The sequence below is a fragment of the Glaciimonas sp. GNP009 genome (assembly GCF_054343755.1).
The window spans coordinates 57,672-173,014 of sequence record NZ_JBTGUV010000004.1 but is presented as its reverse complement, the minus strand read 5'-3'; the positions used below and the strand labels follow the sequence as shown (position 1 = coordinate 173,014).

Here is a 115,343-nt window from a genome sequence, read left to right as displayed (position 1 = left end):
TCGCTCTCCCCAAAAGGTGCGCCGGGCTTCATCGACCCGTTACACACGGTATGGCGGCGTTATATTCGTTTAGTGCCGCCTTTTATGGTCGCGACAGGATTGGCAGTCGGCGCGTCGATTTTGGCTGGTGTGTGGATGACGCATTCCTCTATCTCTGCAATGCCCACGTTCGCGCAAATGGCTGCGCACGTTCTGTTACTCCATACCGTATTAGGGTATGAGTCGATATCGGCCGGTGCCTGGTATGTTGCGATTGACTTTCAGTTGTATGCTTTGTTAACGCTGATGCTGTGGTCGGCGGGCAAGCTGGCTGCGCGGCGCAGCGTGCCATGGCTTGTGCCCGCGATGATCATCGGCGGCGTTTGTTTATCACTTCTATACTTTAATCGGGATGCGCGATGGGATTCCTGGGCAGTATATTTTTTTGGAAGCTACGGTTTAGGCGTCATTGCCTGGTGGGCACGCGATCCGGCGCGTCGGCCACTGTCGGTTGCGCTTCTGCTTACGGCGATATTGTTGCCAGCAACCGGCGCGCTACTCATCGATTTTCGTAGCCGCATTGCGGTTGCTTTGGTCATTGCGTGTGCTTTAATTTGGATTAGTCGGCTTAGCAGTCAGTCCAATATTATTGTCGGAAAACAATGGTGGTCGCGTTTTCGCGGGTGTGGGAATATTTCCTATGGTATATTTTTGGTGCATTTTCCGGTTTGTTTGGTTGTGAACGCGATTTTTACCCGCTTTGTTGCGACAAGGCCGCTATTGCAAGCGATCGGTATGCTGGTGGCGTGGATGGCAAGTATTTTGGCTGGTGCTGCGTTTTATCGTTGGGTGCAGTGTCCGCTTGGCCGCCTTTCATGGGGCACACTGCGACGTCCGCTGGTTGATAGTAATGCACCGCAATTTTTGCAACCGACGCTTTCAACGTTAAAATAGGTTCATGGCGATTCCAAACACTGCATCTGAATATAAGCAATCTGTTAAAAACATCAAGACGCGCTTTGTCGCGATCTCGTGGCGCGATCTTGCGATCAGTTTCGGTCCGATTGTTTTGCTTGGGATCATCGGGATCTGGCTGGCGATCTGGTTGATCGATCCGGCACCGCCCAAAACACTCACTATTTCGACCGGACCGGAGCATAGTAATTTCTGGAACGATGCGGAAAAATATCGCAAGATATTAGCCCGAAACGGCGTCAAGCTCATCATCGTCACGTCTGAAGGATCACTGGATAATCTCCGAAAACTGAACGATCCAACCACTGGCGTCGACATCGGACTTGTGCAAGGCGGCGTGGCGGCAGATATGTCGACAGATCGTTTGATGTCGCTGGGAAGTATTGCGTACGTTCCGGTGTCGGTATTTTATCGAGGCAAAAAATCCATTGATCGGCTATCCGAATTAAAAGGCAAGCGCGTGGCAATCGGTCTGCAAGGAAGTGGATCGCGAGTGCTCGCTCTCACTCTTTTGAAGGCAAATGGTATTGTCCTGGGCGGCAACACTGCACTGTTGGATATGGGCGGGGATGAAGCGGCCAAGGCACTGACGGATGATACGATTGATGCAGCATTCTTGATGGGTGACTCCGCTGCGCCGCCAACTATGGGTAGGTTACTGCGAGCGCCCGGTATTCGCCTGCTGGATTTTGCCCAGGCGAGTGCTTATGCGCGGCGCTTTGCTTATCTGAATGAGTTGAAAATTCCTAAGGGGGTATTCGATTTTGGAAAAAATATTCCTAACCGCGATATTCAACTCATAGCACCGACTGCTGAGTTGATTGCACGGGATGATTTGCATCCGGCCTTATCTGACTTGCTCATTGACGCCCTCAAGGAAGTGCATAGCGGTGCTAACATATTGCAACGCGCTAATGAGTTTCCCGCTCCGCTGGCGCACGAATTTCGGATCAGCGACGATGCAACGCGGTATTACAAGTCAGGTAAAGGATTTTTTTATCGTACATTGCCATACTGGCTGGCTAGCCTTGTTGATCGCACTGTGGTGATATTGCTGCCGTTGATATTGCTTCTGATCCCCGCATTTCGTCTGGTTCCTTTGCTCTATGGCTGGCGCATAAAATCACGGATTTATCGCTGGTACGGTTCGTTGATAGCGCTCGAGCGTGGGGCAACCGCGCAGACTCCGGAAGAGCGTGCCGATATGCTGCAACGGCTCGATCATATTGAAGAATCTGTTAATCGGATGAAAATGCCACTAGCTTTTGCCGATCAATTTTATGTGCTCCGGGAACATATAGGCTTCGTCCGGTCCAGACTGGCCAATAATCATTAAAGTCCAACTGCGCCTTTCCAATCATCCCTGACGCGGCAATAAAATGTCATCAATATGATTCGCCGGTTCATGAATGGCTTGGTCAATAATCCGGTTATGCGCGGATTTCATCACTGACTAGATTGATCTGAACTTCATCCATGCTAGCGAGTTGAGCGAGTTGAGCAAGTTGAGCAAGTTGAGCAAGCGAGGATATTGCCGATTTGCTGTGCAAAGTGGTGAATTTCCGATCTTGATAAAGGATCACTTTTGCGTCAGAGTTATGTCAGCGAGACGTTTTTAATAAATCTTTTTATTTGAAATTGAAGGGTGTTTAACCTATGCGTGGAAGTGCAATAAGCAGGATAAAAATTTTATATTTTCTATCATTTTTTTTGGCAAACAGCAGTTTTGCTGCAGGTAATGCCGAACAAGCCACCATAAAAGATGTCGTGGACAATGCTGTCGCGCCGCTCATCCAAAAATATAGTATCCCGGGCATGGCGATTGCCGTCACGATTAATGGAGAGAGTTATTTCTATAACTATGGCGTGGCTTCAAAGGAGACGCAGCAACGCATTACCAACAAAACTCTTTTTGAAATCGGGTCGCTTAGCAAAACCTTTACGGCAACACTGGCTTCTTATGCGCAAATTAATGGCAGTCTTTTGCTAACGGATAGTGCAAGCAAGTATTTGCCTTCATTGCGAGGCAGCAGTTTCGATAACGTCAGTCTTCTTAATCTCGGCACACATACTGGCGGTGGCCTTCCGCTGCAAGTGCCGGACAGTATTAATAATACCGACCAGTTGATGGATTATTTGAAGTTCTGGAAGCCGACGCACGCCGCGGGCACTTACAGAAAATACTCGAATGTCAGTATTGGCATGCTCGGCGTAATTGCCGCCAAGAGTATGAACGTGTCTTTTGAAGATGCGCTTGAAAAGAATTTATTTCCTGCGTTGGGGATGACGCACAGTTATATCAATGTGCCAGCAGATCAGCAAAAGGATTATGCGCAAGGCTACACAACAAAGGATGTGCCGGTCAGAGTGAATCCCGGCGTTCTGGCGTCAGAAGCTTATGGAGTGAAAACTGATTCTGCCGACTTGATTCGATTTATTGAAGCCAATATGGCGGTGATCCACCTTGATGCCACATTGCAGCGAGCAGTGACCGCTACGCATACAGGATATTTCACGACGGGCGAGTTTACGCAGGATTTGATCTGGGAACAGTATGCTTATCCGGTGGAACTGAAAAAATTACTAGCTGGAAACGCCGCGTCCTTCGTCTATGATGGATCTATAGCAACGGCCTTGCATCCGCCGTTGCAGCCAAAAAAAGATGTGCTGATTAACAAAACGGGTTCTACTAATGGTTTTTCATCTTATGCTGCTTTTATTCCGACAAAGAAAATAGGGATTGTGATCCTGGCAAACAAGTCCTATCCGGTGGATCAAAGAGTGACCGCTGCTTATCAAATATTAGATCAATTGAATCGTCAGAGCGGATCAAAAAAATAGTCGCTAATCCCTCTCTAGTACCGGCTAAGTTAGCGAAACATCACGTCTCCACTGAAAAGCACGCAAGGCATTGCTGACGTTCCATTGCGTGTTTTTTTAGTAATAAGTTTTTTTGCAAGGTCAGGCTAAAACAATCTCATTAAAGACTTTTGCACCGGCTGGGATTACCCGCTGCCAATGTGCCCACGTCTACCGCGATAGCCTCCACGGTTTCCGCTATCGCACGCTGGACACCCGCAACCAACCCGTCGATTCCGCCATTCACTGGTTCCGCAACCGCTAACTGACACGAAGTGCTGCGGCCATCGTCAGAGCGTGTGATGGTCCAACCGAATAACGCGTGAACCTTATCCCCCGGTGCTGCATCGAATTCACGCAAGTCAATCGCAATCCGATAGCCAGGTGCGCCAGATGGACGACCGCCACGGGTGACGTCGACCGCACTCAGTCGGTCTGCCAGTCCGCTTGCCAGCGCATCCCTGAGTTCGTAATTGAATGGCGATGACCAGCGATCCTGCTCCAGAATATCGACCCGGGTATTTTGCGCACGCACCACGAGTTGCGGTCGCGCCAGACGTTCTGGCACGCCAACCGCAGGCACTTCAATGTAGATGCTTTGTTGTGCCACAACGGGCTTGGATGCACGAACCGCGGATGGCGTTGCGAGCGTGTAGAACCGTGTTGGCGTCACCGAGCATCCGGCTAATATCGTGACTGCGGCGATGGCAGCGAGGCCATAAAACGCAGATTTATGGGCGTGCTTAAGACCAAGGCGATGGGCGGGTTGATACGCACGAAATAGGGGGAATGTCATTTTTTGTCCTCTTGCTTGCCGCGGATCAAAGATTCGGGATGGCGTTCCAGATAGTCGGTTAACACCCGCAATGAAGCCGCCGAGCGCGATAGTTCTTGCAAGGTTTGACGAATATCTTGCTGTAGAGGTGCGTCCGACGATAACGTTTGCTGTGCAGCGGACAAAGTTTTGCGCAGATCTTTCATTGCTGCGGAAACGTCTGGTGCAATATCGGTGTTCAATGTGTTGGTTAATTTCTCCGTATTGGTCAGAGTGCGATTGAGTGTTCCCAACGTTTTCTGGAGATCGGTGCCAATTTGGTCGAATGGTACTTTGCTCAATTTGCGCGCGATATCAGCGATTTGAGATTGGATTTCGTCCAGGCTGTTTGGAATGGTTGGCAATTCTAATGGTGCTTTTGTGACATCAAATTTTACCGCCGGTGCTTTGGGGAAAAAGTCGAGTGCGACGTAAATCTGACCGGTAAGCAAATTGCCAGTCCGCAGTTGCGCCCGCAGTCCGCGACTGATCATATATTGCAACCGTTGCTGCTGGGTATAAGGGGATTCCCGTTCGTCTTCTATCATCCGGCGTCCTAATCGTTCAGGATAGATCTGGATGAGTACCGGCATCAGAAACTCACGTTTTTTGGTGTCATATTCGACTCCGATCGATTTGACTTCACCTAGTTCGACGCCTCGGAAGTCAACCGTGGCACCTGGCGATAGTCCTCGTAGCGACTGGTTAAAGTAAAGTAAGACTGTCTGAGGCGGGCCGTCGGCTGGTTTCATTGCGGCGCTTTGATCTTCTGCCAATCCAAATGCGGTATTTTCTTTCGCCAGCGTTCCAATATTATCGTCGGGCGATTGCATGGCGATCCCGCCCAAAACAACCGTTGCCAACGATTCGGTGCGAAGTTTAAACCCACTGGAACTAATTTGCATATCGAATCCGCTGGCATGCCAAAACCGCGTATTTGCGCCAACAAACTTCTGGTAAGGAGCGTTGATGAAAATACGTAAAGTGACACCTTTGCCATCGTTGTCCAGATCGTAAGCGGCGACCTGGCCGACTTTAATGCGGCGATAATAAATTGGCGAGCCAATATCCAGCGATCCAATATCGCTGGCATGTAACAGATAGCGTAAGCCGGTAGAGTCACGGGTAACGATGGGTTGGACTTCAAGTCCGGTAAATTCGTCTTTGGTCTCTGTGGAGTTACCCGCATCGGCACCGATATAGGCACCAGAGAGTAGGGTGCCAAGGCCGGATATGCCGGATGCGGCAACGCGCGGGCGTACCACCCAAAAGCGGGCATCCATCGCAGTAAAGCTTTTGGCCTCTTTAAGTAATTGTATTGTCGCGATAATATGAGAGTGGTCTTTACTAAGCGTAATTTTTTCAACCGTCCCAATATCCACATCTTTGTATTTCACTTTGGTTTTACCCGCCTCCAGACCTTCTGCGGTAATAAACGTGACGGTAATAACCGGACCTCGTTCGACGATTATTTTTGCCACCAGCGTCAGACCGACTAAGGCGGCAACAATCGGAATCAACCATACAAGAGACGGCAACCAGTTACGCTGGCGTTTCATCCGCGGCGTCGGCAGGTCGGGTAGCGAAGGATTTTCTTTTTCTTCAGTCATTGCGTTCTTTCCGTTTATTCTCTTGTCTGTCTGTGGCGTCTGCCATGTCAGTGACTTCCGAAGCTTGGTCTTGCGTCCGATCCTGATGCGGTTCTTCGGGATTTTGGTCCCCCTGGTCCCCTTGGTCCCATATAAGTCGTGGGTCAAAGGTCAGTGAGGCGAGCATGGTCAAGATCACTACCGAGCCAAATGCCGCTACGCCAACGCCGGCGGTAATTCTGGCGAAGCCACTAATCTGCACCAGTCCCGCGAGTAGCGATACGACAAAAACGTCCAGCATTGACCAGCGCCCAATCAGTTCCACAATACGATATAGCTTTGCGCGCTGGAAACGACGCCATCTGCTTTGTCGTTGCGCCGTGATGGTCAGCAATATCATGGCACTTAGTTTAAATAACGGCACTAAAAAACTAGCGATAAAAATAATGCCGGCAAGTTCCCAATCTCCTGATATCCAAAAATAAATGACACCGCTCAAGATCGTGTCATGCTGAACGCTGAGAAGCGTTCGGGTGATCATGACCGGCATCAGATTGGCTGGAATATACATGATGCAAGCGGCGATAAGCAGCGCCCAGGTGCGGTTGATGCTATCTGACTTACGCGTATGCAGCGTGGCTTTACAGCGGCCACAGCGTTCGTGTTCTTTTACTTCTTTCGAAACTGTGCCGCAATGATGGCAGGAAATCAAACCAAGGCTGACCGCAGTTGGAAGTGCGATTTTGCTAACTTCTTCCTCATCCTGGAAGTCTATAACGCCGCCATTAATCTCGGCTCTGGCATCAGACGCAGCTGGGTATGACATTGGCGTACTCACGGCGTTTCTCCGTCTTCATATTGCGACGTTGTTTGCCATAGGTAGCGCGGATCAAATGAAATAATTGCTGCCAGTAATATTGTCAATACGGCGAAAGCCCATAACGCGATGCCCGGTAGGACGGTGGCCATATTTGACAGCTTAACAATAGCTACCAGCACGCCAAGTAAAAATACTTCGATCATGCCCCAAGGGCGCAGCGTTTGCATCGTGTGCAGCAACCAGCGAAATACGGGAGGTTGTAGCGCCTCTGAACGTGGAACTAGCAAATAGATGAGTATGACCAACTGTAGAAGAGGCGAGAGGATAGTGGTTGCCAATACTAAAAAAGCGACCAGCGACATGCCTTCCGCGCTTAAGGCCAGCACGGCACCAAACAATGTCGTTTGATTGGTCAGTCCCTGTAGCTCAATTTCAACAATCGGAAAGGCATTTGCAATGATGAACACGATCAGGCCAGCGACAGCCAGCGGCAATATACGTGCTCGCGTGTGCGATGAATCGCGCGCCAGTTCTGTACCACAGCGCAAGCAAACCGCGATCTCACGGTTGTGCAGAGTCCGCTTATGATAAACAGCATCACATCCTTCGCAAGCGATCAGGTCTGGGAGTTCGCGCATGTTGGGTCTGACATATTGATCGATAAAAACAGGGTGGAAAAATATTGCTCGATTGTTAAACTCTTGGGTAAAGGCGCGAATGTTTGCGCCGGGCGGAATAAATTAATGGGGATTCATGGTGAAGGAGACATATGGGTTCTTTATATGGCTCGCGTTTTGACTCTCATCATAGTTTCCATTATTTCTCTCGCGGCAATGTGCCCCTAAGAAATAACTGTACCGCGCTTTTAATATGTTGGTCTAGTTCAGTTTGGCCTATTCGTTGCGTTAAACCAAATAACGCAATTTGAAGCGGGGCTGCGGTGACCATGCCGATGAATAATCTGGCCGCTTTCACTGGGTCATCTATTTCCAACGTTCCGCGGCAGACTTGTGCCTTAAGGTAACCAGCAACCAGTGATTCAGTATGCATCGGCCCAGCCTGATAAACAGTTTCTGCCAGATCTGGATTTCGTGCAACTTCCGCCAAACCCAGGCGGTACAGCCTAATGGCATCCGGAGAAGTGACCCGCGTCAGAATGACGGTACCGAGTCTGGTGAGCGCCGCGTCTGGTGTGCAGGTCTCGAGTACGCCGTCTTCAATGACTTTGGTCAGCTCATTGACGACTAATCGTTTAACCGTTGCGATCAGAAGTGCAGACTTATTGGAAAAATTCTCGTAAATGGTACGCGTGGACACACCGGCAGCGCGAGCAATCTGGGCAATGCTTGCTAGCCCGTAGCCCTCTTCCAAAAAGACCGTCGTCGCGGCATCGAGCAGAAGATCGAGGCGTTCTGCCTCCGTGCCTAAACGTGGTCGGCCAACACGGTTTTTTTTGATAATAGTAGCTGGAGCAGTAAGGGCCAGGTCCTGGACCGATTCCTGCGCCACTTTTTGTCTGTCTTTTGGAGCTGTTATTTTCATGGGTAAATAAAACGTTTGGTTTTTTTAATTCATGCTACATTAACATACTTCGTTTTTAGTATCTTGCTCAGGTCGTCAGTGAGATCAACCTTTAACCAATTTTCCCCAAGGTTAAAGAAACAACAAACGTAGTTAAAAGCCTCACAATATTACCAGTGCTTAACTTGTTTTAACAGCGAGCACAGGCCAGAGAAGCGGTTATTCTCTGTCAGAAAAGATTAGAAAAATTAGGTAAAATCTGCGATAAGTTGCTGTTATTTGAATTAACTCTTTCAAGCTATGGTGTCGGTATATCACACAGTCGGATAAGAACCATGATCCCTACAAATCGACCACGTAATAAGCTAAGAAACCGAGCGCATAAGGCTGGATTGCAGGCCATGCGCCAGCACATAAGCGGAGGTTCTTATCTGACTGCGCGTGCACGGTTGAGTGTGGCTATGTTGCTGCTGCTCGCCGGATGTGCCGTGGGTCCTGATTTCAAGGCCCCCGATGTACCTGACGTTGGTGATCATTACACCCCGACGTCGCTTCCGCAACAAACTGACGCTGCGCCCGGTCCTGCAGGGATTGCACAGAGTTTTTCCATTGGGCAAGATATTCCGGCACAATGGTGGTCACTCTTTCAATCTGCTGCGCTTGATCAAATGATTCGTGACGCGCTTAAACGTAGTCCAAGCATGGCTTCTGCCCAAGCTTCGTTGCGTGAAGCACAGGAAAATTTGCGCGCCCAAACTGGCAGTCTGCTTTTTCCTAGTGTCTCCGGCCAACTTGGCGCTACGCGTGAGAAGGCTAGTCCACTAAACAGCCAAGGTTCAGGAATTTTTAATTTGTATAACGCTTCAGTCAACGTGTCATACACGTTGGATGTATTCGGCGCTAACCGTCGTCAGCTGGAAGGGCTGCAGGCTAGTCTTGACTATCAACAGTTTCAGGTGGAAGCGACCTACTTGACCCTGACATCAAATTTGGTGACAACCGCGATTCAGGAGTCCTCATTGCGGGCTCAACTTCAGGCTACGCGCGAGATACTCAAGGCACAAGAGCAGCAGTTAGACGTGATTGAGAAACAGTTCAGCCTTGGTGCTATCGCGCGTTCGACCATTCTGCTTCAGCGCAATACGGTCGCGCAGACGCGCGCGACGATACCGCCGCTTGAAAAAAAATTAGCTTTAACGCGTAACCAATTATCCGTCTACGCGGGCAAGCTTCCAAGCGAAGCGGGTTTGCCTGAATTCGATCTGGGATCGTTGCAACTGCCACAAGAAATGCCGGTATCGTTACCATCGGCGCTGGTTCGACAAAGACCGGATATTCGCGCCAGCGAAGCCTTGCTGCACCAGGCCAGTGCGCAAATTGGTGTCGCCACCGCCAATCTCTATCCACAAATCAATTTGACCGGAAGTTATGGTCCGGTTGCCACTGAGTTTCCTAAGCTATTTACTGGCGGTGCGGCGATTTGGAGTTTGGCCGCAGGACTGACTCAACCGATTTTTAATGGTGGCGCACTGACCGCCAAACGGCGCGCGGCGATTGCTGCGTACGATGTGGCTGCGGCGAATTATCGCGGAACCGTGCTGACTGCATTTCAAAATGTGGCGGATTCACTGCGAGCGTTAGATTTAGACGCATCGACGCTGAAGCAACAGGCCGAAGTCGAATCCCTGTCGCGGGAATCTTTGAACCTGAGCACGCAACAATTTAAGCTTGGTGCAATTAGTTATCTCACGCTACTCGACGCACAGCGCACTTATCAACAGGCGAGAGTCGGGTTGGTTCAGGCGCAAGCGGCACGTTATGCCGACAGCGCCGCGTTGTTTCAGGCGCTTGGCGGCGGCTGGTGGAATCGCGCCACGTTGGCAGCGGCGTCCACAGGGGTGACCTTGCCTGTTCCTATTAAAGAAGATTGATCGATCTGCACGTTGGACAATGTGGCTGTGACAGCTACTTTAGTGGTGACCCTAGTACTCAGTACTTAGTACCCGGAGCCGAAAGCGGCAATAATGTAGACGTTATGCCTGTTTTACCCTGCACGCAATAGACCTAACAAAAATCAACAAATAACATCTGAATTCAGAATGCTAAAGGGAAGTATCCATGACTAAACGCATGCTCATTATGCTTGGAGCGGTGATCTTTTTGATTGCTTTATTGGCTCTTGGATTTTTTCTTCATATCAGAAAATTAATCGCTAGTGCGCCCAAACAAGGCGCTCAAACGATTTCGGCTACGACGATTAAAAACGTTGAATGGCAGCCGCATTTATCGTCGGTCGGCACGATGGTGGCGGTGCGAGGCGTTGATGTGACGAGCGAAATTGCCGGGTTGGTACGCACAGTCAATTTCAAGTCAGGTGAGGATGTTAAAGCCGGACAGTTGCTGGTTCAACTGAACGCTGATTCCGACATCGCCCAATTGCACTCTCTACAAGCCAATGCTGAACTTGCGGCCTCGGTATTAGCGCGTGACAAACAACAGCTTGCAGTGCAGGCGATTAGTCAGGCCCAGATCGATAGCGATATGGCCGATTTAAAGAGCAAGCGCGCATTAGCCGACCAACAATCTGCCACGGTTGATAAGAAGACCATTCGCGCTCCATTTGCGGGTAAGTTAGGAATAACGACAGTTAATCCGGGGCAATATCTCAATCCTGGCGATAAGATTGTGACGCTGCAAACGATTGATCCAATCTATGTTGACTTTTATATCCCGCAAAAACAACTCGGTGGGTTATTGGTTGGACAGGTATTAAATCTGACGAACGACGCTTACGCCAATACCGCCTTCAGTGGCAAGGTCACCGCCATCAGTTCCAAGGTGGATCCGGCTACGCGAAATGTGCAGGTTGAGGCTACGGTGTCTAACGCCAAGCGCCAGCTATTGCCAGGTATGTTTGCAAATGTGAACGTTGAAATAGGTGGCAAGAAGATGTATTTGACGCTGCCGCAAACCGCGATTACATACAACCCGTACGGGTCCACTGTGTTCGTTATCGCGCCGGCCGAGAAGAAACCGCCACAAAAAGATGGCTCTAAAGATGCACCTAGGGATGCACCTAAAGATGCGGCCAACGCGCCTAAAGAAGGCGATCTTATAGTCCAGCAGGTTTTTGTGACAACCGGCGAAACGCGAGGTGATCAGGTCGCGATATTGACCGGTCTGAAGGAAGGCCAACGTGTGGTTACCAGTGGACAATTGAAGTTGAAAAACGGTACTGCTGTAGTCATTAACAATACGGTCGAGCCACTCGATAATCCAAACCCGACTCCGCAGGAACACTGAGGCCACCAAGGCGATCCTTTATGAATTTCACCGATATTTTTATCCGCCGACCTGTTTTGGCCATGGTGGTGAGCTTGCTCCTGGTGGTGCTGGGATTGCGCTCACTGTTTAGCTTGCCGATCAATCAGTATCCAAAAACGCAGAACGCCGTTGTTACCGTGTCGACTACCTATTACGGCGCTGATGCGCAGACGATAGCGGGTTTTATTACGCAACCGCTCGAGTCGGCGATTGCGCAGGCGCAGGGGATCGATTATTTGTCGTCCTCCAGCAGTAGTGGCGTCTCAACCATCACGGCAACTTTGCGGCTGAACTACGATGCCAATCGGGCTTTGACCGAAATTAATACCCAAGTCAGCTCAGTTAAAAATCAGTTACCAGCGCAGGCGCAGCAACCAGTACTGACCGTTCAGACAGGTCAGACCACGGATGCCATGTATCTGGGTTTTTACAGCAACACGTTGCCGACCAATAACGTGACCGATTTTCTAAGCAGGGTGGTCAAGCCTAAGCTGGATTCGGTAAATGGCGTGCAGACAGCCGAGTTGCTGGGTGCGCGTTTGTTTGCGCTGCGAGCGTGGCTTGACGCTACAAAAATGGCTGCTTATGGCGTGACAGCCGCAGATGTCAGTCAGGCCCTGGCGAATAATAATTATTTGGCGGCGCTGGGATCAACCAAAGGTCAAATGGTCACGATACCGTTGACCGCTGGTACCGATCTCCATTCGGTAGATGAGTTTAAGAAACTGGTCATCAAGAACAGTGGTGATTCCGTGGTTCGACTGGAGGATCTGGCGACAGTCTCGCTTGGATCTGAAAACTATGATTTCAACGTAGCCTTTAGCGGCGTACGTTCAGTGTTCATTGGTATCAAAGTTGCGCCAGATGCCAATATTCTGGACGTTGCCAAACGTGTTCGCGCCGTTTTTCCGAGTATTCAGTCACAGTTGCCAGCGGGCTTGACGGGCGAAATTGTGTACGACTCAACTGCGTTCATCAATACCTCGATTAAAGAGGTTATTAAAACCTTGGTTGAGGCGCTGTTGATTGTAACGATTGTGATCTTCCTTTTCCTCGGCAGTGTCCGCGCTGTGTTGGTGCCGGTGATTGCGATGCCGTTGTCGTTGATCGGTACCTTCTTTGTGATGTTGGCATTGGGTTACTCCATCAATTTGCTGACCCTGCTGGCCATCGTCCTAGCGATCGGTCTGGTCGTGGATGATGCGATTATCGTGGTGGAAAACGTTGACAGGCATATGAAGGAAGGCAAGTCGCCGATGGATGCCGCGTTGCTGGGCGCGCGTGAACTTGGTAGTCCGATTCTGGCCATGACCGTGGTGCTGATTGCGGTGTACGTACCGATTGGTTTTCAGGGTGGTCTGACCGGTGCGTTATTCACGGAGTTTGCGTTCACGCTGGCGGGTGCGGTGGCTGTATCGGGCGTGGTCGCCTTGACCTTGTCACCAATGATGTGTTCGCGCTTCTTCCGTCCGGAGCAGGACACGGGGCGCTTTGTACAAAAAATCGATCGGGTATTTGAAAAGGTCCATCACACTTATCAGCGCACCTTGCATTCATTGTTGAATACCTGGCCGGTGTTAATTGTGATGGCGGTGATATTGATGGTGGTGCTTGGCCTGATGTTCAAGATGTCGCAATCGGAACTTGCGCCGGAAGAAGATCAGGGCATCGTCTTGTCTCAGGTCGTCGGTGCACCAACGGCTACCTCGGATCAAATGCAAAGGTATGCGGACCAGGTTTTCAAGGTCGGCAAGGGCATGTCTGAGTATAGCCAAATGTTCCAGATAACCGGTGTGCCTACCGTGAATGCCGGTATTGGCGGCATGCTATTGAAATCGTGGGAAGATCGAACCCGCAGCGCCAAGGAAATTCAACAAGATTTGCAGGCGCAGTGGAATAAGATTGCCGGTGCAAAAATTGCAGCGTTTCAGTTTCCCGCTTTGCCGGGCTCGTCTGGATTGCCGGTGCAGTTTGTTATCACCACTACCGAGCCTTTCGAAAATCTCAATACCATCGCACAACTCGTATTGGACAAGGCGCGGACTTCCGGCAAATTTTACTTTATCGATACTGACCTGAAGATCGATAAACCGCAGGCGACAGTGGTGGTGGATCGGGATAAGATTGCCGCGCTTGGTATGACGCAGCAAGATGTGGGCGCTGCGTTAGGTGCTGCGCTGGGCGGTGGTTACGTCAATTATTTTTCGATCGCGGGGCGCTCGTATAAGGTGATTCCACAGGTCTTGCAAGTCAACCGTTTAAATCCGTCCGAGGTGTTGAATTTTTACATCAAGACGCCAACCGGTACGATGATTCCAGCGAGCACTGTTGCCCATATTAAATACGACGTAGTGCCGGAAGCGATCAGTCGTTTTCAGCAGCTCAATTCGGTCACGCTTTCAGGCGTTTCTGGTTCCTCACAAGGGGATGTGTTGGCTTTCATGCGCAGCGCAGTCGCCGAGGTCGCGCCGAGCGGTTATACGGTTGATTATTCGGGACAGTCGCGGCAGTTCATGCAGGAGTCGGGCGGGTTCCTCGTGACTATGCTATTTGCGGTGATTATTGTGTTTCTGGCGTTGGCTGCATTGTTTGAAAGTTTCCGCGATCCAATTGTGATTCTGGTGTCCGTGCCGCTGGCATTGTTCGGGGCCACGATGTTTATCTTTTTGGGGTTTGCTTCGATCAATATTTATACCGAAGTCGGTTTGGTGACCCTGATGGGGCTTATCAGCAAACACGGTATTTTGATTGTTGAGGTGGCGAATCAACTACAAAAAACCGGCGTAGGTAAACGGCAGGCGATTGAAGAGGCTGCCGCTGTGCGGTTGCGGCCTATTTTGATGACGACTGCGGCCATGGTCTTTGGTGTATTACCGCTGGTGATCGCATCTGGCGCGGGCGCGGCGGGGCGGCATGCGATGGGGCTGGTGATTTTTACCGGCCTGTCAATCGGCACATTATTCACGCTGTTTGTTGTTCCTGCCATGTATTTGTTCCTGGCTGAAGATCATCAGGCGGTTGCTGCAAAAAAAGCCGCTCCGGGAAAATTATTGCAGGCAGATTAAGAATCGATTGAACATCACAGAAATTTAATGGTCACAAGGCTAAGCTCAGCTTCAATGGGCTTCAATCATCGGGAGCGGTGGTTGAAGTTTGGTTTGGTGGGATGCAATAGTACGTTTCCCACCAATACGAGGTATATGTCACACAAACGTTTTAGTGCTCCTCTGTTTCTGGCTTTAATTGGTTTGAGACAATTTATTACATCTTAAGAAGTCCAACACTGGCATCATCGATATTCGCAACATAATTCGTCTTCAGCGGCCAGATATCTATTGGCCGCTATTAAAAGGAGGTTTTTATGCTTTCCCCTCGATACCTGATCCAGACATCAAATACATCATCACAAAGCAAGTTCAAACATTTTCGTGCCTCATTTTTGGCCCTTGCTGCATTACTGGCGATGCTTTTTGGTACTTCCGTACAAGCCGCAGATAGCAATCAATCGAATGCGAATGCCGCTTATCAAAGGCAACGCACCGCCTGTATGAACGGTACATCCAATGAAGACCGGCCTACTTGCCTGCGTGAAGCTGGCGCGGCACTTCAGGCAGCAAAAAAAGGTCAGTTGACCGATCCGCAAGCGCAACTCGAGAAAAATAGATTGAGCCGTTGCGATGCATTGCCTGAAAAAGATCGTTCGGATTGTGTTCAGCGTATGCAGCCGGGTGGCGTTGTCGGAGGAAGTTCTCAGTCTGGTGGGATTTTAAGAGAGAGTGTGACGACCGAGGTAGGCCCCCCTGTGATAATCATTCCACCCTCTGGTGCGATGCCGAGCGGCAGTCAGTAATGATCTTGCATGATGGAGTTGATAGTTATCTGAGTTGACTTGAGGAGATGGGCGGTTTAAAAGGCTGCCGTCAAGCGCACCAGCATTGCTGAGCGTGCGCTTGGTTCTTCTCGAATTAAAACTGCTCTCGTCACTAAAGGCTAGCCGAGATGTGGTCGCAGAAACACCGAGACGCCATAAATACGAGATGAATACCAGACAAATACGAACAACGCGCTAGTTTTTTAGTGCGTACTCGCGTTTGCGTTTTATCGGCCTATGTAGCCTTCTTTTCAGCTTCGGCTTCCCCTTCTACATAAGCCTCAACGTCTATAGCTTGTCCGTAAACATCAAATTTCATCGCAATCGACAACGATCTGACGCCGATTGTCGTCAGTGCATCGTAGGTATCTTCGATTTCAATATCTAGTTCACGGGTAACCGCGGAAGGTTTTTCTGACGATGCGATCAACGCCCCATCGGATTCGTTATATAAATTCACGCGCAAAACCACGTCGCCGCGAACTTCCGCCGGTCCGATAATGGCGGTAGTATTTTCTGCACTGACACCTTGCTGTTCCAGACCGTGATTTAATTCCGACATCATTTGCAGCATAAAGTATTCGGCGATACCGCGTTCTTTGCCGCCATGAAATAGATCCTGATAGAGAAAATTAACATCGACTTCGCGGTCATCGGTGATAAGGCATTGCTTGACGAGCGGTGCGGCTTGCTCTGTCCAACTTTGGAAACGCTTCTCACGCGCTTCAAAATAAGCGTCAACGGCAGCGTCCTCATCCGGGACGTGATAAAACGCGTCATCAGCAGTCTTTAACGTAAAGCCAAGCAAAAAGCGCAGTTCGACCGCGATATCATCCGGCCCGAAATCGCTGTCAGGCCAACCGCCAAAGCTACTCTCAATAGCGGGTGTCGCAGCCGCTTTTTTGTCGGTCATCGATGCCAGCGCTTCGCGCACCATGGCGTTGATGTGGCTAAAAGTGATGCTGTCGATTTCATCCAAATGATAGGCGTAGCTAACCAGAACGACCGTGGCGTCCTGACTTTCCAATTGCGCCTTTTGCAAACTTTTGGTCAGCAAATCGAAGGCATCCTGATTTTGAAATGACTGCGCGCACTCTAGGCCACCGATCGTGCGTACGAACATCGGGATTAAAAATGCATTGATTTCAACTGTAATACCTTCATCACGGCGCGTTAAGACTACTTCTGCAGCCTCTTCAATGCGCTCTTTTAGCAATTGGTAGACGGCCGTGTCTGCGTGTTTTAAGCGGTCTAGCGATTCGTATAAGACGTCGTCTTTCTTTTGATGCAGACTTTTTTTAATGATCTTGTATACTTCGCGCTCTTGTTCTTTTAAGGTATCGTTTGATGGTCCATTTGAACCATCCGATTCGTTATTTTCGTTGCTTGCGCCGATTTCCTGCTCGGCCAGACCGATAGACAGATCGCACAGTTGCTGAACTAAAGCATCCTGAATTTCTTCGTCGGAAGGGGCGGATTTTCGGGGTATTGGGCGCTTGTTTTTTGGCATGATTGTTTGATTAAGTGAATACAAGAATCTGTTGGCGTAACAATAAAGAGGTCGTTGCGCATGCAGGAATGTAGACGTAATTATCCCCTAACACGGCAATTTCAGGAGAGGAACAGGCGTTGAGGGTGTGCATTTATGTTAAATAGGGTGTATTTTCATCTATTTTGCCCTGATAACCGACGTTTCATTTTCTTTTAGGCAATGCAGTGCTAGAATTTTCTTTCTATCAACCTATAGAGTGAGTCACCAAATGAATAAAAATGAATTGATTGAAGGTATTGCTGCAGATTGTGAACTATCAAAAGCAGCCGCTAAACGTGCTGTCGATTCTTTGATTGCTAACGTCATTAAAGCGGTAAAAAAGGGCGACTCCGTACAATTAATTGGATTCGGTACATTCGGCAGTGGTAAGCGTGCTGCTCGCACCGGACGCAATCCACGTACAGGCGAAGCGATCAAAATTAAAGCAGCAACGACGGTCAAATTCACCGCAGGTAAAGCATTTAAAGACGCTGTTAACGGTGCAAAAAAGAAAAAATAAATTTTTCTGTTGGGCTGATTTAAAAAAATGGCGAACCAACGTTCGCCATTTTTTTTCTTCTGAGCTTGTTAACGTTCCATGTTGCATCGATCAGTTGGGCTACGATCAAGACTGTTTACTCTTTGGTTCGAATAGCTGGTCGACTGGTGAGTTAACGGCAAATCAAGGATACTATCTTCCCTATTTCTTAAATGCATCAAAGTGATCTAAGCGGATGCCGGTTATTATTTACTTGGTATTTACTGGTTATGTGCTGGTTATTTCTTTTGTAGTGACTCAAAAAAGACTATTCATGCAGCATTCTTCTGAAGCACCCGTAGTCCAGTCGGTGGCGAAGGGCCAAGGCAAAGCGCTTTCGATAGTCTGCTTGCTAGTCGCGATGTCATCGCTGCAAGGCGGCGCTGCGCTGGCTAAAAGCTTATTCGCTGGTATTGGGGCCGAAGGTGTGACGGCTTTACGCATCGGATTCTCAGCCATTTTTTTATGTGCCATTTTTCGCCCTTGGCGAACCCCGTTAACGCAGATCGCCTGGCGTCCTATCATTATGTATGGCACCGCGTTAGGTTGTATGAATCTCGCGTTTTACATGGCGTTGAAAACAATACCGTTGGGGCCAGCAGTCGCCATCGAATTCACTGGGCCTTTAGCCGTTGCCATATTTTATTCGCGCCGTCCTGCTGATCTGATCTGGCTAGGATTGGCCGTCTTTGGGTTGTATCTGTTATTGCCGATCGGACAATTGTCAGGGGCGCTAGACACGACGGGCATCTTATTTGCGTTGTTTGCTGGCGCCTGCTGGGCTGTTTATATCATCGCGGGTAAAAAGGCGGGTGATGCGAATGGCCGCATGAGTGTCCCATTAGGTGCGTTGGTGGCGACCATTTTTATATTTCCTATTGGCTTTTATCATGCGGGAACTGACTTGTTCTCATTATCGATCTTGCCGACTGCGTTGCTGGTAGCGTTGTTTTCGTCGACTCTGCCTTACAGCCTTGAGATGATCGCGCTAACAAGATTGCCGTCCAAAACTTTTAGTATGCTAATGAGCCTTGAACCTGCCTTGGGCGCGATTTCCGGCTATCTGTTTTTAAAAGAAGGATTGACGTCATCGCAGGGAATTGCGGTGTTGTGCATTATTGTGAGCTCAATGGGCATTACGGGCGCGATAGGCAGAACGCGAAAGTGAAATCTGAGTAATGTATAACCTACAACATTCGTCGGATCGTCTAATGCAAGTCTCGGTTTAGCATTATAGAAGTAACGCCCAAGGCGATACGAAGCGATCTGTCAGTCGGCAAATCCACGTGCTCCCTGTAGTCCTCCTGTATGCACAGCGACAATGCGTTCGTCATCTCTAAATGCATTAGCGTGGACCATATTTCGCAAAGCAAAAAAAAGCTTTCCAGTGTAGACCGGCTCTATAGGAATACCAGTTTCCTGCGAAAAATCGCGACAAAATTGTCGTAATTCTGGCGGTGCTTTTCCATAGCCGCCATGATGCGCATCGGTGATAAGCTCATAATTTGTGTAGGATGGATAACCAGCTTGTTGCAGTAATAATGCAATTTCTTTATGGAGATAGCCTGCATTTTTGAGTACGGCAATGCCGATTACACGTCCTCTGCCCTGCATGCCTGCTAATAATCCTGCCATCGTAGCACCAGTGCCGCAAGCCACCATCATGACTTCTGGAATAAAGGGAAGTTCGTTGACTAGTTCCGCTACGCCCTTTAGTGCGGCGGCCGAGCTACCGCCTTCTGGAAACCAGACGTCATCGTTTGTTTCGGATAGGTAGCGTCGCCATTCATCCGTTATATCACGCAGCGCGCGATAGTCTTCGCGTGTCACAAATTGAATTTCCATCCCGAGTTGTCGACAGTCATCTAACGTTGCTGTATTCATTGCTTCGGTTCCACGTACCAATCCGCGCGTTGGCCATCCAAACAAAGCGCCCGCATGAGCAAGTGCATGCAGATGATTCGACCAAGGCCCACCCATCGTGGTCAGTGTAACTTTGCGGCCTTTAAGCGCGATGAGTGGATATTTAAGCTTGCGAAATTTATTTCCGGAGACTGTTGGATGGTATAAGTCATCACGTTTAATCCATACCGCCCGCCCAATCAACGATGGTAATGCGATGGCGTGAAGCGGTGACGGCGGGGCAAAAAAAGGCATGAGGGCAGAGCATTCATAATAAAGAAGGGTGAAGAGTTTATAGATGTTTTTTAGGGAAATGGCAATCCCGACTAATCTTGTCAAATGCGTTTGTGTGGCTTTAAAGTGTCTACGATCAGATTATGTTTTTTCAACCTTTCAGCTAATTTTGACAAGCAAGCATAGAAAGATTTCTGTAATATTAGGTTTTAATTAATAGATAACTAATTTCATGTTTCTGAATCCCCGTAGTTGGTTATTAACACGATTACTAATAAGCGCTAAAAGGTTTGGCCATGCCTGCTGATACAACGGCTATTAATAAATTGATGGATCGTTTTAATGCACATTCCAGTGTTTGGTTATTCGGCTATGGATCGTTGATATTCAAAGTTGATTTTCCGTTTGTCGAACGACGGCCTGCATATATTAAACATTGGAGCCGACGCTTCTGGCAAGGCTCATACGATCATCGCGGGACGCTTGATGCGCCCGGCAGAGTGGTGACGCTGATACCGCAAACTGACGCAGTTTGCGAAGGAATGGCCTATCTTATTACGCCAGATATTTTAGAGCAGCTTGATTTTCGCGAAAAGAACGGTTACCTGCGTCTCTACACAGAGATGGTATTTGAAGATGGCACAAGCGCTCAGGGATTGGTTTATATCGCGACAGAAGAAAATTCGGCCTTCCTCGGACCGGCGACCGAGCTGGAGATTGCACGACAAATCGCCGCATCCGCTGGTCCCAGCGGCGACAATAAAGACTATCTCGTTGGTCTGGCAGAAGCACTCAGAGCGCTCGGTAAAGAAGATGTGCATGTGTTTGAAATTGAGCGCCATTTGATCGCATTGTGACATCAGGCAGACCTGATAACTCAGGTCTGCCACGAAGTAAGATGTGACAAAGTCCGTCACCTTTGCGGATTGCTTACGCACATCTGAAAGTCTATGACGCAGAGCGGGCAAGGGAAGCTGCCGCAGCGGGATCTGTATAGCGTTTAGCTACCTTCTAAAGTACTTGCAGCGCAATCAGCGCCATGATGACGGCAGTGATTCTGGTATCAATGAGCACAGTGTCGGTGTGTTGATGTCAAAACCGGTATCAACCAAAGCAAAGTTATCATTGGATGTATTTTCTTGAAGCCCTTATAGTGAACAGAGTGACGTATTGCAGAGTGTCATTCAATGTCGGCAATTCAGTCTCGGCAACGGTCGACAACTAATGAGTAGTCAACATCAAGGTGGAACAATCAATGGAATATCGTGTACTTGGCCGGACTGGCTGGAAAGTCTCAACGGTTAGTTTTGGTAGCTGGGCAATTGGTGGAACGTGGGGCACTGTGAGCGATGAAGAGTCGCGTCTGGCGTTACACAAGGCATTAGATGAAGGCGTGAATTTTTTCGATACTGCAGATGTGTATGGTGACGGCCGCAGTGAACGGTTATTGGCGCAATTGCGCAAAGAACGTAGCGAAAAATTTCATATTGCGACGAAGGCCGGACGTCGGTTAGATCCGCATGTTGCTGGCGGTTATAACCGCGAAAATTTAACTGCCTTTGTTGAACGCAGTTTGCGAAATCTGGACACTGATGCACTAGATCTGCTGCAATTGCATTGCCCGCCGACCGATGTTTATTACATGCCGGAAGTGTTTGGTGTATTGGATGACTTGGTCAAAGCCGGTAAGGTGCAGCATTACGGTGTTAGCGTTGAAAGGGTGGAAGAAGCATTAAAGGCCATTGAATATCAGGATGTGCAGAGCGTTCAGATCATTTACAATATTTTCCGTCAACGTCCGCAAGAGCTCTTTTTTGCAGAAGCCACGCGTCGTCAAGTAGGTGTGCTAGCCAGATTGCCGTTATCTTCCGGTATGTTGTCGGGTAAGTTCAATGCGAGCAGTACGTTCGCAGCAGATGATCATCGTCAATTTAATCGACAAGGCGCTGCTTTTGATCGTGGCGAGACGTTCTCAGGGCTGGATTATGCCACCGGTTTGGAAGCAGTTGAAGCGTTGCGCGCTTTGGTACCGACTGGTATGTCGATGGCGCAACTGGCGCTGCGCTGGATATTGATGTCACCGGCGGTCACCTGCGTATTAGCGGGCGCCAAGCGCGCGGATCAGGTTGCAGAAAATATGATCGCCGCCGATTTGCCGCCGCTACCAGATAGCTTGCTGCAAGCAATAGATGTTCTTTATCGTGAGCGAGTTCGACCACACGTTCAACATTACTGGTGATTTTTGCTGGCGATATGATGCGTAACTAATGTAATGATATCGCCAGTTTGTTTGTCACAAATCCACGGGTTGGCCGACCAATTAAAAAGAAAACACACCGTCTATCCCGTTCCGTCCACGCCTTTGCAAATCCACTTACAGACCACTCAGCTAAAGGCGGTTCAATATACATTCGACAATTATTCAGCTTGCTGGATGCACAACTTCGAACTTATTTGTCGCATCATTTATTGGGACTAAGCATAGCCTGACCAGGTATCGGTGCCATTTTTCCGTACATTGAAGGGTTTGCATGCGATTTCTTGTTTATCATTTTGACGCGTGTCAACCTCGATGAATGATGTTCTATTGTCATTCAATTGAGGCTATTAAAGAACGCGCCGGTAGTGCGTTTGCACTGGTCGGTGAGTGCACTCGGCTGGCATTGTGTTTCCTTGCGTATGCAATAACATGATTAATAGGGTTATTAGCGGTCTTCAAAGAGTTTTCTATGTAATAAGCTTGTTTTACAACTCAACTGTTTAATTGCGCTGCGTTAAAATGATGCAGGTTTTCAGCAAGCGGAAAATAACAGAAGAATATTTAACAGGAATAGTAATGAGTAACAATAATAGTAACGGTCCAACAAGTTTAACAAAAGATGAATACGACGCCTTGGCACAGATCGCGCGGACACGGAACCGTGGGCCAGAGACGGCTTGCGTAGCGCGTAATGCTAAGCGCCTATCGGGTTTGAAATATATTGCCTATGGGAAGAATGGGCAACTGGCCCTAACAGAAAAGGGCGAGCAAACGCTATTCGTTAAAAGTTGCATTGAAGGACTTCGGGCTATTTCGACCGACCCGCTCGCGCCGCTTGAAGCTGACGTAGAAGTTTTTCTCGGTAGAAAAGGGCATATCGTCGCTAACGAATCCGGCGATGGCTTTGAGATAACATTACGTGGGCGTGAAAGCCTGGCTGACATCGACTCCAACGCTGGCTAGACGAATGAAGCGTGGTGATATTTTTTTGGAGTTGTCCGAATAAAAGGAGTCAGTATGTCGTGTGAAGCATGCAATGCAATAGAGTTGAGAAAACGTAAAGGCGTGGGCCATCCCAAGTTGACGCAAATTGGTGAACCGGTGAAAGTGCGCAATATGGGGCAGCCCGCAGTCATCATGACCCATTACGTCTGCGAGGAATGCGGTGTAAAGTGGCAGTACGAAGACGATAGGCGTGATGTCTATGCCGGATGGTCGATTGAGCCTTAAGTCTGGAATACGGAGTCTACAATAGGACTTGGGCGCGATTAAATTCTTAGACAGTTGGGAGCAGAAATGGATACCAGCAAAGAGAAATTTAAGCAGGAAGATAAAAAATTCTTAGCTCAGAAAGTACCGACCCAGACTTCTAGTTCTGGATCAACCTCTCACGTAGAAAAGGATCAGTCTTCACCTTCCGCCACGGAAGATAGGCTGAATTCGCAGCATATTTTGCATGAAGTCGCGGTGCAGGCGGATGGAACCGAAGATCCGGGTGCCGGCATTGAGCAAATGGTGGAATCCAAAGTAGAAAGTGGTAGCAGTTTACAACCGTCTTCAACACCGGCCATTGATCCGGCGGCATTATCGCCTAAACGCAATCCCGGCCCTGATTGAGTGCAATGCAGTAGTCATGGTTTGATCTGACAGGAAGTGTCAGCTCAGAAATGGCGCAGATTTCACTGTTATCGCCCCTGGCAATATTGCCCTTAATGCCCGCGCTATCGACCAATAAGAGTCGTACAGATTTTTCATTGCAATGACAGCTATGCAGCGTTAGCAGTCATTGCTAGGGTGAAGTATTGAGAAGTGCTGAAAATTACATTCAATGCCTTACACTCATTTCACGACTAATTTTGGGTTTGTCGATGGGCGTGCACCTCCTGTAGTCTTCTTCGCTATTGGCTTACGATCGACATTTTTCTTAGGTGCCGGTTTTACTAGCCGTGCCTTTTTTGCGGCGGGCTGGCTTAGCGCAGATTGGTTTGCTAAATGCATCGACAACGCATCTGTAAAATTCGTGCGGGACAATCTCTTCACAGATTTTTCCGATACTTTCGGACTGGAAGCTGAGGCTCGGACAGTAACTTTACCGGCGGTTGTACGCGCTGCTGGTTTCGCAGCGACAACGCGTTGATTTAGGGCAGATTGCCTTGATAGAGGCGTCTTCAGTGCGCCCGTTGAATTCGTGCGGGACGATTGCTTCAACGATTTTTCCGATACTTTCGGACTGGAAGCTGAGGCTCGAACAGTAACTTTACCGGCGGTCGTACGCAGCGCCGGTTTCGCCGGGACGCCAGATGTTTTCTTTTTTGCTACCACCCTGATCGTCTTGCCAACAAATGGTTTCTCAATGACTCTCCCTAGCGCTGACCTTACAACCACTTCATTTGCGACGGATTTAAATTGATTTTTTGTATGAGTGCTACCGGCTGGGGTCTTTGAACCCACATTAGCTAATTTTGCTTGATCTTTTACGATGTCTGCAATTGCCAATCCAACGGTAGAAGTGACAATAATTTTCGTAAGCACCGACGTCAAGGATTCAGCGTCCGTACAAACATATTCATCCATCCCAACAGTAATTTTGCATGGGTAACCTAAAGAGTCCTGTCTCCACCGCGCAATCTCTATAATCTTGGATGGTGAGTGTTTCAGTCCCTTTAATACAATAGCTGAATACTTTTCCTTTGCGAAGAAAAATGCAAAAGTCTGCAATAACTCATTATCCGAATTCAGTGCTCTTTTGATAATTTTGATCGTGACAGTGCCGGACGTAGCAGATTCGAGGGACTCCTCCAGCCGTCGTAAAACACCCTTAATTTCAGCGTGCTCTTGTTGAGCAACTTGTGCCGCATCCATGCCAGTTCGAATTGCAACTAAAAATTCGTTCATAACGCTTTCCATTCAATTGTGATCGCAACCGGAAAGTGGTCAAATTTTGTCTTCTTATCCATCACTTGCTCAGTATACGAAGGCAGATTTATCACTTCGACTGCACTTTCGTCTAGGTGCCATTGCGATTGGCCGAGCAATCCTGAAGAAACAATGATTTGATCAAAGGTTCGCCATCTATCGAGCTTGTCCTTGGCGTAGAAATAGGTGCCACAAAATCCGACATTATCGGAGCCTCGAGAATAGTCGCGATCGCTCCCGATACGATTCCAAAACGGGTTATATAAACTACCTGGCTTAGCGGAAGCCAAATGCCTATCTCTAGTTGCCTTTAGGTTAAAGGCTAGTGGAGTATCAAACGGCTCATCGTTATAATCGCCCATCAGTATGATTTTTGCTAAAGGGTCTACTTCCCAAACTTCATCCACAGCACTCTTTAAATGGTCGCCATATCTATTTCTCTCTACATTAGATTTGTTCATCCTCATTACGCTGGGCCAATGAGAAACAAACACATTTAGAAGTGTTTGGTCCTTTAGAATTGTGAACTCCACACGCTGCGCTATTTTTTGTGTGCTTTGCCCACTCATGGCATGTATATTCTTGTTTGCTCGATACTGAAGGGTTTTGGAGTCGTATATTAAACACGTGTCATACGTTACACGATTCAATTTTTCTACTCCACTTACCACCTCAAATCCGAGTCTAGAACAATGGTCTTTCAACCAGTCGATTTCTGCTTCAGACAATTCACACAATCCCAATATGTGAAATCCTCTAGTAACTAGTAATTCGCTGATGACTTGTAATGCGATACGTTTGGACTCGTCTGTTGCTCTGTCGCTCGCCTTTGTTGGGGCGAGGCTTGTATTCCACCAAGCACATGAAATTTTCATTATTGTTTAGTTTGAGGGGGAACAAATATCCTTGAAACACATGGAAGATTGTACACTCTAGCTAGCTTCCTCCATATAGCGTCCGCTATCAGTCTGAAGGGGCCGTTCAGCTGGCGCTGTGTAAATGACCGCAATTGGCGGCAGATTCAAGCAAGTGATTTAGCGAAACCACGAAAAAAATTTGTTTTGGTTAATCTTATAGTTGATAATTGAATCTATGAACGATACCCAAAACCGCCCCCCACTTCCTGATCGGCTCTCAGTCGATCCTCGTAGCCCTTTCCATAATGCGGCCATATTTGAACATGATGTTGGTATTAAACTTAACGATAAAGAACGCTTCGATGTTGAGGAATATTGTATCAGCGAGGGATGGATTAAAGTCCCGGCCGGAAAGGCGCTAGATCGGAAGGGCAACCCCTTAATGACTAAAGTGAAAGGCACGGTCGAATCTTTCTATCGGTAGGTGCTGTTCTTTGATTCGCATTTCTTTACTTCTTTGATAGCCTGCAAGGGCGTGTGCGCTCACTTTTTTTTCGATAGCGATTACACGTCCGCTTTTGGCCGAGGCTGTGTGAAAACGCAGAAAAATTCGGTGCACATAACAATCGGCACCATAAAACGGTCGCTACGTGATCGTCACGATATCGGCAATGATCACTCTACCCACGAAAATTTCCTGCTTTTGCGTTTTCATACAATCTCGGTCGAAGTCAGAAGTTCGAGAAGTGTTAAGGCGCGATAAAATCGTACACTGATTGGCGGGGTCGATTTGCTCTGCTACAAGTAAATAATCTTGCGGTAAATGCGTTTAACAAAAATCTCGGCTGCTAGTCTGTAATTGCCCAAGTAATGCAGATAAATCCACCAGTCGTTTAGCGACCAGATGTCTGACGTTGTCCTTGGATTGCCAAATGCCATAGACGCCGAGAAGGGTGGCGCTGAGCAATTCTTTGCGCTGTTTGTCGACTAATCCAGGCCAGACAATGACATTGATTGAACCGGTCTCGTCTTCGATGGTGACAAACATGGTGCCTTTTGCTGTGCCGGGACGTTGCCGAACAGTGACGATGCCGCAGCCACGGGCCAGTTGATCATTGGCAAAGGTGTTGAGTACATCGGCTGGAACGAACCGTTTTGCGCTTAATTGTTTGCGCAAAAATGCGAGAGGATGGCGACCAAGTGTCAGTCCTAGCGTGCGGTAATCGTTGACCAGACTTTCTGCTTCACTGGGTGCGTTTAGCAATAGCGACGGCTCTTCTACTTTAGCGATTTTTAACAAGTCTTTATCGGGTGCGCTGATTAATGCTTGCCACAACGCCTGTCGACGGTTGCCAGATAGGGCGATCAGTGCGTTGGCTGCCGCCAATGCTTGTAACTGATCGCGCTTTAAATGCGCGCGTAAGGCCATGTCATGAATGTCGCTAAAGGCTCTGATTGCACGGGCCGCTTCGATCGCCATCACGCTATCGGCGCTTAAGCCGCGCACCATATTTAGTCCTAATCTTACTGCTTGTCTTGCCCTTGGCTGCGCTGTATTTAATTGAGTTGCTTTTGATTGAGAACAGGTTTCCAGAGTTGCCTCCCAATTGCTGATGGTGACATCAACCGGCAACACTTCAACGCCATGGCGGCGGGCATCCTGCGTTAGTTGCGATGGCGAATAAAATCCCATTGGCTGACTATTCAATAGCGCGCACAGAAAAGCCTCCGGTTCATGACATTTCAACCATGCGCTGGCATAGGCCAGCAAAGCAAAACTGGCCGCATGACTTTCTGGAAAGCCATATTCGCCAAATCCTTGAATCTGGCTGTAGATTGCTTCGGCATATGATCTCTCATACTTATTATTTGCCGTCATACCGGCAATCAATTTTTCACGGTATTTATCTAGTCCGCCTTTCCGTTTCCACGCTGCCATCGCGCGGCGCAGGCCATCTGCTTCACCGGGCGTAAATCCTGCGGCGATGATAGCGATTTGCATGACCTGTTCCTGAAAAATAGGTATGCCTAACGTGCGGCCTAATGCCGCTTTTAATTCGTCATTAGGAAGGGTATCTTTTTCTAGTCCTTGTTTTCGTCGAAGATAAGGATGGACCATGCCGCCCTGAATCGGTCCGGGTCTTACGATTGCCACCTCGATGACCAGATCGTAAAATTTTCTTGGTCGCAAACGCGGCAGCATGCTCATCTGAGCACGACTTTCAATTTGGAACACACCAACTGTATCGGCGTTGCAAATCATGTCGTAGGTTGCTGTATCTTCGGCAGGAATATTGCGCAGTTCAAATGCTTCACCGCGTTGTTGCGCCACCATCGCCAAGGCACGCCGTAGCATCGTCAGCATGCCTAGCGCCAGTATGTCAACTTTCAGTATTCCCAAGGCATCCAGATCGTCTTTATCCCATTGGACAACACTACGATCTTTCATCGTTGCGTTTTCGATCGGCACCAAACGTGATAACTTGCCGCGTGAAATCACAAAGCCACCGGGATGCTGAGACAGATGGCGGGGAAATCCCAATAACGTATGGGATATCGTTGACCACTGCTGGGCCAGCGCTGATTGGGGATCGACCCCGCACTCCAGAAAACGCTGATCCAGATTGTGCTTGTCATCCCACCACCGATGCGATTTGGCAACCTGATCGACTACGCCGAGATCAACACCAAGCGCTTTGCCGACATCGCGCAATACACTGCGCGGACGATAGCTGATCACTACTGCCGTCAATGCAGCACGCAGCCGTCCGTATTTATTATAGATATATTGGATAACTTCTTCGCGCCGCTGATGCTCAAAATCGACGTCGATATCCGGTGGTTCGTTGCGTTCCTTGCTAATAAAGCGTTCAAATAAAAGCGTACTGCGCGCTGGGTCCACTGCGGTAATGCCGAGGCAATAACATACTGCAGAATTCGCAGCCGAACCGCGTCCCTGACATAGTATGTCCTGACTGCGCGCAAAGCGAACGATGTCATAGACGGTTAAAAAGTACGACGCATAACCGAGGTCATTGATCAGGTCGAGTTCTTGCTCAACTTGTTTTTGGACCTTAAGGGGAATACCTTCCGGAAACAATTGGTGCGCGCCGATATAGGTTTCCTGTCGCAGATAAGTGGTGGGCGTCTGACCCGCAGGTACTAACTCATCCGGATATTCGTAACGTAGTTCATCGAGTGAAAAATGACACAAATCGGCGATGTTGATGGTTTCTGCTAATGCCGCAGGTGAGTAGAGGTTAGTCAGACGCAATCGCGTCCGCAGATGCTGTTCGGCATTTGGTGCCAGATCATATCCGCACGCTGCAATCGGCTTACCCAAACGGATAGCGGTCAGCGTATCCTGCAACGGCTTGCGCGAGCGCACATGCATGCAGACATCGCCGGTCGCAACTATTGGAATAGACATCTTGCTTGCCACCATTTCGACGATGCCACGATGTTGATCGTCATCGGCACGATGGAGCAACGTTAAACCGATCCAGGCCCGCTGTGAAAAGTTTTTTTTCAGCCACTTTGCCTGTTTGGCGAGGGCGGCAGCACTCATGCCATGACTAGCCAACAGTATGATCAGGCAATCAGGCAGAGTGCGCAGATGTGCGTACGGATTCTCGCATTCATCTGAGTGGGGAGCGACATCAAGTTCAGTCAGATCATCGGCGCTCAGGCGGTATGATCCTTTGGTAGCCCGCGTACGTGCTAATGTTATGAGCTCTGATAAATTACCGTAGCCTTCGCGATTTTGGGCTAATACGATGATTGAGAAAGTCGGATTGTCATCTTGGTCGACTAACTGAAATCGGCTGCCGATAATCAGATGCAGCTTATGGATTTTGGCTTCGGTATGTGCGCGGACAACGCCAGCTACAGAGCATTCATCGGTAATGGCGAGTGCGCGGTAGCCTAACTGTGCAGCGCGGGTAGCCAATTCTTCCGGATGCGACGCACCACGCAGGAAGCTAAAGTTGGTGGCGCAGTGCAGTTCAGCATAGTCCGGAAGTGTTGATTTTAGGGGCAGAGTATTCATTTTAAAAAAACGATAAAAAAACGATAAAACGCGGCTTTACGGGAAGTCTTTACATTTAATTAGTAAAAAATAAGTCAAAATTTAACGCGTATTTTTGATATTTTTGAAGGTGATTCTTGGTTTGTATGCAGTACGCCAATACTCTTATTTAAGTGGGATTATCATTTATTGACGATTTTCATTACTGAATTAAAGACGAGAGGATTCAGGCAAACAGTCCGTGTAAATACCAATTGATATCTTCTCCATCACGTTCGCGATAGACCCAATAACGCGCCGCTTCACTGCCTTCTGCGATGAAGTAATCGCGTACAGCAAGTCCTTCGTCCCACCATCCGGCTTCAATTCTTTCCGGCCCCGACAGCAACCTTAACGGTGATCCATAAAATGGTCGATGGTCGCGCACCAACAGGGCGAGTGGTTGTTGTAAAAGCCAAAATGGTCGTTGGCTTGCAATGATCGTATTGGTCGTCTGCAAAAGGGTATTGCTGGCAGCTTGCCAGGCATTCGCCACTTCTGGCCGATGATCTGCCAATGCAGCTGGCGCGAGGACATTTTCTGCGCCGAGTCGTGCTGTTAAGAGTTCTAACAAACGATGATAGTCAGCTGAGGTGCCGCCGGGCTCAGGAAAGAGTGATGCGGTAGGTGGCAACATTGGGGTTACCTGGGTTGCACTCAGTCGCACGGCAATAATCGGACCACTTAGCTGATAACGGCTAAGACGCTCTTTTAGCAAGCGCAACAAATGCGCTTCATGCCATGCCGGTTCTGCGAGTGTTATTTCCAAAGTGCTTGGTGCAATTGCCTGACGCCCGCGTTCATGTTCCATTGAAAGAACAAAACCAGAGATCGCCAACTGTTGTGCCGCCAGCCAGCCGATCATTTGCTGGATTAAGTGACGTGCGCCGAACAAGACCGATTCGGCATGTTCTATCCGATCTGGCAATTCCAGATAGGCTGAGAATTCTTTCGGGGCTTGCACCCATTCAAACATTTCCGGTGCGACGCCATACGCACAATCGAGCGTTTCCAGTATCCGTTTGTCGCTACGTCGCAGCAATCCCGCGCGCGGTAATCTGCGAAGATCAGCAATGGTGCGACAGCCGATTCCTTCCAGCCACTCTTGATAAGGATGTGTTGCCGGCAATACAGAAAATGGTAATGCCTGGATGTAGCGCAGTGCGGTATCCATTCGGACGCTGCGACGTTGTTTGGGTAGACCGGAACGCGGTACATAACGCGCTAAACACCACGCTCCTTGTGCGGTTGGCGCCATGCTGATTTGTGCGGTAAAGCCGAGCGCATCAATGCTTGCACGCACACGACGACAGAGTACTAAGCGACCGCCGAAAGCGCTCAGGCTGGCGCTGATGTTAAGCAGTAAGCTGGCTTCTTCGGCATGTGTGACTTCCGGTGTGTATTGCAACAATGTCAGCGCTATCGCATCCATTGCACTTTGCTCCTTGACTAAATCCCGTTCATAAAGGGTAGTTTGGGGAGCGATTGCCAGCACGCCGCCGCGCCGCATTCCGCTGCGCACACCGCTGGCGGCAGCATCGGTTGTCATCGTCAATACCTGATCGTGATCCATTACCGCCATCATGCCTGGTGCAGACCAGCGCGGGCGGCAGGTTTCAAGCGGTAATAAAGGAAGATGTACACCAATCCACAAAGGCATCATTATTGGCCTCCTAAAAAGTGGCTGTACGCGTCAGTTCGAGTCAATTCGCGTCAATATTGGTTATGCGGTGCTGGCAATTCCACAGACTGGATTTGTGTTTCTAGTGCGAGTTCCTGGTTATGCCCTTGGTTCTTCTTCATGGACTGAGTTGTCTTAATGTTGATTCTTGAGAGTATTTTTGTGTCCGTAATATTTGTGCTGACTGAATGTATTAATGGATTTGATGTTTCTTCCACTGCATCCGATGCTTCGCTATTGGCCCAAGTCAGGTAAAGCGGTTCAATATGTTGCGGTCCGCGACGCTTGAGTAGTTGTACTTCGATACCGTTATGTGCAGGGCGGAGCAACAGTCTTAACGGCGCAGGTGACGACTCATGGGCCGCGCTCAAAGGTCGGACCATCCACAACATGGTGTTGCTGGCTTGTGCTGCAAGGTGCAAGCGTCGTAGCGCATCGGTACGGATATGAGATTGCCAGAACACCAGAGCACCACAACTACCATTGCGTAAAATCTGCTCAGCTGACCAAAGTGCATCGGCACTTCCGGCGGTCTTTATCCATAGCAATCGATGCGCGGGCAGACCCCAGCCGCTCCACGCTGCTATTTGGGGTAAATGGGGAGGTTGCAAAAGGACGATCCTTCGATTCTCCTGCGTGAGCATGGTTAAGGCAGGTTGCAATAAATGCATTTCACCACTTCCAGCTTGCTGCAACAAAAGCTCTATTAATGCCGAATGGGGCCATCCGCGATTGGGGAGCTCTTGATCCAGAGCGTCATGACCAGATGTCATGACGGCGCCGCGATAAGATGACATTTGATTGCCGCGCCACAACGCATGCGGGAGCGATTCAACTAGCGACTGTGCAGCAACGGATATGCTGCTGGAGCGAGCGGCAGGAGGCGCAATAATATGTGGAGTGGCGGACATAATTTAGCTCAATTGTTTAGTCGGATAGCATTTTTGCTAACTGACTTAATTAACAGATTATTTAAATAGACGAGAAAAAGATAATTTCTATTGTACTGTATAAATATACAGTACTTTTTCAATGGCTCTTCAATAATTCATTAGCTAATTTTGTTATGAGCCCACTTTGAATGCTGAATTTTGCTAAATATTGGCTTTATTTTGTCTGTAGATCGATAGCGTTAGCGGGGTGATTCTTTCCGCATATTGCGGAACCTAGGTGAGTTGGCTTTGCGACAAGTTCGCTTCGATTCATTTCTGGCATTGTTTTCGGTACTTTGGTTGACGAATATCAACTCACCTCGATGTGCTTTTGATACCGCATACCTTCCTTACATCATGCACATGAGGCAGAAATACCATGAAATCTATACCAATTTTACTTTTTATGACTGCTCGCCTCAAACAATTCACGTGCCAGAAATTTTTGGACCTGGACATTCATATTGTTAGGTGAAGCATCGCGCGTATGTCTCAATTTTGTATTTTCAGCACCTACTTTAGGTAATACTATTGACATATGTTGAAGCCATGCGATAAATAGATCAGGCATCATAAATGCCGCAATTTTTTCATCGGGTGGTCCTTCGAAGACTTTTTTGACAAACTCCTGAAAACGTTTATCAGTGAGATCGTTCTTAATACCTTCGGGCAAATAATTCTTGAGGGTAGCGGGCAATACCGTTTTGAAATGCGCTAAAAAAATCTGCTTTGTTTGTGGTTGAGTTCCCGCATATCCCAGAAATGCCGCCTGTGAACTGAGTATGGCGTCGGCGTTCCGACGCAGACCGTTTTCTGAGTAGTGCCCATATTTTGATCTGTCTGCTGTAAGATAAAATTCCTGGTGACCGTCCGGTATTGCCAAATGTGACAACTCATGTTGTAAGGTGTCCTGCAACGAACTGGGGTTGTTGATTGGTGATAAAAATGTTGTGGTTGTCAGATAAAGCTCGCCACGCTCAGGGCCGCCTTCATAAGTGTAGGCTGAAATCGTGTTGGCAAAGAGCGACGCCTCCTGAGGTGCGCTTTCTATATGTTTTTCCAGGTTATATCGGTAATGTATTCCTTGCGGGCTGATTGACGGCGAGATAATGCGTAGCTTATTGATGTTGTAGGGAGCGGCGCAACTGCCAAATTTTGATATTGTTCGTACCAAATTATCTTTGTAGGCCATTGTCAAACTTTCTTCAGCAACGTGAAAAAAAGCAGAAGCATGCTGCCAGAATGGTTGTGGGTCGTTCTTCGCCCAGTCTGTCAACTGACCGGCAAGTGAGTAGCTATTGGCGTATGCAGCACTAATATCGTGGGCAAATTTCGCTCCATAAATAGCACTTATTTCAGATAAGCCTTTGGCACGCACCGCAAATGTCCAGCCTCCAGCCTCTGTCAGTACTGAGGCTGGAGGGGGACCAAATACCGTTTTCCAGAGCCGCGATGTCATTTTTTGTTGCGGCATGATGAAGTTGGTTTCGTAATCATCATTTAAGTGGTTCAGCTCTTTTACCTGATCAACGTAAAGGTCTGCTAATTCGCCATAAGACTGTTGTGTCTGGCAGAGTTGCAGGCCTAGTTTGCACACATCTTTCAGTGCAGTGGCCGCCCCTCCCAAATGATCAGAGGATTCATGCTCTAGCTGTAAGTGTACTTCTTGCCAAAACTGCGTCAAATCCCGCAGCCTATTTGCTGGCACAGTGCCGCGTCCCCATGTTAACGTGCGTAGCTCCTTGCTGGCGGCAGACACGGTCAATTTCGGCTTGCTAACCATGCGAGCGGTTAAAGCGAGAAAATCTTGTGCGAGTTGGGGAATTTTTTGGAACGCATTTTCAATTTTTTCAGCATCGCGTAGCATTTCAAGTCGAAGCAGCGAGCGCTCATAAAAAGGAAGGTTTTTCATATCCAGCGTAACAAGATGATTGATTGCCTTAGTCCGTGCCGACTCTCGTGGTAAGGGCGTGATGTTAAAGCCCATCATGCTACAACTTGCTTGCAAAGTACCAGGTGGCGCTCGCCTCACTCTGCATCGCTTTTCTTCAAACGCCTCAGCAGAAAGTTCTTCGAATGCATTTTTTTGGTTCGGGCCATGGCGATATATGATGTTGCCGCTCTCATCTTGAAAGCTGAAAATAAATTGATCGGCATTAAAATTATCAACGTACATCGTCGATGCTGACCAACCTTCTGGTAAGTTAAACCCCTGTTTTATTGCGTCATCAAAAGAGGTAATAGTCTTAGGAAGCTCAGAGACTGGTGTAATCAAATGATTATTTGTTACGTGCCAGTTTTCGCCGTCATATTTCATATCAAGGCGTAAGTCGTTTGGAATACCTTCTCCCATAACGCGACGTTCCGTGCCCGGTCCAGATTTCTCTTCCAGTAAATAGAATTCGTCTTCAAGCTTGACATATTCACGGCCTCCTAAGCTATAGACGCCGCTTTCTGGCCGTTCCGGCGCTTGGTCAAAGAAACTCTGGTACTCAAGCTTGCGCACCGCGTTGAGAATTTTGTTGTTGTACAACATATCCGCTACGTCCGATGACGATGAGAGTTGTGGAAAGTTTTTCATGAACCTGGAAAAAACTTGCGGATCTTCATCGACCAGATGTCCATATCCTTTAAACCATTGCTCAGTCTGCAATTCCAATTTTTCTTCCGATTCATTCCAGAGGTAACCCACTTTTTTTTCTGAACCATCTAAGGCCATGACCAGATATATCGGTCCACCAGCCATCTTTTGTATGAGTCCTTTGGGGGACAGGTTATGCGGGATATTGAGCGTGTTTCCCTTAACTGAAATCGTGTTCGGAAGCGCGCTGACGGTTGCTGGTGCGGTATCGACAAATTCGGAAATGCCAGTTCTGAAGTGCAAATCTTCTGGTTTGGTAGCGAGATGTGTACTTATTTCAAGTTTCGTGTGTTCTATCGGTAAGCCGGCTTTTGGGCTTATTTCGGGAGGTTGTTTTGAAAGATGCTCTGTAGCCTTAGATGCAGCAAATTCGTTCGGTGACCTGTAGTTAAAAGGAGTACGAACAGAGGGTATTAGATAACGCGCCTGATCAGCTTTAACCAGTCCGGTAAAGCAAAATAGCGCATCCATCTCTACCGCTAATCCTTGCTCGGCTTTACCATCCTCGGTTTTTGCCGGCAGTGCGATCATTTCTGCAGTATCCATGATGGCGATCACGCAATTACCTCCCGGAATCATCCCAATAATAAATTTTCCAAGTGCATAAATTTCGGAGTGAAAGATTTCTTCAGTTAACGTTGGAGACAGTGGTTGCGAAGGGGAGGCATCAGTAAACCTTTCATGTATTGTCGGCGAAAAGCTCTGTAAGCCACTCACGACTCTGGCAATTTTGTCAAAATTCTCTGCATGGATAAAGGTAGATGTAGCCTCGAAGGTGGTGTGATTGGATGGATGTAACCGAACCCCGCTGGTAAAGCTGGCATGATTTTCGTTCACATACTTATTGACACTACCGGCTTGATGTATTTGTTCCGTAATTTTTGAAACGACGGGCGATCCCCAGGAGCGCTCTTCGGAAAATAAATAATAGTCAGAAGGCGCATCGTTGTTTATTGAACCGGTTCGTATAATGAGGCCTGATGTTGCATTAAACACGGCTTTATAAGAGACATCAGCATGTTTGGCTTCATACAAAATTACTTTCGGCACAAACACTTCTAATTGCGCAGCTTTACCTGATGCGATTAAGTTCTCTCGATCCCATAAAGGTAAATGCTCTAGGCCGTAATTGTATAAATTATATTTGCTGAGTTTAAGTTTATTTAACGCATTCTTGGATTGCAGTTTGTGGAGCGCATCTCCATTAAACCGATCATTCACACTTAATAAGAATTCCTCCTCATTAATTTCGACTTCCTGCATGAGTCGGATCTTTGGTATGTCAGGTGCAATTAAGGTCGCAAGTGCGAACTTTATCCGTTCAGATGGCGTTCCCAAACGCTCACCCGACATATTTTTTGTCTGCCAATTGTAGGAGCGCATCAGCGCTTGTCCAGTGGCAGATGGCCATGCCGAAGGAGACATATCAATCACACTATGCAGTCCCGCCTCACGTAAAACTGCGGGCGTAAGGACCTGGCTAGTTTTAGCTGGAAATTGATTAATAAATCCCGCCCCGATGCTCATTAATGTGCTGTCATGGCTGTGGTACGGCGTATGGCGAAAATCAGCATGCTCAATGTTAAGTCGTGTGCTGAACAAAGGATCAATATCAATTAATACCGCCTCGGCAAACCACCTTGTGAGTGTATTGAACCGGTTACGATCGGCTCCACTCAGCGAGAGCGCTGGCAATGCTAGCCGCTGAAGAACCGTCGCTTTGGTACGAACTGCAAATTTGGACAATTTATCCAGTGTAGGATTAGTGTCTAGTTCCGCGCTTACATGGTCGTGTACAAAATCCTCTAAGCTTTGCGCGCTAGATGATCCATTTATTTGTACTAAAGCACTGAAAAATAACTTCGCGACGTCGTTTTGCAGTTCTGCCTGCTGTTTGGCTGGCTGCGGTTCTGCAGGGTCAATCCGAGCGCCTCCGCCATCAGCAGAAAAACGATGGGATTGCATCGCATATTTCAACATCGCGTACTCATACTGATCCACCGATACCTTGTTTCCCCATGTACGTGGCATTAACGGCGCGAACGCGTCCAGAAGCTGATAAACATTTGAGATATGATCATTATGTCGCTGGAATGCGATACCCTTTAATCGCTCGTCTTGCGGGACGTTCGTAGGCCAGTGTTGGTAAGCGTTTATGCCGCTCAACATCGCTGCTTTGTCTATCGAAGCATAAGCCTGATTTGTAGGAGATGAGAATTTTGCGATGCTGGTAGTAACAGGAGTGGAACCCGGAGCTGCAGTTACCGTCGGTGCCGGGGGAGAGGAGCTTCTGATCAAAGAAGCAGATGTCTCTTGTTTAGCTTCATCATCTGGCGGCCGATATGGACTCTTCAAAAAGACAGGCGCATCCTTGGCTACCTGCAATAACCTCCGCGAACCCGGTAACTTTTGTAGGTGGTCGTCTATATGCTTGTCAGATTCTGAAAGGCTGTTTCCGATGTCTTTCAAGGTCGGTAAGTGCGACGGTTCGACCTTCGCAGTACTAGTGTTTTCGCGTTCGATAGGTCCCACCAGATACGTCCGTCCAGTTGTATTCGCCAACACAGGAAAGTGCATGCCAGGATGATCACGGTAAGCCGACCAAATTGGCATGGGATTAATTCCAGTGACTAGCCCTAAAACTGCATGGGCCAATTCTGTTTTACCGATTAGTGGGCGGATTGAGTCCTGCAATATAGGCGTGTTCATCTCTCGAATTGCCGCCGTTCTTTGTTGTTCCTGTTGTTGGGCTATCTTTTCAGCTTTATTTCTCACCCCAATGCGTTCTTTGCGCTTTAGTCTAGGTGCTTTTGAATGCGGTGAATTCACGCGATGCAGGGACGTTTCAGAACCGTTACAGCTTTTGAATCGCGTACTGAATTGGGATGGAGTGCCTGGGCTAGTACCCTGTCGTCGAGCTGCGGAGCTCTTAAAAGAGGTTGGGGTTGAGGGAGTGGAGATGACGAGACCCATGAGCATCCTTTGATGATGTTAATAACCGGTAACTATGAACAACTTAGAGGTTGTAAAGCAATGACTTTTCTGCGCATGTTCACGGATATTTAATTGCGCTTTCAGTGAGGTCATGCCATTTAAAACTGCTCGGTGATAGCTGAGTGAAGATGGTAAAAATCAAAATGAGGTAGGCTGTTCGTCTCTTCTCATACCAACTAAAAAAGAATTTCATGTCCTTCTGAACGCAAAAGAAAGTGGTTCAAAAAAGTACGAGGCGACATTGTTTAATTGCGGTGGTTTATCTAAATTATCATTGCCATTTTCATCTGTCGTTAGGACGAGAACGAAAGTCTAATTTGTTATGCTCAAGAGAGAGCTGATATGCAACAAGCGACAGAAAACTGGAACGAACAAAGAGAATACTGCCAGTAGTACCGAAACCGTAATGTAGTGGAGCGATTCTGCGAATGTCACAAACCATGTAGGCTTGTACTGAATCAATATAAGTTACAACAAACGGGCTCAACGCATAGGTATATTCGCAACACTAGCAATAGCGATTTCGGTTTTTTAGTTAAAATAAAGTCGATAGGCCTTCATGAATTTTTGATATTGCATAACGACCTGACAGCTAACACACATCAAATCCATGGGTGCGACATCAGGTGTTTTTTTTGCGTCGGCTTGCGTCAAACAATTCACGTACCAGAAGTTTTTGGATTTGAGCATCTAAAGGGTTAGGTGAGGACTCGCGTTTATGTCTAAAATTTGATGGTTGAGCGTCTCCAGTGGGCAGTGTTTTCAACATGTGTTGAAGCCATGATACAAATATGTCGGGCATCATAAACGCCTTAATTTTTTCATCAGGTGGCCCTTCGAACAATTTTGTTACAAAACCATCAAAGCGTTCCTGATTGATAGCTCCTTTGATGCCCTGGGGAAAATGCTCTTTGAAACGAGAGGGCAATACCGTCCTGAAATGCGTTAGAAAACCTAGTTTCATATCCGGTGGATTTTTTATATAACTCAGAAATGCCGCCGGTGAGCCGAGTATCGCGTCCGCGTGCCGACGCATCCCGTCTTCTGAGCAATGGCCGAATTTTGATTGGTCTGCAGAGAGATAAATTTCCTGCTGACCCTCTGGAATTGCCAGGTGTGCCAACTCGTGTCCCAGAACTTCCTCCAGCGTCATGGGGCTATTAATGGGTGATAAAAATGCTGAGGTCGTTAGAAATACCTCGCCCCGCTGCCCACCCTCCCAATTCTCTTCAAACGTATAGGCTGTAATCTCGTTGCCAAAGAGCGAAGACTCCTGAGGAGCGCCTTTTACGTGGTTCTGCAGGTTATATCGATACTGAACTCCTTCTGGGCTGATTGCCGGTGAGACGATGCGTAAATTGTCGGCACTGGCCGGAGCAGCGTGATTCCGAAAATTCGACAGTACTCCAATCATTTCCTTTTTGTAAGCTAGCGTTATATCTTCAGGGATAACGTGAAAAAACGCAGAAGCGTCCTTCCAGAATGATTCAGGGGCGTCTTTCGACCAGTCGACCAAATTTTCCGCATGTTCATGGTTGGTGGCGTAAGCAGATAGGACATTATCAGCAAAGTTTTGTCCATAAGCCTTTCTTATTTCCGATATACCTCTCGCATGTATCTCGAATGTCCAGTCTTCAGCCTTAGTAAACTTTGTGGTTAAAACGGGACCTATAACCACTTTCCATAAGCGGGTTGTGGCTTTTTGTTGTGGTATGAGGAAGTCAGTTTTGTATTCATTACTTAACCGATTCAACGTAACTACTTTTTTAAGATAAACCTCTTTCAGTTCAATATAGGATCGCTGGCTCTCGCAGAGTTTCAGGTTCGTCTCGCAGATATCGTTTAACGCCGATTCCTGACCTCCAAAATCTTCAAACGATGCACGTTTTAAATGGTCCTGCACGCCTTTCCAAAAATTTGACAGGCGCAATAAACTTTTTGCCGGTACGGTATCAGTTCCCCATTGCAACGTCTTCATTTGGCTCATTATGCGCAGCCATGTTGATCTTTCTCTACGGATAAGGAGGGCTATGGTGGAAAAGTGTAGTTCCAGTTCAGGATTAGTGTGGAACACATTTTGAATTTTTTCAGCATCGCGAAGTATTTCAAGTCGCAGCAGTGGGCGTTCATAAAACGGACGCGTTTCAATGTCTAATGCAACCAGCTCATTGATCGCTTGTCTACGCATGGATTCGGATGGCAGAGGAGAAATATACGCGGCCGGCGAACTACAGCTTGCTTGCAAACTGACGGGTGGCGCTCGTTTCACTCGGCATTGCTTTTCATCGAATTTTTCAGTGGTAAGTTCTTCGAGTGCATCATTTCGGTCCGGGCCAGAGCGATACTGGATTCTGCCTTCCTTATCATGAAAGCTGAAAATAAATTGATCGCGGTTAAAATGATCAACGTACATCGTGGATGTCGACCAACCTTCTGGTAGGTTAAACCCCTGTTCTATTGCCGCGTTAAAAGAAGTAATAGTCTTGGGAAGTTCGCTCATGGGTGTAATCAAATGATTGTTCGTTACGTACCAATTAGCGCCGTCATATTTCATATCAAGACGTAAGTCTTCCGGTATGCCCTTTCCCAAAATACCCTCTCCCTTAATACGACGTTCTCCACTGGGCTCGGATTGTTCTTCGAGTAAATAGAATCCGCCCTCAAGTTTGATATATTCACGGTCTCCTACGCTGTAGATACCATGCTTTGCCTGCACAGGCGGATGATCAAAGAAACTCTGGTATTTGATCTGGCGCACGCTGTTGAGACGTTTGTTGTTGTATAACATGCCGGCTACATCTGCTGAGGATGAGGGTTGGGGAAATTTACGCATAAATGTGGATAAAACTTGCGGATCTTGATCGAGCAGATGTTCATATGACTTCAACCATTGATCGGTTTGCAATTCCAATATTTGTTTTGGCTCATTCCAGAGGTAACTCACTTTTTTTTCTGAATTAGCTAACCCCATGACGATATATATTGGCCCACCCTCAGACTTTTGTATAAGGCCTTTCGGGGCCAAGTTGCGCGGCACCCTGAGGGTGTTTCCCCGAACTGAAATCTTGTTAGGGAGCGTTACGATTTTAGCTGGTGTAGTGTCAATAAATTCGGAAATCCCAGTTCTAAACTGTAAGTCCTTTGGTTTCATCGCCATATGAGTACTTGCCGCAAGCTTTCTTCTCTCCTGCTTCAGATCCACTTTTGAGCCGGTTTCGGGCGCTTGTTTTGCCAGATGCGTTGTAATCTTGGATTCCGCAAATTCGTCTGAAGTTCTGAAGTTAAAAGGAGGGCGAACAGAGGGAATCAGATAACTTGCCTGCTCTGCTCTGACCATCCCGGTGAAACAAAATAAGGCATCCGTCCCTATTGCCATTCCTTGCTCCGCGAGACCCTCGTCGGTATTTGCGGGCAGTGCGATCATTTCAGCTGTGTCAAGGACGGCAATTACGCAACTTCCCTCTGGAATCATTCCAATAAGGAATTTTCCGAATGCATAAATTGTAGAATGGAGGTTTCCGGTTACGGTTGTCGATGGTGGTTTCTCCGCTGACGCATCGATAAATCTTTTATGTATCGATGGTGGGAAGTTGTACAACCCACTCAAGGCGATGGCGATTTCATCTGGATTTGTTCCAAATGTAAAGATAGATGAAGTCTCAAAGCTAATCTGGCTGGACGGCTGGAACCGGACGCCGCTGGTAAAGGTGGCATGATGGTCATTCACGTACCTTGTTACATCGCCCGCTATTTGTTTCGTAATTCTGGAAACAACCGGGGAGCTCCAGGAGCGCTCCTCTGAAAATAAATAATATTCGGAAGACCCCGTGCTGTGTGTGGATCCGGTTCCGACAATAAATCCAGATGTTGCAGTAAGTGTGGCTTTATAAGAGGCGTTATCGTCTTCGGCTTTATATAAAATCACTTCGGGTACAAATACTTCTAGTCGACCCTCACTACTTGAGCGGATAAGATTTTCTTGATCGGTTTGTGGCAAATGCTCAATGCCGAATTTGTATAAATGAAATTTACTTAACTCAAGTTCATTTAGCGCACTCCTGGACTGCTGTTCGTGAAATGTATCGTTATTGAACCGTTCGGCTGCACATAATAAGAACGCATTCTCTTTAATTTTGACTTCCTGCAAGAGCCGAATTTTGGTTAGTACAGGCGCCATCAGAGAAGATAGTCCGGCTTTCATACGTTCAGCGGGACTCTTTAAGAGCTCACCGGGCGTATTTGCCGGAAGCGAATTGTAAAAGCGTATCAGGGCAGCGCCGGTAGTCGATGGCCATGCTTGAGGAGAAAGATTAATCAAGCTATGCAGGCCCACCTCACGCAGAACGGCGGGCGTGAGGGGGTGGCTGGTTTTTGCTGGAAATTGATGAATGAATCCGGCCCCAATGCTCATTAATGTGCCGTCACGACTATGATAGGAAGTCTGGCCAAAGTCAGGATGCTGAATGTTAAGTTCCGCGCTAAGCAACGGATCCATATCCACCAATGTCGCCTCGGTAAACCAATTTACCAGCGTATCCAATCGGTGACGCTCCGTCGCAGTCAGTGAAAGCCCGGGAAGCGCCAGCCTCCTGAGCACTAACCCTCTTATTTGAGTAGCCAATTTAGGCAATTTATCCAAGGTGGGATTAGCGTGTAGATCCCAGTCTACAATGCTGTGTATGAAATCTCTTAAGGTTCGAGCGCCCAATGTTTCATTTATTTCTGCTAAAGCATTAAAGAATAGCTTCGTGGCTGCTTCTTTTAATTCTGTCTGCGGCCTAACCGTTTGCGGTTGCACAATGTCACTCAACCAGACCCTGCTGCCATCGGGAGCGCGCTGGAGCTGCGTCGCATACTTCAATATCGCGTACTCATATTGATCAACCGTTACCTCCTTCCCCCACTCGCGCGGCATTAAAGGTGCGAACGCGACCAGAAGCTGCTTAACATCGACTATATTATTACGGGTGTACTCGAGTGCTAGACCCTTTAATCGTTCGTCTTGCGGAACATTCGGTAGCCAGTGGTGATAAGCGTTGATACCGCTAAATATTGCTGCTGAGGTATTTAAAGAAGTTGTCTCAGCATCGGCGGTAAGGGCGGCCCAGAAAGTTTTAGGAGTAGGCTTAGGTTCTTGATCAGCTACGTGCCAATATCTTTCCCGGTTATGTTCAGGAACACTTGCGCCGACGCCCTGTATACCTCCCTTGGGCAGCGCTGGCAGGCTGTCATATACATATTTTCCACACTCTAAAAGGCCGTTCCCGATGTCTGCTAACGTGGGTATATTTGACGGTGTGACTGCAGCCGTATCATTGTTCCGGCTTTTGATGGGCGCCGTTAGCTTCAGGTCTTCAGTGGTCGTCGGTAAGATAGGAAAACGCGTTCCCGTCTGTTTACAATAAGCTGAAAATAATAGCGATGGTTTACATGCATTTGCTATCAGTACAATGGCTAGCGCCAATCCTGTTTTATTGATAGGTCCTTCCGCAGCGCATGAGCCAAGGCAAGAAACGTCGCCAGGATTCCCGTAAAATTGCGCGTAACCATCTCGCAGTGCGGCCATTTCCACTTGTTCATTTTCTTCATTTATTTTTTCATTTTTAATTTCCGTATTAATGCGTTGTCTGCGGGTTTCCCTGGGCGCTTTTGCATGATGCGACAATTTCACTTTGTGTTGTGAGGCATCAACACCATTGCAGTTTGTGACCCGAGTGCTAAATGTCGAACGGGCGCCGGCAGTTAAAGCCGGCGCGTGAGCTGCGGAATTCGCGGGGGGCGGTGACGTTGTGAGACGGGAGGTGATAGGGCCCATGGGCATCCTTTGATGATGTTATTGACAGGTAACGACGAGCGACCAAGATGCTGCGAAACACCGACTTAGCTGGGGATGTTTCCGGTTATAGTTTTTGGTTATCAATCGTGCATTTATTGATGCGAAGCCGTCTAACATGGCTGGGTGACAGTTAAGAAAAGATATAAATTGAAACTAAGGATATAAATTGAAGGTAAGACAAGTTAGTTGTTGCCTTGTACGCGCTAAAGCTTTCAAATTCTCGCCCTGTGGACGCTACCAATAGCAACTAAATAAGTACGGTATCGTATTTATTTAATTGCGTTGGTTTCTCTAAATTATCACTAAGCTTTTCTTCTGTCGCTAGGACTAGAACGAAAGTTTAGTTCTCATATGTGGGGTATTAGGTGGTGGCGTGGTCGCGTTATATTAGGACGCTCAGCCGTACTAAACGCTGTTATTCTTGATGGGTACTGCGTGTGCGCTCAGCTATCCAATTCAGGGTAGCGGCGAAAAATCCCTTGCTGGTTAAACGCCAGCCGTCTTGATGAGGCCAGGTATCGTGCTATCCGCGGCTGTGAAGCGACTAATTTGTACAATGCTATCAAACAGGGATAATCGGGTTCAAGTCTTTTCATGGTTTTTGGAAATGCATATCGCAATCCTGCGACTATCTGAAACATTGACAGGTCCACATAAGATAACGCGTCGCCGATTAAGTATTTGTCACTTTTTGGGTTGCTGACGATAATCGACTCAAAGTAATCCAAAAATTTCGGTAGCCTTGCACCAGTGAAGTCAGTTGCGCGCAGTAATGCTTCAGGCTTTTGATCTTTGTAATAAAGGCCACTGGCGACAGGGTGATGGGTATCGTGCACTTCGGTGACCAGATCGGCGATGGTGAGTTGTAGCTGATGGGCCCAGAGGCGCATTGCTTCATCTTCAGGAACTAAATGTAGACGTGGGCCCAAAAACAAAAGGATGTTTGCAGTTTGCCCAATGAATATATCGCCAGATTGTAAGAACGGCGGGGCGAACGAGGGTAACGGATTGACGCCATTTTCCATCAAACGCAGCATCGCCGCCACGCCCATCCCGCTTCGCTCCGATCGACGTGCTACGTCTGTATAGGTCGCCCCGGATTGCTCTAACGCGAGTCGAATAAATTCTCCGCGCCCTTGAATCGTCGGCCAGTAATATAGTTTATAACGCATGCCTTAACTATAGCCGGAAGATATTGGACAAGGCAAGGTCAAACAATCGTAGGTTATTAGAACCTACTGTTGAGTGACAGTATTTCAGCAGATAAATTCTGCACGCAGTAAGATATAAGAAGGATGAATACTTTAGTTAAAAAATATTCAACAAGGCGGATGTTGCGCTGTTTAGCTATCTGCATGCTATTAATTGGTGCGGGATCCGCTGTTGCCGCAGGAATAGTCAAGCCAGAAGTAGTGGAATCGCTTTCACCCGTAACCCTACGCGCCAGATATGCCGATTTGCGCGGACAACTTAGTCATAACCAGTTTAATAGGCCGTTATATCTCGACTCTACCGAGTCTTCCAGTCATTTGACGGGTGATATTTACGTATTAGTGGATTACCCATTTTCTACCGTCAATATAGCGCTCAATGATCCGTCGCATTGGTGTGACGTGTTAACGCTGCATCTTAATATCAAATATTGTCATGCTTCTGCAGATAAAAGTGGCGACGCGCTGCTGGTTAGCGTTGGGACAAAATACGATAAGCCACTTTCTCAAGCTTTTGATGTCACATTTTCGTACAGCGTAGCTGCGAAGACACCAGATTATTTTGCTGTGCGTCTTCATGCAAAAAACGGTCCCCTTAGTACGAGTGACTACCATATACAACTTGACGCAGCATCGCTTCAGGAAGGTAAAACTTTTCTGCATCTGACGTATTCATACGCTTACAGCTTCGCAGGGCGTTTAGCTATGCAAAGTTATCTCGCAACAATCGGTCGAGATAAAGTCGGGTTCACCATCCAAAATGGTACGAGTAAGCAATTGCATGCAAGCCCGGATTATATCGGCGGCGTGCGTGGCCTGGTGGAGCGTAATACGATGCGCTATTACCTCGCCATTGATTCCTACCTCTCCGCATTTTCTGCGCCACCCGCCGCGCAGCGTGAAATGCGGCTGCAAAGTTGGTTTACTTCTACCGAACAATATGCGAAACAGTTACATGAAATGGATCGTGCTACCTATCTTGAGATCAAGCATAGTGAGTATCAGCGTCAGCAGAAGCCATCGTCATAAAAGATCAATTGCGTTTTCGATGTGGATTAATGTATTCCCTGAATCATGCGATTGATTAGGCGCGGCATTACATCTGGTTGCTGCATGCGTTCTACCCACCACGCCAGCGCAGCACCATTCTCACCGGTTCGCCAAGCCAGATAAAACTGTTCATCCTGTCTCGGTTCTTCCACTTCTTTGGCGATTAACTGACCCGAAGCAAGCGCTGCACGCGCGCACGGTTCTGGCAAAAAACCAAAGCCGATCCCGGCAACTTGTAATGCGAACTTACTCTGCATATCGGGTACTGTTAAGGTATTTTGTCCCAGCAAAAGTCCGACAGTGCGCGCCGCCATTTTTCTGGCAGAATCGGCCACCGTAATGGCGCGATAGGGGTGCATGTCGGCTTTTCCTAAAGGGTGCGTTACTTGTGCAAGAGGATGGTTTGGCGCGACGGCAAAGACGAATGAAAGACTTCCCATCGGCTCGGCAATGTAGCCGCCACCAGCTGGGCCTTCACCCGGCGCTGCAATGAGCAGGTCGACACGACGATCAAGTAGTGCTTCCCACGTGCCATCCAGCGATTCTCGTGCAATGCGCAGCCGCGTATGATCAGCGACTTCATAGAATGCGGCGATATCAGTCACCAGTGCGGTTGCCAGCGCTCCGCCTGAAAATAGTGAATCCAACCCGATGGTGAGTTCAGTTTCCCAGCCGGAGGCCACGCGTCTGACGCGATGTTGAAGGTCTTCTGCGGCCTTTAAAATATAGCGGCCTTCTTTTAGAAGTTCAGCACCAGCTAAGGTTAATGTGACTTTTGGTCCACGTCTCTCAAATACTTGTACGCCTAAGTCCTGTTCCAGTTTGGCGACTGTGTAGGAAATTGTCGAGGGAACGCGATGTAAGGCAATGCCCGCTGCTGAGAATGAACCACGCCTGTCAATTGCATCCAAAATTTGTAACGCATCAAGGCTTAATCTAAGCATGCCAACTTTCGTGGGGGAAAATAGTTCGACACCTTTGGTATTTCATCGCAATACCGCCAGCGCTACAACCATGTTGTCTTAGTTCGGTGTCAGGTTTCGACAGGATAACCAGCAGCAACCCACGCATCGATACCGCCAGTCAGGGGCCGTACCTTTTTATAACCACGTTGCATCAATTGTTTGGCGACCGCTGCCGCCGATGCTTCATTAGGACAAGCACAATAGACGATGATTTCCTGATCGGTCGTCGCATCGAGGGTGAAGGTATTGATCTGTTGTAATGAGGTGATGACTGCACCAGGAATCCAACCCTGCTGTTGCGCCAAAGGCGTTCTGACATCAACAATCGCCGGTTTTATACCTTGCTGCAGTAATCGTTCTAATTCCGCCACCGAAATACGCGCCATCAGTAATGACTTCATAAAACGTTTGCGTTGCCACCATTTCCCCACGACAAAAATGGCAACTCCAGCAAGGATGATCGCTAAACCGGTTTCACCCAACTCTTCTAGCAGAAGCAATAACTGGTCGATTGTCGTGCTAAAGCGCGAACCAAGGAAAATTGCCAGACCGGCCCACAAGGCCGCACCAGCCCCGTCAAAGAGCAGAAAAGTTGGGCGACGGGTCCCGATCGTACCGGCCAATGCGCTGGCGATTGAGGCGAAGCCAGGAATAAATTTGGCAATTAGCAATGAGGGCGGACCCCATCGTGCATAAATCGCCTCCGTTTGCCGTACGCAGGAATCTGGCGACAGCGAAACGCGGCATAACATTCCCATCACTTTTCTGCCGTAGCGTTGTCCTGTCAGATACCAGCCATAGTCAGCAATTAATGCCGCCAATACTGCCGTGAGTAACAACATGGTAGTTGAATATTCACCACCGCTGGCTAGTGCGCCAGTGATGATCAACGTCGGATATGCTGGCAGCGGCACGCCTAACTGTGAGAGTAAGACATTAAAAAAAACAATAATCAGACCGTATTGCTCGATCAGTTGGAGCAGGTAAGACATTTAATCTCCAGTGCAACGACTGTGTTTGGTGATGTGTTCATGGGTTTGACTGGAGATGGTTGGTATTGAGCCCCTATTTTACTGCTTGCTCATGTTTAGCATGGTTTGTTATGCGTTTTTTTGTCATGGAGTCCGCGCCAAATGTTCTACGTGCTCTCTGATGAGTTTTTATGTGCATCGCTTTCGTCAAATCTTCTTGTGAAAATTCAGTAGTAGAAGGCTTAAATAAATCTTCAATGTTGCCGTTAACCCCTTTAAGTCGCGTTGTTGGTCTTGGTAACGGCTACTTTTCAGAGATTATATAAAGATCTTTTAAGCGTGACTGATCGAAAACTAGAATAGTGCCATATTGATATTTAACATCCTGACATCTGCACCCATTTTTACACCGCTGCGACTGATACGTTGCTTACACTTTTGAATTGAAAAGAAAAATATGACTTGGTTCAATAACCTCAAGATTGCAAGGAAGATGGTACTTTCTTTCGCATTGATGCTGATTCTGACCATATTACTGGGCGGCTTTTCGATTTTGCAGTTGGGGCGTGTAAATAGCGCAGCCACCGAAATTAACAGCAACTGGTTACCAAGTGTTCGTGCCGTTCTGCGTCTGAAATCGGAGTTGTCCAGATTGCGTCTAATGGAGTTGCAGCACGTCACGTCCTACGATGAAAAGGGCATGGAAAGCTATTCCGTCCAGGTGCCAGAAATAAAAGCGGCGCTAAAAAGAAATATATCTTTTTATGGAGCGATGAATCTAGGAGCGGCCGAGAAGATTACTTTTGAAAAAGTTAAAGCCGGTATGGAGACTTTCTTTTCCCAGAACGATAAGATCTTCGCGTTATCGAAAGGAAACGAAAAAGAAGATGCGCTAAACGCTATTCGTGATGAATCTTTTTCGACCTTTCAAGGATTAAATGCTTCGCTCGATCAGTTGGAAAAGGCGAATAGTATTGGCAGCCAAAAAGCTAGCGCAAATGGAGAGACACTTTTCCGTAACGCTCGCCTTGCTATTTGTGCACTATTGATCGCGATGATCGTCATTGGCATGGGGATGGCGATGTGGATTGCGCGCAAGGTAGCGCAGCCATTGGAGTTTGCAGTGGATGTTGCGCGTCGGGTGGCGGATGGTGATTTAACCACCGATATTGAAGTCAGGTCGAAGGACGAAACCGGGCAACTCATGCAGGCGTTAAAAGATATGAATGCAAGCCTTCAGCAGATAGTGGGTGAAGTACGCAATGGTACCGATATGATTGCCACCGCATCGAGTCAGATCGCAGCAGGGAATCAGGATCTATCGTCGCGTACCGAGCAACAAGCTAGTTCACTGCAAGAAACAGCGGCATCGATGGAGCAATTGACATCAACCGTAAGGCAAAATGCCGACAATGCAAGCCAGGCTAATCAACTTGCCGTCACTGCATCGGAAGTCGCTCTCCACGGCGGTTCTGTCGTCACTCAGGTGGTGACGACGATGGGCTCAATTAATGCGTCATCGAAAAAAATTGTAGACATTATCGGCGTCATCGATGGGATCGCGTTTCAAACCAATATTCTGGCATTGAATGCCGCGGTCGAGGCGGCGAGGGCGGGTGAACAAGGGCGCGGTTTCGCCGTCGTCGCTGCAGAAGTCAGAAATTTGGCGCAGCGTTCCGCGAGTGCTGCCAAAGAGATCAAAGGTTTAATTGATGATTCGGTCAACAAAATCACCCTTGGTTCTCAGCTGGTTGATCAGGCCGGTACCACGATGAACGACATTGTAGTTAGCATCCGTCGCGTCACTGACATCATGGGTGATATTAGCGCGGCCAGTCATGAACAAACTGCCGGGATCGATCAGATAAATCAGGCGGTTAGTCAGATGGATCAGGTCACACAACAAAATGCCGCATTGGTTGAAGAAGCGGCTGCGGCGGCTGAGAGTTTGCAAGATCAAGCTGCTGCTCTGGCTGACGTCGTCAGCGCATTTAAGTTGGATCGACATGATGTTGTGACACATTTGCATGGTCAGACATCATTCAATAGTTCATTGCATGCATCATTGAATACATCACAAACCACTACCGAAAAAAACCAGCCGGCAGCCAAGCGCGTCATCGATATTACCCCACCAGCGCGCATGTTACATGGTCGCGCAGGCCATACAAGTCACACCCATTCGCCATCAAAGCATCCAACGGGCTCTGAATAACGATTCCGTCGAATTGCTTGGTGAACGTTGTCAAATTGCTTTGTATGGGTCGTTAATCAGATCTGCAAACTGGTACGCAGGTGATCAGTCCGACCTTCAAAGTAAGCTTTCGGGCGCAAGTATTTGTTACATGCAGGAAGGAAGCCTTGTTTTAACGTGTTTTTCGACCCATTGAATGGCAACAGATTTATGTATATTTATCATCGTGTAGATAAAACATGCATAACAATATTTTTCGGTCGAATACGCAAAGAAAAAAATGGGTAGCCAATGCTATTTGCCAATCGATTGATTTTGATCGGGTACACATAACGTTGACTGTGTTGAAGGGATATCCAGATAGTTGCAGAAAATCACAGCATGACCATCAGTTTCTGACATCGTTGGCTGTCATTCTTAGATGGTTCGCATCATCGTTAATATCACTGGCAAATTATTTGATGTGTGCACTCCAAAATTTTCGAAAAACCTTCCGTTGCAGGATGCTAGCGAACGATTTTTCTGTATCCGCATGGTCAGGACGGTAACGCCATGACGCGTTCTTCACCAATATCACCAGTTTCAAACACTAGCGTTATGCGCGACTTTGTGTTCACGGAGTATGATTTTTCCCGCGTAAGAAATATGATCTATCAACGCGCTGGTATAGCCTTGGGCGAAAAAAAGTGTGAAATGGTCTACAGCCGGTTATCGCGGCGCTTGCGCGCTTTGGGACTTACCGAATTTGCGTCCTATCTGGCGATGCTGGAATCTGATCAGGATAGCCTCGAATGGGAGGCCTTTACTAACGCACTGACTACCAACCTGACCGCTTTTTTTCGCGAACCGCATCACTTTCCGTTATTGGCAGCGCACGCTCTTAAATGCGCCCAGCCGATCACCGTCTGGTGTTCTGCTGCTTCCACCGGTGAAGAGCCGTATTCAATCGCCATGACGCTTATTGAGGCGCTCGGTAATCGGGCTAGCACCGCCCGGGTATTGGCAACAGATATCGACACGCAGGTACTTGATAAGGCTGCAACCGGTGAGTACAGCATCGAACAGGTGAGAAAATTGTCACCGGAGCGGCTGAAGCGATTTTTTTTAAAAGGTTCCGGAGCACAGACCGGAAAGGCAAAAATTCGACCGGAAGTTGCCGCTATGGTCCGCTTTGAACAATTGAATCTTTTGAGCCCAAACTGGGCTCTCAAAGAGCCATTTGACGCCATTTTTTGTCGCAATGTAATGATCTATTTCGATAAGCCAACCCAAGGAAAAATTCTGGAGCGTTTTGCGCCTTTAATGAAGCCGCACGGCCTGTTATTTGCTGGACATTCGGAGAGTTTTTCTTATGTAAATCAACCGTTTAGATTGCGTGGACAAACCGTCTATGAACTGACCACACCTAAAGTGCGACCATGATTTCTGCAAAAATGGAGCCGGTCGCTAGTCATCATTATTTTGATCGCGAATTTCAGATTGAAGCCGTGAAGCTGTTACCCAATCAATATTACGTCACCGACAAGGACATGGTACTGACAACAGTACTCGGCTCATGCGTGTCGGCGTGTGTGCACGATAGTATGGCGGGTATTGGTGGTATGAATCATTTCATGCTGCCTGAAGATGGCGGGGCCAATACGCGGGATGCCACAGCCGCGGTATCAATGAATGCTTTGCAGGGAATGAAATCAATGCATGCCATGCGGTATGGCGCGTACGCCATGGAAGTGCTTTTGAACGAGCTGTTGAAAGCCGGTGCGCGTCGTGATCGACTCGAAGCCAAGGTTTTCGGTGGCGGTGCGGTATTAGCAAATATGACGATGTTAAACATAGGGGATCGCAACGCTGAGTTTGTGCTGCGTTATCTTGAGTTGAATCAGATTCGTTTAGCAGCGCAGGATTTACGCGGGCAATTACCGCGGCGAGTGAATTACTTTCCAAGAACCGGAAAAGTGATGGTGTTGAAGTTACGTCGACATGATGATTTCGTGCAAGTGCAAAAAGAGGAGCGTGAACTGGTGCAGGTTTTAGCGCGTTTGCCGTAACTTTGCAGGGAAGCTTTCTTTGATCCTCACTACACGTTTGTATCGCGGACTAATCGGTGCTTAAATCTTGACGGACTGAAGCTGATTCCAGCTTTCCTTTGCTTGCCGCGATTTGATGATCAGATCGTACACCTGTATTAAGACATCTGAATTGACGGAAATAAGTTGAATTGTTGTAGTCGGTGAAATAAACCCGGAATGAGACGGCCATAAAAAACGAGGGACAAGTGGCTAATAAAATAAAAGTAATATGTGTTGATGATTCAGCTTTAATGCGCTGTCTGATTAGTAAAATCATCAATAGTCAGCCGGATATGACTGTGATTGCGACAGCGCCCGATCCGCTTGTTGCGCGTGAGCTGATTAAACTATTAAATCCAGATGTGTTGACGTTAGATGTACAAATGCCACGTATGGATGGCCTTGATTTTTTGGAAAAACTTATGCGATTACGACCAATGCCGGTCGTAATGGTCTCTTCGCTGACGGAACAAGGATCAGAAACTACCTTGCGTGCGCTGGAGTTGGGTGCAGTCGATTTTGTTCCAAAGCCGCGGCTTGGTGCCTCTGATGACCTGGTTGAATACACCAATCTGGTTGCAGATAAAATTCGTACGGCATCACGTGCACGTCTGCAGATCAGGCGCACGTTGGTTCGCCGCGAGAAAAACGAGATCAATGTTGCACCGCCGCCCTTAGCGTGTGTGTCGTTATTAAATGCAGAAAAAATTATTGTCATTGGGGCCTCGACTGGTGGGACCGAGGCGATTAGGGAGATATTGCAGCCCATGCCACCGGAGTGCCCTGGTATTTTGATCGCGCAACACATGCCGCCCGGATTTACGCAATCTTTTGCACAACGTCTTAATGGATTGTGTCGAATTACGGTCAAGGAGGCTGTTCACGGCGAACCAATTTTACCTGGTCATGCCTACATTGCCCCAGGCGGCTATCACCTTTCGATAGCGCGTATGGGCGCGCAATACCTACTTCAGGTCGATCAGGAGCCACCAGTCAATCGGCACAGACCATCAATCGACGTTTTATTTGATTCAGCTGCCAAAGCCGTAGGAAAAAATGCTATTGGCATCATCCTGACCGGTATGGGCCGCGATGGCGCCGCCGGCTTGCTACGGTTGCGTCAGGCGGGTGCTTACACGTTTGCGCAAGACGAAGCCAGTTGCGTGGTGTTTGGTATGCCACGCGAAGCGATAGCAATTGGCGCAGCAACTGAAGTGGTGAGTATGAGTGAAATGAGTCAGCGTGTATTCACCCGTTTTACGGTACTGAGCGAAAGAACGCGTCGTTTTTAAAGAAAAGAAGTTAACGAGTGGCAAGTGAAGACTAATGAGAGGCTACCGGAAGCCAGGCACACCAATTTATACCGATTGTTTGAAAGCTAATGTGCACGGTATTCGTAGTCCAAAGACCAGATCGATAAGCAGTGGTGTTTAGTCCTACCTTTTACCTGAAAATTTTTTATAAAGTAGCAGTTTTGTCCGCCAGAAAAGCGGTCGACCTGCAATAGTAATCATCGTCTGGAGCACTAAATGATCGACAAAAGTATCAAAATTCTCGTGGTAGATGATTTCCCAACCATGCGCAGAATTATTCGCAATCTGCTCAAAGAGTTGGATTTCATCAACGTCGATGAAGCAGAAGACGGTGTTGCGGCGCTGGAGAAGTTGAAAGCGGGTAACTTCGGACTGGTTGTCTCGGATTGGAATATGCCTAACATGGATGGTTTGATCATGTTGAAGGTGATTCGCGCCGATCCGTTGCTGGCAAAGTTGCCAGTATTGATGGTCACGGCGGAAGCCAAAAGAGAAAATATTATTGCAGCGGCGCAGGCGGGTGCAAGCGGTTATGTGGTGAAGCCATTCACCGCCGCAACGCTGGAAGAGAAAATCACCAAGATTTTTGAAAAAATTCAAAGAGAAGGAGTGTGAGATGCCGCATACCATCGTTGCATCAGATATGTCGCTTCAATCCCCCATTCCGGTTGCCGCAGACACTGCCGAACAGCTGGTTAGTCGTATTGGGCATTTGACACGGACGTTACGCGAAAGCATGCGCGAGTTAGGGTTGGATCAAGAGATTGCCAAAGCAGCACAGGCGATACCGGATGCGCGCGACCGTCTCAATTATGTGGCTGCCATGACCGAACGTGCGGCGGAACGTGCTTTGAATGCCGTCGATGTTGCACAACCAATTCAAGATCAGTTAGCGTCCCAAGCCAGGCAATTACACAGCCGTTGGGATGCCTGGTTTGCAAAACCTGTGGCGCTAGGCGATGCCCGAGCACTTGTGACCGACACGCGCAGCTATCTGCAAGCAGTCCCGCAGCAAACAGCAGCAACGAACGTGCAATTGACTGAAATCATGATGGCGCAGGACTTTCAGGATCTGACGGGACAGGTAATCAAAAAAATGATGGAAGTGGTACAACAAATGGAAACACAATTGTTGCAATTGCTTATTGACAATACATCACAGGATAAGCGTCCTGATGTCGTGATTCAGACCGATACCCAAGGTCTCTTGAACGGTCCGCAAGTCGCTCCTATCAGTTCGGCAGATGCTGTATCCGATCAGACCCAAGTTGATGACCTGCTTGCCAGTATGGGTTTTTAAGTCCTCTGATTTGTGCGGATAGCTCTCAAACGCATCGATTGCCCAAGAAGCAACCCGTTCTCGAGCCTGTTCCCTTGATCAAACCATGGCTCCAGCAGCAATAATCCCTGTCGGGGGAGCACACTTCGCTCCCTCAGGCTCGGAGCATGCATGGCGGAAGAAAGCGATCTCGAAAAAACGGAACCAGGGTCACCTCGTCGTCTTGAAAAGGCGCGGGAAGAAGGTCAGGTTGTACGTTCACGAGAACTGACTACGTTCGTATTATTGGTAACCGGCGTCGGTGGGTTGTGGTTGACCGCGATACCCATGAGCGAACGGCTGGGCCACGCTTTGCAAAGCAGCTTGCAATTCGAACGTGCTTCTGCCTTCGATCCCTCGCACATGCTGGCGCAGGCTGGAATGGTGTGGCTTGAGGCATTGCAAGCCATTGCGCCGCTATTGGGGTTGATGTTTATAGCGGCGCTGGTAGCGCCACTTTTGTTGGGTGGATGGCTGTTTTCAGTTGAATCGCTGGCACCCAAATTCTCCAAGCTAAATCCACTCGCTGGCCTTGGCCGGCTGTTTTCGTCTCAATCGCTGGCTGAATTAACCAAGGCCATCGCCAAATCATTTTTGGTCGGTAGCATCGCCTACGCGATTATTTCCGCAAAAATGGACGCGATACTGGCGCTCTTAACCGAACCGATTAATTCAGCGCTCCCTTATACAGTGCGACTAGTCGCCAATTGTTGCGGATGGATTATCGCGTCATTGTTTTTGATCGCCGCTATTGATGTTCCTTATCAGCTATGGAGTTTTCATAAGAAGTTGCGCATGTCGCGTGAAGATCTGCGCCAAGAACATAAAGAAAGTGAAGGCGATCCGCTGGTCAAGGCCAAGATACGTCGCCAGCAGCAACAGATGGCGCGTCGTCGCATGATGTCGGACGTGGCGACTGCAGACGTAGTGATCACGAATCCAACCCATTTTGCCGTCGCGCTTAAGTATCAGGATAAAGAAATGCGTGCACCGCGCGTGGTGGCCAAAGGGACCGATCTGATCGCCTTGCGAATCCGTGCCATCGGTGTCGAAAATAATGTGCCCATTCTCGAAGCGCCACCTTTGAGCCGTGCGCTTTATCGGCACACCATTCTCGGTGATGAGATACCGGCAGCGCTTTATACCGCGGTTGCTGAAGTGTTGGCCTGGGTATATCAGTTGCAGCGTTGGCGCGAGGGAAGTGGCAACGGCGCCGCCCCGCGTAATCCGGAAGATTTACCAGTACCCGAATCACTTGATCCATTAGGAAGTCCGGTATGAAGTTTGCAGACTTAACCGCCAAATCTGGCCTGACCTCTTTTATGCAACTACCAAAGTTGCTGTTAGCGGGCAATCAGATCAAAGGCATGGCCGGTCCTATTCTGATCATTCTGATTCTCGGCATGATGATTTTGCCGTTGCCGCCGTTTCTGCTGGATCTGCTATTTACTTTCAACATTGCGCTGTCAGTGATGGTGTTGCTGGTCAGCATGTACACAATGAAGGCGCTGGATTTTGCTGCTTTCCCGGCGATTTTGTTGTTTTCGACTTTGTTGCGGCTATCGCTCAACGTCGCTTCTACCCGCGTGGTTCTCATGGAAGGTCATAAAGGGCCAGATGCTGCGGGGAAGGTGATCGAAGCGTTTGGTCACTTTTTGGTTGGCGGTAATTTTGCGGTCGGCATCGTCGTGTTCATCATTTTAGTGCTGATCAATTTTATGGTCATCACAAAAGGTGCAGGCCGGATTGCCGAAGTGGGCGCACGGTTTACCCTTGACGCAATGCCGGGTAAGCAAATGGCGATTGATGCTGACCTGAATGCAGGACTGATTGGTGAGGATGTTGCACGTAAACGCCGCGCAGAAGTATCGCAAGAGGCTGATTTTTACGGTTCCATGGACGGTGCCAGCAAATTTGTGCGCGGTGATGCCATTGCCGGTTTGCTCATCATGTTGATCAATGTGATTGGCGGACTGGTGGTCGGCGTGGCGCAGCACGGATTGGATATATCAGTCGCTGCCAAGAGTTACACTTTGCTCACCATCGGCGACGGTCTGGTCGCCCAGATTCCGGCGCTGGTGATATCGACCGCTGCTGGTGTGATCGTCTCACGCGTGACTACCGATGAGAACGTTGGCGAGCAGTTGATGGGGCAATTGTTCTCCAATCCACAGGTAATGTATTTGACCGCGGGCATCATTGGCCTGATGGGATTGATTCCGGGTATGCCGCATTTCGCGTTTTTGGCGATTGCCGGTGGTCTGGTCTGGATTGGTCAGCGCGTCGCCCGACGCAAAGTAATGGCGGCGGATGCTGCCAATAGTCCCGCGTCTGCCGCGAACGCTGCTGCGGCTGCGGCTGCGGCGATGGAGCCAGCGGAGGCGACGTGGGACGATGTGGCGCTGATTGATCCGCTTGGACTTGAAGTTGGTTATCGATTGATTGCCATGGTGGATCGCACGCAAAATGGTGAACTACTCGGGCGCATCAAAAGTATTCGTAAAAAGTTTGCGCAGGACATCGGCTTTTTGGTCCCAGTCGTCCATATTCGAGACAACCTTGAACTCAAGCCCAATGCGTATGTGATTACTCTCAAAGGGGTTGAAATAGGCCATGGTGAAGCGATTCCGGGGCAATGGATGGCGATCAACCCAGGACAGGTCAGCGCGTCCTTGCCGGGTACGGCCACCGTCGATCCGGCTTTTGGGCTTCCCGCTTTCTGGATAGATAGCAATTTGCGTGAACAGGCGCAAATTTATGGCTACACAGTGGTCGATGCAAGCACGGTGATCGCGACACATCTGAACCATCTGATCCATGCGCACGCAGCCGAATTATTAGGACGGCAAGAAGTTCAGCAGCTATTGGATCGGATCAGCAAAGAAGCGCCCAAGCTCTGTGATGACTTGGTGCCAAAGGTCCTGTCACTGACGAATTTACAGAAAGTCTTGCAGAACTTGCTTGACGAAAGTGTTCCTATCCGTGATATGCGCTCCATTTTAGAAGTGTTGGCCGAACATGCGCCAGCGATCAGTGACGCTAACGAGTTGACGTCAATCACACGATTGGCGTTACGTCGTGCGATTACGCAGCAGTTGTTTCCCGGCGATAGCGAATTGCAGGTCATTGGTCTTGATGGGGCGCTTGATCGCATGTTGTTACAGGCGTTAAGCACCGGAAGCGGTCTTGAGCCTGGTCTGGCGGATAGTTTGCTGAGTCAGACGCAGGTGGCTATTGATCGCCAGCAACAACTTGGTCTGACGCCTGTTCTTGTGGTCCAGCATCCACTGCGTGCACTCTTGGCGCGCTTTTTAAGACGTAGCTTGCCGCAGCTAAAAGTGCTGTCGCATGCCGAAATTCCAGATAACCGCAATATCAAGGTTACTGCCACTATCGGAGGTAAAGGTTGAACGCCCTTAATGACATGACCGCAACCGATCAAGCGTTAATGGGCGAGTCTGAGCGCATCTTGATGAGCAACTTAAAAACTGAATCAAAAGCTGAATCAGCAAGTCATTTAGCAGATTTTGTAGCATCCACACCGGTTAGCCAGGGAGGCAATATCACTGCCATCAGTAATGTCGTCAACACCACGACGATCACCGCAGCAACCAGTCGGGAGGCGCTACGTTTGGTGCGCGAAAAGCTAGGGCCGGATGCCGTGATTATTTCTAATCGTGTTACCCCACAAGGCGTAGAAATCGTGGCGTTTGTAGAGGGCGACGTTTTTGCGTCTGCTGTCTTGTCTGCGGTCGCACCGGCAATCATCCCGATGATTAGTACCACGCCATCAACGCCTTCTGAGCAGCTTGTTGCGCCGATCAACATTGCTGCGGTCCCACCGTTGCCTCAGCCATTGCTGCAAACACCAGTCATAAAAGTTGATGACAGTCCAACTAAAGACAGTGTATTAACCGAGTTACAGTCAATGCGCGGCATGATTGAGGAGCAACTGGCAGGTTTGGCATGGAACGAAAAGCAGCGTCGCGATCCCGTTCGCAGTCATTTATTACGCATGCTGCTGGGAGCGGGATTCAGTGCACGGCTGGCGAAGGCTATGCTGGATCATTTGCCGACGGGACGAAATTACGCTTCCGGTATGGCGTGGGTTAAAGCCGAGTTAGCACGTAATCTGCCAGTTCTCGAAGATGAAAATGCACTGCTGGATAATGGCGGCGTCTATGCGTTGATGGGGCCGACCGGCGTTGGCAAGACGACTACCACCGCAAAATTAGCGGCCCGCTGCGTAATGCGTTTCGGTCCTGAAAAGCTGGCATTGTTGACCACTGACACTTACCGAATCGGTGCTTACGAGCAGTTGCGTATTTATGGTCAGATTTTGGGTGTTTCGGTGCATGCGGTGAAGGATGCTGTGGACCTGCGGCTGGTCCTTGACGATTTGCGGGATAAACATATGGTGCTGATTGATACTGTGGGCAAAAGTCAGCGTGATCGTAGTGTCGCCGAACAGGTCGCGATGCTGTGCGGCACAGGCCATCCGGTTAAGCGTTTGTTGCTTCTCAATGCCAGCAGCCATGGCGATACCCTTAACGAAGTGGTACACGCGTACCGTCAAGATATCGATGGCGGCACATTAGCTGGATGCATATTCACAAAGATGGACGAAGCCACGCATCCAGGCGCATTGCTGGACACGGCCATACGCCACCGACTGCCGGTCCATTATGTTTCAACCGGCCAAAAAGTGCCTGAAAATCTGATCGTTGCCAATCGGTCTGAACTAGTCGAAAGTGTGTTTCAGTCCGCGAGTCGGAGTGCCTTATTTGTTCCCGGTGAGGCTGATCTGAAAAGTCCACTGACGCCGTTACCGGAGATCGCTCAAGCTGCCGCTTTGCAAGCCGCGGCGCACGAGGCCCAGACGGTATTACACACCGCAACTACGGAGCGCTTGCGCATGCAATGTCGGCAATTGATTCGGGCGCTATCCAATGACTCCGTAGCATTGGGAGCCAATGCAGCCGCTCTTGCCGCCGGTGGTATTGGTTTTGATGCGACACGAAGCCTGCGACGCCAACTGGACGATAAAGAGGTGAGCGCTACCGGTGTAACCCAGACATTGATGACACATGCCCGTCACGAAATTGCAGTCGGTTGTAACGAGGTGGTGCTGGCGATTGGTGGCAAAGTGACGCTAAATGCGGCGCATAGCGGCGATGCTTATATGTTGCATGGCGGTTTGCTGTTGTCGGATAGTACTGGTATGGCGCTTGCCGCGCCGCGTCAGATATTGACAACGGCTGTTCGCCAGAACCCTGTCACCGCGGAAAAAGCGTCAGCCAGTTCACCTGTTCTGCGGCAATTATCGTGGCTGCAACAACAGGATTTTGGCAAGCCTGTTATCCATGTTCTGGATAGCTTGCCCCCGTTCAGCTTGCTCATTGATCAGCAAAACAGCAGTTTGCAATGGTTGGCGCGGGGCCGCGCTTCTACTTCCGTCATCTTTGCTGATACGTTGATTTCTCTGACGAAGCTAGCTGATAAACTGCATTTTGGATCGTCGGAACCGATTATCTATAAAGGCAAAGCAGCGCTTCAATCCTTAGCAGAAATAACGGTTGGTCTACGCAATTTACAAAAAAAAGGCGATACGACTATTCATTGCCAAGTGATCACCGAGGTGCGTTGCGTGGTGACGAGGATCATCGATTTACGATCAGGTAAGAGTTTGGCGCAATGGCATTTGTTAAGCAATCTGGGGCAATCAGTAGCGGCCTCACAAATGATCGAGTGGTATCGCTGGCGTGTGGAAGCCGACACTTATTTCAAATTGTTGAAGCAGGCTATCCAGCAATCTGGTGGCTGCGGTGAGCCTGGTGATGCCGACATGATGAAGCGATTGCTCATCGCTGGTCAGACCAGCGTGACCGTATGGCGTTTGCAACGTGCGCAAGCGGAATGGGCCCCGTCGGCTCGTGCATTGTTAGCCCATCTGGCTGGAAGATCAATGCGCATGCGCATGGACGGGATCAGTCCGGTGTCGGCTGCCGTGTCAGGCACGGTGTTGCTCGAAGGGCTGGAAAAATGTTTGGTATTGATGGACGTTTTGGATACTGGCGTAGTGTCGCTACAAAATGCCGCAAAAGACATGCCGATAGAAAATCGTGAAAGTGCTGACTCTGGTGTAGTGGATATCGATCCAGCCATAGCTTTGATCAATATATCAGCAATTCCTGAGTCGGGGCTGCGGTGACGGCTGAGACCCGCCAACGCCAGCGGAGATTAGGATGATCCCAAAAATGTCCGATCAGGCCGATGGGTTGCGCGCGATGATGGCGCAGTCCTCTTCAACTAACGTCCAACGGATGATCGCCGTGGTAGGAAGCGGTCGTAAAAGTGGCGCGACCACGGTCGTGATGAATCTTGCCGCTGCACTGACACAACAAGGTCAGCACGTATTACTTATCGATGAATCTGTCCATCACACGCCGAGTCCTTCAGGCACAGCTTCTGCGATCTGGCAAGTTGACGCATTGGGTAACTGGAGCGACGTAGTGTCGGGACGGCTGTCTCTGGATGCGGCGGGTGGTCGTGCCGCTTGCGGCGTTCAGGTACTCATAGCACGGAGAGAGTTAGTATCAAAGCCAGCATCAGCGACTGGGTTACAGCAATTGCGCCAAGATCAGATTATCCTGATTGATGCCGCTTTAGGCGACGACGGTACGCTGTCGCCATTAGCATGTCAGGCCGATTATGTGATGGTGGTGTTGCAGCCACAACCGGCGTCCATTACGGCCGCTTATGCTTGTATCAAACGTCTTCACCATGCACACGCGCTTCAACAGGTACGGATAGTGCTGAATGGTGCTGCCAGCGATGCAGAGGCATCTCGCATTCTTACTAATCTTGCCGTTACCGGCAGTCGTTATCTGGCCGTATCGGTGGAACCGGCTGGTGCGGTGATGACTGACTTGCAGATTTTACACGCGCAGCAATTACATTTGACCGTGGTAGAGGCATTCAAAAGGAGCACCGCAGCCCTGACGTTTCGCCGGATAGCGGCTGACCTGATGCAATGGTCATCCAAGGCAAGGAGCGATGTGGCAAATGGAGACTCTTCACACCGCACAGCGATGCCGGAACTGCTTGCATGACCGAATGACCGAATGACTTTGGCACGTCAGCTAATGTGTGAGGGGCGTAGTCAGTGGCGATACCTAAAGTTTGGTACCAGCGTTAATTAAGAAGATAGGGAAGATAAGGAACATCGCAATGTATACAGCACAGGGGAGAATGGACAAGTCCGGGACGCTGACTAAATTTGCACCGTTGGTACGTCGTCTGGCCTTGCAGCTAATTGCCAAATTACCAGCCAGCGTTGAGCTTGATGACATGATACAAGCTGGTATGTTGGGCCTATTGGATGCCGCTAATCGTTACCAGGACAATCAGGGGGCGCAGTTTGAAACCTACGCTAGCCAGCGAATTCGTGGATCAATGCTTGACGAGTTGCGTGCCAACGATTGGCTCTCACGTGGGTTGCGACAGTCTGCGCGCAAGGTTGAGGTCGCCTTGCAAGGGCTTCAACAAAAACTTGCGCGGTCACCGACTGAAAGTGAAATCGCGCAGGCCATGGCGTTGTCACTGGAGGAATACCAACGACTATTGCAAGAGATTCATGGTTGTCAGTTGGTGTATTACGAAGACTTCGAAGGTGGCAGTAATGAGAATTCGTTTCTTGATCAGCAATTAAGCGGCGCGCATCATGAAAAAGATAAGCCGACCGACAATAGTGATCCTCTCCAGAAATTGCTGCAAAGCGGGCTGCGTAAGGTGCTGTTGGAGGCGATAGAAAGTATGCCTGATCGAGAGCGTCTTTTGCTGAGTTTATATTACGATCAGGAGCTAAATTTGCGGGAAATTGGCGCAGTACTTGAGGTAAGTCAGTCTCGCGTCTGCCAATTGCATAGTCAGGCTATCAGTCGTTTGCGTGGGCGCATGCGTGACACGATTGGGGCGGAGGTGGTTTGATATGCGTCAACAATACGAGAAAAAAAGCGTACATTCCGCGCATGGAAAATGGGCAAAGGCAGGCAGTGGAACGTGGCTTTTATTTTTTTAATGGTGGGTTCTACGCCTGCTAACGCCACGGAAACCGCACCCGATGCGATACCTTTAGCGCGCTATTTACAGCGTTATGACACCGCGGCTAACGATCCGTTGACGCGGTATAAATCAGGTGGAGATAGCCGATTTAAGGAGGCGTTAAACAAAAGGGTCAACGGTTCGTGGACCGGATCAATCTCACTACCGGCCATTTTCCAACGTGGTGAAGCAGTCGAGTCCGGTCAGATTAAGCCTTATGGAACTATCAAAAACAACGCTACAGCACGTAAAGTTAGTTGGCGGTACGCCTTCATGTCGCCGCCTCCAGTTGGATTACTAGCCTATTTATGTAATGCAACCCGATGTGTTGGCTTGAGCCGTGCGAGCGGGTCCACTGAAGCTTTTGATGGCGATAACGCCTATTCAAATTTTACGTTTGCTTTTGTGATCAGCGGGAGAGGGGCTTTGACACCAGGATTGCAGGGGCAATCGGGTCAGGTCACCATGAATTACGAATAACCACTTAATACTAACCGTGCCAATTGTGGTATCTGATATTAAGGGCCGATATAGGAGCGTGTTTCAGCCTGAAGCGAGGCTTTTACCAACTCCTCGCCCAACCCTGTGCTGTCCATCGGGACCGTACAGAGATTGTCCGCAGGCGCTTAAAAAATTAATTGCATTACGACTGAACTCCAGATGAGTATGGATCAGAATACCGTTTCGGTGATTCAGGTCGCGTGATGTCGCCGCGCATGACAACAGTCTCTGCCAAGCGCGTTGCAAGCCATCGCCGCCAGCCGCGGCTGCCGCATCTGCACCTGCGCGATTGGTCGGATAACCCAGTTCTTGCAATTGTTGCTCGCGCTCATGGTCAAGGACAGCGATACGATCAGCCAATTGTCCTTTGCGCTCTGTCAACAACGCCAAATCCGAGAATTTGCCACCGATCAAGGCTTGCGCCTCTTGCTCGAGTAACGCCAGAAACGCTTCCATAGCGGCGCGTTCCTCATCCATAAGGCTGATGTGATGTCTGCTCATAAAGTTACCAGGTGACCCAAATTATTGGTTCGGTTCGGCTGACGTTTTTAGTAAGTCCCTTACCGTGTCCAGCAGACCGTCAGCGATTTTGCCTGCATTTACCTGATAATGCCCTTCGCTGATAGCCTGACGGATTTTTTCCACCTTGGCAGCATCGAAATCGCCATTGCTTGGTTGCACCAGTTGATTTTGCAATTCACGCACCTGGTTTGTCAGCGAACTGGGGTTATTCGGTAGGCCGGAGGCGGTATCGACAACGTTGGTCGCTGTCGTAGCAGGGGGATTACTCCCCTGAACGCGACTATAGTTTGGCTTGTTGATGCCAGAGGCAGGGCTAACGATACTATTTGCCGAATTAATGGGTAGATTGATTTTCAAAATATTTCCTCAGAGGATCTCAACGGTATAACGGCAGTTGGTTGAAAAACTTTAGTCTGGTTGTTCGTGTAGGGAGCGAGATAGCTTTTTTATTGATGTTAAGTTGACAACTTATGCCATTGTCGATACTTTTGGGTTATCAACTTGATGTTTGCTATCCCACTATAGCGAATAGTCATTGGACTAATATAGTAAATCAACACTGCCGTCCGCGCGCACTTTACCGCTGACCATTTGGCCACTGACGGTCTTGACTTGTAGTCGGGAACCGATGGCTGCGCTAGTCATGGCGCGACCTTCGGTACTGGCGACAAATCCGGTTCCTGTTGCCATTACCTTGACGTTTTGTCCCGACTGTATAACGACCACGCCACGCAATAGTTCTGGTCGCACTGGCGCGCCCAACGCAATGCGATTGAGTGCGACCATGCCATTAATTTGTTCAACGTTAGTCAGAATATTGGGTGGCAGCATGGAGAGATCGCCTTCGTGCAAACTGAAGTCACCAGCGCGCAATGTTTCCCCCGCATTGATCGCACGGGTTGCGACAACATAATTGGCGATGACTGCGACATAGGCCGGCACGTAGCGTGTCCACGCCTGTTGCGCTTGAGGAGCGGGCGCATTGATCGACGTCGCGGCGACGGGTAAGACACCATTACAGCGGATGCCTACGGATACGCGGCCCCATACTTTTGCGCCGCTTGGTAAAAATGGCTCGGGCGCATCGCACGGCGGCAATGCGCCGGACATCGGGGTATCGACTGTAATAACAATTTTTCCGGGCAGCCCAGCAGCCTGATTTAACAAAAATGCCTTAATGATCGGCAGCGCATTACCGCTAAGCGGCGTAGCTCTTTGTGTACTAGCGTAAGAGTGATTCGCAACAAGAAGCATACTCATGACAGCAGCTAGCAGGTCCACGCTAAAGCGTAAAAGGACGCAAAGCTGCGTGCGGAATGATCGTGATTGCCGTCGATTTTGTCGATGCAGGTGCATTGATGCAGCCTCGCTCTGGGTAATATATTTGATTAAATCATCTGTTGATGGTGGTGCGCACGCCGGTGAAAACGGCACTTTTGCCGATTTTGGATCGGTGATCACTGGCGCACCAGTCAGTTGCCTTGATTTTACGGAATATTCGATTCGCACCAACCGTTGAAGAGGCAAGTGATCGCAGTCTTGTTTGGGTAATCGGGCTTACCTACGATCTAAAACGCATGCACGGACAAATGCATTGGTCCCTGCAAAGTGTGAATTGGATTGACATTCTCTTCTTGTTCTAGCGATTGGGATGGCGTCGCGCTACCTATAATTGTTTTCATCAAAAGGTCTAGGAAAATTACGCGATCTTATCGCGGTTGGTTTACTTGGATAGCCAAGATCGGAATGCACTCGGGATGTAGGCAGGGCGGTTAATTTATAGGATGGAAACATGGTCGACAGACTTGATAATGCACTTCGGTTTCAGCAGGAGGCGCTCAATTTGCGCGCTCGGCGGCAAGAGGTTTTGTCGGTCAATATCGCCCATGCAGACACGCCTAATTACAAAGCGCGCGATTTCGATTTCAGCAGCACGTTGACGCAGGCAGTTGAGCGTGGACGGCAATCTGAATCGCTTTCTATGACAACGACTTCTTCCCGGCATTTGGCAGGTGAGCAAACGCTTAGCAACGATACAGATTTACTGTATCGGATTCCCACCCAATCCAGTATCGATGGCAATACAGTAGAAATGGATGTTGAGCGTGTCAATTTTGCTGATAACGCGTTGCACTACGAATCTAGTCTGACCGTGATTAGTGCGCAAATTAAATCAATGCTATCGGCGGTGCAGTAATGTCTTATTGGAAGTACCAATAAGACGGTCGGCAAATGGCCGAAGTCATAAACTGACATAGAGATGTCAGCACCTAGTTACGAAAGGATAAGCACATGCCGTCGAATGTTTCCATGAGTATTTTCGATGTTGCTGGTTCTGCCATGAGCGCGCAATCGCAACGTATGAACGTCACCGCCAGCAATCTTGCCAATGCCGATAGCGTGAGCGGCCCCGACGGTAAACCTTACCGGGCCAAGCAAGTCATGTTTGAAGTCGCATCATCGAATCTAAGCGATATCGGTGGCGTCAAAGTTGCAGGTGTAGTGGAGGATCAGTCGCCCATGCGGATGGTGTACGACCCTAAAAATCCAATGGCCGCCGCAGATGGTTACGTCACAATGCCGAACGTCAATGTGGTCGAGGAAATGGTCAATATGATGTCGGCATCGCGGTCCTATCAAGCGAACGTGGAAGTCTTGAATACCGCAAAGACCATGATGCTAAAAACCCTGACGATCGGCCAATAAAGCAATAGCGAGATATCACTTGAAGCGAGCTCATCACGTAATACCAGATTACTTACTATCAGCTTATTTAGAACAGGACTATTTAGCCCAGCTCACGCAACTCAGAATAGTGCATTACGCGTTTTTTACGCGGTGCTTTCTTCTTCGTTCGATTCAGGAAAAATTTATGGCAATTACCGCAACAAATTCACTCGACGCTCAGTCTTCTGCAACGGCATCGCTAAACGGTACATCGACCGCTGACAGTGAACAACGCTTTCTTAAATTACTCGTCACGCAATTGAATAATCAGGACCCACTTAATCCGCTCGACAATGCCCAGCTTACCTCGCAATTAGCCCAGATGAGCACCGTCAGTGGGATCGAAAAACTCAATGCGACGCTGGATTCGCTGGTGAATCAAAGTGGGGCCAACCAGGCGCTACAAGCGGCGTCGTTGATCGGTCGGACGGTGTTGGTACCGGGTCAAGACATCAAATATGTAAGCGGTAGCGATACTAAATTTGGCGTAGAAATGCTGGGCTCTGCCGATAAGGTCAGTGTCAGCGTGACCAATGCCAAAGGTGATGTCGTGCGTACCTTTGATCTTGGCGCGCAGCCAATGGGAGTTACCAATATGGTGTGGGATGGCAAGAGCGATGCCGGAACGGAATTGGCGGATGGCAATTACACGATCAGTGTTGCAGGTACTTCTGGGGTCGACAAAGTCGCAGCAAATACGCTCACGTACGAGAATGTGGCCAGCGTTGTGCAGAGCGGCGGGTCGGTTTCGCTAGATGTGGGCAAGCCAGCCAAAGTCAGTTTGAGTGATGTTAAGTTGATTTTGTAATTGGGTCTGTCACCATCTTCATCGTGGTTCATGGCATAACGCCGGGTTAGCGATGGTAAAAAATTAGGTTGTTTACAATCAATCCGAAAAGGAAACACAATGGGTTTTGCACAGGGAGTAAGCGGCTTAAATGCCGCATCTAATAATCTCGATGTTATCGGCAATAACGTTGCCAACTCGGGGACCGTTGGATTTAAGACAGGTAGTGTTTTGTTCGCTGATGTCTATGCAGGTTCACGGGTCGGTCTGGGGACGCATGTTGCCGGTATTACGCAAAATTTCACGCAAGGTGCAGTTCAGACCAGCACACGAGCACTCGATATGGCGATCACGGGCGGGGATGGATTTTTTCGTCTGGCTAGTCCTAGTGGCGAAATATCCTATTCACGCAATGGCCAGTTCAATGTGGATAAAGATAACTATATCGTCAGCGCAAGCGGTCTGCGTCTGACTGGCTATCCTGTCACCGCCAGCGGTACTTTGAGTGGTGGCAATCCAACGGCGCTACAGTTACCGCAAGTTGCCATGGCACCAAAATCGACTACCGCTATTGTGTCGCAATTCAATTTGGATTCGCGCAGTGCGGTCCCGATCAAAACACCATTCGACGCTACGGATTCGACGACTTACAACTATCCCAATGCGACAACGGTGTTTGATTCGCTCGGTAACTCACACGAAATTTCAACCTATTTTGTTAAAACTGGTGCTAACGCGTGGAGTATGTACGCCACGGCCGACGGCTGGCCGCTAGATGCTAACGGTGCAAAAGTGGCGCCTGACGCCACTGATGCGACCAAGCCATCAAGCGGTGGTGCCGCACTGAGTGCCATTGCCTTTGACACTAACGGAAAACTATCCGTTGATGCAGCGGGCCAACCGACTAGCCCTGCTGGTGGGAAAATAAATTTTGCAGGTCTGGATTTCGGTAACGGGTCAACCCCATTAGCGTTCAGCATGGATATCACTAGCACTAGTCAGTTTGGGAATGTCAGTGAGGCCAAAAACCAGAATCAAAATGGCTACACTTCGGGTACGTTGACCGCTTTTGCGATTAATCCGGACGGTACGGTTACCGGCAAATATTCAAATGAGCAAACCAAGTCACTGGGGCAAATCGTATTGAGCGCATTTGCCAACCCTGATGGCTTGGTGCCTACTGGCGACAATGGCTATTCGGAAACTGCTGCCTCCGGTCAGCCGCTGACTGGCGCGCCAGGTGTCGGTAGCAAAGTAGGAGCATTACGTTCCGGCGCGCTGGAAGCATCTAATGTTGACTTGACTAGCGAGCTGGTGAATATGATCATTGCACAGCGCACATATCAAGCCAATGCACAAACAGTCAAGACGCAAGATCAGGTCATGCAGACCTTGGTGAGCATGCGCTAATGAAGTTGCCATCACTACACCTGCTGACGTTTGATTCATGCTGTCATCACTGGTCTGATGAACTCCGCGCAGCGCAATGTAAAGAGAGTGCATCATGGATCGGATGATTTATGTCGCCATGAGCGGCGCCAAGCAAACTATGGAGCAACAAGCTTCCATAGCGAACAATATGGCGAACGTCTCAACTGCCGGTTTTCGGGCGCAACTCAACAACTTCCGCGCGGTGCCGGTAGTCGGCGAAGGTGCGGCAACCAGGTCGTTTGTAGTGGCATCAACGCCTGGAGCCGATATGCGCAATGGTCCGATCACAGAAACTGGTCGCGCATTGGACGTCGCCATCAATGGCAATGGCTGGTTAGCAGTACAAGCATCCGATGGCGGGGAGGCGTATACACGCGTCGGCAATCTTCAGGTTGGCGCTGGCGGTGAATTGACTACCATGGATCAACGACCTGTGATCGGCGACGCCGGTCCGCTGGTCGTGCCACCGGGGTCGACTGTAAGCATTACCAAAGATGGATTGATTACCGCTATGGGGGCGGGCGATCCGATCACTGGCGCAGCGGGAGTTGGTCGGTTGAAATTGGTTAAGCCATCCAACGCAGATTTAGTGCGCGGCGATGATGGCTTGTTTCGTATGCGTGACGGGATGGCTGCCGCAGAAGCTGATCCAACGGTAACTGTTACGTCGGGTGCGATAGAAGGCAGCAACGTGAATCCGGTCGAAGTGATGGTTGACATGATCAACAATGCACGACAGTTTGAGATGCAGATGAAAGTAGTGCAGAGCGCCGATACGAACGATCAACATGCCAATCAATTGCTGAGCATGAGTTGAGGTTGAGTTGTGGTTGAGGCTTAAGCTGAATCTGAGTCTCATCGTTTCGCTTGAATACAGGCTGAATAGTTATGCAATTTTGCCACGTTTGATTGTTCCGATCTGGATTGAACATTTCACAGTTCCGGTGACTAGCTAGCCAGTCTTTCCCGAGAATATTTGATTACGGCTTCGGCCACCTTGCAGGAGTTTTAGATGTTGCGTTCCCTTTCGATTGCTAAAACCGGTCTTGACGCTCAACAGACCAACCTCGACGTCATTTCCAACAATCTTGCCAACGTCAGCACTACAGGATTTAAACGTAGTCGTGCTGTATTTGAAGATCTGATGTATCAAAACCTGCGCCAGGCGGGTGGACAGACGTCGGATCAGACGCGCATGCCGTCGGGTTTGCAGGTCGGCTCCGGTGTGCGTGTGGTGGCCACTGAAAGAATCCATACGCAGGGCAATCCGACCAAGACCGATAACGCTAAGGATATCGCGATCAACGGCGATGGCTTTTTTCAGGTCTTGATGCCAGACGGTACAACAGCTTATACCCGCGATGGCTCGTTTCAAACTGACCAGAACGGTCAATTGGTAACAGCCAGCGGTTTTCCGATGCAACCAGCAATTATTTTGCCGCAAAACGCTACTAGTATGTCGATTGGTCGTGACGGCACTGTTTCGGTCACGCAACCGGGCAACACCGCTGCTGTACAGGTGGGACAAATCCAGTTAGCGACATTTCTGAATCCGACCGGCTTACAAAGTCAGGGCGAAAATTTGTACATTGAAACCGATGCTTCTGGAGGTCCTAATCAAACCGCGCCGGCCCAAAATGGCGGTGGAACGCTCAGTCAGGGATACGTTGAAGGCTCCAACGTCAACGTGGTGGAAGAGCTGGTAAACATGATTCAGACTCAGCGCTCATATGAAATCAATAGCAAGGCCGTGACTACATCAGATCAAATGTTACAAAAACTGACGCAGTTGTGATGATGGAAGTGGTTAACGCTGGTCTGGATCGGTTGGCAGGAAAATATAGCCGTACGCGTGAGATTGCCTGCGAGGCGAAAAATACGCACAACTGCACTGATAAGCATAGCAATTTGCACATCAGGTTGGCGGGTGTAATCGTTCTACTTACTGCGCAATTGGCTGGTTGTGCGCAAATCCCGCGTGAGCCGTTGATACAACAGCCGATGTCTGCACGTGCCGAAGTCCGTCCGGTAGCGCCAGTGAATGGCTCTATTTTTCAATCCGGCTACGGATCACAAGCTTTATTCGAAGACAGAAGACCGCGTAATGTCGGCGATATTTTGACGATTGTTGTCAATGAAAACGTCAATGCCACAAAGAATTCCGGTACCAATGCCAGTCGTACCGGTAGCGCTAGTTCCGCGATCACTGCAGTTCCCAAACTATTTGGTGGCTTGTTCGGTGGTCTTGATGCCGGAGCCGATGGAAAGAGTGCATTGGTGGCGAAGGGTGGTGCTAATGCGGCCAATACCTTCAACGGTGTAATTACGGTGACCGTGACTGAAGTCCTGGGTAATGGCAATTTAATAGTCAGCGGCGAGAAGCAAATGATGATTAATCAAGGGACTGAGTTCATCCGTTTTTCTGGCGTAGTCAATCCGCGTACCGTTACTGGCAGCAATACGGTATCGTCCAATCAAGTCGCTGATGCACGTATTGAATATAGTGCAAAGGGCTATATCGACGAAGCGCAGAACATGGGATGGCTGCAACGTTTCTTCCTCAATGTCTTACCGTTCTGAGTTAGCGCTCCCAATATGTATCCTAAGCAGCTTACCGACTACTGTTCCTTACCGATTCTAATGCGCGTGAGTAAGACTTGTGCGGCTTTATTTGTCAGCATTCTTTTCTGTGCATTCCTCAGTCCACTGCCAGCACAAGCAGAGCGCTTGAAAGAACTTGTTAACATTCAAGGCGTTCGTGACAATCCGTTGATTGGTTACGGATTGATGGTTGGCCTGGATGGCACAGGCGATCAAACGCAGCAAACGCCATTTACTACGCAGAGCCTAAGCAATATGTTGTCGCAATTGGGGATTTCGGTCACTGCGGGCAATAATATGCAGCTAAAAAATGTTGCGGCAGTCATGGTAACGGCGAGTCTGCCTTCATTCGCCCAGCCCGGTCAGAATATCGATGTCACCGTGTCGTCGCTGGGCAATGCCAAGAGCCTGCGCGGAGGCACTTTGTTAATGACGCCTTTGAAAGGTGCTGATGGCATGGTCTACGCGGTAGCGCAAGGCAATATGGTGGTCGGCGGGGCTGGTGCGTCCGCCAATGGCAGCAGAGTGCAGGTGAATCAACTTGGGTCTGGTCGGATTCCCTCGGGCGCGGTTATCGAGCGGGCGGTAGTGTCGCCGATCGGTGAAGCCGGAACGTTCATACTGGAGCTGAACGTTTCAGATTTCGGCACTGCGCAAAAAACGGTAAATGCGATCAATCGCACTTTTGGTGAGGGCACTGCGCAGGCGCTGAACGCACGGGTGATTCGCGTTCTCGGTCCGACGCAACCTGAAGAGCGAGTTGGCTTTTTAGCCCAGATTGAAGATATTGATGTCACGCCGGCTAAAGCGCCGGCCAAAGTTGTCATCAACGCGCGTACTGGATCGGTGGTGATGAATCAAACTGTACGGGTACTTGATTGCGCCGTCGCACACGGCAACTTATCGGTCGTGATCAACACGCAGCCAGTGATCAGTCAACCGAATGCCTTTGCCGGAGGCAATACCGTTGTCGCACAAACCTCGCAAATTGAATTAAATCAAGGCGGTGGCGCTTTACAAGTCGTTCGTGGCGGCGCATCGCTGGCGGACGTGGTGCGCGGTTTAAATACATTGGGTGCTAATCCACAGGATTTGGTATCGATTTTGCAGGCAATGAAAGCGGCTGGTGCATTACGTGCCGAGTTGGAAGTTATTTAGTGAACGAATATTGAAGGCGATATGAACGTCCTTGCATCTCCAGGTAATCTTCCCATCGGTTCCACAGCAGCCAACGCTACCAGTCCGGCCATCCCCGGTAATCGCAGTGGCGATCTGGATCAACGCTTTGCGCTTGATGTGCAGGGCGTGGACGTCTTACGCCGGACTAACAAGAATTCACCAGCCGAAGGCATCAAGCAGGTATCGCGTCAGTTTGAGGCAATGTTCATGCAGATGGTGTTGAAGAGCATGCGTGACGCGACACCCTCCGATGGACCGTTCGATAGCCAGCAAACAAAAACTTACACCTCAATGCTGGATCAACAATTGTCCCAGAATTTATCAGGTCGTGGACTTGGTCTGGCTGAGGCCATGGCTGCTCAACTGACGCGAGACGCAAATCAGCGTGCGCAGCCACCGGATGGGTCGCAGAATCAGACCGGACCAGCTCCGCTCATGCCATTATCGCCAAAGCAATCTCTCTATTTGCTGCAAGATGCGCAACAGTTATCTCAACTCGGATTGCAGCAAGCGGTCGCTATACCCAATTTGTCCTTTTATGAGGCCGCGTCGGGCAAATCAGCTCGTCCGGCGAATGCGGGCAGCACCTCACAAGCAACCATTCAACAATTTGTCAGTAATATGGCGGTGCCAGCGCAGGCTGCCAGTCAAGCCACAGGCCTGCCATCGCAATTGATTCTGGCGCAGGCGGCATTGGAGTCGGGTTGGGGGCGGCGTGAAGTCAAAGCTGACGACGGTACGCAAAGCTACAACTTATTCGGTATCAAAGCCGGTAAAAACTGGACGGGTCCAGTGGTAGAAGCTGCTACTACTGAATACGTTAATGGCGCGGCCCAACATACCCGCGCGACGTTTCGGGCTTATGGATCGTACCAGGAAGCATTTACGGATTACGCCAATTTTTTGGCGAGTAATCCACGCTACGCGAATGTATTGGCAACACGTGATCCTGCAGCCGCAGCATATGGATTACAGCGCGCGGGATATGCGACAGATCCGCAATACGGGGATAAACTGGTCCGTATTATGCAGCAGATAAGTTGATTCAATTTTGGACGTTCGGGCATTTGTAAAAGTAATGCATGGCCGCCAGTGTTCAACGTTTGCTGCAACCAAGCGATGGCAGCAACGATCACGCAACACAGATTAAGCAAAATAATGCTGTTTCTGGCCTTCAGGTATTTGCCGCAACAGCCGTTATATCCAATATAAGTTGTGTACTCAAAGCAGTTACTTGATTTTTTCAGGATGGAATTATGTCGAATAGTATGTTTTATATCGGTTTAAGCGGTTTGAATGCAGCGCAAGCATCGCTGCTCACCGCGGGACATAATTCGGCTAATTTTGCGACTCCCGGCTATAGTCGCCAGACCGCTGTTGTCGGTTCGGGTGGTGGGACTTATGCGCCTAGTGTTGGTTTTTTTGGGAATGGCGCGGCAGTCACCAACGTCGTTCGCAGCTATGATCAATACCTGACCTCCCAACTGAACCAGGCGCAGGGGACTAATGAGGCCCTATCGACCTTCTTTTCGCAGGTGAGTCAGATTGACAATCTGCTGGCTAACCAGACTGCTGGTCTGGCACCGTTAATGCAGACGTTCTTTACCAGTGTTCAGGGTGTTGCTAATACCCCGTCTGATCCGGCAGCGCGTCAGCAAATGGTGAGTGCGGCACAAGCCGTCGCCAATCAGTATCGCTCGATGAGTTTGCAACTAAACGATATGAATAGTGGCGTAAATCAGCAAATCAGTGGGAACGTTGATCAGATTAACACCTTGGCGGATCAGATCGCTAATATCAATAAGCAGATCACCTTGGTCGGTGGCGTTGATGGCACACAGGCACCGAATGATTTGTTGGATCAGCGTGATCAAATGGTGAGTGATTTGGGTAAGCTGGTAGCGACCAAGGTTGTGGTGCAAGATGGTGGTCAGTACAACGTATTTATCGGCAACGGACAAACATTGGTACTCGGCGCTAAAGCATCAACCTTACAAGTGGTGAACTCCGCTGCCGACCCGAGTCGTTCTGCGGTGGCGGTCATCAATGCCAATGGCAAACCGGTTGAAATGCAGGATAGCGTGCTGACCGGTGGTTCACTTGGTGGTTTATTACAGTTTCGTAATGAGGCATTAGGCGATGCACAAAATTCCCTTGGACGAATCGCTATTTCGTTAGCAGATACATTCAATGCGCAACACAAGTTGGGCGTGGATTTGTCTGGTGCATTGGGGCAGGATTTCTTTTCACAGGCCAGTCCTTCAGCGATCTCGAATGATCGTAATAAGGGTGACATGAAACTGGCCCCGACTTTTTCGGATGTTGGACAACTGACTACCAGCGACTACACGCTGACTGTTAGCGGCGCTCCCGGCGCTCTGGCGTATTCACTAACCAGGCTGTCTGATAACAAGGTAATTAACACTTACAGCGATGCAGATTTTCCCGTCACATTTGACGGTGTCACGATGGCGATAGGAAGCGGTAAGGCACAGTCTGGCGATTCTTTTCTCATTCAACCCACGCGCAACGGTGGGCGTGACTTGAGCGTGATCGCGACCGACCCAGCTAAATTGGCCGCGGCAAATCCAGTTCTGACCGGTAACGTTGCTGGCAATCAAGGTACTGGTGTTATCAGCGCGCCCGTGATTGATGCAGCTTATTTAAATGCTCCGCTTACGGGAACAACAACACTTACTTACGACAAGGCAACAAATACCCTGACAGGATTTCCGTCAAATGCCAGTGTGAGTGTGACCTCGGCTGATGGCACAACTCAAATCTATAATCCGGGTACGCCCGTGCCGTATACAGCTGGCGCAAAGATGCGTTTTGACGGTGTTTCGATTTCTATTACCGGATCGCCTTCTACCGGCGATCAGTTTACCCTTAAGCCAAATTCCAGTGGCGTATCTGATGGTAGTAATGCGTTGTTGTTAGGCGCTTTGCAAAGTAAAAAAACGATGAATGCCGGAACGGCTAGTTTTAACGATTCATACTCTCAACTGGTAAGTTCGGTGGGTAACAAGACCAGACAAGTACAAATAGCGAGTACCGCTCAAACCAGTCTGACCGCGCAAATCAAAGCTGCACAGCAGTCGGTATCGGGTGTCAATCAAGATGAAGAAACCGCGAATCTCTTAATGTTTCAGCAGATGTATCAAGCGAATGCAAAAGTGATTCAGACGGCGTCAACGATGTTTGATGCCGTATTGGGGATTCATACCTGAGCGATCGTCCTCTCCAAAAAATTAAATAATATTGAAATGTTACTCAGAACGGTGCGACTTTTATTGTATATCGCCACCGCTCTATCATTCATCAGGAGAATTTGATGCGCATTAGTACCCAATCGTTTTATGAGCAAAGCCAGGCCGCAATGAGTACACAGCAGGCCAATTTGCTACGCGTACAACAGCAAATCGGTGCTAACACCAAAATACTGGCTCCTTCCGATGATCCAATTGCAGCGACTCGTGCATTGGCTACGGCGCAGGCGATATCGCTTAATGGACAATACGCCAGCAGCCGAAATCAAGTCAAACAAACCTTGTCGCTAGAAGGAAATATTCTCGACAGCGTCACGAATATTTATAACAATATCAAGTCGTTAGTAGTGCAGGGTGGTAATGGTTCTCTGTCAGATTCCGATCGTGCATCTATCGCGACCACGTTGCAAAGCAATTACGATCAGTTGCTAGGATTAGCGAATACTGCTGATGGTAATGGGCAGTTTATATTTGCCGGATTTCAAAGCGGTACGCCACCGTTTGTTAAGCAAGCCGACGGAGCGGTTGCCTTTGTCGGTGATCAGGGACAGCGCTTGATGCAGGTTGATGCTTCGCGCCAGATGGCAGCTACTGATGACGGTCGCTCAATTTTTCAATCAGTCCAGGGTGGTGCGCGTTATGTCACTTCGTCACCTGCTAGCAATAACGGTACGGCTGTGTTTGGTTCAAGTGCTGTGACTGATGCGACAGATGTGAACTTTGGTAAAGATTTTTCGATTAGTTTTAGTGCTGGAAAATATACGGTCACAACTATCGCCAAGCCTCCTGAAGAAGTCGCAACCGGCACATTTGTTGATGGTGCGCCAATTACGTTTGGTGGTGTGCAAATCAGTGTGAGCGGGACGCCTGCAGATGGCGATAAGATGAATGTTTCTACTGCAAAAAATGCGGGTAGCGATATTTTTTCGGCACTTGGGGACGTGATTTCAGCGCTACGTAAGCCGATCGATAATGGGACATCTGCTGATCGTACGCAGTTGTTGAATTCACTGAGTACGGTGAATGTTAAATTGGCGAATTCTTTGGATAATGTGTTGACGGTTTCTGCGTCGGTTGGGTCGCGGTTGAATGAGGTGGATGCTTTGGATAATAGCGGTTCGGCGCGTAATATTTCGGATCAGAGTTATTTGTCGGATTTGCAGGATTTGGATGTGGTTAAGGCTAGTGTGGAGTTGGCGCAGCGGCAGGTTTCTTTACAGGCAACGCAGTTGGCTTTTATGAAAATACAGAAAATTTCGTTGATGAATTATTTGTGATTTTGTTTTGGTGGTAGGTGTTGGTTTTTTTGTTTTTTGTTTTTTGCTTGGGCTTATTCGTTTAACTGTCTATGTAGGTTAAAAGCCACTTCAAAGGCAACACAAGGTGGTAAACTTCGGCCTTCGTTAATTAAACGGTTTGTGCTCCGTGGATGCTTGTCGGGGGTTGCTCCATATGCGCTAACCAAATTTACCCTTCCTAAATTGATCCTGCTGATATTGACGTTTCTTTCGCGGGGGCTCACGCAAAAAAAAATCGGCTGACTTCTCCCCACCGTTCAATACAAGCAAACAACGACAAACGGGGATTGACGGTGGCGCTGAGCAGCCAATGCACCAACGCCATTTCACGCCACCGGCAGCGATGTTTCATAACTTTTTTCTTCGTGCTGCGTAGGGCCGAGAGGGGAAAAATGATCGTCCAATGCAATCAACCACTCGATCAGACATGCAACCAATAATTTCCCCCTGAAGCCAAGCCTTAGCACCCTTAGCACCCTTAGCACCCTCGGCATCCTTCTTTTTTAAATGACCCAATCCCAGCAACGACTTCATTCTTTTGAACGCCAGTTCAATCTGCCAGCGATGCCGGTATAACGCCAGTATGGCCTCGGCATTCGGGCCCTTCAAACGCGTCAAGAGCACTATATAACCTGTTGCCGCCACAGTATCAGCCTGGAATTTCTGCTGCTTTTTGTTGAGGTATTGGTAGTACTTCCGTTCGCTCTCGGCACGCTGTATTTCATTCTTCCGATAGGCGCACACACGTACCGCTATGCTTTCATTGGTACCTTGACCTTGCATCGTCGCTGGCCATTCTCCGCTTTGTACCATCTTCAAAGAAGTTAAATGCGCCAGCTGGACAAAGGGTTGGCCTGCCTCATCTTGTAAGGGCAGGCTTGACAGATTCATCCGCACCAGAATATCACCCGCTCGATCCAGCACGTGATTGACACCACGCCGGTTAGCAAAGCCACGGTCAGCTACGATGACGTCCTCTTTTTGTACCGCAAACCGGCTTAATGATTCACCTACTTTGCCGTCTGTAATTTCCATCTCATGACAGGCTAAGGTCCCGATATCGAGCGCATAATGTAAGCGCCAGCTCGACGTAATTGCACTCGGCTCCCGAATCGCGCTGCCATCCACCGCCAAGATCCGCCTTCCTGCCAAGGCAGAGCAATTCATGCCCTCCATCGGCCTCTCTTTGCTTAAGCGCTCCGTCATCCAGCGTAACTATTCCCCCGATTTATTGATCCGCTTGAGCAAGCCAACATCTGAGATATTCGCCACGTTGCCAACCCGAGCACGCGCCACCGTTTCACGCATCGAATAACCATCACTGAAATACATCAGCAACACGCGCAATAAATTATCCGGCCCAGAAAATTGCCGACCATACTTTAAGGCGCCCAACGTCTGTGCCTTATCTTCCCAACCATCAGGAAGCAAAGCAACTATCTTCGACCAGTCTTCACTCACTGTGTTGTAACAGTTTGTTTGCATTCTTTATTTTGGAGATCTATTTCAATTTCCAAATGTTAACAGCTATTGGTTCTGGTTAGCGCATATGGGTAGCCCCGACCAGCCCTCACGGAGCACCAAACCATGTTAATTAACGAAGACCCAACGCCCATAAACGCAACCGCATCTTTATCCCAACAACCTCTCCACTTTCCCACATCCCAAAATTCCCCAAATCCTCCCAAACACCACTTGCATCTCAGCCGTGCTAGCAGCCCCACTAAACTCCGCCAACCGCAACGCTTTCAACTCCAATTCCTCACGCGTCAAAGTATTCCCCGGATCACCCTTAGGCTCATCCACCCGACCCTGCAACGTCCGCCCATCAACCGTCTCAACCGTTACCTTACCAATCCAGCGCGCGGGATAAGCACCATCGACTTCCTCATCCAGCTTCATACTCACCTTATCGCAAAATGCAGCAACTCGCGCATCGTTATAAAACGACTCAAATTCCCTCAACCCCGCACAGCGGAACTGCGCAATCAACCCAAGCACCGTCCCCATCGAAAACTTTGCCTGATGCACCGTCTGCGGATTGACCACCGGACCAAGAACATCAATAGCGCCCTGATGCACATGCGTGACTACGCGGGCTATCTGATCAGGGGCGAGGTCATGTTGCGTGACCACTGCCAACAACGCATCGGCCGCAGGGTGTGTATGGCGGCAAGATGAGTGAAACTTAAATGACGTCTCCGCTAATGTCCAGCGCTCGCCCAAACGATCGGTCAGCTTCGCTGGATCGGCATCGGTCGACATGCCAGCTCCCATGCCTTGCGCGCCTTCAAGAATCCGTCTTGCGCCAGTAAATCCTTCGCTGGCGAGGTAGGCAGACATCAATCCGTCGCCAGCTGCTTTAGCCGTATGTAATTGCTTCGAGTCGGCCGCGTCGCGCAGGAATTCCCACAATCCTGCGCTTTGTGTGCCAGCTGACCCGAATGCGTGCAGCATCTGCTCAGGCGTCAGTTTTAATAAATGTCCGACCGCTGCGGCAGCGGCGATTGTTCCGGCGGTTCCGGTGGTATGAAATATCCGGTAATGCGAGCGGCCAAGAAATTCACCGACCCTGATGCCGACTTCGTAACCTGCGACGGCAGCGGTAATCAGCTCGCGTCCACTGCTGCCGAGTGATTGCGCCACCGCCAGCACTGCGGGAAAAACGACGGCGGCGGGGTGAAATACCGAGCCGTTATGGACATCGTCCTGTTCTGCAAAATGGGAGGAGGCGGCGTTGACCATTGCCGCAAATAACGGTGTGGTTTGACGGCGCGAGATGAGAATTTCGGAGGTGCCGGTGGCCGGGCCCATCTGGGTTGCAAACCATTCAATCGTTTTTACCGGCCTGCCGTTCTTGCCGGCCAAAGCGGAGCCGAACCAGTCCAGCATCAGGTCTTCGGCGCGTCTTACGACTGCTTCGGGGATGTCTTCAAAACGCAAAGTGGCGGCGAAGTTTGCTAAGGTCTGGCTAGGGTGATCAGTCATGGTAAATTGTTTATTCTTATTAAATAGCGTGCTGTGCACGCAGAGCGACGATAGCGTCGTTGTCATAGCCGATTTGGTTCAGGATGGCATCAGTGTGTTGACCTAATCCAGGAACAGCATCCATGCGCGGCGTGTAGGTATTGGGTATGCCGGGCGGTAGTAGAGCGGGAATTTTTCCGACGGGTGTGTCGACTTCCACCCAGCGCTGACGTGCCTTTAATTGTGCGTGTTCCCATATATCGTGCATGTCGTTCATTTGCGCGTTGGCAATCTGCGCTGATTCAAGACGTTCAATCACTTGGGCTGAACTCAGGGTGGAGAAGGCATCAATAATGATTGTGCGTAATGCTTCTCGCGCTGCCGTACGCGCAGAGTTTGAAGAGAAACGCGGGTCGCTGGTCAATGCCGGTTGTTGCAACACTTTGTCGCAAAATAGCGCCCATTCGCGTTCATTCTGAAGGCCAAGCATGACAACCTTGCCGTCACCAGCGAGGAATGGTCCGTAAGGATAAATTGTCGCGTGCGCGGCTCCGGCGCGTGGTGGTGGCGATGCGCCATCGATGGCGTAGTACAGCGGATAGTTCATCCACTCGACCATGCTTTCAAGCATCGATACGTCAATGTTGCAACCCTGACCGGTTTTGCCACGCTGGATGAGTGCCGCAAGGATGTTGGAGTACGCATACATGCCCGCAGCGATATCCGCTATCGAGCATCCTGCTTTGGCCGGTTCATCGGGTGAGCCGGTGATCGATAGAAATCCGGACTCGCTCTGTATCATCAGGTCGTAGGCCTTCTTATCGCGATACGGACCATCTGCGCCGTAGCCGGAGATGTCGCAGACGATCAGGCGTGGAAATTTTTCGTGCAATGCTTCATATGATAGGCCAAGTCGTGCGGCGGCTCCCGGGGCCAGGTTTTGTACAAACACGTCCGCGGTTTCGAGTAACTTGGTCAAAATGCTGTCGGCTTCCAGATGCTTGACGTCAAGCGTCAGACTTTCTTTGGACCGATTGGTCCATACGAAGTGCGAGGCCAATCCGTGTACGCGTTCGTCATAAGCGCGTGCAAAGTCACCAACGCCTGGTCGCTCGACCTTGATGACGCGTGCGCCGAGGTCGGCCAGTTGGCGAGTACAAAACGGCGCGGCAATTGCCTGTTCAAGTGTGATTACGGTAATGCCATCCAATGGACGCATGGAACTCTCCAATTAGAATGAACGGGGCATGCCGAGCACATGCTCAGCAACGTAGGATAGGATTAAATTGGTCGAGATTGGCGCGACCTGATACAGGCGGGTCTCGCGGAATTTACGCTCAATGTCGTACTCGCACGCAAAACCAAATCCGCCATGGAATTGAAGGCATGCATTGGCGGCTTCCCATGAAGCATCGGCCGCCAGCATTTTGGCCATGTTCGCCTCCGTGCCGCAGGGCAAGTGCGCGTCGAACAATTCGCACGCTTTGTAGCGCATCAGGTTTGCCGCTTCCAGATTGACATAGGCTTTTGCGATAGGGAACTGCACGCCTTGGTTTTGTCCGATTGGACGACCAAATACAATGCGTTCATTAACGTATTTTGTCACCTTGTCGATAAACCAGTAGCCATCACCGATACATTCGGCGGCGATCAGCGTGCGTTCTGCGTTCAGGCCATCCAGAATATATTTGAAGCCTTTGCCTTCTTCACCGATCAAATTTTCGACTGGAATTTCGAGGTTTTCAAAGAATAATTCGTTGGTTTCGTGGTTCACCATATTCAGGATAGGGCGCACTGTCAGGCCATTACCGATGGCTTCACGCAGGTCAACCACGAAGATCGACATGCCTTCCGATTTTTTCTTCACCTCGGCTAGCGGCGTGGTGCGGGCCAGCAAGATCATTAAGTCCGAATGCTGGACCCGTGAAATCCACACTTTCTGGCCATTGACGACATAGCGGTCGCCCTTGCGTACTGCCGTGGTGGTGATTTTGGTGGTGTCTGTGCCGGTGGTTGGCTCTGTTACGGCCATCGATTGCAGGCGTAATTCGCCGCTGGCAATTTTTGGCAGATACAATTCTTTCTGCTTAGGCGAACCGTGTCGTAATAACGTGCCCATGTTGTACATTTGACCGTGACAGGCACCAGAATTACCGCCAGCACGGTTGATCTCTTCCATGATCACGGACGCTTCGGTCAAGCCAAGTCCAGAGCCACCGTATTCTTGCGGAATCAGCGCAGCCAGCCAACCGGCCTTAGTCAGCGCGTTAACAAATTCCTCTGGATAGCCTCGCGCTTCATCGATCTTGCGGAAATACTCTCCCGAAAATTCGCTGCATAAAGCGCGCACAGCATCGCGGATATCTTCGTAAGTATTGGTTTGAGTAGACATTCTGGTTCTTTATGATGGGTTGACTGTTGCGTCGGCAAGTTCGCCAAGTGTTGCTTCCGCCTGCATGGCGAGTTCGCCGCGATTGTTTTTGGCCCAGAGTCGCACCGTACGGCCATCGGCGTCTGGCTGTCCACAAACGGTGAAGGGTTCGGTGTCGAACAATGGACCAACTGCGCGAAAATTGAATGCGACCAATGACGCGTCCGGCATATTGCGCTGTAGTAAATCGGCCAACATCGTAGCAATCAATGGACCATGCACGATCAGACCGGGATAGCCCTCGACCTCGCTCGCATAGCTGCGATCATAATGAATGCGATGACCATTAAAAGTGAGTGCAGAGTAACGAAATAAAAGCACTGGGTCCGGCGTGATGGTGCGCGACCATGCGGCTTCGGTCGGCGCAAGCTTGGCCACTGAAGTGGCAGCGCCCCGTTCTGGCATGGCACGATAAACAATATCGTGCTCTTCGGTAATAGAAACTTGGCCTGCATGCGCAACTTGATGCTGGACGGTTACAAAAGCCAGATTGCCGGATGCGCCGCGTTTTTCGGTTACGTTTTGTATACGCGAGGAGCGGGTTGCAACGACTCCGATCGGAAGTGGGGGACCGAACTTCAGCCGACCGCCAGCCCACATGCGGCGTGGCAAAGGCACAGGCGGCAAAAAGCCGCCGCGTTGTGGATGTCCGTCACTGCCCAGTTCAGCCTGAGGCGCTACTGACCAGAAATAAATCCAGTGCCATAACGGCGGCAAAGCTGCACCTGCGGCGAATAAAGTCGGGCGGTCAAGGATTGCAGCCAGTGCGTTGACAGCGCCGACCGTAATAAGGTCGTCGGAAGTTGTCGTATTTCCGACCCACTGTTGCAATAAAAGAGGATCAGGGGTATCGAAGGTCATGATGGCAGTTTATAGTTTCAATCGAAGCATTCAGTGTGTGCGAGGTACTGCGATGCTGCAATTTGCATTTTTGGAAGGGGGGCTGCGATTTCGGTTAAGTTTCTCTCCCTGCGCGTTGACGCGGAAAATTATCATTTCATAACGAAGTAGTCGTGATTTTTAAAAGAAAGAGGAAGATGAGCTTGACGCAACCAGTAACATTGACCGGACAATTCGCATCGTTAGTACCGTTGTCGCCTGCGCACAAAGATGATTTGATCGAGGCCGTGAAAGATGGCGAGCTTTGGAACTTGTGGTACACGTCGATCCCGACGCCTGATAAATTGGACGCGGAGATTAGCAGACGTCTCGACCTGCAAGAGAAGGGTGCGATGCTGCCCTTTGCGATTATCGACAACGCCACCGGTCAGGCAGTTGGGATGACGACTTATATGCATATCGATTCGGCAAATCGACGTCTTGAAATCGGCTCAACCTGGTATCGCAAACGGGTCCAGCGCGGCCCGCTTAATACTGAATGCAAGCTTCTGTTGCTGACGCACGCTTTTGAACAACTGGACTGCATCGCGGTCGAATTTCGTACACATTTCTTTAATCTGCAAAGCCGTGCTGGTATTGAGCGACTGGGCGCTAAGTTGGATGGTATTTTGCGGCAGCATCAGATTTCGCCAAACGGTACTTTGCGTGATACGTGCGTGTACAGCATTATTGCTGGTGAATGGCCGACGGTGAAGGTGCACTTGAATTACCAACTTACCAAGCCGAGATGATGAGTAGTTTTATGGAAAGCTGCCCTCGCTGCATTTTGTCGTATTAACTTTGTGGGAGCATGTTTTCTGCGGTGGATAAACCTTAACGCTTGCGTGTTCGCCAAAACTACTAGATACTAAAAATGTCTCTGAAAAAGAGGGATTCGGGATTGGAAACCTGATTTATCCAAAGCGTACGAACGGCGCAATGCCGTTTTTTTTCGTGCGAAAACCCTGTTAAGCCTTCTTTGGGCGGTAATGGTGGGGAGGCTTCGGCCTGCCGGTTGCTTTGGATACTGGTTTTCCAACCCTGCCATTTTCCGCCCACCCCGCTTGGAAACGGGGCGCGGATTAAACACTATCCAAGGAAGTTGCCATGTCTGCAAACGCTCAAACACGTACCGTAAAAACGATCGATATCCTGGACAGTCTCACGATTCTGCACAGTCGTACTTCTGCGGTCCTCGCTGCTTTGTCCATGGCATTTGACAGCGAGTACGACCAACTTCAAAAATCTACCATTCAGGAAGTCTTGGAGACGGCGCAATCTCTACTGAAAAAAGCACAAGAGGAAGTATTGGCACTAAATGGGTCTGTTGCCTGATAAAGGAACTGTAGACTGACATACAACTAACCGTTCGTTAAGTTCATGGACAACTTCAAGAAAGATATTATGGATGAAAAGGGTTTCGTTGAAATTCATAACATACGGTTAGCTTATCAACGCTGGCCCGGCTCGCAGCCACCGATTATGCTCATGCATGAGGCGCTTGGATCAGTTTCGATCTGGCGCAATTTCCCTGTCGAACTGGCGCGTGTTACGGGTCTCGAGGTGATTGCATGGTCGCGGCAGGGTTATGGTGACTCTGACGGGCCTTTAGGTCAGCGTCTGCCGGATTATATTGAGCAGGAAGCGGAATTGGTACCGCAGGTGATGGATGCATTGGGCGTGATTCAGGCGCATTTATTCGGTCATAGCGATGGTGCATCGATGGCGATTATTGCTGCTGCGCTGTTTCCCGAACGTGTGCTCTCTATTGTGCTGGAAGCGCCGCACGTGAATGTCGAGCAACAGGCGATTGAAGGCATTGTTAAGGCTAAAAAAGCCTTCGAAACGACTGATTTTCGTCTAAAACTCCAAAGGCATCATAAAGATGTCGATCAGGTTTTTTGGTCTTGGTACGACACATGGGTCTCGCCTGTTTTTCAAGACTGGAATATCGAGCAATTCCTGGCGGATATTCACGCGCCAACACTCGTTATTCAAGGCGTGGAGGACGAGTATTTCAGCATGAATCAAGTCGATTTGATCGTGGCGGCTGTGCCGAATGCCCGGTATGTTGCCCTTGCGCATTGTGGCCATTCACCCCATCGGGACCAGCAAGATGATGTGTTGAATGCCGTGGTGGATTTTGTGGCGTAATGTATGCCGCATTGCTCACCACATTTAGCGTCAATTACTTCATGTAGTGAGGCACTCTTTTTAAATCTATTGTTGTGCGCATAACACATTGTATTTGTGGATAGTAAAAAGGTCTTAGAAAGCGGTCAAAATTGTAACATTATTATTATTTTGATAATGGTTCGCCGTCTTCTTTAAATGTTGCAGTGCATGATGGCGTCTGGAACCGTTATAATTTCGCATTCATTATTTTACCCATCCTTACAAGACGAGAGACAACATGAGCTTGAACGACGTATCCTCAGGGCGTGATTTGCCGAATGATTTCAATGTGATCATTGAAATTCCAATGAATGCTGATCCAATCAAATACGAAGTCGACAAAGAGTCGGGCGCGATTTTTGTTGATCGTTTCATGGGTACGGCGATGCATTATCCGTGCAACTACGGTTATATTCCGCAAACCTTGTCGGATGATGGCGATCCTGTTGATGTATTGGTGATTACGCCTTTCCCGTTGTTTCCTGGGGTGGTTGTGCGCTGCCGTCCTATCGGCGTGCTGAAAATGTCGGATGAAGCGGGTCAGGATGCCAAGCTATTGGCCGTGCCAGTCGATAAAGTGTTGAGTATCTACACGCATTGGCAAAAGCCGGAAGACATGAATGAATTGCGCCTGAACCAGATTCAACATTTCTTTGAGCATTACAAAGATCTGGAAAAAGGTAAATGGGTCAAGATTGATGGTTGGGGCGGTCCAGAAGATGCGCGCGAAGAAATTTTGGCGGGTGTGGCAGCTTACAATAAAACATTGGAAGCAAAATAATTTTTGCTTCCTTTTAAGATAAGCGCACTTCGGTGCGCTTTTTTTATGCCACGCAAGAAATAACGCCTGCGATTATGTTGAGTGGCTGCAAGTAATTAACACTAAAACGGTACAACTTTTGCCCGTTCAAGTCCGCTTGATGCATCGTTTGTTGTTGATAGGCGTCACTTAAGCATTATTTGTTTGGTTTGAGTATCAGCATGAGTTTTGCGCCGAATTGATTCAAAGCCAGTCCGCATAATACGAGTAATCCCGCCACAATTTTCCACCATTGCAACGGTTCGTCTAACACCAGCGTTGCGCTCAGCATTCCCACTACCGGCACTAATAATGCAAATGGCGCGATAGTGGCCGTCGGGTATTTGCGCATCAGGACGGACCAGATACCAAAGCCGATGATCGTATTTGGATACGAATTAAACAGTACCGCGCCAGCGGATATCCAGGTGAAGTGGCTGATTGCATTGGTCCATGAAGCGGGGCCTTCGGTCAAAAATGATGCCAATAATAAAGGTGGCACGGCGATTAACGATCCCCATACTACGAGCGCCAATGGATTGACTTTGCCGATGGTTTTGGTGACGATGTTGGCTGAGGCCCAACTCACGCCAGCGCAGACCACGAGCAAGAAGCCGATGAAAGTGGCAGTGCCATCAACATGGATGGCAACCAGGGCCATGCCAGCTAATGCGATAAACGCGCCAATTAATTGTGCGGCGCGTGGACGCTCCTTTAAAATCAAGACTGCTAATCCGATGGTGAAGAAGGCCTGAAGCTGTATCACCAACGACGCGAGTCCCGCCGTAAATCCCAGATGCATGCCCGAAAACAGCAACGCAAATTGCAGCGCAAATTGGAATAGACCGTAAGCGATCAAAAGACGCCAGGGTATGGCTGGGCGCTTGATGAAAAATATCAATGGTATCGCCGCAAAAATGAAACGCAGGGCCGAGAAAAATAAAGGTGGTAAGTCATGCAGACCTATTCGGATGACGACAAAATTAAAACCCCAAATGGTGACGGTAAGAAGTGCGAGAAGAATGTCGGTCGGTTGCATAGGTGAGGTTCTGCGTGACAGGGCCATCTTACGGATGGGCGCTGCGTGGTAGCAAATCTTTCTGATCGATAAGGAAGGGGTAACGGTTGGTGGTGCGGTGGTGCTTATGCGTCAAGTTGGTCGACTGTGGTCGCGCGCCAAGACGCAAAGCGGGTATTAGGAAATCAACCGTCGCCTTTGAAGGGATTGCGATCATTGAGTTCATCCATATAAGCCTCAATGCCATCGGTTTCCCTCTCTAAAAAATTGGCGACGGCGTTGGAAAAATCTTGGCGGGCGAGCCAATGTGCTGACCAGGTTTTCTGTGGCAGAAATCCACGCGCCATTTTATGTTCGCCTTGTGCGCCGCCCTCAAAGCAACCGATTTTTTGCGCAATGCAAAACTCTAAGGGTTGGTAATAAGCGGTTTCAAAATGTAGACAAGGGACTTCTTCAATTGCGCCCCAATAGCGACCATACAAGGTTGTCTCTGTGTGAATCAACAGTGATGACGCAATTGGTCGTCCCGCGCGCTCGGCCACGATTAATAAGATATTTTGTGGCATCGTCGCACCGATGCGTTGAAAGAATGCCAGGTTTAAATAAGGTGTGGAATGATGGGCAGAATAAGTATGGCGATAGCAGCGATTAAAAAATACCCAGTCTGACTCTGTTGCATCGACACCGCGTACGTGTCGGAAGGTGACGCCAGCCTCGGCGACCTTACGCCGTTCGGCACGAATGTTTTTGCGTTTTTTACGTTCTAATGTATCGAGAAATGCATCAAAGTCACGATAACCCGGATTGAGCCAATGAAACTGGACGCCGCTGCGCAATAAAAATCCTGCCGCATGCAGCGCTTTGGCCTGTTCTGGCGGCGGGTACAAAATATGGGTAGAAGAAGTCTGCGTATCTACGCGTAAGGTTTTCAGCAGGTCGATCAACGCCGCAGCGGATGCCGCATCGCGCGCCAGCAGGCGACTGCCGGTAACGGGCGTGAATGGAATTGCCGACAGCAACTTTGGGTAATACTCCAAACCGCTACGCTGATACGCATCCGCCCAGGCCCAGTCGAACACGTACTCGCCATACGAGTGGTATTTTACGTACAGGGGAAGCGCTGCCATCAATTGCGGCACGGTTGCCGTATCGTTAGTGTTTTCCTCAGCGTTATCCCACAACGTTAAATATTGCGGTTGCCAGCCAGATTTTTCGGAGGCGCAACCGGTTTCGTGCAATGCGTGCAAAAACGCAAAGGATAAAAATGGATTGTTCTCTGCTTGAAGCGCAAGCAAAGCATCCCACGCGGGTTGCCCAATTTCATCCAGAGAGGAAACAATGCGGGGTGTAAATTTCAATGTTGGCGGTGGTGGTGTTTGCTTATTCACTTAGTCAATACGATCTGGGAAGCCAGAGATTACGAGGAAAGGATTGAGTTTAGCACTCTCGGAGATAATCTTCTGGCATGACTAATAAAGGTTGGCGTCATGGAAGTTTCTGCTATTACAGGCCTTTTTATGCCGAGTGGTCGGTCCAGTTTCGCGAACAATGGCATGGTGGTCATGAGAATAAATAGTCAAGAAAACCGTATCGTAGTGACTTTTCATCTGGGCTTTGAAAGCCTTTAGGGCCACGGGAAGACAACTTTTTCTGTGTTTAAGTGAGGGTTGAATGGGGTTTATAAGCTCCTAAACGTTTTATAAAAGAGAGACGATCAGGCTAAACAGTGAGAATAAAGCGCAATAGCAATCCAATAAATATGTGATTAGCCGGGCGCAAGCAACAAATAGCGCATGCGAAGAGATAAGCAAGCGGAAGATAGGTTATACATAAACGATACGCATGTGACACCCATGCGATAATCGGGGCTTGAATTTGTTATTTCGCCTAATTTCGCTGTTTTCATCATCAATTACATTTCATATTCATCGCCATGACAGTCAAAGTCGCCATCGCTCAAATCAATAGCACCGTCGGTGATCTTGCCGGTAATCGCGCCAAAATCGCTGAATTTGCACGTCGTGCCGCTCAGCAGGGCGCGGACATCGTATTAACGCCGGAGTTGTCGTTGGTGGGCTATCCGCCAGAAGATTTATTATTACGTCAGGCTTTCTACGATAAGACTGAGGAAGCAATGACCGCATTGATCGCGGACCTGGCAGATTTACGTGACGTACATGTTGTGGTCGGCCATCCCATTTTGCAAAATGGCGCACGTTTTAATGCTGCATCCGTGATCGTTAATGGTGCGTTGTCAGGTACTTATTGCAAATACGCGTTGCCGAACGATGCTGTTTTTGACGAGAAGCGTTATTTCTCAGCCTCTGATGTGCCATTTGTTTTTGAAGTAAAAGGCGTTCGTTTCGGTCTGAATATTTGCGAAGATACCTGGTTTTCGCATGCGCCCGCGCGCGCGCGTGCCGCTGGCGCGCAGGTTTTACTGGTGCCGAATGGCTCGCCGTACCATATGAACAAGCAACATCTGCGCTACGACATCATGCGGGCGAACGTCACGGCAAAAGGTTTGTCGCTGGTGTATGCCAATCTGGTGGGCGGGCAGGATGAATTGATCTTTGACGGTAACTCGTTTGTGATGGACCAGTACGGTGAAGTCGCGGCGCAGCTGAAGCACGCGCAGGAAGACTTGCAGATCATCGAATTTGATGGCGCGACACCGCTGGTTGGCCCATCCTCGATTACGCCTACGCAGTCGGTAGAGGCGCAGGTCTACCAGGCCTTGGTGTTGGGCGTGCGCGACTATATTGGTAAGAATGGTTTCCCCAGTGTCTTGCTGGGTTTGTCTGGCGGTGTGGATTCGGCATTGGTGTTGGCGATCGCGGTCGATGCGCTGGGGGCTGAAAAAGTACGCTGTATCATGATGCCGTCTCCTTATACAGCAGAAATGTCGTGGGTTGACTCGCGCGATATGGTGCAGCGACTGGGTGTGCGCTATGATGAAATATCCATTAATGATTGTTTCAGCGCTTTCAAATCCACGTTGGCTAGCGAGTTTGAGGGCATAGCTGAAGACACTACCGAAGAAAACATCCAGGCGCGTATTCGTGGCACCCTGCTGATGGCGTTGTCGAACAAATTTGGCTCAATTGTATTGACCACTGGAAATAAGAGCGAAATGGCAGTGGGGTATTGCACGCTGTATGGTGATATGGCGGGCGGTTTTGCTGTTATTAAAGATATTGCCAAGACGCTGGTGTATCGCTTGTGCGCATATCGAAATACGCTGGGTGAAGTGATTCCCACCCGCATTTTGACGCGTCCACCGTCGGCCGAACTGCGGCCTGATCAGACTGATCAGGATTCGCTGCCGCCGTATGATGTGTTAGACGCCATTATGCAAATGTACATGGAAGAGAATCAGAGCATTGCCGAGATCGAAGCCGCCGGTTATTCGATTGATGATATTCAACGTATTACGCGTCTGATCAAGATCAACGAATACAAGCGTCGACAGGCACCGGTTGGTTGTCGTGTGACGCACCGTGCGTTTGGTCGTGACTGGCGTTACCCGATTACTTCAAAGTTTAAAGAGTGAAGCTTGGAGCATGACATAATTGTGTCGAGCGCTCTTGGTCTCCTTTTCTTTCTTCCTGTATCAAAAGATTTTTGTTAATTGCATAAAGGAGTTGTCATGAAGCAAATTACTGCCATTATCAAACCGTTCAAACTGGACGAAGTACGCGAAGCGTTGGCCGAAGTCGGCGTCAATGGCTTAACCGTCACTGAAGTCAAAGGTTTTGGTCGCCAAAAAGGCCATACCGAGTTGTATCGCGGCGCGGAATATGTCGTCGATTTTTTGCCAAAAGTAAAAGTTGAATTGGTGATTGACGATGCGCTTGCTGAGCAAGCTGTTGATGCCATCATCAAAGCTGCGCGTACTGGCAAGATTGGTGACGGTAAGATTTTTGTCCGCGAAGTCGAGCAAGTTATCCGCATTCGTACCGGCGAAACTGGTTCGGAAGCAGTATAAGACGCTTTAAGACAGGGCTTTAAGACCGGACTTAAAAACCTGGCTTTACAGCACGCATGGTTGTATCGGCTCGTCGTAACATCGTGTATCTGCCAATTCCTGATGCGGAGTTTAGGTGGAATACAGACGGGCCGCGCTGTCTTACCTTTGACGCAGAACGCATTACCGCTGTGCGCGCATGTCGGCAGTATGTGGGCAGCAACACCTTTGCTGCCGTTTTCTGAAGTGTTTTGGCGCAAACGTTGTATCGTGGACGCCGCGCAGATTCTAGAAACCATTACAGAAACACATCGGACAATATTGCCATGCAGATTCCTCACATTGTATCCATTCAGGATAGCGATCTCAGTAATACCATCACCACTGTCATCAATAATAAAACCAAGCCGTTAGGCAGTTTGGGTGCGTTAGAAGCAATCGGCCTTCAAATCGGATTGATCCAAAAAACCACGCGTCCGACATTCATCCAGCCAGCTATCCTTATATTCGCCGCTGACCATGGTGTCGTCGCCGAGAATATCTCTGCTTATCCACAAAGTGTGACGTGGCAAATGGTTGAAAATTTTCTCAACCAAAATGCGGCGATTAATGTTTTTGCACGTCAAAATAATTGCGCTTTGCAGATAGTTGATGCTGGTGTTAATCATGATTTCGGTTGGCCTCCTCAGTTAATCGGTAAAAAAGTCGGTTTCGGAACGCGAAATTTTGCTAACGAGTCGGCGATGACCGCTGAGCAATGCACCACAGCCATGGAACACGGCATGGACCTGATTGGGGGGCTAACCGGCAATATCGTTGGTTTTGGAGAGATGGGAATCGGCAATACCACCGCAGCGGCGGCCATCATGCACAAGATCACCGGCTTGCCGCTGGTCGATTGCGTGGGGGCGGGAACCGCCTTTGATGCTGCCCGAATTTTGCATAAGCAAAATGTGATTCAGCGTGCGGTCAGTTTTCACGGTGGCATCGTTGCGCCGCTTGATGTATTGGCGACATTTGGTGGTTTTGAAATCGCCATGATGGTCGGTGCGATGCTGGCTGCTGCCGAACGCCGCATGGTTTTGCTGATCGATGGATTCATTGTTACCAGCGCATTACTGGTCGCCGCACAGTTGCGTCCCGAAATCCTGGATTACTGCATTTTTGCGCATTGCTCGGACGAGCGAGGCCACCAACAGATGTTGACGTTCCTTAAAGCGCAACCATTACTGCAATTAGGTTTGCGTTTGGGCGAGGGTACGGGCGCAGCGCTGGCATTACCTCTGGTGCAGGCGGCGGTACTTTTTATGACGGAAATGGCGACCTTTGACTCGGCAGCGGTTGATTCTATTTCTACGCCTCCGCATGCACAGTGAATACTGAATAGCCATGTCCAGCATGCGACCCAGTGCGTTACGCTCGCGTAGTCTGACCAAAGCAATCACCCATCAAGTGCGGTTATTCTTCGTTGCGCTGCAATTCTTTACGCGACTGCCCATTCCCGGCTGGGTTGGGTTCGATCCCGCATGGTTACAGCAAGCTTCGCGTTATTTTTCGGCGGTGGGGATTGTTGTGGGTGCTGTGACGGCAGCGATTTATGCGGCGGCGGCCCATGTGTGGCCGCCCGCGGTGGCGGTGTTGCTATCGACCATTGGCGGCATTTATCTGACCGGTGCGTTCCACGAAGATGGCTTTGCTGATAGCTGTGATGGTTTTGGCGGTGGTTATACTGCCGCCCGTATTCTTGAGATTATGAAGGATTCACGGGTTGGTGCATATGGTGTCATCGGCATGGTGTCGATGCTCGGTTTGAAATTCACGTTACTCGTGAGCCTGCCGTTCTGGGCGGTCGTGGCAGCGTTACTAACGGCCCATCCTATTTCCCGTTTGATGGCGAGTAGTTTGATTTGGCGGCTGACGTATGTCAAAGCCGAGGGCAAGGCAAAACCATTGGCAGAGCAGATGTCCGGACCTGAATGTGGCGTGGCGATGGCTTTCGCTGCGTTACCTTTATTGGCAATCGGTGTTTTGGGTTGGGCGCCTTGGGCGGGGATAGCCGCTGGTCTGGTGTGTAGCGCTATTGCTACCTTGTGGCTCGCCCGCTTTTTCGTTAAGCGCATTGGCGGTTATACCGGCGACTGTCTGGGTGCCGTGCAGCAGGTGGCAGAAGTGACCTTTTACCTTGGTTTATTGGCTGCCATGCCGCTTTTAAAATGATGTACTTAAGATAATGATGCAACTCCATCTTGTGCGTCATCCGAAGCCGAGCACGCCAGGAGCTGTATCCGACTTGTGCTACGGGCGTTCTGACCTCCTTGTATCCGAAGAAGAAAATACGCGTGTGTTGCATCAATTGATAAAGGTACTGCCAAAGCCGGTCCTGATGTTTTCTAGTCCGCTCCTTCGATGCGCGGGGTTGGCGGATAGTTTGTCGCGACAACCGGGTTGGCCGGCACCGACTCTTGATCACCGTCTAGTGGAACTGGACTTTGGAAAATGGGAAATGCAATCCTGGCAGGATATCCCGCGTGATGAGATCGATGCATGGGCGGGCGCGGTGATTGACTATCGACCGGGTGGTGGAGAAAGCGTGATGCAGATGGCGGCACGCGTGGATGCGTTTTATCGTGCGTTGCCGCGACTTCATTCACCATCACCGAACAGTGGCGAAAATAACAACAATGGCGATGATGTTGCCGTCATTTGCCATGCAGGGACTATTCGCCTCCTTTTAGCCTGCCATGCCTTAGCCCAGGAGGCTTCCATGCCAATCGGAGCGCCAAGGGCGATTGCGGATATTGCGCGAAAGGCTGCCAACGCAGCCCATAAGATCGGTTACGGCGAAGTGATTTCGCTAATCTGCTGATTTCGCTGGGATTTTGCACGCGGATTCGAAGATTTATTGTTGCTGTAAAGGCAGATGAATATTAGAATGCCGGTGCTTTTGGTGCTCGCGAACACGGCTGTGTTCGCAGTTAAACGGGAAACACGCGATACGTGTGCTGCCCCCGCAACGGAAAACAAGCGTCTCAATTTGCTTAATGAATGACTGGTTGAATGACCGGTTAATGTCGGCCTATTCACTATGGCCGATAATTGCAGCGTAGTTGCTGCAAAATATTGATTACACAATGTGACAAGCTGCCTCTAACACCACTGTGTTTCGCGCGGGAAGGTAAGGCAGTTGGACTTGGTAGCCCGGATACCGGCCAGTAGCAGGTGGAACTACTTTTAAGGCGGTACGGACGATCTGTCGCGAAATGCGATCCGGCAACTTTGCTGGATTGATTGTTCAGTGCAATGTCTTGCGGAGGTATTTCTTTTGAATCCAGCGCGCGGGGAGGCGAGCTGGTGGTTGTTTTCTTGCTTAAATTATCATGACCCTAACTGTTTCACCGACCCATCCGCGCCGCGCTGCGCGAATGATTGGGCCTTTGTGCCTTTCTACGCTTATTATTTCTACTTTTTCCGCATCCAGTTTTGCTCAGGAAGCCTCGGATAAGTCACTAGAGCCCGTTCTAGTCACAGCAACACGCACGCCACAAAAAGCCAGTGATGTGATCAGCGACAACGTGACGATTTCTGCCGAAGACATTGCGCTATCGGGACAAACCTCGCTGGTTGAACTGCTGCAAAAGCAACGTGGAATTGAAATCACTGCTAACGGCGGTCCTGGTACTTCGGCATCGGTATTCATGCGCGGTGCAGCTAATAATCAAAATATAGTATTAATCGATGGCGTCCGTGTCGGGTCTTCCACGACCGGCGGCGCTACATGGTCCAGCATTCCATTGTCACAAATTGATCACATCGAAATCGTGTATGGCCCTTTGAGTAGTTTTTATGGCGCTGACGCAATGGGTGGCGTGATTCAAATTTTTACCAAGAAAGGTTCGGGCGCGCCGCGTTTGACTGCATCTGCCGGTGCCGGCAGCTATGGTACCCGCACAATGGATGCGAGTATTTCTGGCGCGACCGAAGGCGACCATCGTTTTAGTTACGCTATATCGGTGGCGCATGAAAATGCAGATGGGTTTTCAGCGACTAAGCCAGACCCTTCGCCGTATAGTTCTTATAATCCAGATAAAGACGGCTACAAAAAAGATAGTGCCAGCGGACAGTTTGGGTTGGAGCTGGCAAAGGGCCAGGAAGTTGGCGTGACCTTTTTGCAAAGCCGGTTGAATGCGCAGTACGACGATGGTTCGGATTTCGACACGCGTGTCGTGCAAAAACTTGAAAATGTGGCTGTGTATTCGAAAAACCAGATTCTGCCTTGGTGGAATAGTAAGGTTCAGGTGTCGCAAACTACCGATAAATCGACTTATATCAGCAGCGATCAGCCGGATGGGATCAGCGATGTAACGACTAAGCAGAATAATTACAGCTGGCAAAATGATTTGTTCATCGGGACAGACGTCTTGCAGTTGTTGGCTGAGCGACGTGAGGAGGAGGTTTCTGCCACCGGTTTGTCTGGTGACCGGACGACCAATTCGGTTGCTGCATCGTACCAGTTGAAGCGTGGAGATCATCTGGCGACCGTTAGTATCCGGAATGATAATAGCTCGCAATTTGGTACGCATGCGACTGGTAGTCTTGGGTATGGCTATCGTTTGAACCAGGACTGGCGGGCTAATGTCAGTTATGGCACTAGTTTTCGTGCGCCGACTTTCAATGAGTTGTATTACCCCGGTTATGGTGTTGCGGCGAACAAACCGGAAAAAGGTAAGAATGCGGAGGTGGGGTTGGTGTATGACAATGGGACTTCGCAGTTAAATATTTCTTACTATCACAACAAAATAACTGATTTGATCGTCTCGACTACGACTTGTCCGGTTGAGCCGGATAGCCATCCTTATGGTTGTGCTTATAACGTTGATAAGGCGACGCTTGAGGGGGTTTCTTTTGGCGGCAGTACTAAGTTGGGTAATTTTGCTTTGCGTGGTTCGCTGGATGTGCAGAATCCGCGGGATGATACTAGTGGGAAGTTGCTGGCTCGGCGTGCGCGGCAGCATGGAACGGTGGCGCTTGAGTATGGGGTTGGGGCGTTGAAGTCTGGTGTTGAGATGGTGGTGTCTGGTAAGCGGTACGATGATGGGGATAATCAGGTTGTTTTGGGTGGGTATAGTTTGGTTAACTTGTATGCTAGTGTTGATTTGACTGGGAAGTGGTCTTTGTTTGGGCGGTGGAATAATGTGCTCAATAAGGATTATGAGTTGGCGCGGTATTATGGGACTGCTGGGAGTAGTTTGTTTTTGGGTGTTCGGTATGGGTTTCGGTGATTGGCTGGGGTGTGGTCGGTAGTCGGTAGGTTGGGGGGCTTTTGCTCCGTGGGGGCTTGTCGGGGGTAGCCCGACAGCTAGTTACTTTTTCTTGCTTCGGCTCGGCGCCCCCGCCAAGAAAAAGTAACCAAAAAGAAGGCGACCGCAACTGACGCTGCCCTGCGGGTCCCCAAGTATTTCAGCCGCCAGTCGGGTTGAAAGACCAACTCGCTACGCTCAAACATGTCTTCCAACAATTCCCGACTGACAGCTGAAATACTTGGCAGCGTCCATGACGGAGTACGTCAACTTCAACTTCAAGAACAACCGCAACGTCAACTGTGGCTGCGCCTGCAAGTTCAAGAGCAACGTCAACTGTGGCTGCGCCTGCAAGTTCAAGAGCAACGTCAACTGTTGCTGCGCCTGCAAGTTCAAGAGCAACGTCAACTGTGGCTGCGCCTGTAAGTTCAAAGGCAACGTCAACTGTGGCTGCGCCTGCAAGTTCAAAGGCAACGTCAACTGTGGCTGCGCCTGCAAGTTCAAAGGCAACGTCAACTGTGGCTGCACCGGCGATTGCGTTGGTATTGACGGTTTTGATATTTGGGTTTTGTTTTGAATTATTTTTTTGTGTTTGAAAGATTGCGTGATTAATAGTGGAGCTTTGAAAAAATCGTCAATTTCTTCTACGCGTGGGTCGCGGGATGGGCGGCGGGCGATTTTGGTGTTGGGTGGGTTGGGTTTGTTGGCGTTGGTTAGTATTGTTTTTGCTTGTGCGGTTGGTTCGGTGACGTTGTCTTTTTCTGATATTTTTGGCGCTTTGAGTGAGGTGTTGCGTGGTGCACCTAAAAGTATGGCGGCGACTTTGTTGCAGTTGCGGTTGGAGCGGGCTTTGTCTGGGTTTGTGACTGGGGCGATGTTGGCTTTGGCTGGGGTGATGATGCAGGCGTTGTTGCGTAATCCTTTGGCTGATCCTTATGTGCTGGGGGTTTCTGGTGGGGCGGCGGTTGGGGCGTTGTTTGCGATGCTTTTTTTTAGTGCGGCGTGGATGATTGATGTGGCGGCGTTTGCGGGTGCGATTGTTGTGGCGTTGCTGTTGTTTGGTTTGGCTTATCGGGATTTGCGGGGTGGGATTTCGGATGGTAACGCGCCGTTGCTGTTGTTGACTGGCGTGATTGTGGCTTCGGGTTGCGGTGCTTTGGTGACGTTGATGCTGTCGATTGCGCCGGATAGTCGGTTGCGTAGTATGGTGTTTTGGTTGATCGGCGATTTGTCGGGGACGCAATTGCGCTGGTTGCCTTGGATTGTTTTGAGCGGTGCACTTATTTTTGCTTTACGCAAAGCACGGCATATTAACGTCATGGTCATGCAGGCAGAGGCGGCGGCGACGTTGGGGATTCATGTGGCGTCGTTACGTAAGGGGTTGTTCTTTTGTGCGGCCTTATTGACTGCTTGCACGGTGAGTAGCGCGGGCGCGATTGGGTTTGTCGGGTTGATTGTGCCGCATGCGTGTCGGTTTGCGCTGGGACCGGATCACCGTTTGTTGTTGCCTGCTGCGACCATTGCCGGTGGCACGTTTCTCTTGTTGGCGGATACATTGGCGCGTACTGTTATTGCGCCAACACAATTGCCGGTCGGCGTGATTACGGCCTTGATCGGCGTGCCGGCATTTCTATTACAACTGCACCACATTCGCAAACGATGATGACATCTCCAACACTGATGCGCACCCGGTCTGTCGATTTAACTATCGAGGGTCGTGCGCTGGTCGCGGGTTTGGATTGGGATCTGCATCCTGGCCAGCTTTGGTGTGTGATCGGTCGCAACGGGGCTGGGAAGAGTACATTTTTGCGCTGTCTGGCAGGTTTGCGCTTGCCCGATGGCGGGGTAGTGGAACTGGCTGAAAAACCGTTATCACAATGGGCGTTGGAAGGGCTGGCGCGGGTTCGCGCGTTTTTGCCACAAGGAACGCGTGACGCCTTCGGTTATCGCGTGATTGAAACCGTATTGGCGGCGCGGCATCCGTATCACGATACCCGCTATTGGGAATCCGATACTGATCAGGAAACCGCTTTAAGTGCGTTAAGAGCGCTGGATGTAGAAGCACTTGCCGAACGTGATATTCGTACCTTGTCCGGTGGCGAGCGTCAGCGGGTGGCGATTGCCGCTGTGTTGGCGCAGGATACGCCGTTATTATTGCTCGACGAGCCTGCGAATGCGCTGGATCTGGCGCATCAGGTTAGCGTGATGCGTTTATTGGACGAACTGTGCGCGAACAGTGAGTCGCCCAAAGCCATCGTAATGGTAAGCCACGACTTGAATCTGGCGCATAGCGTGGCGAGTCATGCGCTGCTGCTGATGGGAGATGGAGGTTGGCGTGCCGGGCCGGTTGCCGAGGTGATGACAGCACCAATTCTGAGCCAATGTTTAGGGCATCCGATCGAGATCATCACGCACGAAAATCGGTCTATTTTTATTCCTGCGTAGCGCGTATGTAATGGGTCGGTTTCCATCTAAGTGTCGAGAAAAAATTTTCTATAAATAAATGTAGTTGATTCATTGCTCGTTACATTCCTACACGATGCTTCTACTTCTAAACGTGGCGCTAAAAACTTTCGGGCGTTAATAATTTTGTATATCGGAATATTATTGTGAAACCGAACATCGTAAAGCGTATTTTCTTAATGACGGTATTGCTCATCAGTGTGCAACTTTCAGTCATAGTAAATGCTTCAGGAGCGGCTATTATAGTCAAAGATGACGCAGGCAATATCATCACGTTAGCGCAGCCAGCTTTGCGCGTAGTGACAATGGCCCCGCATATTACGGAATTAATATTTGCCGCCGGTGGTGGGTCCCGAATAGTCGGTACAGTCAAGTACAGCGATTATCCGGTTGCTGCAAAAAGTATTCCTCGAATAGGTGACAACAGCCTGCTGGACATAGAGCGGTTGATTGCGCTCAAACCGGATTTATTGGTGGTATGGCGACATAACAGTGCCGATCGTCAATTGGAACAATTACGAAAACTCGGCATCCCATTATTTTACAGCGACCCACGCAAGTTGCGCGATATCCCGGACAGCATCATCCGTCTAGGCCGACTATTAGGCACAACTGGTGACGCAGAAAAAGAGGCAGCCGCGCTAGGTGAAAAAATTGACGCTCTCGCTTTTAAATACCAGAAACGTCCTCGCGTCCGAGTTTTTTATCAGGTATGGAGTCGCCCGCTGTATACGCTCAACGGCAGCCAGATTGTCAGCGATGCGATCAACGTATGCGGCGGAGAAAATATCTTCGCCCATCTGTCAGTGACAGCACCAGTCGTTAATATAGAAGCCGTGCTGGTTGAAAATCCAGAGGTACTCATAAGTGGACAACGGAAAGATGATGAAAGTGACCTCGATTATTGGCGCAGCTATTCTGGCTTGCTGGCAGTTCATCGCAACAATTTATTCGGTATCGATGCCGATCTGATGAATCGAGCAGGTCCGCGATTGATCGACGGTACCGTTGTTCTATGTGAGAAGCTGGCATTAGCGCGCTCTCGTCGAGGTCAGCCTTAATGTGGCTTGTGAAATACTTTAGCCAGTTTTAACTTCACCGACACCATTAACGAGTCTCCATGCGTCGCCAAAAAGATGCCATTTTTCACTTTCGGCAGGATCAAGAAACATACCTTCAGGTATTTTTGAAAAGCCAAGTGCTTCATATGCAGGAATGGCACTGTCTATCGGCGAGAGCATCAGTTGTCCAAGTCCCCCGATTTCCATTGATTTTTTTACAGCCCGCTCTAACAGCGCTGCTCCGGCACCGCTGCTGCCCGGATGCGTAACAAAAATTTCTACATACGGAACATTCAAGGCCTCCTGTCGATGAAGCATGGTTAGTGCTCCCACTGGCACCTGATCCACACTGTATAAGAGTTGAGTGTCAGCGGGCGGTAAAACAGAACAGACTCCGCACATAAATCTTGCAGCTTCGACTCTGGCGCTCCACTGCAGCTGGTCGTCGTCAGGGTCGTTGGCTTCCCCAATACTTTTACCTTGTTGCTGCCAATGTTGCGTGATGCTTTCTTGCATCGAGCGCAGAGCATGAGTCAACGTAACACGATCAACCTCGCTAATAGGATTCTCCGCCGGTGGCTCTAGCTCGGCATATTTTGAATAAAACAATGGAAAAGCACTAGAAGTTACGATCATATTTTGATTCCTATAAAGTTTATCGTCAATCAGTATAAGTTAAACGGTTTTTCACTTGCGCTTAGCCTCATCGGGCCTTGTTTTTAGATCGATTCGGGTTCGATTGAAATTAAGAAAACCTGGTGCAGATATCGTTAAGTTCAACTTGTTATCTTGGTGTGATGGTCGTCGTGTATTTGGTGTGTGTTCGTCGTTTTCAATTGCTGCGTATCGATATGTGTTACCTGACAATATTGTCAACGCATAGTGCAAATACTTGCACGTGAGAAATTTTTCGCTTAATCTGTGATCGCAACTTGACACAGTTATTAATCAGATTACCCTTATAGACGAGGTGTTCAATGACTTCAAATGCCGACGATACCAAGCTTCGATTGCCCCATGGTCATGCCATTACGCCATGTGTTGACACTAGCGTCGATCCCCATTTTGATCCTAACGTCAAGCGTGTTGCGGACCCCAACGATCCTTACCTCAATAGCGTGAGTCCTTACGTGGACATCTGGCTCCATTCGGGTAACGCTCCCCTCACGATCGTGGATCTGGCGCAGACCGGTGGGACGATTCGTATGACCACAGTCATGATGCGCATACGTGAAGTCATCATCTATAACAGTACTGCTTATGATATGCGGATCGTACGAGTAGAGAAGTTTAGCGGCGACTGGGCGATCTGGGATGAGGCTGCTGGCAAGATGGTGAAGATTGGTCCGCCATCCGGGACGGTCGGCCCAGGACAGGCGAGAAGCTATGTTCTGTGGAATTCGGTGAATGTCGGTAATTCGGGGCACGTCTCTGGCGTTCTCCACTTTGAGGTCTTCGATCCCAAGACTAATACTTTTATTTGTAACCTCAAGTTGTCCTGTAAAAAAAGGATGTGGGAGACGGCCTATTACGCGATAGAGACAAATAACGGTCATCGAGACTTTGATGTGACCGCGCTTGATACATGGGGCAATGAATGGTTTATACCGGGTTGGCCCGTGGGCGGGGAGGATAATGCTTACATGGATAGTGGTGGCGGATTTGGACAAAATAACCATGCGATCATTGCCTTTTGTGTTGGCGATGATGTGCTGAAGATAGGTCAAATTCCAGGCAGCGGTAAATGTGATCTCTACGAGAAGGGGTTTTATGCATCACTCGGTAAAAAGCCTCCCACAAGTGCAATTAACAGGCCGGATTATGTTTGGGGACCGGCTAGTGATCGGTGGAAAAGTGGTGTGGCAGGCGAAGCCTTAGGTAATTTGATAGGCGGCTTGGCTTACGGGTGTGACTGGTTGTTTGGTGGAAAAGATACGCCCAACAGGCCGCAGCCGGATCCCTGGAGATTCTCGACTGAAACTCCCGAGGAAGGCAAAACGTATATTATTTCTGAGTGCAAGAATAGCGGGGACGCGCTGGGTTATGTAGATACCCCATCACACGGCATTATATTCGGCACTCTACTTGGGTTAAAGCCAAATTTTATTCGGGATAGATCCCAGCAGTGGCGGATCAAAAAGGTGAAAGGCGGTGAGTTTGATGGTTTATATGTGCTGCATAACATGAAAAAAGACAAGGTAGGTGGCGATTGCATATTGGCCTGGGGCTATTACAACTCCACGGTTTCGGTGCGCTCGCTGAATGTTACCGATCCTGTCGATAGATTTCGGTATTGGCGCTTGGTACTCAGTCAGGATAAGCGTTCTTATATTCTGGTGGCCGGAGGAACTCTTCATGGCCATCCCTTCGGGATACTGACCGGTTTTTCTGGAACGGAGGAGGGATACAGAATCAGGGTCCGTGACAACAGCAGTTCCCAGTCATTTGTGTTCACGGAATTTGTACCATTGGTAACTGGAGCTAAATATGTTATTACCAGTCGACTTAGCGGAAAAGTAATGGACGTTCTAGGGGGTGAAAAAGGGCCGGGAACGCCTGTTGTTCAGTATCCCTATACTGGTGGGAATAATCAACATTGGGTTCTAGGGTTTAAAACTGCTTTTACAAGAGTTTATTTCTTAACTGTGGATTATGCCCCTCATTGCATGTTGCATGCAGATGACCGCGCCGGGGATAGTATCCCTGTCACTATTGATGTAGTGGCAGCATCATCCTGGCATAACTTTAAGTGGAATATAGACCCAAGTTTCCACGGTTCCTACAGGCTAAGCGGCAACTATGGAAAACAATTGGATGTGACAGATGGGCGGCTGGATAACTACAGAAAACTGCAACTTTTCAAGGCGAACAATACTCTGGCGCAACTATGGCAGTTTAGTAGAGTTGGCTCCAATCGTCGTGATCACGAAAAATCTGACCTTGATCGGCGTATTGAAAAGGCTGAGCATGATATCGCTGAAGTTGTAGAGCAGATACGTCAGGGCGGAGATCCGACGGGGGATTTAGCAAAATGGGTTGAGAACAATCTTCAGGAACTGGAGAGAATGAAGGCCGAGCGTGATGGTCAGGAAGCGTTGCATTCACCGGAACCGGATGACATCTGATATTGGCGAATATGTCAAAGAAGTCCCATACCGGTGGACATCGCCACCGGTATTTTTAAATCTACGGGTTGGAAATACAATTTTATTTCATCATAAATAGTATGTTGTGACGCGGCGTATCCGCGATCAGTACCAATTAATTAAATCTGTTTTTTATGCGGGAAAAGTATTGTTATTCCGATTATTTTAAGGCGGAATACAACTGTCATTCATGTTTTAATCGCATCCTTTCAGCGTGCAATATCCGTCCACTGCGCATCATTTTGATGGCTACGAATGACGGCCTCAATAAATGCCATCCCGGCGACGCCATCATTGACGTTTGTCAGCCAGCGTGTCGCTTCGGGAATGGGTAGACCTGCGTTGATCGCCGTAATCTGTAAGGCGGTATCCACATACAATTGGGCGAAGGCTTCTATGTAACCTTCCGGATGACCGGCGGGAACCCGTGTGGCATGCGCGGCGGCGGCACTGGCGGCCCGGCCCGGGGTAAGGCGCTGGGCGTTACCGCCTTGCGGCGTGATCCATAACTCGTTTGGATTTTCCTGGTTGAAGGCGAGTTGGGCTTTGCTGCCGTATAAACGCAAACGTAAGGCATTTTCAGCGCCGGTGGCGACCTGACTCGCCCACAACGTGCCGCGCGCGCCGTTGGCGTAGCGCAGCATGACTTGTACGTGGTCGTCGATAGGACGTCCGGGTACGAAAGTAGATAGTTCAGCCAGCAGTTGAGTGGGTGTTTGACCGCTAATATATTGCGCCAGTTGATAGGCATGCGTGCCGACATCGGCCAGCGTCCCACCGGGACCTGAGCGTAACGGATCGTTATGCCAGTTGTCGGCAGCGCCGGTATTGGCGCTGCCAATAGAGGCGGCTAGCCAATCCTGTGAATACTCGACCTGTATCAGTCTTGGGTCACCGATGTCACCTGCTTCGACCAGCGCTTTGGCATGGCGCACCATTGGATAGCCGGTGTAAGTGTGAGTGAGTGCAAAGACACGATTTTTTTGTTGTGCGAGTGTAGCAAGTTCCTGGCCTTCCTTGAGTGAAATAGCTAAAGGCTTGTCGCAAATGACGTGGATACCAGCTTCCAGAAATGCTCTTGCTACCGGGGCGTGTAAAAAGTTTGGTGTGACGATGGTGACGACGTCAATGCCATCCGGTCGTGCGGCTTCCTGCCGCGCCATTTCTTGATAGTCGCTATAGCTGCGGCTTGGGTCGAGGCGAATCTCGGTAGCACTATTGGCAGCGCGCGTCGGGTCACTGGATAATGCGCCCGCCACCAACTCATAGTAATCGTCGAGGCGGGCGGCAATCCGATGCACCGAACCGATGAACGCGCCTTGGCCGCCGCCCACCATTCCTAGTCTTAAACGTCGTTGCATTTCTGTTCCTTTTTACCAAAATTATGTGGTCGTATTTTGCAGCTCTAGCGTACTAGCCCAAGCAATTGATTGATTTGATCCTGTTTGACTGCGCCACCCGCGAAATCATCGAAAGCGCGGTCTGCCACATGAATAATATGACGTCGAATAAATTCCGCTCCTTCTGCTGCGCCGTCCTCGGGATGCTTTAAGCAGCATTCCCACTCCAACACCGCCCAACCAGGAAAATCATATTGCGCCATTTTGGAGAAGATTGCGTTGAAATCAATTTGCCCGTCACCGAGTGAGCGAAAACGTCCGGCACGATCTTGCCAGGACGAAAAGCCACCGTACACGCCTTGTTTACCATTTGGACGAAATTCTGCATCCTTGACATGGAAAGCCTTAATCCGGTCGTGATAGATATCGATGAAAGCAAGGTAATCGAGTTGTTGCAACAGAAAATGGCTGGGATCATACAAAATGCTGGCTCGAGGATGCTGGTCAACGGCATCAAGAAAACGTTCAAAACTGACGCCATCATGGAGATCCTCACCGGGATGTAACTCGTAGCAAAGGTCAACACCAGCGGCATCGAACGCATCCAGAATAGGACGCCAACGCCGAGCCAACTCAGCAAATGCTGTTTCCACCAGACCCGCTGGACGCTGCGGCCATGGATATAAATAAGGCCACGCCAGTGCCCCTGAAAAAGTCACATGGGCGCTTAAGCCGAGACGTTGAGATGACGTTGCTGCGAGTGTTAACTGTTCGATGGCCCATGCAGTCCGCGCCGCGGGATTGCCGCGCACATGCGGCGCTGCAAAGTTGTCGAATAAAGGATCGTAAGCCGGATGCACTGCGACGAGCTGGCCTTGTAAATGGGTCGATAATTCGGTAATCGTTAATCCATGTTGCGCCAGTAATCCTGTGATGTCATCACAGTAGGTTTGACTCTTCGCGCCTAGCGTCAGGTCAAACAGGCGCGGGTCGGTTGGCAACTGAATACCTTTATATCCCAGACCGGCGGCCCATGCAGCCAGATGGGAAAGTGTATCGAATGGTGCTTTGTCACCCATGAACTGGGCGAGAAAAATGGCTGGCCCTTTGATCGTTTTCATGGTTAATCCTCTTTGTTTAGCATTGTTAAAACGGTGGATACAGGACCTGATGTCACGCCCATCATGCGGTCCTGTATCCATCATTACTGCTTATCGCGACGCGCTCAAATGTGCGTTTACATATCAGAACGGTGAATTGGGAAAGTAGAATTGTTTGGCGTTTTCCTTCGTGATCAATACCGAGGGAATGATGGTGTTCGCTGGTAACTTTTCACCTTTCAAACGTGCTTCGGCGGTCATTTTAATCGCATCATAGATGAACTTAGGTGAGTACGAAACGTCCGCCATAATCAGGGGATCAGAGCCATCCATGATTTTCTTCACAGCGCCTTTTGCACCAGCGCCGCCAAATACATCTTTGATATCCGTGCGCTTGGCTTGCTCGATTGCTTTCTGTACACCGATCGCCATATCGTCGTCCGCCGCCCAGACTGCATCGATTTGTTTAAAGCGGGTCAGGTAATCTTGCATGACTTTGAACGCATCATCTCGGTTCCAGTTGCCATATTTTGCATCCAGGATCTTGATGCCGGGGTGATCTTTCATCACAGCGTTAAATGCATCAAAACGCGTGTTGTCGAGCGTGGTTGGCATACCGCGAAAAACGACGATATTGCCTTTGCCGTTCAATCGTTTAGCCATGTATTCGGCTGGCAATTTACCGAAAGCGGTATTGTCGCCCGCTACGTACGCATCTTGTGCATCGTTCGTGGTGAGGCCGCGATCCACGACGGTAACGTAGACACCTTTCTTTTTTACCTGCGCCACGGGTTGCGTGAGTGAGGCCGACTCAATGGGAAAAATAACCAGCGTGTTGATCTTGTTGACGGTCAGCATATCTTGAAGCTGATTGGCTTGTTCCGGCGCGGTGGCGGCCGTTTTGACGATGACCTTCAAACCGGGATGCGCTTTCTCCAATTCTGCCTTGGCTTCATTCGCCCACCAGACAATACCGGCGGTAAAGCTATGGGTCGCTGTGGGAATCGCTACGCCTAATACAACTTTTTCTGCTGCAAATGCGGATGCCGCCGACAATGCATTCAGTGCTAACAACCCTGCGCCCAGTATTTTGGTGATACGTTTCATGGTGTCTCCTCCGGTAGATGGGTGCCGTGAGCGGCAATCCCTTTGTAAAAAACTGCGTTAACTTTTTAAACCTTTTAACGTTATTTCTTCATCTTCGACTGCGCTGTAGAAAAGCCACCGCGATGATGACGATGCCCTGGACCGCTGCGTTGAGATAGACGCTAATGATGCTGGTCAGGTTGAGAATATTACTGATAACGGAGAGCAAAATCGCACCGATAACTGTACCAACTATGCGTCCCTCGCCACCTTTAAGCGCTGTGCCGCCGACAACCACTGCGGCAATCGCTTCCAACTCCCACAGCAGGCCGGTTGTCGGTGAGGCCGATCCCAGACGTGGGACGTATAAAATGGTGGCGACTCCAACACAAAGTCCGAGAAAAATATAGGTCGATATCTTCACCATATCCACCCGTACCGCCGCATACCGTGACACCTGCTCGTTCGATCCAATCGCTTGAACGTGCCGTCCGAAGGTGGTGCGATTGAGAATGACAGCGCCGCCAATCGCAACTAGAAGAAATATCCATATGGGAATTGGCACGCCCAACAAGTTTTTGTAATACACAGGGCTGTATAGATCCGACAATTGATTGTCGAGCGTCAGCGCGCCACCATCGGCTAGATAAGTCAGAAATGCCCGGAAGATGCCGAGCGTGCCAAGGGTCACAATAAACGGTTCAATTTTCCCCTTGGTGATGAGCAAGCCGTGTATGAGTCCGAACACAGAGCCAAGCACCAGCGCCAATACAATACCTAAAACAACAATAGTAGTGGGATTCAAGTGCATACCGCCTACACCATGCATCAGCATGTTCATAAAGTAGATCATGCTGCCAGCAATCAAGCCCGCCATGGAACCGACCGACAAATCGATTCCGCCCGATATGATCACGAAAGTCATGCCAACCGCGATAATGCCAATAAAGGCGGTGCGGGTCAGCACGTTCATCATATTATCGACAGTGGCAAAGTCATGATTAAGCAGCGTGCCGACAATACATAAAGCGATCAGGCCAATCAATGGGCCAATATTTTTAATGCGACCGATGATGGCAGAAGCGGCGGCTGGCTTGTTGTGCGCTTTATTGTGCGACTCATTCTGCGCCTCAACGGGTGATTCAGTGTGTGCCGGTTGCATGAGCAATCAACTCCTCTTCAGTCAAATGCTCGCTGTCGAGCGTTGTTTGTAATGTGCCGGAACGCATCACCGCGACGCGATGACAAAGACCAATCAGTTCGATCAACTCGGACGAAATCACAATGACTGCGCGTCCTTCCGCTGCTAACTGATGAATTAAAAAATAGATATCGCGCTTGGCACCTACATCGACCCCTCGGGTTGGTTCATCAAGAATGATGACGCGTGGATCAGGATGCAAAATTTTGGCAAGCGCTAACTTTTGCTGGTTTCCACCTGACAGCATGCGTGCTTTACTATCGAGATCGCCGGTGCGAATATTGAAGACATTGGCTGCTTGATCCAGCGCCTTTTTCTCGGCGTTGATGTCGAGCCATGGGTGAGCATAGCGCTCCACCGTCATCATAGTCAGGTTCTCGCGTAGCCCAAGATTGACGTGCAATCCTTTACCTTTACGGTCCTCGCTGAGATAGGTCACGCCATGTTGCATCGCCTGACGAGGATTACGCAGATTGACCGGCTTGCCGCTCAAAGTAATTTTTCCAGCGCTGCGGGGGCGCAAGCCAAGCAAGGCCTCGAACGACTCTGTGCGGCCCGCGCCAACCAGTCCGGCAAAACCTAAAATTTCACCAGCGCGTACTTCAAAGGAGAGTTCTTTTGACCAACCAGGTACGCATAAACCATCTACTTGCAATAAAACTGCGGCGTCGGTGGCGTGGCGCGATTTTAGAGGAAACATATCTGACAGATCGCGGCCAACCATTAAATTGGCCATCTGTTGCCGAGTCAAAGTTGCTGTTGGTTCGCGTGTAATAAAGCGACCATCGCGCATAACGATTACTTCATCGGTGATGCGTTCGACTTCATCAAGCTTGTGTGAAATATAAAGAATGGTGACGCCATCGTTATTGAGTTGCGCCATAAGCGCAAATAATCGCTGCGTTTCAGATGAGGTCAGCGTTGCGGTCGGTTCGTCCATAATCAGGAAGCGTGCTTTGCGTGCGAGTGCTTTGGCGATTTCCACCAGCTGTTTCTCTGCTACGATTAAGTGGCGTACTTTGGTATCTGGGCTGACGTTCAGACCAACCTGTTTGAGGTAACGCGCAGCGTCTTCGCGCATCGCGGCATCGTCAAGTAGCCAGCCTTTGTGTTTTTCATGACCCAGAAATATATTTTGCGCGACCGTCAAATGTTCAGCCAGATTAAATTCCTGATGGATCAACACAATGCCGCTGGCTTCGGCTGCGCGCGAACTGGTGAAGCGTTGCGGCTGGCCGTCAATGACCAGTTGTCCATCGCTGGCGGTCTCGTAACCCGCCAAAATTTTCATTAAGGTTGATTTTCCGGCACCATTTTCGCCCAATAAACCATAGACCCGACCGGGCGCCAAATCGAAGCTGACGTCGTGCAATACGCGTACCGGTCCGAAATCTTTGCAGATATGTTGGAAGCTGACGGTGACACTCATGGTCTGGTCCTCACGGAAAGATCCTCATAAGGATTTTGATGAAAAATCATCGCCACGCAAGCCGTTGGATTTGGTCAATGGGCCGCAGTGTTGGCGGGAATCAGGGCAAAGCGGTATTTGCGACCGGATACGCATCATTACGTGCTCCCTCTGAGAACCAGATGATGGTCAAGCAGAACGCCCGATACAGGAACCGTTGGCGCGGTCAAGCGGTGCAATAAAAGCAGCGCGGCGGTTTCACCCAGTGCGCGCATTGGCTGCGCAATCGTCGTCAGACCAGGATCAATCTGCGCAGCAATCGCAATGTCATCGAAGCCGATCACCGCGACGTCTTCCGGCACGCGTTTGCCAAGTTGACGCAAGGCGCTCAAGACGCCGATGGCCAACGTGTCGGAGACGGCAAAAATGGCTGTCGGCGCATCCGACTGTGCCATCATTTCTAACGTGGCGACGGTTCCAGCGGCGTAATCCAGGCTTTGAACGGTTTTGCGCCATTCCGGGCGTGGTGTCAAACCGGCAGCGTGCATGGTGTCGATATACCCGGCTTCGCGTTGCCGCGCATAAAGATAACGGGCGTCAGAATTGATCAAGCCGATGCGCTGATGACCACGCTGAAGCAAATGGCGAATCGCATCGCTGGCAGCGCGATGATTATCGATGCTGACATAAGGGACGGCAACTGTAGGATCAAACTCGCAACAGGCGACCCATGGCAGGCGCACTGACTCATTGGCTAATGCGTGCTGAATGGTGTCGGGGTCAAGGCAGATTGCGCCGTCAGCACGATGTGTGCGCAGCAGATCAAAATACGAACGTTCTTGCTCTTCCTCTGCGCCGGTGTCGCATAGCAGGACAAAATAACCATGCTGACGTGCGACTTGATTGATGCCGCGCACAATCTCAGCGTAAAAAGGATTGCCTACGTCAGGCACCATGGTTAACAGCAAGCGACTCTCGGCAGTGCGCAAGTTGCGCGCCAGATGATTCATCCGATATCCCAACGCCTCAACCGCAACCATGACTTTATCGCGGGTTTGGGGACGTACGCCGGTTTGCCCATTCATGACACGCGAGACAGTCGCTACTGATACGCCTGCGTGGGAGGCGACAGACGAGATTGATGCAGACGAGATTGAACCCGGGTGATCGGAGGTGGGTAAAGGCGAATCTTCAGTACGCATTGCGGTTCAGTTAAAAATGTAATCGATTACATTTTTAACTGAATGGCGGTCCTTTTGCAAGGATTCTCGATGTTGCAATGCGGTAGGAATGGTGTCTGGATTGCTTCTACATTATGAACGAATAGTGATGAACTGATTCTGGTTGAGCGGCGTTGAGCACCTATTTTGCTTAGTATTGATTGTGCGTTTCGACATTTTTATTTTCGTTTCTTCACCAGCACGATAATAATGTCGTCTGGTAAAAATAACGCTACGAGTTATCTGCGCTTTAAATTGACACACCGTTTTAACTTTAGCTAAATGTGAATGTTAAAGCAGCTTTACTGTTTGATCGTTTGCAGTAGTTCAGTTGGTGGCATTTCATCGCGTATGTGCATGAAACTCGCAAATCGCGGTACGCCACCTGGATGTAATCCCCGATAGCGATACGTCACCCAGCTACTAATCGGCGGAGGTCGGCGACGCTCGGCGTCCGTGAACCCCGTCCCAATCCGAAAGCGTAATCCTGTTGGTGTTTCGACTATCAGCGCACCCATCACGCCGAGATGTTTTCCTTTTCCGGGAAGATAGCCCACGACTCTGGCTTCAGTATCATCATGCGTTTTCATTTTGAGCAGATCGTCACTGCGTATGCCGCGATAGGTTGCATTGCCTCGATGTAGCATCAAGCCTTCGCCGCCTTGGTTGACATTTTTTTGGAGCATGCTTTGTAACGCTTGTTGATCCGCGACCTTGATTTGCGCTACCGCTTCAACCCATGGCTTTGCTATCTTGGTGACGAGATTTTGCAGCACGGGAATACGTTCATCGAACGTTCCTGAATGCGCCGGTAAATCAAATACCATAAAACGAATTTGGCGCCACGCAATATCATTGGGTGTCTGTTGTCGTATGGTCGAAACGGCTGTCGTGAATAGTCCGCGACCGGCCCATAACTCACCATCTAGCGGAACCTTCGGCCAGCCAGAAGTGAACCACGCAGGCGCATGAATCGGATTGCCACCGCGGGTCCATAACGCCACTCCATCCCAATAGCCCCTTACGCCATCCAATTTTTCACTGACCCAATACTCTGCCAGTTTTACGCCAGGATGATAAATATTTGCCTGCATGAGCGACGGTGGAGGACGCTCGTTTGTTCGGCCGGTTTGTGGCGTGATACCAAGAAGCAAGAAAATACTACAAAGCAGGACCATGACGATTTTTCTGCGGAGTTGTCTGGTTTTGATAAGGTGAAATGGTCGGGGCTTTTTGTCTATAGACATGCGGTGTTCTTTCTTACGTTGATGAAGTTCGGCTGTTTTAGTTTGACTCGCGCCGTATCAGTAATAAATACCTGATTGCTTTCGACGACTAACAATTAATTACTCGTTAATGCGTTAAGTGGAATTTCGCGGATGAATGATGGGCGTGAACTATTCAAAGATATGTCGCTGTCGCAAATAGCCACTTCCTTCACGACGTGTATTTGTCTGAGTAACAATAAAGGGTGAGCGCAATTCAGCGACGTCGGCATCAGTTTGCAGCGGATAAAACCTCGCCAGCGTAGCTTGCTCATCTTTCGAAAAAACAGTCTGCTGTCTGGAGCTTTGCGTGGCTTGAATTTTGTCCGCACGGTAGTAAGCGTAAGGACGACGTGTTTGTGGGTCAATTTCTCCATTCCGATAGTTGGACATGTTATCCGCCGCTTCCAATGTGTCGACACGGCTTTGCAATATGGCATCCAGTTGCGGATTGTCCTTGATCCCCTTTTGATAGTTTTGCCATACACGACTTCTATACGGCGTCGATGGCGCTTTCCCTGAATCGTGATGCGTGATTGCCATCTTGAGCAAGGCTTCTGATTTTTCTTCAAGGGTGGTGTAACCGGCCAAATAGAAATTCGCCAGTGAATCATGGACGTATTCTTCCAGCAGGACTAAAAAGGGCGCTTTCTGCGGCACTGCTGCTTTGGTCATTTCTCCCAAGGCCCATAATTCATTTGATTCCGGGGGCACCCCGCTACGCGCCAGACGCAGTTGCCAGGCGTTTGCCACGCCATGATTTTCGGCAGCAAATCGGAGAGAGGGGCGACCATGCACATCGCGACCAAAACTATCTCGACCATTCCTTTCATCGGCCGCTAATTGGGCGCGCTTTGTCAGCAGTTTGACATCGCCTTTTAGTAAGGCGTTATAGCTCTGCATATTGTGTTGTTCTTGCTGGTTGGCGCGGTTGTAACCGACAGAGTTAGTCAACCCCTCCAATCGCAATCGTCGAAAACAGTAATACAACCGCATATGCTGACGGACGATGCTGTGAAACGTGGGAACGATCTTACGCTCTGGATCGCCCTCAAATTCTGTTTTTCCGGCCGCCATGTAATCGTTCCAAGCGATGGCAAGTTTGGGGTTGATGGCATAGTCTTCCTTGAGATCAGACTCCATCACGCAATAGTTAACTAAAGGCACACCCGCTTTACTCGCAGCCAGATACATATGCGCCAACGGGACCTGCGAAAGCAGCATATCCAGTTCTCCTTTGCCATTTTTGATTCCACGTCCGTGGTCGCCCGGCGCGTAACCGCCGCCGACATCGGCATGCACACCAGGATAGATCACTTCGGTGACGTTTTTTCCTTGCACGCGGGTGAGCGGAAAATTGCGACGCTGCTCATGCCCGCCGCTAAAATGCACGGTTTGTTCCACGCATGCTGGCAGTGGGGACAGCGTTTCATTCGCCCACGCCCAATGTCCATCGGCCCAAAACGCCGGTGTGGTTTCTGCCGCCGATTGCGACATACCGGTACTCGCCACGCAATCAAATAGTCCAAGAAATTCGATACTGGCAGGCATTCCCGCAAAGGTGCCATCTTTCGCCAGCAAATCATTAAACCAGTAACAAAACGCCCGAGCCTGCATCGCGCCACGAGAAAATCCGAAAACCGAAAGGCTAATTTTGGGGATTTTTGGTAAGGGACGATCCTTGCGCGCGAGACGCAATGCAATATCCAGTTCGTCGCTTAGCCCTTTAAACCAACTACGCCGGTCGGGGCGTGGTTCGTGGGCGTCGCTTAATGGATCACCGGTGTCAATTTCGCGGGTGTATTGTTTGAGTTTGGCTGCGATGTCCTTATCATTGAACTTTTTTTTATTTTGGTCGAATGTTCGATATACGGCGTTATAAACTTCCAGCAACGCATACAAAATCCGCGCTTGTCCGCCTTTGCCGAACGCTTTTCCTTCCATCGTTTCGCGCCATTCGTTGTTTTCCGGAAAGGGCGTACCCAACCCCGGAACATAAATTCGATAATGTCCTGGTGCTTGCATCCAGCCTTGCCCGTCCGCACTTTTATGGGCATTAAACAACTTGACGATGTTGGTATGACTTTGTAGCGGCTCGTCTCGGTATCGGTTGTTATCGGTTCCATCAAAAAACACGCCAATATTGATATATTGCTGGCACCACGGAATATTTTTGGTTGGTCGTCCTTTTTTTAGAATGAGGCTACAGAGGTCGGCGGTGGTTGGCGTCATTTCCTTTTCAGTGTTATCGGAAATGATTAATGGTGCAGATTGGACAATTGCGTGCATTTATTCCTCCTCGGGTGGTGCGATGGTGATGTTCATCGGAATAGGATGATGTGGTCCAGGAAAAGCGAACGCTGACACCACTCGCACTTCATCGTTGTCAAAAAAGTGGACAAAAAGTGTTCCTACTCTGTCGTATCGTGGAATGGTGGTGGTTTTTTCTATCCAGTTAGCTTCACCTTTGATTGGCCGATTCCAGCGAACTTTAACTTTCATTCCGGGCTGCCATTGATCAGGTAGCGTGAAACCCAGTGCTGCAATGGAATTTCCCATTTCATACGGAAAGCAATTGAAGGAGTACTTCATGTCCCTTGCCATCGTGCGAGGCTCCTGGACTGCATATGAATCGATGTATGCATCAGTATGATTGGCACACGACATTGGTGCGGCTGTTGATGGAATCGGAACGAATACGGGACGTTTGAATTTTTCTGCTTGCGTGGTCGTGTGTGGCGTGGTGGCACAAGCAGTGAGGCCGACTGCGGCCGTGATTAACAGCGACCATTTAATGCAAGCGATGTTCGTTAGTGCAGATTGGACAAATGTGTGCATTTATTCTTCCTCGGGTGGTGCGATGGTGACGCT

Annotated in this window: 95 protein-coding genes and 1 riboswitch (2 of these 96 cut by a window edge); of the genes, 54 read left to right on the top strand and 41 right to left on the bottom strand. The window is 49.4% G+C overall.

Annotated features, from left to right (window positions below; genetic code table 11):
* The 3 genes from ACXX82_RS01845 to ampC form a co-directional block, all read left to right on the top strand.
* Positions 1-933, top strand: the 3' portion of a protein-coding gene (locus ACXX82_RS01845; protein WP_322239488.1) for an acyltransferase family protein. The gene continues 258 nt to the left of window position 1, outside the view; 933 of the gene's 1,191 nt are visible here — the last part of the coding sequence; its start codon lies beyond the left edge, outside the window; it ends in the stop codon at positions 931-933.
* Positions 934-937: 4 nt separating this feature from the next.
* Entirely contained in the window at positions 938-2,290 is a 1,353-nt protein-coding gene (locus ACXX82_RS01840; RefSeq protein WP_458562277.1) for a TAXI family TRAP transporter solute-binding subunit, read from the top strand.
* A 320-nt stretch (positions 2,291-2,610) separates the two neighbouring features.
* Positions 2,611-3,795: a class C beta-lactamase gene (gene ampC / locus ACXX82_RS01835; protein ID WP_458562276.1), complete on the top strand. Its 1,185-nt coding sequence runs from the start codon at positions 2,611-2,613 to the stop codon at positions 3,793-3,795.
* A 139-nt stretch (positions 3,796-3,934) separates the two neighbouring features.
* Here the strand turns inward: ampC and ACXX82_RS01830 are convergent, their stop codons facing one another.
* The 5 genes from ACXX82_RS01830 to ACXX82_RS01810 form a co-directional block, all read right to left on the bottom strand.
* Entirely contained in the window at positions 3,935-4,609 is a 675-nt protein-coding gene (locus tag ACXX82_RS01830) for a PqiC family protein (RefSeq protein WP_322239482.1), read from the bottom strand.
* Positions 4,606-6,237, bottom strand: a complete 1,632-nt coding sequence (locus ACXX82_RS01825; RefSeq protein ID WP_322239480.1) for a PqiB family protein — start codon at positions 6,235-6,237, stop codon at positions 4,606-4,608. The genes ACXX82_RS01830 and ACXX82_RS01825 overlap by 4 nt, the downstream gene beginning before the upstream one ends.
* Positions 6,230-7,054 (bottom strand): paraquat-inducible protein A, encoded by an 825-nt coding sequence (locus ACXX82_RS01820; RefSeq protein ID WP_458562275.1) that lies wholly within the window; start codon positions 7,052-7,054, stop codon positions 6,230-6,232. Before ACXX82_RS01820 ends, ACXX82_RS01825 begins: the two co-directional genes overlap by 8 nt.
* A complete protein-coding gene (locus ACXX82_RS01815) occupies positions 7,051-7,674 on the bottom strand; it encodes a paraquat-inducible protein A (protein WP_322239476.1) in 624 nt (207 codons plus the stop codon). The genes ACXX82_RS01820 and ACXX82_RS01815 overlap by 4 nt, the downstream gene beginning before the upstream one ends.
* Positions 7,675-7,852: 178 nt before the next feature.
* Positions 7,853-8,578: a TetR/AcrR family transcriptional regulator gene (locus ACXX82_RS01810; protein WP_322239474.1), complete on the bottom strand. Its 726-nt coding sequence runs from the start codon at positions 8,576-8,578 to the stop codon at positions 7,853-7,855.
* Between the two features lie 314 nt (positions 8,579-8,892).
* Between ACXX82_RS01810 and ACXX82_RS01805 the strand changes: the two genes are divergently transcribed.
* The 4 genes from ACXX82_RS01805 to ACXX82_RS01790 all read left to right on the top strand — a co-directional run bounded on the left by ACXX82_RS01805 (position 8,893) and on the right by ACXX82_RS01790 (position 15,731).
* The gene (locus ACXX82_RS01805; protein ID WP_458562274.1) at positions 8,893-10,488 is read left to right on the top strand and encodes an efflux transporter outer membrane subunit; all 1,596 of its coding nucleotides are present in this window, start codon (positions 8,893-8,895) and stop codon (positions 10,486-10,488) included.
* Positions 10,489-10,675: 187 nt separating this feature from the next.
* Positions 10,676-11,860 carry an efflux RND transporter periplasmic adaptor subunit gene (locus tag ACXX82_RS01800; RefSeq protein WP_458562273.1) on the top strand — a complete coding sequence of 395 codons (1,185 nt, stop codon included), beginning with the start codon at positions 10,676-10,678 and terminating at the stop codon, positions 11,858-11,860.
* A gap of 20 nt (positions 11,861-11,880) precedes the next feature.
* Positions 11,881-14,946 carry an efflux RND transporter permease subunit gene (locus tag ACXX82_RS01795; protein ID WP_322239469.1) on the top strand — a complete coding sequence of 1,022 codons (3,066 nt, stop codon included), beginning with the start codon at positions 11,881-11,883 and terminating at the stop codon, positions 14,944-14,946.
* A gap of 296 nt (positions 14,947-15,242) precedes the next feature.
* Entirely contained in the window at positions 15,243-15,731 is a 489-nt protein-coding gene (locus ACXX82_RS01790; RefSeq protein ID WP_322239467.1) for a hypothetical protein, read from the top strand.
* Positions 15,732-15,987: 256 nt separating this feature from the next.
* Here ACXX82_RS01790 and ACXX82_RS01785 read toward each other — a convergent pair whose 3' ends face one another.
* Positions 15,988-17,262 carry a DUF2863 family protein gene (locus tag ACXX82_RS01785; protein WP_458562272.1) on the bottom strand — a complete coding sequence of 425 codons (1,275 nt, stop codon included), beginning with the start codon at positions 17,260-17,262 and terminating at the stop codon, positions 15,988-15,990.
* 238 nt (positions 17,263-17,500) lie between these two features.
* Here ACXX82_RS01785 and ACXX82_RS01780 point away from each other — a divergent pair, with 238 nt between their 5' ends.
* Positions 17,501-17,803 (top strand): HU family DNA-binding protein, encoded by a 303-nt coding sequence (locus tag ACXX82_RS01780; protein WP_503421158.1) that lies wholly within the window; start codon positions 17,501-17,503, stop codon positions 17,801-17,803.
* Positions 17,804-18,095: 292 nt separating this feature from the next.
* Entirely contained in the window at positions 18,096-18,989 is an 894-nt protein-coding gene (locus ACXX82_RS01775) for an EamA family transporter (RefSeq protein ID WP_458562271.1), read from the top strand.
* Positions 18,990-19,090: 101 nt separating this feature from the next.
* Here ACXX82_RS01775 and ACXX82_RS01770 read toward each other — a convergent pair whose 3' ends face one another.
* Positions 19,091-19,978, bottom strand: coding sequence for a 1-aminocyclopropane-1-carboxylate deaminase/D-cysteine desulfhydrase (locus ACXX82_RS01770; RefSeq protein ID WP_322239461.1), 888 nt, complete (start codon positions 19,976-19,978; stop codon positions 19,091-19,093).
* A 275-nt stretch (positions 19,979-20,253) separates the two neighbouring features.
* On the opposite strand from ACXX82_RS01770, the gene ACXX82_RS01765 reads away from it, so the two are divergent.
* The 5 genes from ACXX82_RS01765 to ACXX82_RS01745 all read left to right on the top strand — a co-directional run bounded on the left by ACXX82_RS01765 (position 20,254) and on the right by ACXX82_RS01745 (position 23,834).
* Positions 20,254-20,814, top strand: a complete 561-nt coding sequence (locus ACXX82_RS01765) for a gamma-glutamylcyclotransferase (protein ID WP_458562270.1) — start codon at positions 20,254-20,256, stop codon at positions 20,812-20,814.
* 398 nt (positions 20,815-21,212) lie between these two features.
* A complete protein-coding gene (locus ACXX82_RS01760) occupies positions 21,213-22,196 on the top strand; it encodes an aldo/keto reductase (RefSeq protein ID WP_458562269.1) in 984 nt (327 codons plus the stop codon).
* A 597-nt stretch (positions 22,197-22,793) separates the two neighbouring features.
* Entirely contained in the window at positions 22,794-23,180 is a 387-nt protein-coding gene (locus ACXX82_RS01755; RefSeq protein WP_322239455.1) for a hypothetical protein, read from the top strand.
* Positions 23,181-23,234: 54 nt separating this feature from the next.
* Positions 23,235-23,447 (top strand): hypothetical protein, encoded by a 213-nt coding sequence (locus tag ACXX82_RS01750; RefSeq protein ID WP_458562268.1) that lies wholly within the window; start codon positions 23,235-23,237, stop codon positions 23,445-23,447.
* A 66-nt stretch (positions 23,448-23,513) separates the two neighbouring features.
* Positions 23,514-23,834 carry a hypothetical protein gene (locus tag ACXX82_RS01745; protein ID WP_322239451.1) on the top strand — a complete coding sequence of 107 codons (321 nt, stop codon included), beginning with the start codon at positions 23,514-23,516 and terminating at the stop codon, positions 23,832-23,834.
* 222 nt (positions 23,835-24,056) lie between these two features.
* On the opposite strand, the gene ACXX82_RS01740 is transcribed toward ACXX82_RS01745, so the two are convergent.
* Positions 24,057-25,112 (bottom strand): hypothetical protein, encoded by a 1,056-nt coding sequence (locus ACXX82_RS01740; protein WP_458562267.1) that lies wholly within the window; start codon positions 25,110-25,112, stop codon positions 24,057-24,059.
* A complete protein-coding gene (locus tag ACXX82_RS01735) occupies positions 25,109-26,008 on the bottom strand; it encodes an endonuclease/exonuclease/phosphatase family protein (protein WP_458562266.1) in 900 nt (299 codons plus the stop codon). Before ACXX82_RS01735 ends, ACXX82_RS01740 begins: the two co-directional genes overlap by 4 nt.
* Positions 26,009-26,225: 217 nt before the next feature.
* On the opposite strand from ACXX82_RS01735, the gene ACXX82_RS01730 reads away from it, so the two are divergent.
* Positions 26,226-26,474 (top strand): DUF3297 family protein, encoded by a 249-nt coding sequence (locus ACXX82_RS01730; protein WP_322239445.1) that lies wholly within the window; start codon positions 26,226-26,228, stop codon positions 26,472-26,474.
* Positions 26,475-26,819: 345 nt separating this feature from the next.
* On the opposite strand, the gene ACXX82_RS01725 is transcribed toward ACXX82_RS01730, so the two are convergent.
* The 6 genes from ACXX82_RS01725 to ACXX82_RS01700 all read right to left on the bottom strand — a co-directional run bounded on the left by ACXX82_RS01725 (position 26,820) and on the right by ACXX82_RS01700 (position 45,312).
* A complete protein-coding gene (locus tag ACXX82_RS01725) occupies positions 26,820-30,038 on the bottom strand; it encodes an error-prone DNA polymerase (RefSeq protein WP_458562265.1) in 3,219 nt (1,072 codons plus the stop codon).
* Between the two features lie 205 nt (positions 30,039-30,243).
* Positions 30,244-31,719 (bottom strand): Y-family DNA polymerase, encoded by a 1,476-nt coding sequence (locus tag ACXX82_RS01720; RefSeq protein ID WP_322239441.1) that lies wholly within the window; start codon positions 31,717-31,719, stop codon positions 30,244-30,246.
* A gap of 50 nt (positions 31,720-31,769) precedes the next feature.
* Positions 31,770-32,648 (bottom strand): translesion DNA synthesis-associated protein ImuA, encoded by an 879-nt coding sequence (imuA, locus tag ACXX82_RS01715; protein ID WP_458562264.1) that lies wholly within the window; start codon positions 32,646-32,648, stop codon positions 31,770-31,772.
* Between the two features lie 418 nt (positions 32,649-33,066).
* Positions 33,067-38,139 (bottom strand): hypothetical protein, encoded by a 5,073-nt coding sequence (locus ACXX82_RS01710; RefSeq protein ID WP_458562263.1) that lies wholly within the window; start codon positions 38,137-38,139, stop codon positions 33,067-33,069.
* Positions 38,140-38,926: 787 nt separating this feature from the next.
* On the bottom strand, positions 38,927-43,975 hold the full coding sequence (locus ACXX82_RS01705; RefSeq protein WP_458562262.1) for a hypothetical protein: 5,049 nt from the start codon (positions 43,973-43,975) through the stop codon (positions 38,927-38,929).
* Positions 43,976-44,583: 608 nt separating this feature from the next.
* On the bottom strand, positions 44,584-45,312 hold the full coding sequence (locus ACXX82_RS01700) for a glutathione S-transferase (protein ID WP_458562261.1): 729 nt from the start codon (positions 45,310-45,312) through the stop codon (positions 44,584-44,586).
* 123 nt (positions 45,313-45,435) lie between these two features.
* On the opposite strand from ACXX82_RS01700, the gene ACXX82_RS01695 reads away from it, so the two are divergent.
* Positions 45,436-46,380, top strand: a complete 945-nt coding sequence (locus ACXX82_RS01695; RefSeq protein WP_458562260.1) for a hypothetical protein — start codon at positions 45,436-45,438, stop codon at positions 46,378-46,380.
* A 26-nt stretch (positions 46,381-46,406) separates the two neighbouring features.
* Here the strand turns inward: ACXX82_RS01695 and ACXX82_RS01690 are convergent, their stop codons facing one another.
* Together ACXX82_RS01690 and ACXX82_RS01685 are read right to left on the bottom strand one after the other, a co-directional pair.
* Entirely contained in the window at positions 46,407-47,345 is a 939-nt protein-coding gene (locus ACXX82_RS01690) for a LysR substrate-binding domain-containing protein (RefSeq protein WP_322239428.1), read from the bottom strand.
* Between the two features lie 89 nt (positions 47,346-47,434).
* A complete protein-coding gene (locus ACXX82_RS01685) occupies positions 47,435-48,358 on the bottom strand; it encodes a rhodanese-like domain-containing protein (protein WP_458562259.1) in 924 nt (307 codons plus the stop codon).
* A 436-nt stretch (positions 48,359-48,794) separates the two neighbouring features.
* On the opposite strand from ACXX82_RS01685, the gene ACXX82_RS01680 reads away from it, so the two are divergent.
* The 12 genes from ACXX82_RS01680 (at position 48,795) to ACXX82_RS01625 (ending at position 63,814) form a co-directional block, all read left to right on the top strand.
* Positions 48,795-50,552 carry a methyl-accepting chemotaxis protein gene (locus ACXX82_RS01680; protein WP_322239425.1) on the top strand — a complete coding sequence of 586 codons (1,758 nt, stop codon included), beginning with the start codon at positions 48,795-48,797 and terminating at the stop codon, positions 50,550-50,552.
* A gap of 531 nt (positions 50,553-51,083) precedes the next feature.
* Complete coding sequence (locus ACXX82_RS01675; protein ID WP_458562258.1) at positions 51,084-51,953, top strand: CheR family methyltransferase; 870 nt, start codon at positions 51,084-51,086, stop codon at positions 51,951-51,953.
* Positions 51,950-52,579 (top strand): chemoreceptor glutamine deamidase CheD, encoded by a 630-nt coding sequence (gene cheD, locus ACXX82_RS01670; RefSeq protein ID WP_322239421.1) that lies wholly within the window; start codon positions 51,950-51,952, stop codon positions 52,577-52,579. The genes ACXX82_RS01675 and cheD overlap by 4 nt, the downstream gene beginning before the upstream one ends.
* 272 nt (positions 52,580-52,851) lie before the next feature.
* Positions 52,852-53,892: a protein-glutamate methylesterase/protein-glutamine glutaminase gene (locus ACXX82_RS01665; RefSeq protein WP_416186888.1), complete on the top strand. Its 1,041-nt coding sequence runs from the start codon at positions 52,852-52,854 to the stop codon at positions 53,890-53,892.
* A 237-nt stretch (positions 53,893-54,129) separates the two neighbouring features.
* Positions 54,130-54,528, top strand: coding sequence for a chemotaxis response regulator CheY (gene cheY, locus ACXX82_RS01660; RefSeq protein WP_322239417.1), 399 nt, complete (start codon positions 54,130-54,132; stop codon positions 54,526-54,528).
* A 1-nt stretch (position 54,529) separates the two neighbouring features.
* Complete coding sequence (gene cheZ / locus ACXX82_RS01655; protein ID WP_322239416.1) at positions 54,530-55,213, top strand: protein phosphatase CheZ; 684 nt, start codon at positions 54,530-54,532, stop codon at positions 55,211-55,213.
* A 150-nt stretch (positions 55,214-55,363) separates the two neighbouring features.
* A complete protein-coding gene (gene flhB / locus ACXX82_RS01650) occupies positions 55,364-56,512 on the top strand; it encodes a flagellar biosynthesis protein FlhB (protein WP_458562257.1) in 1,149 nt (382 codons plus the stop codon).
* 41 nt (positions 56,513-56,553) lie between these two features.
* A complete protein-coding gene (gene flhA, locus ACXX82_RS01645; protein WP_458563945.1) occupies positions 56,554-58,641 on the top strand; it encodes a flagellar biosynthesis protein FlhA in 2,088 nt (695 codons plus the stop codon).
* Positions 58,638-61,442: a flagellar biosynthesis GTPase FlhF gene (flhF, locus tag ACXX82_RS01640; RefSeq protein WP_458562256.1), complete on the top strand. Its 2,805-nt coding sequence runs from the start codon at positions 58,638-58,640 to the stop codon at positions 61,440-61,442. Before flhA ends, flhF begins: the two co-directional genes overlap by 4 nt.
* Before the next feature lie 34 nt (positions 61,443-61,476).
* Entirely contained in the window at positions 61,477-62,343 is an 867-nt protein-coding gene (locus ACXX82_RS01635) for a MinD/ParA family ATP-binding protein (protein WP_458562255.1), read from the top strand.
* A gap of 118 nt (positions 62,344-62,461) precedes the next feature.
* The gene (locus tag ACXX82_RS01630) at positions 62,462-63,220 is read left to right on the top strand and encodes an RNA polymerase sigma factor FliA (protein ID WP_322239410.1); all 759 of its coding nucleotides are present in this window, start codon (positions 62,462-62,464) and stop codon (positions 63,218-63,220) included.
* 72 nt (positions 63,221-63,292) lie between these two features.
* On the top strand, positions 63,293-63,814 hold the full coding sequence (locus ACXX82_RS01625) for a flagellar protein FlhE (RefSeq protein WP_458562254.1): 522 nt from the start codon (positions 63,293-63,295) through the stop codon (positions 63,812-63,814).
* A gap of 63 nt (positions 63,815-63,877) precedes the next feature.
* On the opposite strand, the gene ACXX82_RS01620 is transcribed toward ACXX82_RS01625, so the two are convergent.
* The 3 genes from ACXX82_RS01620 to flgA form a co-directional block, all read right to left on the bottom strand.
* Complete coding sequence (locus tag ACXX82_RS01620; RefSeq protein ID WP_322239405.1) at positions 63,878-64,336, bottom strand: flagella synthesis protein FlgN; 459 nt, start codon at positions 64,334-64,336, stop codon at positions 63,878-63,880.
* 21 nt (positions 64,337-64,357) lie between these two features.
* The gene (gene flgM / locus ACXX82_RS01615) at positions 64,358-64,714 is read right to left on the bottom strand and encodes a flagellar biosynthesis anti-sigma factor FlgM (RefSeq protein WP_322239403.1); all 357 of its coding nucleotides are present in this window, start codon (positions 64,712-64,714) and stop codon (positions 64,358-64,360) included.
* 183 nt (positions 64,715-64,897) lie between these two features.
* Positions 64,898-65,617, bottom strand: a complete 720-nt coding sequence (flgA, locus tag ACXX82_RS01610; protein ID WP_322239401.1) for a flagellar basal body P-ring formation chaperone FlgA — start codon at positions 65,615-65,617, stop codon at positions 64,898-64,900.
* Positions 65,618-65,741: 124 nt separating this feature from the next.
* On the opposite strand from flgA, the gene ACXX82_RS01605 reads away from it, so the two are divergent.
* From ACXX82_RS01605 to flgL, 12 genes are all read left to right on the top strand, one after another.
* Positions 65,742-65,876 (top strand): hypothetical protein, encoded by a 135-nt coding sequence (locus tag ACXX82_RS01605; protein WP_322239399.1) that lies wholly within the window; start codon positions 65,742-65,744, stop codon positions 65,874-65,876.
* A gap of 273 nt (positions 65,877-66,149) precedes the next feature.
* Positions 66,150-66,554 carry a flagellar basal body rod protein FlgB gene (gene flgB / locus ACXX82_RS01600; RefSeq protein WP_322239397.1) on the top strand — a complete coding sequence of 135 codons (405 nt, stop codon included), beginning with the start codon at positions 66,150-66,152 and terminating at the stop codon, positions 66,552-66,554.
* Positions 66,555-66,667: 113 nt separating this feature from the next.
* Positions 66,668-67,063 carry a flagellar basal body rod protein FlgC gene (flgC, locus tag ACXX82_RS01595; RefSeq protein WP_458563944.1) on the top strand — a complete coding sequence of 132 codons (396 nt, stop codon included), beginning with the start codon at positions 66,668-66,670 and terminating at the stop codon, positions 67,061-67,063.
* A gap of 166 nt (positions 67,064-67,229) precedes the next feature.
* Positions 67,230-67,892: a flagellar hook assembly protein FlgD gene (locus ACXX82_RS01590; RefSeq protein WP_322239393.1), complete on the top strand. Its 663-nt coding sequence runs from the start codon at positions 67,230-67,232 to the stop codon at positions 67,890-67,892.
* A 99-nt stretch (positions 67,893-67,991) separates the two neighbouring features.
* The gene (gene flgE, locus ACXX82_RS01585) at positions 67,992-69,281 is read left to right on the top strand and encodes a flagellar hook protein FlgE (protein WP_458562253.1); all 1,290 of its coding nucleotides are present in this window, start codon (positions 67,992-67,994) and stop codon (positions 69,279-69,281) included.
* Positions 69,282-69,375: 94 nt separating this feature from the next.
* A complete protein-coding gene (locus tag ACXX82_RS01580) occupies positions 69,376-70,119 on the top strand; it encodes a flagellar basal body rod protein FlgF (protein WP_322239389.1) in 744 nt (247 codons plus the stop codon).
* Positions 70,120-70,314: 195 nt separating this feature from the next.
* Positions 70,315-71,097 (top strand): flagellar basal-body rod protein FlgG, encoded by a 783-nt coding sequence (flgG, locus tag ACXX82_RS01575; protein WP_322239387.1) that lies wholly within the window; start codon positions 70,315-70,317, stop codon positions 71,095-71,097.
* Positions 71,097-71,882, top strand: a complete 786-nt coding sequence (locus ACXX82_RS01570; RefSeq protein WP_322239385.1) for a flagellar basal body L-ring protein FlgH — start codon at positions 71,097-71,099, stop codon at positions 71,880-71,882. Before flgG ends, ACXX82_RS01570 begins: the two co-directional genes overlap by 1 nt.
* 60 nt (positions 71,883-71,942) lie before the next feature.
* On the top strand, positions 71,943-73,061 hold the full coding sequence (locus ACXX82_RS01565) for a flagellar basal body P-ring protein FlgI (protein WP_322239383.1): 1,119 nt from the start codon (positions 71,943-71,945) through the stop codon (positions 73,059-73,061).
* A gap of 21 nt (positions 73,062-73,082) precedes the next feature.
* A complete protein-coding gene (gene flgJ, locus ACXX82_RS01560; RefSeq protein WP_322239381.1) occupies positions 73,083-74,126 on the top strand; it encodes a flagellar assembly peptidoglycan hydrolase FlgJ in 1,044 nt (347 codons plus the stop codon).
* Positions 74,127-74,338: 212 nt separating this feature from the next.
* Positions 74,339-76,312, top strand: a complete 1,974-nt coding sequence (flgK, locus tag ACXX82_RS01555) for a flagellar hook-associated protein FlgK (RefSeq protein WP_322239379.1) — start codon at positions 74,339-74,341, stop codon at positions 76,310-76,312.
* Positions 76,313-76,416: 104 nt separating this feature from the next.
* On the top strand, positions 76,417-77,628 hold the full coding sequence (flgL, locus tag ACXX82_RS01550; RefSeq protein WP_322239377.1) for a flagellar hook-associated protein FlgL: 1,212 nt from the start codon (positions 76,417-76,419) through the stop codon (positions 77,626-77,628).
* 241 nt (positions 77,629-77,869) lie between these two features.
* On the opposite strand, the gene ACXX82_RS01545 is transcribed toward flgL, so the two are convergent.
* The 7 genes from ACXX82_RS01545 to ACXX82_RS01515 all read right to left on the bottom strand — a co-directional run bounded on the left by ACXX82_RS01545 (position 77,870) and on the right by ACXX82_RS01515 (position 83,908).
* The gene (locus ACXX82_RS01545) at positions 77,870-78,001 is read right to left on the bottom strand and encodes a hypothetical protein (RefSeq protein WP_322239375.1); all 132 of its coding nucleotides are present in this window, start codon (positions 77,999-78,001) and stop codon (positions 77,870-77,872) included.
* Positions 77,998-78,816 carry a transposase gene (locus ACXX82_RS01540; RefSeq protein ID WP_458562252.1) on the bottom strand — a complete coding sequence of 273 codons (819 nt, stop codon included), beginning with the start codon at positions 78,814-78,816 and terminating at the stop codon, positions 77,998-78,000. The genes ACXX82_RS01545 and ACXX82_RS01540 overlap by 4 nt, the downstream gene beginning before the upstream one ends.
* 48 nt (positions 78,817-78,864) lie before the next feature.
* Positions 78,865-79,134: a hypothetical protein gene (locus tag ACXX82_RS01535; RefSeq protein WP_458562251.1), complete on the bottom strand. Its 270-nt coding sequence runs from the start codon at positions 79,132-79,134 to the stop codon at positions 78,865-78,867.
* 147 nt (positions 79,135-79,281) lie between these two features.
* Positions 79,282-80,637 (bottom strand): MmgE/PrpD family protein, encoded by a 1,356-nt coding sequence (locus ACXX82_RS01530; protein WP_458562250.1) that lies wholly within the window; start codon positions 80,635-80,637, stop codon positions 79,282-79,284.
* Between the two features lie 19 nt (positions 80,638-80,656).
* A complete protein-coding gene (locus ACXX82_RS01525; protein ID WP_322239367.1) occupies positions 80,657-81,835 on the bottom strand; it encodes a CaiB/BaiF CoA transferase family protein in 1,179 nt (392 codons plus the stop codon).
* Between the two features lie 12 nt (positions 81,836-81,847).
* The gene (locus tag ACXX82_RS01520; RefSeq protein ID WP_322239365.1) at positions 81,848-83,008 is read right to left on the bottom strand and encodes an acyl-CoA dehydrogenase family protein; all 1,161 of its coding nucleotides are present in this window, start codon (positions 83,006-83,008) and stop codon (positions 81,848-81,850) included.
* Positions 83,009-83,017: 9 nt separating this feature from the next.
* The gene (locus tag ACXX82_RS01515; protein WP_322239363.1) at positions 83,018-83,908 is read right to left on the bottom strand and encodes an HTD2 family dehydratase; all 891 of its coding nucleotides are present in this window, start codon (positions 83,906-83,908) and stop codon (positions 83,018-83,020) included.
* A gap of 176 nt (positions 83,909-84,084) precedes the next feature.
* Here ACXX82_RS01515 and ACXX82_RS01510 point away from each other — a divergent pair, with 176 nt between their 5' ends.
* The 4 genes from ACXX82_RS01510 to ppa all read left to right on the top strand — a co-directional run bounded on the left by ACXX82_RS01510 (position 84,085) and on the right by ppa (position 86,882).
* A complete protein-coding gene (locus ACXX82_RS01510; protein ID WP_458562249.1) occupies positions 84,085-84,678 on the top strand; it encodes a GNAT family N-acetyltransferase in 594 nt (197 codons plus the stop codon).
* 355 nt (positions 84,679-85,033) lie between these two features.
* Positions 85,034-85,261, top strand: a complete 228-nt coding sequence (locus ACXX82_RS01505) for a hypothetical protein (protein WP_322239359.1) — start codon at positions 85,034-85,036, stop codon at positions 85,259-85,261.
* Positions 85,262-85,306: 45 nt separating this feature from the next.
* On the top strand, positions 85,307-86,080 hold the full coding sequence (locus ACXX82_RS01500) for an alpha/beta fold hydrolase (RefSeq protein WP_458562248.1): 774 nt from the start codon (positions 85,307-85,309) through the stop codon (positions 86,078-86,080).
* A 259-nt stretch (positions 86,081-86,339) separates the two neighbouring features.
* Positions 86,340-86,882 carry an inorganic diphosphatase gene (gene ppa / locus ACXX82_RS01495; protein ID WP_322239355.1) on the top strand — a complete coding sequence of 181 codons (543 nt, stop codon included), beginning with the start codon at positions 86,340-86,342 and terminating at the stop codon, positions 86,880-86,882.
* Positions 86,883-87,057: 175 nt separating this feature from the next.
* Here the strand turns inward: ppa and ACXX82_RS01490 are convergent, their stop codons facing one another.
* Positions 87,058-87,939, bottom strand: coding sequence for an EamA family transporter (locus tag ACXX82_RS01490; protein WP_322239353.1), 882 nt, complete (start codon positions 87,937-87,939; stop codon positions 87,058-87,060).
* 164 nt (positions 87,940-88,103) lie between these two features.
* Complete coding sequence (locus ACXX82_RS01485; RefSeq protein ID WP_458562247.1) at positions 88,104-89,306, bottom strand: GNAT family N-acetyltransferase; 1,203 nt, start codon at positions 89,304-89,306, stop codon at positions 88,104-88,106.
* Between the two features lie 545 nt (positions 89,307-89,851).
* Here ACXX82_RS01485 and ACXX82_RS01480 point away from each other — a divergent pair.
* The 6 genes from ACXX82_RS01480 (at position 89,852) to ACXX82_RS01455 (ending at position 97,164) form a co-directional block, all read left to right on the top strand.
* A complete protein-coding gene (locus ACXX82_RS01480) occupies positions 89,852-91,471 on the top strand; it encodes an NAD+ synthase (RefSeq protein WP_458562246.1) in 1,620 nt (539 codons plus the stop codon).
* Positions 91,472-91,567: 96 nt separating this feature from the next.
* Positions 91,568-91,906 carry a P-II family nitrogen regulator gene (locus ACXX82_RS01475; RefSeq protein WP_322239347.1) on the top strand — a complete coding sequence of 113 codons (339 nt, stop codon included), beginning with the start codon at positions 91,568-91,570 and terminating at the stop codon, positions 91,904-91,906.
* A gap of 305 nt (positions 91,907-92,211) precedes the next feature.
* Positions 92,212-93,261, top strand: a complete 1,050-nt coding sequence (gene cobT, locus ACXX82_RS01470) for a nicotinate-nucleotide--dimethylbenzimidazole phosphoribosyltransferase (protein ID WP_322239345.1) — start codon at positions 92,212-92,214, stop codon at positions 93,259-93,261.
* A 22-nt stretch (positions 93,262-93,283) separates the two neighbouring features.
* Positions 93,284-94,102 (top strand): adenosylcobinamide-GDP ribazoletransferase, encoded by an 819-nt coding sequence (locus ACXX82_RS01465; RefSeq protein ID WP_322240708.1) that lies wholly within the window; start codon positions 93,284-93,286, stop codon positions 94,100-94,102.
* Positions 94,103-94,115: 13 nt separating this feature from the next.
* The gene (locus tag ACXX82_RS01460; protein WP_458562245.1) at positions 94,116-94,751 is read left to right on the top strand and encodes a histidine phosphatase family protein; all 636 of its coding nucleotides are present in this window, start codon (positions 94,116-94,118) and stop codon (positions 94,749-94,751) included.
* A 62-nt stretch (positions 94,752-94,813) separates the two neighbouring features.
* Positions 94,814-95,113: riboswitch (cobalamin riboswitch) on the top strand.
* A gap of 149 nt (positions 95,114-95,262) precedes the next feature.
* Positions 95,263-97,164 (top strand): TonB-dependent receptor domain-containing protein, encoded by a 1,902-nt coding sequence (locus ACXX82_RS01455; protein WP_458562244.1) that lies wholly within the window; start codon positions 95,263-95,265, stop codon positions 97,162-97,164.
* Positions 97,165-97,380: 216 nt separating this feature from the next.
* Here the strand turns inward: ACXX82_RS01455 and ACXX82_RS01450 are convergent, their stop codons facing one another.
* On the bottom strand, positions 97,381-97,698 hold the full coding sequence (locus ACXX82_RS01450; protein WP_458562243.1) for a hypothetical protein: 318 nt from the start codon (positions 97,696-97,698) through the stop codon (positions 97,381-97,383).
* Positions 97,699-97,804: 106 nt separating this feature from the next.
* Here ACXX82_RS01450 and ACXX82_RS01445 point away from each other — a divergent pair, with 106 nt between their 5' ends.
* The 3 genes from ACXX82_RS01445 (at position 97,805) to ACXX82_RS01435 (ending at position 100,706) form a co-directional block, all read left to right on the top strand.
* Positions 97,805-98,845 carry a FecCD family ABC transporter permease gene (locus ACXX82_RS01445; RefSeq protein WP_322239338.1) on the top strand — a complete coding sequence of 347 codons (1,041 nt, stop codon included), beginning with the start codon at positions 97,805-97,807 and terminating at the stop codon, positions 98,843-98,845.
* Positions 98,842-99,627 carry an ABC transporter ATP-binding protein gene (locus ACXX82_RS01440; RefSeq protein WP_322239337.1) on the top strand — a complete coding sequence of 262 codons (786 nt, stop codon included), beginning with the start codon at positions 98,842-98,844 and terminating at the stop codon, positions 99,625-99,627. The genes ACXX82_RS01445 and ACXX82_RS01440 overlap by 4 nt, the downstream gene beginning before the upstream one ends.
* A gap of 164 nt (positions 99,628-99,791) precedes the next feature.
* On the top strand, positions 99,792-100,706 hold the full coding sequence (locus tag ACXX82_RS01435; RefSeq protein ID WP_322239335.1) for a cobalamin-binding protein: 915 nt from the start codon (positions 99,792-99,794) through the stop codon (positions 100,704-100,706).
* 18 nt (positions 100,707-100,724) lie between these two features.
* Here ACXX82_RS01435 and ACXX82_RS01430 read toward each other — a convergent pair whose 3' ends face one another.
* The gene (locus ACXX82_RS01430) at positions 100,725-101,342 is read right to left on the bottom strand and encodes a GNAT family protein (protein WP_458562242.1); all 618 of its coding nucleotides are present in this window, start codon (positions 101,340-101,342) and stop codon (positions 100,725-100,727) included.
* A 341-nt stretch (positions 101,343-101,683) separates the two neighbouring features.
* Here ACXX82_RS01430 and ACXX82_RS01425 point away from each other — a divergent pair, with 341 nt between their 5' ends.
* Positions 101,684-103,831: an RICIN domain-containing protein gene (locus tag ACXX82_RS01425; protein WP_458562241.1), complete on the top strand. Its 2,148-nt coding sequence runs from the start codon at positions 101,684-101,686 to the stop codon at positions 103,829-103,831.
* Between the two features lie 230 nt (positions 103,832-104,061).
* Here ACXX82_RS01425 and ACXX82_RS01420 read toward each other — a convergent pair whose 3' ends face one another.
* The 10 genes from ACXX82_RS01420 to ACXX82_RS01375 all read right to left on the bottom strand — a co-directional run.
* On the bottom strand, positions 104,062-105,213 hold the full coding sequence (locus tag ACXX82_RS01420) for a Gfo/Idh/MocA family protein (RefSeq protein ID WP_458562240.1): 1,152 nt from the start codon (positions 105,211-105,213) through the stop codon (positions 104,062-104,064).
* A 44-nt stretch (positions 105,214-105,257) separates the two neighbouring features.
* The gene (locus ACXX82_RS01415) at positions 105,258-106,313 is read right to left on the bottom strand and encodes a sugar phosphate isomerase/epimerase family protein (protein WP_322239327.1); all 1,056 of its coding nucleotides are present in this window, start codon (positions 106,311-106,313) and stop codon (positions 105,258-105,260) included.
* Between the two features lie 123 nt (positions 106,314-106,436).
* A complete protein-coding gene (locus ACXX82_RS01410) occupies positions 106,437-107,399 on the bottom strand; it encodes a substrate-binding domain-containing protein (RefSeq protein ID WP_458562239.1) in 963 nt (320 codons plus the stop codon).
* 88 nt (positions 107,400-107,487) lie between these two features.
* Positions 107,488-108,540, bottom strand: coding sequence for an ABC transporter permease (locus ACXX82_RS01405; RefSeq protein WP_458562238.1), 1,053 nt, complete (start codon positions 108,538-108,540; stop codon positions 107,488-107,490).
* The gene (locus tag ACXX82_RS01400) at positions 108,521-110,008 is read right to left on the bottom strand and encodes a sugar ABC transporter ATP-binding protein (RefSeq protein WP_458562237.1); all 1,488 of its coding nucleotides are present in this window, start codon (positions 110,006-110,008) and stop codon (positions 108,521-108,523) included. Before ACXX82_RS01400 ends, ACXX82_RS01405 begins: the two co-directional genes overlap by 20 nt.
* 137 nt (positions 110,009-110,145) lie before the next feature.
* Positions 110,146-111,189, bottom strand: a complete 1,044-nt coding sequence (locus tag ACXX82_RS01395) for a LacI family DNA-binding transcriptional regulator (protein WP_458562236.1) — start codon at positions 111,187-111,189, stop codon at positions 110,146-110,148.
* Positions 111,190-111,509: 320 nt separating this feature from the next.
* The gene (locus tag ACXX82_RS01390) at positions 111,510-112,454 is read right to left on the bottom strand and encodes a DNA ligase (RefSeq protein ID WP_458562235.1); all 945 of its coding nucleotides are present in this window, start codon (positions 112,452-112,454) and stop codon (positions 111,510-111,512) included.
* A gap of 150 nt (positions 112,455-112,604) precedes the next feature.
* Positions 112,605-114,761, bottom strand: a complete 2,157-nt coding sequence (locus ACXX82_RS01385; protein WP_458562234.1) for a T6SS phospholipase effector Tle1-like catalytic domain-containing protein — start codon at positions 114,759-114,761, stop codon at positions 112,605-112,607.
* A complete protein-coding gene (locus ACXX82_RS01380; RefSeq protein WP_458562233.1) occupies positions 114,762-115,310 on the bottom strand; it encodes a DUF3304 domain-containing protein in 549 nt (182 codons plus the stop codon).
* Positions 115,311-115,343 carry the 3' end of a DUF3304 domain-containing protein gene (locus ACXX82_RS01375; protein ID WP_458562232.1) on the bottom strand. The gene runs 513 nt beyond the window's last position, so 33 of the gene's 546 nt are visible here — the last part of the coding sequence; the start codon falls outside the window, past its right edge; the stop codon is at positions 115,311-115,313. It abuts the gene before it with no gap.

Coding starts and splice junctions, on each gene's coding strand:
- ACXX82_RS01510 (WP_458562249.1), top strand. CDS start 84,085: ATGAGCTTGACGCAACCAGTAACATTGACCGGACAATTCGCATCGTTA.
- ACXX82_RS01745 (WP_322239451.1), top strand. CDS start 23,514: ATGGATACCAGCAAAGAGAAATTTAAGCAGGAAGATAAAAAATTCTTA.
- ACXX82_RS01750 (WP_458562268.1), top strand. CDS start 23,235: ATGTCGTGTGAAGCATGCAATGCAATAGAGTTGAGAAAACGTAAAGGC.
- flgJ (WP_322239381.1), top strand. CDS start 73,083: ATGAACGTCCTTGCATCTCCAGGTAATCTTCCCATCGGTTCCACAGCA.
- flgE (WP_458562253.1), top strand. CDS start 67,992: ATGGGTTTTGCACAGGGAGTAAGCGGCTTAAATGCCGCATCTAATAAT.
- flgK (WP_322239379.1), top strand. CDS start 74,339: ATGTCGAATAGTATGTTTTATATCGGTTTAAGCGGTTTGAATGCAGCG.
- ACXX82_RS01440 (WP_322239337.1), top strand. CDS start 98,842: ATGATGACATCTCCAACACTGATGCGCACCCGGTCTGTCGATTTAACT.
- ACXX82_RS01410 (WP_458562239.1), bottom strand. CDS start 107,399: ATGAAACGTATCACCAAAATACTGGGCGCAGGGTTGTTAGCACTGAAT.
- ACXX82_RS01775 (WP_458562271.1), top strand. CDS start 18,096: ATGCAGCATTCTTCTGAAGCACCCGTAGTCCAGTCGGTGGCGAAGGGC.
- ACXX82_RS01840 (WP_458562277.1), top strand. CDS start 938: ATGGCGATTCCAAACACTGCATCTGAATATAAGCAATCTGTTAAAAAC.
- ACXX82_RS01620 (WP_322239405.1), bottom strand. CDS start 64,336: ATGAGCAGACATCACATCAGCCTTATGGATGAGGAACGCGCCGCTATG.
- imuA (WP_458562264.1), bottom strand. CDS start 32,648: ATGTCCGCCACTCCACATATTATTGCGCCTCCTGCCGCTCGCTCCAGC.
- ACXX82_RS01790 (WP_322239467.1), top strand. CDS start 15,243: ATGCTTTCCCCTCGATACCTGATCCAGACATCAAATACATCATCACAA.
- ACXX82_RS01690 (WP_322239428.1), bottom strand. CDS start 47,345: ATGCTTAGATTAAGCCTTGATGCGTTACAAATTTTGGATGCAATTGAC.
- ACXX82_RS01810 (WP_322239474.1), bottom strand. CDS start 8,578: ATGAAAATAACAGCTCCAAAAGACAGACAAAAAGTGGCGCAGGAATCG.
- ACXX82_RS01465 (WP_322240708.1), top strand. CDS start 93,284: ATGCGACCCAGTGCGTTACGCTCGCGTAGTCTGACCAAAGCAATCACC.
- ACXX82_RS01515 (WP_322239363.1), bottom strand. CDS start 83,908: ATGACCTTCGATACCCCTGATCCTCTTTTATTGCAACAGTGGGTCGGA.
- ACXX82_RS01675 (WP_458562258.1), top strand. CDS start 51,084: ATGACGCGTTCTTCACCAATATCACCAGTTTCAAACACTAGCGTTATG.
- cobT (WP_322239345.1), top strand. CDS start 92,212: ATGCAGATTCCTCACATTGTATCCATTCAGGATAGCGATCTCAGTAAT.
- ACXX82_RS01725 (WP_458562265.1), bottom strand. CDS start 30,038: ATGAATACTCTGCCCCTAAAATCAACACTTCCGGACTATGCTGAACTG.
- ACXX82_RS01830 (WP_322239482.1), bottom strand. CDS start 4,609: ATGACATTCCCCCTATTTCGTGCGTATCAACCCGCCCATCGCCTTGGT.
- ACXX82_RS01380 (WP_458562233.1), bottom strand. CDS start 115,310: ATGCACACATTTGTCCAATCTGCACTAACGAACATCGCTTGCATTAAA.
- ACXX82_RS01565 (WP_322239383.1), top strand. CDS start 71,943: ATGCGCGTGAGTAAGACTTGTGCGGCTTTATTTGTCAGCATTCTTTTC.
- ACXX82_RS01665 (WP_416186888.1), top strand. CDS start 52,852: ATGCGCTGTCTGATTAGTAAAATCATCAATAGTCAGCCGGATATGACT.
- ACXX82_RS01455 (WP_458562244.1), top strand. CDS start 95,263: ATGACCCTAACTGTTTCACCGACCCATCCGCGCCGCGCTGCGCGAATG.
- ACXX82_RS01530 (WP_458562250.1), bottom strand. CDS start 80,637: ATGACTGATCACCCTAGCCAGACCTTAGCAAACTTCGCCGCCACTTTG.
- ACXX82_RS01525 (WP_322239367.1), bottom strand. CDS start 81,835: ATGCGTCCATTGGATGGCATTACCGTAATCACACTTGAACAGGCAATT.
- cheY (WP_322239417.1), top strand. CDS start 54,130: ATGATCGACAAAAGTATCAAAATTCTCGTGGTAGATGATTTCCCAACC.
- ACXX82_RS01400 (WP_458562237.1), bottom strand. CDS start 110,008: ATGAGTGTCACCGTCAGCTTCCAACATATCTGCAAAGATTTCGGACCG.
- ACXX82_RS01680 (WP_322239425.1), top strand. CDS start 48,795: ATGACTTGGTTCAATAACCTCAAGATTGCAAGGAAGATGGTACTTTCT.
- ACXX82_RS01460 (WP_458562245.1), top strand. CDS start 94,116: ATGATGCAACTCCATCTTGTGCGTCATCCGAAGCCGAGCACGCCAGGA.
- ACXX82_RS01545 (WP_322239375.1), bottom strand. CDS start 78,001: ATGAAACATCGCTGCCGGTGGCGTGAAATGGCGTTGGTGCATTGGCTG.
- flhA (WP_458563945.1), top strand. CDS start 56,554: ATGCAACTACCAAAGTTGCTGTTAGCGGGCAATCAGATCAAAGGCATG.
- ACXX82_RS01755 (WP_322239455.1), top strand. CDS start 22,794: ATGAGTAACAATAATAGTAACGGTCCAACAAGTTTAACAAAAGATGAA.
- cheZ (WP_322239416.1), top strand. CDS start 54,530: ATGCCGCATACCATCGTTGCATCAGATATGTCGCTTCAATCCCCCATT.
- ACXX82_RS01580 (WP_322239389.1), top strand. CDS start 69,376: ATGGATCGGATGATTTATGTCGCCATGAGCGGCGCCAAGCAAACTATG.
- ACXX82_RS01760 (WP_458562269.1), top strand. CDS start 21,213: ATGGAATATCGTGTACTTGGCCGGACTGGCTGGAAAGTCTCAACGGTT.
- ACXX82_RS01425 (WP_458562241.1), top strand. CDS start 101,684: ATGACTTCAAATGCCGACGATACCAAGCTTCGATTGCCCCATGGTCAT.
- ACXX82_RS01430 (WP_458562242.1), bottom strand. CDS start 101,342: ATGATCGTAACTTCTAGTGCTTTTCCATTGTTTTATTCAAAATATGCC.
- ppa (WP_322239355.1), top strand. CDS start 86,340: ATGAGCTTGAACGACGTATCCTCAGGGCGTGATTTGCCGAATGATTTC.
- ACXX82_RS01385 (WP_458562234.1), bottom strand. CDS start 114,761: ATGCACGCAATTGTCCAATCTGCACCATTAATCATTTCCGATAACACT.
- ACXX82_RS01740 (WP_458562267.1), bottom strand. CDS start 25,112: ATGAACGAATTTTTAGTTGCAATTCGAACTGGCATGGATGCGGCACAA.
- ACXX82_RS01490 (WP_322239353.1), bottom strand. CDS start 87,939: ATGCAACCGACCGACATTCTTCTCGCACTTCTTACCGTCACCATTTGG.
- ampC (WP_458562276.1), top strand. CDS start 2,611: ATGCGTGGAAGTGCAATAAGCAGGATAAAAATTTTATATTTTCTATCA.
- flgL (WP_322239377.1), top strand. CDS start 76,417: ATGCGCATTAGTACCCAATCGTTTTATGAGCAAAGCCAGGCCGCAATG.
- ACXX82_RS01480 (WP_458562246.1), top strand. CDS start 89,852: ATGACAGTCAAAGTCGCCATCGCTCAAATCAATAGCACCGTCGGTGAT.
- ACXX82_RS01815 (WP_322239476.1), bottom strand. CDS start 7,674: ATGCGCGAACTCCCAGACCTGATCGCTTGCGAAGGATGTGATGCTGTT.
- flhB (WP_458562257.1), top strand. CDS start 55,364: ATGGCGGAAGAAAGCGATCTCGAAAAAACGGAACCAGGGTCACCTCGT.
- ACXX82_RS01700 (WP_458562261.1), bottom strand. CDS start 45,312: ATGCGTTATAAACTATATTACTGGCCGACGATTCAAGGGCGCGGAGAA.
- ACXX82_RS01570 (WP_322239385.1), top strand. CDS start 71,097: ATGATGGAAGTGGTTAACGCTGGTCTGGATCGGTTGGCAGGAAAATAT.
- ACXX82_RS01540 (WP_458562252.1), bottom strand. CDS start 78,816: ATGAATTGCTCTGCCTTGGCAGGAAGGCGGATCTTGGCGGTGGATGGC.
- ACXX82_RS01695 (WP_458562260.1), top strand. CDS start 45,436: ATGAATACTTTAGTTAAAAAATATTCAACAAGGCGGATGTTGCGCTGT.
- ACXX82_RS01785 (WP_458562272.1), bottom strand. CDS start 17,262: ATGCCAAAAAACAAGCGCCCAATACCCCGAAAATCCGCCCCTTCCGAC.
- ACXX82_RS01505 (WP_322239359.1), top strand. CDS start 85,034: ATGTCTGCAAACGCTCAAACACGTACCGTAAAAACGATCGATATCCTG.
- ACXX82_RS01590 (WP_322239393.1), top strand. CDS start 67,230: ATGGCAATTACCGCAACAAATTCACTCGACGCTCAGTCTTCTGCAACG.
- ACXX82_RS01635 (WP_458562255.1), top strand. CDS start 61,477: ATGATCCCAAAAATGTCCGATCAGGCCGATGGGTTGCGCGCGATGATG.
- ACXX82_RS01415 (WP_322239327.1), bottom strand. CDS start 106,313: ATGAAAACGATCAAAGGGCCAGCCATTTTTCTCGCCCAGTTCATGGGT.
- ACXX82_RS01685 (WP_458562259.1), bottom strand. CDS start 48,358: ATGTCTTACCTGCTCCAACTGATCGAGCAATACGGTCTGATTATTGTT.
- ACXX82_RS01520 (WP_322239365.1), bottom strand. CDS start 83,008: ATGTCTACTCAAACCAATACTTACGAAGATATCCGCGATGCTGTGCGC.
- ACXX82_RS01825 (WP_322239480.1), bottom strand. CDS start 6,237: ATGACTGAAGAAAAAGAAAATCCTTCGCTACCCGACCTGCCGACGCCG.
- cheD (WP_322239421.1), top strand. CDS start 51,950: ATGATTTCTGCAAAAATGGAGCCGGTCGCTAGTCATCATTATTTTGAT.
- ACXX82_RS01405 (WP_458562238.1), bottom strand. CDS start 108,540: ATGCAACCGGCACACACTGAATCACCCGTTGAGGCGCAGAATGAGTCG.
- ACXX82_RS01535 (WP_458562251.1), bottom strand. CDS start 79,134: ATGCAAACAAACTGTTACAACACAGTGAGTGAAGACTGGTCGAAGATA.
- flgB (WP_322239397.1), top strand. CDS start 66,150: ATGGTCGACAGACTTGATAATGCACTTCGGTTTCAGCAGGAGGCGCTC.
- ACXX82_RS01770 (WP_322239461.1), bottom strand. CDS start 19,978: ATGCCTTTTTTTGCCCCGCCGTCACCGCTTCACGCCATCGCATTACCA.
- ACXX82_RS01475 (WP_322239347.1), top strand. CDS start 91,568: ATGAAGCAAATTACTGCCATTATCAAACCGTTCAAACTGGACGAAGTA.
- ACXX82_RS01500 (WP_458562248.1), top strand. CDS start 85,307: ATGGACAACTTCAAGAAAGATATTATGGATGAAAAGGGTTTCGTTGAA.
- flgA (WP_322239401.1), bottom strand. CDS start 65,617: ATGAGTATGCTTCTTGTTGCGAATCACTCTTACGCTAGTACACAAAGA.
- ACXX82_RS01765 (WP_458562270.1), top strand. CDS start 20,254: ATGCCTGCTGATACAACGGCTATTAATAAATTGATGGATCGTTTTAAT.
- ACXX82_RS01390 (WP_458562235.1), bottom strand. CDS start 112,454: ATGTCTATAGACAAAAAGCCCCGACCATTTCACCTTATCAAAACCAGA.
- ACXX82_RS01720 (WP_322239441.1), bottom strand. CDS start 31,719: ATGATGCCTTTGTGGATTGGTGTACATCTTCCTTTATTACCGCTTGAA.
- ACXX82_RS01800 (WP_458562273.1), top strand. CDS start 10,676: ATGACTAAACGCATGCTCATTATGCTTGGAGCGGTGATCTTTTTGATT.
- ACXX82_RS01630 (WP_322239410.1), top strand. CDS start 62,462: ATGTATACAGCACAGGGGAGAATGGACAAGTCCGGGACGCTGACTAAA.
- ACXX82_RS01395 (WP_458562236.1), bottom strand. CDS start 111,189: ATGCGTACTGAAGATTCGCCTTTACCCACCTCCGATCACCCGGGTTCA.
- ACXX82_RS01795 (WP_322239469.1), top strand. CDS start 11,881: ATGAATTTCACCGATATTTTTATCCGCCGACCTGTTTTGGCCATGGTG.
- flgC (WP_458563944.1), top strand. CDS start 66,668: ATGAGTATTTTCGATGTTGCTGGTTCTGCCATGAGCGCGCAATCGCAA.
- ACXX82_RS01735 (WP_458562266.1), bottom strand. CDS start 26,008: ATGAAAATTTCATGTGCTTGGTGGAATACAAGCCTCGCCCCAACAAAG.
- ACXX82_RS01805 (WP_458562274.1), top strand. CDS start 8,893: ATGATCCCTACAAATCGACCACGTAATAAGCTAAGAAACCGAGCGCAT.
- ACXX82_RS01420 (WP_458562240.1), bottom strand. CDS start 105,213: ATGCAACGACGTTTAAGACTAGGAATGGTGGGCGGCGGCCAAGGCGCG.
- ACXX82_RS01730 (WP_322239445.1), top strand. CDS start 26,226: ATGAACGATACCCAAAACCGCCCCCCACTTCCTGATCGGCTCTCAGTC.
- flgG (WP_322239387.1), top strand. CDS start 70,315: ATGTTGCGTTCCCTTTCGATTGCTAAAACCGGTCTTGACGCTCAACAG.